This window comes from Paracoccus alcaliphilus (assembly GCF_028553725.1).
GTDB classification, from domain to species: Bacteria; Pseudomonadota; Alphaproteobacteria; order Rhodobacterales; family Rhodobacteraceae; genus Paracoccus; species Paracoccus alcaliphilus.
This window is the reverse complement of the sequence record NZ_CP067125.1, coordinates 286,845-401,408: the sequence shown is the minus strand read 5'-3', so window position 1 is coordinate 401,408 and position 114,564 is coordinate 286,845. Positions and strand designations below refer to the sequence as shown.

Sequence of the window (114,564 nt, the reverse complement as noted above, 5' to 3'; positions counted from 1 at the left end):
CGTCGATGCCCGCCACGCTGGACGCGGCGGCGCTGACGGTGATGGCGATGCGCGGCCAGATCACCGGGGCGCTGGTCGATGGTCCGCTGGCCTTCGACAACGCGATCAGCCCCGAGGCGGCGGCGACCAAGGGCATCGTCTCGCCCGTGGCGGGACAGGCCGACATCCTCGTGGTGCCGGATCTGGAGGCCGGGAACATGCTGGCCAAGCAGCTGATCTATTTCGCGGGCGCCACCGCTGCCGGGGTGGTGCTGGGCGCGCGGGTGCCGATCGTGCTGACCAGCCGCTCGGACCCGCTGTCGGCGCGGATCGCTTCGGCGGCGCTGGCCAAGCTGGCGGTGATCCGGCGGCAGGAAAAGGGCCTGATCTGATGTCCGGGGCTGCTACGGCGGGCGATCTGATCCTGACCTTCAACGCCGGGTCCTCGACGGTCAAGATGGGATTTCACCAGATCGCGGGTGAGCACCTGCACCCGGTTGCGCAGGGTGTGATCGACTTTCGCGACGATCCGTTCGAGATCCGGCTGAAGCACGGCGACCGGCACCTGTCCTGCCCGCTGGAGGTCGGTGAACAGGACGGCGATGCGATCCTGTCGCGGGCCTTCGACTGGCTGGGCGATCAGTTCGACCTGACCCGGCTGGCGGCCATCGGCCATCGCGTTGTGCATGGCGGTGACCAGTTCACCGGGCCGGTGCTGATCGGCGATGACAGCCTGACCCGGATGCGGTCGCTGGCCGCGCTGGCGCCGTTGCATCAGCCGCAAAGCCTGCGGCTGATCGAGGCCACCCGCGCCTTGCGCCCGGATCTGGTGCAGACGGCATCCTTCGACACGGCGTTTCATGCCAGCCAGCAGCCTTTGGCGCGACGCTTTGCCATTCCGCGCGCGCTGCACGATCAGGGGATCATGCGTTACGGCTTTCACGGGCTGTCCTATCAGTCCATCTCCCGATCGCTGACCCGTCACGCCGTGCCGCAGCAGGCAAGGGTCGTTGCCGCGCATCTGGGCAGCGGTTGCAGCCTTTGTGCGATGCAGGGGGGCGTCAGCCAGGACAGCTCGATGGGGTTTTCGACCATCGACGGGGTGCCGATGGCGACACGCTCGGGCGCGCTGGACCCCGGTGTCATCCTGCACCTGACCGGGCAGATGGGGTGGAGCATGGCGCAGGTGGAAGCCATGCTCTATCACCAAAGCGGGCTGCTGGGCGTATCGGGGTTCGAGGCCGATACCCGCGAATTGCTGGAAAGCCCTCTTCCCGAAGCCGCCGAGGCCATCGAGCTGTTCTGTTTCCGTATCGCGGGCGAGGTGGCGCGGCTGGTGACCACCCTTGGCGGGTTGGATGTGCTGGTCTTTACCGCGGGCATCGGCGAGAACCAGCCCCGCATCCGTTCCCTGGTGTCCGACAGGCTGGCATGGCTGGGCCTGCGGCTGGACGAGGGCGCGAATGCCGCCAATGCCACCCGCATCAGCAGGGCCACCAGCCGCGTCGCCGCGATGGTCATCCCCACGGATGAGGAAAGCGTGATCGCCCAAGAGGCATGGGGCCTGCTGGCCTTAGCCTGATGCGGTGATCGTGCCGGATGACCCGTCACGCAGGGGCATCGTTGCAGGGCGCAGGGCGGTTCAGATCCCGCGAAGGGCGGCGATGAATGCGCCCGCGTTCCTTGCCGTGTCCCCGACATCCTGACCCGGACGATAGAGCGACTGGCCAAGGCCGAAGCCACTGGCCCCGGCCTGCGAATATGCCTGCATCGACGTGGTCGAGATCCCGCCCACCGGCAGCAGTTTCACCTGCGCGGGCAGAACGCTGCGCATGGCGCGAAGGGCGGCGGGGGGGATCATCTCGGCCGGAAACAGCTTCAGCGCGGATGCCCCGGCGGCAAGAGCGGCAAAGGCCTCGGACAGGGTGCCGATGCCGGGCAGATAGGTCAGGCCCAGCCGCGTGGCCTCGGCGGCGACGGCGGGGTCGAAATTCGGGGCGACGATCAGCCTGCCCCCGGCGTCGCTGACCGCGCGGACGGCATCTGGATCAAGGACCGTGCCCGCGCCCACCACAGCCTCGGGCAGTTCCGCCGCCAGCCGGGCGATGCTGTCCAGCGGATCGGGCGAGTTCAGCGGCACCTCGATCAACGTGAAGCCCGCGCCGGTCAGCGCCTTGCCTGTGGCCACCGCGTGATCGGGCGGCAGCCCGCGCAGGATGGCGACCAGCGGGCAGATATCGAACGCGTTTTCCCATGTCATCATCAGACGATCCCCGCTGTTTGTGCGATATTCCAAAGACCCCGTTGCGCCATGCCCGCAGGCGCGATCTGCGCGCGAACCCCCTGCGCCTGCAAGGCGATGCGATAGCGGTCGGCCAGATCCCCGCGCCCGATGATGGTGACCGGCGCATCGGGCGCGTCGGGCGCATCGGCAAGGCATTGCGCGACCTCATCCCCGATCAGCAGGCCCGACAGGTAATCGGCGATCTGACCGGGCCCCAGCCGTTCCAGCAATGCCAGCGACCGGGCCGAGAAGATACGCCCCAGCAGCGGGCCGCCCTGCCCGCCCGCCGCAACCCCGCGCCCGAAGGCCTCGGGATCGGGCGGGCCGGGCTGGATCAGCCGCCCCAGGATCGAATGGTCGCGCATCAGCTGGAACATCTCTCCGGTCATTACGGTGCGGAAGCCGGTCAGCCGGCCCGCGCGGACCTGCGCCCATTTGCTGTGCGTGCCGGGCAGGATGAACAGCCCGTCGGGGTTGCTGTCCGCCAGATGGCCGATGATCTCGGTTTCCTCGCCGCGCATGACATCGGGGGATGGCCCGTCGCGGTCCGAGATCGCGCCGCAGACGAAATGTATCCGCCCAAAGCCGGTTTCATGCGCCACCAGCCCCCCGGCCAGTGCGGACAGGTCAAGCGGCAGGGGCAGATAGGGCGTCTCGACCCAGCCATTGCGGCTGGTAATCATGCCCGAGGCGATGATGGGCGCAGCGCCCAGCCAGCCGCCGATGGCGCGGGTCAGCGCCCCCTCGAACCCGCCGGGCTGGGTGATCGCGGCAAGGATGCCCGGCCCTTCGGTCACCGCGTCGATGACCCTGCCCGCGCCGTCTATCCGCCACGCCCGGAAAGAGCTCGTACCCCAGTCGATGCCGATCAGCGCTGCCGTCATCGGTCGAATCCATAGGCGACATGGTGGCGATAGGTCTGCCCCGGGCGCAGGATCTGATCGGGGAAATCGGGCCGGTTCGGTGCATCGGGCCAGTGCTGGGTCTCCATCGCGATCCCGGCATGGGGGGCGTAGCTCCGCCCGTCAAGGCCCGCCAGACCGTTGAAATGCCTGCCGTCATAGACCTGCAATCCCGGCGCATCGGTGGTGACGGTCATGGTCAGGCCGGAACTGCCGCGCAGTCGGGCGACGGGACGCGGCGGGCGGATGCCGTCCGAGAGGCAGAAGTTATGGTCATAGCCGCAGTTCCCGACCGGGCGCATCTGGCGGAAATCGAAGGCTGTTCCGGCAACCGGCGCGGTCCCCGGCAGCGGAATCAATCCCTCATCCACCGGCAGGTAATGCGCGGCGTCGATCCACAGCTCGTGCTTGCGGATATCACCGCCCTCATCCAGCGAGAAATAGCCGTGATGCGCCAGATTGCAGGGGGTTGCGGCATCGCTTGTGGCCTGCATGTCGATGACCAGCGCCTGATCGCGCAGGGCAATCGTCGCGCGGATCGCCATGGTGCCGGGAAAGCCCATATGCCCGTCCGGCAGGGTCAGCGACAGCGTGACCTGATCGGCCGCCTGCTGCTCGATCCGCCAGATATGCAGATCGGTGCCGTCGTGTCCGCCATGCAGCGTATGCCGTCCGAGGAAATTCGGGTCGGTGCGATGGGCCACCCCGTCCAGCTCAAAGCGCGCGCCGCCGATGCGATTGGCGAAACGCCCGACGATGGCCCCGACATAGCGCGCCTGATCCAGATAGGCCGCAGGGTCGGGGCAGCCCAGCACCAGCGGATGGTCCAGGCCATCCATCCGCAGATCCTGCACGATGGCCCCCAATGTCAGGACCGTCGCCCGCAGCCCGCCCCCGCGCAGGGTGATCGCCTCGATGCGGCGACCATCGGGCAGGATCGTTCCGCTCACAGCACCACCCCCGGTTCGGGAAGGGTGTTCAGATCATGGGTGACGATATAGGTCAGGCCCTGATGCGTGTCGGGGGACTCGATGCCTTGCAAGGCGGTGGTGACCAGCATCTGCCCCTGATCGCCGAAGGCCGGGCAAGAGGAATGTTTGCCACCGACCTGATAACGATGCGTTTCCTGCCCTTTGGCGTCAAAGCGGATCACCGCCCCCTCGCCCCAAAGGGCGCAGCAGAAACCGCCATCGGCGTCGAAGATTGCGCCGTCAGGTTCCTGCCCCAACGGGGACAGGTCCAGATAAACCTGTCGTTCCCCCACCGGCCAGCCATCGGCATCCAGCCCCTGCCGCCAGACCTGCGCCATCGCGGTATCGGCGAAACAGGCACTGCGACCGTCGGGGCTGAAGCAGATCGCGTTGGGGATGCTGATGCCGGTGAACAGGCGCCGCAACTGCCCGCGATACCAGCGATAGATCGACCCCGCGCCCGCCTCCGCCGATTTTCCCATCGTGCCGAACCAGAAGCCGCCCTGCCGGTCCGCCCGCCCGTCATTCGAGCGGGTGGCGGGGTTGTCGGCCTCGACCGCGATCAGATCCTCCAGCCTGCCGCTGTCCAGATGCAGCACGGCCAGCCCGGTTTCGGTCGCGATCAGCAGCCGGTCGCGGTCGATGCATGCCGCCGCCGAGGCCATGCGGTCCAGCACCCATTCCAGCGGCCCCGATGCGTCGCGCGACATCAGCCGTTGGCCCAGAATGTCGAACCAGAAGAACTGCCGCCGCAGGGGATGCCACAGCGGACCTTCCCCCAGCGCGCATTGGCGGTCGTCAAAGATCGCGGCGCTCATCCCTGCCCTCCTGCGGCCAGCCGGTCCTGGGACAGTTTCAGCAGCCCCTTTTGCAGCAGGATGAAAGCCAGCAGCAGGATGCCGATGACGATCTTGGTCCACCAGCTGGACAGGCTGCCGTCGAACACGATGTAGGTCTGGATCAGCCCCATCGTCAGCACGCCGATGAAGGTGCCGAACATATAGCCCGCGCCGCCGGTCAGCAGCGTGCCGCCGATCACCACCGCCGCGATGGCCGTAAGCTCCGTCCCCACCGTCGCCAGCGAATAGCCCGAGCCGGTATAGATCGTGAAAACGATCCCCGACAGCCCCGCCGTCAGTCCCGAAAAGGCATAGACCAGCACCGTCGTCCGGCCCTGCCGGACACCCATCAGCCGCGCCGTGGTCTCGCCACCGCCAAGCGCATAGACCGATGTGCCGAAGCGGGTCTTGTGGGCGACGATCATGCCGACGATGAAGATCAGCACCATCAGCACCCCGATCAGCGTCAGCCTCCCTTTGCCCGGCATCAGCCAATAGGTGCTCTGCAACGCCTGAAAGAACGGGTTTGCGATCGGCACGGACTGGATCGACAGCATATAGGCCGCCCCCCGCGCCAGAAACATCCCGGCCAGCGTGACGATGAAGGCGGGCATGGCCAGCCGGTCGATCAGAAAGCCCATCGCCGCCCCGAAGGCCGTGGTGATGACCAGCAGCATGGCAAAGACGACCAGCGGATGCAGCGAGGTATCGCGCAGCAGTACGGCGATGAAGACACCCGAAAAGGCGATGACCGAGCCGACCGACAGATCGATCCCGCCCGACAGGATCACCAGCGTCATGCCCACCGCGACGATGCCCAGATAGGCATTGTCGGTCAGCAGGTTGCCGATGACCCGGGTGGACAGCATGGTCGGGAACTGGGTCCAGCAGATCGCATAGGCCAGCAGAAAGATGGCGATGGTCACGTATAAAGGCAGGGCACGGGTGTTCATCTTGCGCCTCCTTTCAGCGCGGCCTCGCGCGATGCACGCTGGCTGTCGCGCCACAGCCGCCATTCGGCCGAGATGCGCGGTGATTGCAGCACAAGGATGACCAGCACCAGCACCGCCTTGATGATCAGGTTGTATTCGGACGGAAAGCCCGCCAGCCGGATGCCGATGGTGATGGTCTGAATGATCAGCGCCCCGATCACCGATGCGGCGATGGAAAACCGCCCGCCCAGAAGAGAGTTTCCGCCGATCACCACCGCAAGGATCGCGTCCAGCTCCAGCCACAGCCCGGCATTGTTGGCGTCCGCACCGCGGATATCGGCGGTCACGATCAGCCCCGCCAGCGCCGCGCAGACGCCCGAGGCGGCATAGACCGCGATCAGCAGCACCGTTGCATTCACCCCCGCCACCGCGCTTGCGCGGCGGTTGATCCCGGTGGCCTCGATCAGCATTCCCAGTGCGGTGCGGCGCAGGACCAGCGCGACAAGGGCGGCAGTGCCGATCCAGATCCATGCCGGAACCGGCAGGCCCAGCAGCGTGCCCGACCCGATCCAGCCGAAACCGGGATGGGTGAAGGTCATGATCCGGCCCTCGGTGATCAGTTGCGCGATGCCGCGCCCCATCGTCATCAGGATCAGCGTCGCCACGAAGGGCTGGATGCCGATGACCGAGACCAGAACCCCGTTCCACAGCCCGGCCAGTGCCCCCGCCCCAAGCGCCAGCAGCAGTGCCACCGGCAGACCCCAGCCCGCCGTGATCGCCGTCGCCGCCACCGCGCCGCAGATCGCCATGATGGTGCCGACCGAGAGGTCGATTCCCCGCGTCGCGATGACCAGCGTCATCCCCGTGGCCAGCAGCGCGACCGGCGCGGCGCGTTTGGCCACGTCGATCAGCGGCCCGACCAGACGCCCGTCATGGAACGAGATCGTCAGGAACGCAGGATAGACCGCCGTCACCAACGCCACCAGCGCGGCAAGGGCGATCAGTTGCGGCGCAAGACGTTTCAGCAACCCTGCCATCACGCCACCTCCTTGCGGGGGCCGGTCGCGGCAATGGCCTTCATGATCTGTTCGCCCGCGATCTGGCTGCCGGTCAGTTCCGCCACATGGCGGCGGTCGCGCAACACGATCACCCGGTCAGAGACGGCGATCAACTCGTCGATCTCGGATGAGATCACCAGCAGCGACATGCCCTGCCCGGTCAGTTCGTGGATCAGTCGGACGATCTCGGCATGGGCGCCCACATCTATGCCGCGTGTCGGTTCATCAAGGATCAGGAAACGCGGGTTCATCGCCAGCCAGCGGGCCAGAACCACCTTCTGCTGATTGCCGCCCGACAGCTCTCCGATCCGCTTTTCGCGGCCGGTGGTGCGGATATCCAGCCGCCGGATATAGTCGTCGGCCAGCCGGTTCTGTTCTGCGCGGGGAATGGGCCGCGCCCAGCCACGCCTTGCCTGAAGCCCAAGGATGATATTCTCGCGGATGGTCAGGTCGGCGACGATGCCGTCGGTCTTGCGGTCCTCGGGGGCAAAGCCGAAACCCGCCGCGATGGCCGCGCGCGGATTGGCGATATCGAGCGCGCCGTCCTGATCGTTGGCGCTGCCGGAATGGGTGTTCTTCAGCCCGAACAGCAGTTCGGCGGTCTCGGTGCGGCCCGAACCCAGCAGCCCGGCCAGGCCGACGACCTCTCCCTGCCCGACCTTCAGGTCGAAAGGCTCGACCGCGCCGCGACGGCTCATCTGCTCGAAGCTGAGCATCGGCGGGCGCGGACCGCGGTCGGCGGCGACATGGCTGGTCGCGGCCTCCAGTTCGCGGCCCAGCATGTGTTCGATCAGCCGGACCCGGTCCAGATCGCGGGTATTTTCGGTGGCGACCTTGCGGCCATTGCGCAGGACCGTCACCCGGTCGGTCAGGTCAAACACCTGATCCAGAAAATGCGACACGAAAATGATGCCCAGCCCGCGATCCCTCAGCCCGCGGACCACGTCAAAGACCATCTGCACCTCGGCTGCGTCAAGGCTGGCGGTGGGTTCGTCAAGGATCAGCACCTTGCCCGACAGGGCGACCGCGCGGGCGATGGCGATGATCTGCTGGATGGCGACGGAATAGCTGCCCAGATCGCGATCCACGTCGATCTTCAGCCCGTATGCCTCTGTCATTGCCCGCGCCTCGGCCCGCGTGGCGCGGCTGTCGATCAGCCCGAAACGGCGCGGTTCGCGGCCAAACATCAGGTTCTGCGCCACGGTCAGGTTGGGCAGCAGGTTGACCTCCTGATAGACTGTGCCGATGCCCAGATCCTGCGCCTCGACGGTGGAACGCGGGTCGATCTGAGCGCCGTCCAGCGTGACGGTGCCGCCATCGCGCAGATAGGCGCCGGTCAGGCATTTGATCAGCGTCGATTTTCCCGCGCCGTTTTCGCCCAGAAGCGCGTGAACCTCGCCCGCTTGCAGGTCGAAATCCACATCATCCAGCGCGCGGGTGCCGGGGAAGGTCTTGGTCAGCGACCGGATCGTCAGCAGCATGTCGCCCTCTTCGGGTAAAGGCCGGGCCGCGCAGCGATGCGGCCCGGCGCTGGCATCAGTAACCCAGATCCTTGCGGGTGTCGTATTCGCCCTGCGGATCATCGGCCTGAGTATAAAGCTTCGATTCCGTCTGGATGAACTTTTCGGGCTGGGTTCCGTCCGCCCAGAAGGCTTCCAGCGCGTCGAAGGCCGGGCCTGCCATATCCGGCGTCAGTTCGACCGTGGCGTTCGCTTCGCCATTGGCCATGGCCTGAAAGATATCCGGCACGCCGTCGATCGAGACGATCAGGATATCCTCGCCCGGTTTCAACCCGGCTTCCTTGATGGCCTGAATGGCGCCCACCGCCATGTCATCGTTATGGGCGTAAAGCGCGCAGATGTCGCGCCCGCCGTTCTCGGCCTGAATGAAGCTTTCCATCACCTCCTTGCCAAGCGCGCGGGTGAAATCGCCGGTCTGGCTGCGTACGATGGACAGGTTGTCATGCGCGCCGATGGCGTTTTCGAAGCCGGTCTTGCGGTCGATGGCGGGGCTGGACCCGGTGGTGCCCTGCAATTCGACGATGCGGCAGTCGCGGTCGCCGACTTCGGCGGCCAGCCATTCGCCCGCGACCTCGCCCTCATGCACGAGGTTCGAGCCGATGGCGGTCAGATACAGCTCGTCCGAGCTGTCCACCTGCCGGTCCAGCAGCACGACGGGGATCTCGGCCTCCTGTGCCTCTTGCAGCACGGCGTCCCAGCCGGTGGCGACGACCGGGGCCAGCAGGATCGCATCGACGCCCTGCGCGATGAACGAGCGGATCGCGGCGATCTGGTTTTCCTGCCGCTGCTGCGCGTCCGAGAATTGCAGCTGATAGCCGCGCTCTTCGGCCTGCATCCGGGTCAGCGTGGTTTCCGCCGCCCGCCAGCCCGATTCCGAGCCGATCTGCGAAAAGCCGATGGTTTCGCCCTGGGCCATCGCGGCGGTGGCCGAAATCGCCAGTGCGGCGGCTGTCGTCATCAAGGTCTTGGTGGTCATGGTATCCTCCCTTGGGTTTTATGACCGTCTGTTGCGCGGATCGGATGTCACCCGTCGCGCAAATCCTGTGGCAGCAATGCGTCGGGGATGTTCTGAAAGCTGACCGGGCGCAGCCAGCGGCGGATGGCCATGGTGCCGACGGATGTCGCGCCGAAATTGGTGCTGGCGGGATAGGGGCCGCCATGTACCATCGCCTCGCAGACCTCTACCCCGGTGGGCCAGCCATTGGCCAGCACCCGCCCCGCCTTGCGTTCCAGCACCGGCATCAGGCGGCCGGCCAGTGGCGTGTCGCCCTGATCCATTTGCAGGGTCGCGGTCAGCTGCCCTTCCAGCGCGCGGGCCAGTTCCAGCATCTGATCGTCATCCGATACGGTGACGATCAGCCCAAGCGGGCCGAACACCTCGTCCGACAGGCTGTGATCGGCAAGGAATGCCGTGGCCGTGGTCTGATAGATGTTTGGCCGGGCATTGCGCCCTTCGCTGTCATTGCGCAGGATCGCGGTGGCGGCGTGGTCGGTGCGCTGGGTGCCCTCGCGATAGGCCGCCGCGATGCCATCGGTCAGCATGATCTGCGCCGTTGCGTCGGTCAGCGCGTCGCGGGCGGCATCTGCAAAAGCCCCGGCGGCGTGATCGTGCAGGATCAACAGGCCCGGATTGGTGCAGAACTGCCCCGCGCCCATGGTCAGACTGCCCGCCCAGCCTGCGGCTATCTGCGCCCCGCGTGCGGCCAGCGCCTGCGGCAGCACGAAGCAGGGGTTGATGCTGCCCAGTTCTCCGAAGAACGGGATCGGCTCGGGCCGCGCGGCACACAGATCGAACAGTGCCCGCCCGCCGCGCAGCCCGCCGGTAAAGCCCACCGCGCGGATCAGCGGATGGTTGACCAGCGCCGTGCCGACATCATGGCTGTCGCCGTGGATGAAGCTGAAGGTGCCTGCGGGCATGTCGGTCTTGCGGATCGCGGCAAGGATCGCCTCGGCCACGATCTCGCCGGTGCCGGGATGGGCGGGGTGGCCCTTGACGACGACCGGGCAGCCTGCGGCAAGGGCCGAGGCCGTGTCCCCGCCCGCCGTCGAGAAGGCCAGCGGGAAGTTCGAGGCCCCGAACACCGCGACCGGCCCGATGGGTCGCTGGATCAGCCGCAGATCGGGGCGCGGCAGGGGCTGGCGGTCGGGCAGCGCGGCGTCATGGCGCCGGTCCAGATAATCGCCCTGCCGGATATGATCGGCGAACAGGCGCAACTGCCCGGTGGTGCGGCCACGCTCGCCTTGCAGCCGCGCGGCGGGCAGGCCGGTTTCCTGCGTCCCGATCTCGGTGATCGCTTCCGCGCGGGCCTCGATTTCATCGGCGATGGTGTCCAGAAAGGCGGCGCGTTCGGCGCGCGCGGTCTGGCCATAGGTCACGAAGGCATCCTCGGCCGCCTGCACCGCGCGATCCACCAGCGCCGCATCGCCCGAGGCGAAGTCATGCGCCGGACCATGCGCGGGCGAGGATCGGAACACCGCCGCCCCGCCCAGCCATTCGCCCGCGATCAGATGCTTGCCTTGGGGGGTCCAGTTCATCTTGCTTTCCTCAGAATTCGAATGTTTCGACGATATTGCGGCGACCCAGCGTGAAGGCATCCGCGACCAGCACCATCGGCGACAGGTCCATGTCCGATGCGACCCCCCGCACCAGTTCCGCCATCCGCGCATAAAGCGCCGGGTATTCGCCCATGATGCTGTCCTGACCCTCGGCCCGCTGGCCGTCGATTTCCAGAATGTTGCCACCCATGCGCAGCGCCATCAGGCCCGCATCGGTTGCGAATTCCATGTCCCATGTCTGGGGGCCTTCCTGCCGGAAATCGAAATCGGCGCTGATGCCGCCCGACAGGTCCAGCCGCGCGGCGATCGGGGCCTGACGGTTGGCGGGAAAGTCCAGCTCGGCCCCGGTCAGATGGACGGGCGCGGGCAGGATTTCGGTCAGGATCGACAGCGCGTTGATGCCGGGGTCGAAGACGCCCATGCCGCCCGCCTCGAAGATCCAGTCCTGACCGGGGTGCCATTTGCGCACATCCTCGCGCCAGATGATCCGGCCCTCATGGATGCTGCGCCCGGCCAGCCAGCGTTTCGCGGCGCCGACCGCATGGGCCATACGCGAATGCCATGTGGCAAAGATGCTGACGCCATGGGCCCGCGCCAGATCGTGCAGGGCATGCACCTCGGCCAGAGTGGCGCCGGGCGGTTTTTCCAGCATCAGGTTGCGGCCCGCGCGCAGGACGGCCTGCGCGGCGGCAAAGCGGGGAACCGGCGGCAGGCACAGGCTGACGGTGCCGATCCCGGGGCGGGCGGCCAGCATGTCGCCGATGTCGGTGAAGGCCTCGACGCCGCTGACCGTGCCGTGGCGGCTGACGGTGGCGGCCAGTTCCCAGTCGGGGCTGTCTGCCAGCGCGGGAACGTGCTGATCCGTCGCGATCTTGCCGATACCGACCAGGGCGAGCTTTTCGCGGGCCATCAGTGACTGTCCTTTCCGACCGGATTGCCCCGGCAGCCGCGCAGGAAATCCAGATCCGCGCCGGTATCGGCACCCATCACATGCGCCTGATGCAGCCATGCATAGCCGCTGGCGGGCTGGTCGGGCAGCGGCTGCCAACCGGCCAGCCGCTCGGCCAGTTCGGCGTCGGAGATATCCAGATGCAGGCGGCGGTTCGGCACGTCCATCTCGATCATGTCGCCATCGCGGACCACGGCCAGCGGGCCACCGGCGGCAGCCTCGGGCGAGGTATGCAGGACCACCGTGCCATAGGCGGTGCCCGACATGCGCGCATCGGAAATCCGCACCATATCGGTGATGCCCTTGCGCAGAACCTTGGGTGGCAGGCCCATATTGCCGACCTCGGCCATGCCGGGATAGCCTTTCGGGCCGCAATTCTTCAGCACCATCACGCAGGTCTCGTCGATATCCAGCGCGTCGTCATTGATGCGGGCCTTGTAGTCGTCGATATCCTGAAACACGACCGCGCGGCCGCGATGGGTCAGCAGATGCGGGCTGGCGGCCGAGGGCTTCAGCACCGCGCCATTCGGGGCAAGGTTGCCGCGCAGAACCGCGATGCCGCCCTGTTCGGTCAGCGGTTTGTCGGCGGGACGGATCACGTCCTCGTTCCAGTTGACGACATCCCTGACCTCATCCCAGATCGCCGCGCCGCTGACGGTCAGCGCATCCTTGTGCAGCTGCCCGGCCTCGCCCAGCCGTTTCAGCACCACCGGCAGGCCACCGGCATAGAAGAATTCCTCCATCAGATATTCGCCCGAGGGCATCAGGTTCACGATGGTCGCCACGTCGCGGCCACAGCGGTCCCAGTCGTCCAGCGTCACATCGACCCCCACCCGGCCCGCCAGCGCCAGCAGATGCACGACCGCATTGGTCGAACCGCCGATGGCGCCATTGGTGCGGATGGCGTTCTCGAAAGCCTGTTTCGTCAGGATGTCCGAGGGTTTCAGGTCATCCTTGACCATCTGCACGATCCGCCGCCCCGACATCTGCGCCATCACCCGGCGACGCGAATCCACCGCCGGGATCGCCGCATTGCCCGACAGCGCCATGCCAAGTGCTTCGGCCATCGACGCCATCGTGCTGGCGGTCCCCATGGTGTTGCAGGTGCCCGAAGACCGGCTCATTGATGCCTCGGCTTCCAGAAATTCATCCTGCGTCATTTCGCCGGCCTTCACCGCCTCGGAGAATTTCCACAGATGTGTGCCCGATCCCACCCGCTCTCCTCTGAACCAGCCGTTCAGCATCGGGCCGCCGGTCACGACGATCGAGGGGATATCGGTCGAGGCCGCCGCCATCAGCAGCGAAGGCGTGGTCTTGTCGCAGCCGACCAGCAGCACCGCGCCATCCATCGGCTGCCCGCGGATGGTTTCCTCGATCGCCAGCGCGGCAAGGTTGCGGAACATCATTGCGGACGGACGGAAAGTATTTTCACTGGCCGAAAAAACCGGCACCTCGACCGGAAAGCCGCCAGCCTCCCAGACGCCTGCCTTCACCTTTTCCGCCAGTTCGCGCAGATGGCCGTTGCAGGGCGTCAGATCGGACCATGTGTTCAGGATGCCGATGATCGGTCGTCCATCAAATAAATCATTAGGATATCCCTGATTCTTCAACCAACCTCTATGATAGATCGTGTCGCGCGAATTGCCGCCATACCATTCCTGAGAGCGCAGCTTGCGGGGCCAGGGTGCCGGGGTGAATGCCATGTCGGACCTCAAAGAGCTGCGACGGCGACGGGGGCCGTGTCATGGGGCTGCTGGGTCAGGCCATTGCGCAAAGGCAGGCCAAAGGCGTCGCTGGCGATCTCGAACTGGTCGCCGGGCTGGACAGTGATTCCATCGGCGAAGGACAGGGTCGCGGTGCCGAAGAAATGCACATGCAGATCGCCCGGCTGGCGGAACAGCGGATATTTGAAATGGTGATGCTCCAGATTGGCAAGGCTGTGGGACATGTTCGCCTCGCCCGACAGGAACGGCTTTTCCCAGATCGCGCGCCCGTCGCGGATCACCCGGCTGGTGCCCTCGACATGGGCGGGCAGATCGCCCAGCAGCATTTCGGGGCCGAAACTGGCGGGACGCAGCTTGGAATGGGCCAGCCACAGGTAGTTGCCGCGCTCGGTCACATGGTCGGAAAATTCGTTGGCCAGCGCAAAGCCAAGCCGGACAGGGCGGCCATCTGCGGCGATCAGATAGATGCCCGCGATCTCGGGTTCCTCGCCCGCGTCCAGCGCGAAACCGGGCGAGGTCAGCGCGGCGCCGGGCGCGACGGCGTTATGGCCGTTGCCCTTCCAGAACCATTCCGGTTGCACGCCGATCTGACCATTGGCGGGCCTGCCGCCCTCCAGCCCCATGCGGAACATTTTCATGCTGTCGGTCAGATCGTCGGGGTCGGCCTTCTTGTGCATCGAGTTGCGGGTCGAGGCGCTGCCCAGATGGGTCAGTCCGGTGCCGGTCAGATGCAGATGCGCGGGGTCGGGATGATCGACCGGCAGCAGCATCCGGCCATCGGCCAGCGCGGCGCCAAGATCGACGGGATCACCTGCGCCGCGTGCCCCGATCTCGGCGCGCAGCCCGTGACCTGCGGCAATGGCCGCCTGCGCCAGTTCAAGGGTCGTGGTCACGCCCGGCACCAGATGGGCGGTATCGGCGTCGCGCACAGCCACGGCGCGGCTTCCGTCAGACAGTTGCAGTTGCGACAGAAACATGGCTCAGGCCTCTTTGTTCTTGTTGTAAACGTCGAAGACGACGGCGGCCAGCAGCACCAGTCCCTTGATGACCTGCTGATAGTCGATGCCGATACCAAGGATCGACATGCCGTTGTTCATCACCCCCATGATGAAGGCGCCGACCACCGCGCCGACGATCCGGCCCACGCCCCCCGCCATCGACGCCCCGCCGATGAATACGGCGGCGATCACGTCCAGCTCGACCGCGAAACCGGCCTTGGGCGTGGCGGTGTTCAGCCGCGCGGCATAGATCATCCCGGCCAGCGCGGCCAGAATGCCCATGTTGACGAAGGTCAGGAAGGTCAGCCTCTCGGTGCGGATGCCCGACAGCTTGGCCGCCTTGGCATTGCCGCCGACCGCATAGACGCGGCGGCCGATGGTCGTGCGCTCGGTGATGAAGACATAGACCACCGTCAGGATCACCATCGACAGCAACACATTGGGCAGGCCACGGAACCATGCCAGCTTCCACGTCACGAACAGCAGCGCGGCGGCGACGATGGCGTTGCGCAGGATGAACAGACCCATCGGCTCGTCCTCGATGCCATAGCGCGCATTGCGCGCCCGGCCCCGCAGGCCCAGCCAGACCAGCACCATGACAGTGACCACGCCGACCGCCATGGCAAGGATGTTCGGACGGCCCACCCCGAACAGGTCGGGGACGAAGCCATTGGACAGCGCCTGAAAGCTTTGCGGGAAGGGACCGATGGACTGGCCCTGCAACAGCCACAGCGACAACCCGCGAAAGACCAGCATCCCTGCCAGCGTCACGATGAAGGACGGAATCCGCCAATAGGCCACGAAATAGCCCTGCGCCGCGCCGATGGCCGCCCCGCAGATCAGGCAGGCGATCATGGCGACCCCCACCGGGATGTCCCATGACACGATCATCACCGCCGCCAGCGCCCCGATGAAACCCATGACCGAGCCGACCGACAGGTCGATATTGCCGCCGACGATGACCAGCAGCATCCCCAGTGCCATGATGATGATATAGCTGTTCTGCAAGAACAGGTTGGTGATGTTCACCGGGCGCAGCAATGTGCCGCCGGTGACGATCTGGAAAAAGACCATGATCGCGATCAGCGCGAACAGCAGCCCGTATTCGCGGATATGTCTGGCGATATAGGCGCCGATTCCGATGCCCGGCGCGCGTTCGGTGCGTTCCATGACCCCTCCTTGCTATTCCCTGACGATCAGCGACATGATGGCCTGCTGGCTGGCATCTGCCGCCGCCAGTTCGCCCACGAAGCTGCCCTGGTTCATGACGTGGATCCGGTCGCACATGCCCAGCAGTTCGGGCATCTCGGACGAGATCATGATGACGGCCTTGCCCGCCGCGCTCAGTTCGTTGATGATGTTGTAGATCTCGTATTTTGCGCCGACATCGATGCCGCGCGTCGGCTCATCCAGGATCAGCACATCGGGATCGGTGAACAGCCATTTCGCCAGCACCACCTTCTGCTGATTGCCGCCCGACAGGTTCATCACCTTCTGGAACACCGAGGGCGTGCGGATGCGCAGCGCGCGGCGATAGCCCTCGGCCACCTCGGTTTCGCGGGCCTCATCGACCACGCCGCGATTGGCGACCGCGCCCAGATTGGCCAGAATGGTATTGCGGCGGATGGTTTCCTCAAGGATCAGGCCAAGGGTCTTGCGGTCCTCGGTGACATAGGCCAGCCCGGCCCGGATCGCCCGGTCCACGGTCGAGACATCGACCGGCTGGTCCCGCATCAACACCTGACCCGAGATGTTGCGGCCCCAACTGCGGCCGAAAATGCTCATCGCCAGTTCGGTGCGCCCGGCCCCCATCAGCCCGGCGATGCCGACGACCTCGCCCGCGCGGACATGCATCGACAGGTCGCGGATCATCTGGCGGTCGCGCTGTTCGGGATGCCAGACGTTCCAGTCCTTCAGTTCGAACACCACCTCTCCGGCGCGGCGTTCGCGATCGGGAAAGCGGTTCTCCATGCTGCGACCGACCATGTCGCGGACGATGCGGTCCTCGGTCAGGTCGCCGCCGCGCGCGTCGATGGTCGAGATCGTGGCGCCGTCGCGGATCACCGTCACGCTGTCGGCGACGCGGCGGACCTCGTTCAGCTTGTGGCTGATGATGATCGAGGTGACGCCCTGCGCCTTCAGTTCCAGCAGCAGGTCCAGCAGCGCCTGACTGTCGCCCTCGGACAGCGCGGCGGTGGGTTCGTCAAGGATCAGCAGGCGGACGTTCTTGGACAGCGCCTTGGCGATCTCGACCAGTTGCTGCTTGCCGACGCCAAGGCTGTCCACCCGCGCGCCCGGCGTCTCGCGCAGGCCGACCTTGGCCAGCAGGGCCTCGGTCTGCCGGAAGGTCTCGGGCCAGTCGATCACGCCGCGGCTGGCGCGCTCGTTGCCCAGAAAGATATTTTCGGCGATGGTCAGCAGCGGCACCAGCGCCAGTTCCTGATGGATGATGATGATGCCGCGATCTTCGCTGTCGCGGATGCCGCCAAAGGCAGCGGGCTGACCGTCATAGACGATCTGCCCCTCATAGCTGCCATGCGGATAGACCCCGGACAGCACCTTCATCAGCGTGGATTTGCCTGCGCCATTCTCGCCGCAGATGGCGTGGATCTCGCCATTGCGGACGCTGATGCTGACATCGTCCAGCGCCTTCACGCCGGGGAATGTCTTGGTGATATGGCGCATTTCCAGAAGTGCGGACATGGCTGGACCTTCCCGGATGGGACCACCCCGCAGGGGGTGGCCCCGTCAACTGTCACTGGATCTGATCGGCGGTGTAATAGCCGGATTCGACCAGCACCTCTTCCCAGTTCGATGCGTCCACGCCCACCGGCTCCAGCAGATAGGACGGCACGACCTTGACGCCGTTGTCATAGGTTTCGGTGTCGTTGATTTCCGGCTCTCCGCCCTTCAGCATCGCATCGACCATGCCGACGGTGACGCGGGCCAGTTCGCGGGTGTCCTTGAACACGGTCGCATATTGCTCGCCCGCGATGATCGACTTGACCGACTGCAACTCGGCATCCTGACCCGAGACGATGGGCATCGGCTGGTCGCCCGAGCCATAGCCCACGCCCTTCAGCGAGGACAGGATGCCGATCGACAGCCCGTCATAGGGCGACAGCACGCCGTGGACGCTCTTGTCGGTGTAATTGGCCGACAGCAGGTTATCCATCCGCGCCTGCGCCACCGCGCCATCCCAGCGCAGTGTGCCCACGGTGTCCATGCCGGTCTGGCCCGAGACGATGACGATATCGCCCGCGTCGATCAGCGGTTGCAGCACCGACATGGCGCCATCATAGAAAAAATAGGCGTTGTTGTCGTCCGGGCTGCCGCCGAACAACTCGACATTCCACGGCTTTTCATCGGCAAAGCGCTCTTCCAGCCCCTTGACCAGCGAATTGGCCTGCTCGACCCCGACCTTGAAATTGTCGAAGGTGGCGTAATAGTCGATATCGCCGGTGCCCCGGATCAGCCGGTCATAGGCGATGACCTTGATATCGGCGGCCTTGGCATTGGCCAGCGCATTCGACAGGGTGGTGCCGTCGATGGCGGCGATCACCAGCACATCGACGCCCTTGGTGATCATGTTCTCGACCTGCGCCAGCTGGTTCGGGATATCATCCTCGGCATATTGCAGGTCGGTGTCGTAACCGGACTCCTGGAACTGCTTTACCATGTTGTCGCCATCGGCGATCCAGCGGGCCGAGGATTTGGTGGGCATCGAGATGCCGACGGTTTCGGCCATCGCCCCCATGGCTGACCAGGATACACCGATCGCCAGTGCGATCGCGGCGGTGCGGAATTTCATGTTGTCCTCCCCTGCGCAGTCGCGGATGGCGACGGCGACTCCTCCTAAGTGGTGCGGACTGTCTAGCAGCGGGTGAATATATCGGTAAAATGAGTTTTCAAGCATTCTGCATACCGGAAGTGATATGCCAAATTCCCGCATGGCCCTGAAGCCCGCGCAGTTGCGGCTGATCCACCAGATCGCCATCCATCGCCAGTTGCAACTGGCCGCCGAGGCGCTGGCGATGACCCAGCCTGCCGCCTCGCGCATGCTGGCCGAGGTCGAACGGCAGGTCGGCGCGCCGTTGTTCCTGCGCCTGCCCAAGGGGATGGAGCCGACCGAGATCGGCAGCACCTTTCTGCGCCGCGCCCGCGTGATCCTGCGAGAGATGGACAGTATCGCCACCGACATGCGCGACTTGCGCGGCGGTCATGCCGGGGCGGTGCGTGTGGGGGCGGTGACCGGGCCCGCCGTCAGCTATCTGGTGTCGGCGATCCGGCAGATAAAGCTGCTGGCCCCCGACGCCCGGATCAGCGTCGAGGTGCTGCCGTCGCGCGAATTGCTGCGTCAGCTTGAAGCCGGGCAGATGGATTTCGCGCTGGCCCGGATCCTGCCGGAATTCGACAGCCACGATTTCAACATTCTGCCCATGCGTGACGAAAGGGTCAGCCTGATCGCCCGCGCGGCCCATCCCCTTGCCCGCGCGCAGGTGGTCACGCTGACCGAACTGGCGGGCCACGAATGGATCATGCAGCAACGCGGCGCACCCATCCGCGAGGCGACGCTGGCCGCCTTCGCCAGCGTCGGTCTGGCCGAGCCGAAGGACATCATCGACAGCCCCTCGATCCTGTGGACCATCGCCTATCTGGCGCAAAGCGACGCCATCGCGCCGGTCTCGGACGAGGTGGCGCAGCTGCTGATCCAGCCACCGGTCTCGGCCGGGTTCACGGTGCTGCGCAATGCGCATGAGCTGCGCGTCTCGACCTATTATCTGCTGGATCTGGTGCGCCGCCCCCTGTCGCCGCTGGCGATGCGGCTGCGTGACGAGGTCGCGCGGACATCGCGTCGGCCGATCCTGGATCAGGTCGGCTTGCAGTTACCCATATGTCTCGGATGATGGTGTTTCGGCGATGCGAGCGCCTTCGACAAGATCGGCGAGGCGGGAGAGGCCGCGCCATATGACGGTGGTTCCTGGTGGCGCATCGGAGGTCCGATCGAGATAGCCGCCGAGCCGCGCGACGAGTCTGACATAGAAATCGAGGTCACGCGGAAGCTTTTGCTTGCTCTCGGGCGCTGTGCGCTCGAGCAGTTGGCGTTCGGCGTCGGTGAAGACGGCAGCAGGCGATGCTTTCGGCACCTCTCGGCCGAGCATCGTCATCCATGACACGCGCCAGGACACGACGCAGCACAACGCGATACAGTTTGCCAGTCGATCAGCCGTGGCCAGGCGCAGCTCTTCGATCCGGCACCCGGTCTTCAGGGTCCGGAAGAATGTCTCGATCTTCCAGCGCAGCGCATACCATTGGAGCTTGTGGATTGCGTCCGCGTGGGTCGCCACCGGCAAGTTCGTGATCAGCTTCCAGAAGACGGGCACCCGGCCTTCCGGCGGGTCAAGCTCCTCGGCATGGATGATCTGAAGATTCTGATGCCGGTATTTCCGCTGCTTTCCGATCGGCGGGCGGACCGTCATTGTAGCGTGCCGGACCGAGAGCACGGCGCAATGATCCTTGCCCTGCGCATCGCGGAACCGGACCTCGTGGGTGCCGCTGGACTGCACCTCTGCCATCACCTTGGCAATGGTCGTGCCGCCATCCTCCGCCAGACGGTCGACGCAGCTGCGGACGAGGAACCCGGTCCCGAGTTCTTCGGACAGGCAGTAGAGTTCGTATATGTCGCTTTCCCGATCACCGATATGCACGCAGCGCTCTGGCACCCCTGTCAGTTCGGTGGACAGGCGCAGATTGTCGAGCCAGCGCATGCTTTCCTTCTGTTCGATCGGCACCCGGGTCGGATTGATCTTCCGTTTAAGAGCGGCGGTTCCCTTGAACTTGCTGCGCGACCAGAACTTGGCCGCCGTCAGGCCGAGCGGCAGCCCATCCGGCGTGATGGCCATGCTGGCATGCATCAAAAGCCCGCAGACCGCATGTTTCTGATAGCGACCTTCCTTCAGTTTGCGTCCAGTCGACACCGTCGTGAACCCCACCTTCTCCGGAGCCGAACGCTTGAAGGAGAATTCCGTGGTGTCCTGCAGGATCAGGATGGGACCATCGGTTGCCCGGATGCGCAGGGCAGAGGCAGCGAAATGGCCCTCGAGGATCTTGTCCTCGCTGACATTGCCGTTAGCAAAGAAGCGGTAGGCGGCCTTGGTATTCGACCAGTCCTGGAATGCCGTCGGCAGCGATTTTCCCGGCCGTTCCCCGAGGGCCTCGAGCATTGCCTCAAGCCGCCTGTTCAGCCTGACATCTCCCAGATCGCATCCGGCCGTTTCCGTTTCCACCCAACTCTGTCCCATGTCTGCACCTCAATTATTCGGTGCCACATGACGAATCATGATCGCTTGTGCTCAGGCAAGGCCAAGTCTGGTGGGTGAATCAATTCGCCGCACCACTTGTGGGTAACTGCAAGTCAGGTCGGACGATGATGCGGCCATCGGCGGAAAACCTCCCCCAAGGTTGTAGGTTTCAGCCGCCCCCGCCTATGCTGCCCCGACAGCGAAACAGGGAGGAAGACAATGACAACCGAACCGGGCATTCGTCGGGCAGCGGGCAAATTCGTGCGCTTGCTGGCCGCTGGCGGGGCCATCGCCTGCCATGCCACCCTTGCCGCAGCGCAGGACGCGCCCGAGCGTGACGAATTCTTCTGGCTGGCCGAGATGAACAAGGCCACCACCATCATCAATTCGCAAGAGGGGCTGCTGGACCCCGAAATGACGCCCGGTATCGCCACAGCCCTTGCGCAGGTGATCGAGGATGGCAGCCAGCCCGGCGCGGATCGGCCCGCCACTGTCATCAGCTTCGAGCCGCTGCTGATTGAGGCCGGCAGCATCGACGTGACGCTGCTGCATGCGGGGCGCTCCAGTCAGGACATGCACGCGACCTATCGCGCCGCGATCCTGCGCGACAAGCTGCTGGAACTGGCCACGCAGCTGAACACCACCGCCACCACGCTGGTCGATCTGGCCGAACGCCATGCCGATACCATCGTGCCGAACTATACCAACGGTGTCGCGGCACAGCCCAACAGCTATGGCCATTACCTGCTGGGTCATGCGGCGGGGTTCGCGCGTGACGCGCAGCGCATCCGCGAAACCTATGCCCGGATCGACCGCAGCGCGATGGGCACCACCGTCCTGAACGGCACGACCTGGCCGCTGAACCGCGAACGGATGGCGGATTATCTGGGCTTTGCGGGGATCGTGGACAACGCCTATGACGCCTCGCAGATTTCCTCGATGGAACATCCGGTCGAGGTCGGCTCGATCATCACCTCGATCGCCCTGCACAGCGGGAATTTCGTCGAGGACGTGATGACCCAATACGCCCAGACCCGGCCCTGGATCCTGCTGGAGGAAGGCGGCGAGAATACCTATGTCTCCAGCGCGATGCCGCAAAAGCGCAATCCGGGGCTGCTGAACAACACCCGCAGCGATGCCTCGACGGCGGTGACGCTGGCGATGGGGCCGATCCTTCAGACGCACAACATCACCCCGGGCATGCCCGACCCCAAGGACGTCGCGCAGAACTCTGACATGGTGGATGCGGGCATCCGCACGCTGGACCGGCTGGACAGGGTGCTGAAGGCGCTGGTCATCAACCCTGAACGCGCGCTGGAAGAGCTGAACAGCGACTGGACCGCCTCGCAGGAACTGGCCGATCTGCTGATGCGCGAACATGGCCTGCCCTTCCGCGAGGGGCACCATTTCGCGTCCGAGATCGTCACCCATGCCCGCCAGAACAATCTTGGCCCGCTGGATTTCCCCTATGACGAGGCGCAGCGCATCTATGCCGAAACCGTCCGCGATACCGACCACCCGCAGGATCTGCCGATGACGGAAGAGGTGTTCCGGGCAACGCTCGACCCGGTCTCGATCATCGCCAACCGCGCCACGACCGGCGGCCCGCAGCCTGCGGAAATGCAGCGGATGATCGCCGCGGCCCGCGACGGGCTGGCACAGCAGGACGCATGGATCAGCGAACGGCGTGACCATATCGAGACCTCGCTGCAAAAGCTGGATCAGGATTTCGAGGCGCTGCTGAACGACAGTCCCGACGAAGCCGGATAAGGCCGGACGACCGGGCGGCGGCATCGTGACCGCCGCCCGCTTTGCCGCATCCCGGACTTGATGCTATGGTCGCGCCGGATGAATGCGACGGGATGCCATGCGCCAGACCAGAGAGGGAACCGAACAGACACGGCTGGCGCTGCTGGATGCCGCCGAGGCGCTGTTTTACGAAAAGGGCGCGGCCAGCACCTCGGTCATCGACATTTCCCGGACGGCGGGGCTGACGCGCGGGGCATTCTATCATCATTTCAAGGACAAGGCGGCGATCTTTCAGGTGATGATCGAACGCGCGCGCGCGGCGGAACGGACCCTGCCCGACACCGCCATGACCGAGGACGGCGATCCGCTGGCGATCCTGCGGGCCTTCTGCACCACCGTTTTCGAGGTCTTTGTCGAGGATCGCGTCCAGCAACGAGCCTTTGCCATCGTGATGCACCGGCGCGAGGCGCTTGGCGATCTGGAGCCGCTGGCCCAGGAACGCCGCGATGAGATCTGCCGGACCAGCCACAGCTATCAGCGGTTGCTGGAACAGGCGCAAAAGGCGGGCCGCCTGTCGCCGGGCTGGACCCCGCCGGTCGCCGCCGCCACGCTTTACAGCATGATGATGGGGCTGCTGGATCAATGGTTGCGGGCGCCCGAACGCTTTGACGCCCGCCGCGTCGGGCTGGCCTGTATCAATCAGTTGTTCGATTCATTCGAACGGTGCCCCGCCCCGCCGGACCGCTGAATTTGGGCCTTTGCATTATTCATACACCCCTGTATGAATGAACCGTAAAAGGAGACCGCCGTGCTGCCCGAGTGGAGAGATATCGCCGTATTCTTGGACGCCTCGCCTCGCGGGGACCGGATCGGGCAGCGCGCCGCACAGCTGGCCCGGCGGGGCAAGGCCCATCTGATCGGCATTCATGCCGTGCCACGCGAATTGCACCCCTCGGACGGCTATGCCCGTGGCCCGGCGATCAAGGGGATGCTGGACAGTCGCAGGCAGGCGGAAGAGGAAAAGGCCGCCACCGCGGGACGGCATTTCGCGCAGCTGACGCTGGATCACGCCATCAGTTCCGAATTCCGTGTCGTCTGGCATGGCGGTTCGACCGATGCGGCGGTGCTGCGCTCGTTGCATTCCGACCTGATCGTTTCCGCTCATCCCCGGCTGGAGGGGCTGCCCGCCGCATGGTCCGGCGAAAAGCTGCTGCTGGACACCGGCACGCCGGTCCTGCTGGTGCCCGACGCCTGGACGGGCGAGACCATCGGAAACCGGGTGGTGATCGCCTGGAACCGCAGTCGAGAGGCCCGCCGCGCAGTCAACGACGCCATGCCCTTCATCTGCGCGGCCAGTCAGGTCACGATCCTGATCGTGGACCGGGTCGGCTATGACGACGCGACCGAGGCCAATCCCGGCGCGAACCTGTTCGACCACCTGACGCGCCACGGCGCACGGGTCGATATCGCCGATATATCCTCGGACCGCACCCCCATCGCCCATGTCATCACCGACGAAGCCATCAGGCGCGGCGCGGATCTGCTGGTTCTGGGCGCCTATAGCCGCCCGCGCACGCAAGAGCTGATCTTTGGCGGCACCACCCGGACGCTGCTGTCCGATCCGCCGATCCCGTTTCTGATCTCTCGCTGACGACCCCCGACACGAAAGGATTTCACCTTGGCGCATCTGTCGATACTGGAGCTTGGCCGCGTCCGGCAGGGATCGAATCGCCGCACGGCGCTGGACGAGGCGCGGGCGCTGGCCCAACATGCCGAGGGCTGGAGCTATCGCCGCATCTGGGTGGCCGAACATCACAACATGGCGGGCGTCACCACGGCGGCAACCTCGCTGGTGATCCAGCATCTGGCGGCGGCCACCAGCACCATCCGGGTCGGCGCGGGCGGGATCATGCTGCCCAATCATGCGCCCTATATCATCGCCGAACAGTTCGGCACGCTGGAGACGCTGTATCCCGGCCGCATCGATCTGGGACTGGGCCGCGCGCCGGGCACCGATCAGCTGACCCTGCGCGCGCTGCGCCGCGATCCGGCCAGCGCCGAGCGGTTCCCGCAGGACGTGATGGAGCTGCAAGCCTATCTGGCCCCGGCCGAGCCCGGCCAGCGGATCGAGGCGGTGCCCGGCTCCGGCACGCAGGTTCCGCTGTGGATTCTGGGCTCCAGCCTGTTCGGGGCGCAACTGGCGGCGGAACTGGGGCTGCCCTATGGCTTTGCCTCGCATTTCGCGCCGCAGATGCTGGATCACGCGGTGGCGATCTATCGCGACAGGTTCAAGCCCTCTGCGCAGCTGGACCGGCCCTATGTGCTGGTCGGCGTGAACGCCATCGCCGCCGACAGCGATGACGAGGCGCGGTTTCTGGCAACCTCGCAGCAGATGTCGTTCACCGACATCTTCCGTGGCGGGCGCCGCCTGACGCAGCCGCCGATCGAGGATATCGACAGCTATTGGACGCCGCAGGAAAAGGCGCAGGTCGCGCAGATGCTGGGCGGCAGCGTGGTCGGCGGCCCCGAGACGGTCCGACGCGGCCTGCAGGATATGGCCACCCGCACCGGCGCGGACGAGCTGATGGTGGTGTCGGACATGTTCGATCCCGACAAGCGGTTGCGCTCGTTCCAGATCATCGCCGAGGTGGCGGGCGAGGCTGACTGAACCGGTCTGTCCGTCGATCTGCGCCAGCGCCGCCTGCCACACGGGTCCAGCAGCGCCGGTTGTCTGGTCGGCAAGGTCCGTGCCGGGTTCGATATGTGGTTATTCACCCGCTTTCAGCGCAACGGAATTGTCATCTTCATGTGACACCCGCCGCAACATGCTGTCATCGCGATGGACCCGCACCCGATCATGGACTAGCGTCCGACCCGGACCACCCGGCCCGGGCAGGTCAGAGGACACCGGAACCCATCTGTTCAAAGCCATGATAACCCATCAGCGCTATACCATCTTTTTCCTCATCGCCGTCGCCGCGATCCTGTCGGTTGCCGCGATTTTCCTGATCAGCCCGTGGTTCGCCATCGCGGCCCTTGTTCTGGTGCCGCTGACGGCGCTGGGGGTCTATGACCTTTGGCAGCCGCGCCACGCCATCCTGCGCAACTATCCCGTCATCGGCCATATCCGGTTCCTGCTGGAAAGCTTCCGCCCCGAGATCCGGCAATACATGATCGAGGGCGATCAGGACGAAGTGCCGTTCAGCCGTCAGGTCCGCGCCCTTGTCTATCAGCGCGCCAAGGGGGCCGAGGACAAGCGCCCCTTCGGCACCATCGAGAATGTCTATGCCTCGGGCTATTCATGGCTGACCCATTCGGCGACGCCGGTGCATCTGCCGGATTCCGATTTCCGGGTGCGGATCGGCGGGCCGGCCTGCCGCCAGCCCTATGGCGCCAGCCTCTATAATATCTCGGCCATGAGTTTTGGGGCGCTGTCGGGCAATGCCATCCTTGCGCTGAACAAGGGCGCGAAAAAGGGCGGGTTCGCCCATGATACCGGCGAGGGCGGCATCAGCCGCTATCATCGCGAAGGCGGCGGCGATCTGATCTATCAGGTGGCTTCGGGCTATTTCGGCTGCCGCAACGACGATGGCAGTTTCTCGCAAGAAAAATTCGCCCGCATCACCGCCGATCCGCAGATCAGGATGATCGAGATCAAGCTGAGCCAGGGCGCCAAGCCCGGTCATGGCGGGATGCTGCCCGCCTCGAAGATCTCGGCCGAGATCGCCGAGGCGCGGGGCATCCCGATGGGCATCGACTGCATCTCGCCGCCCGCGCACAGCACCTTTTCCACCCCTGTCGGGCTGATGGAATTCGTCGGCCAGTTGCGCGAATTGTCGGGCGGCAAGCCCATCGGCTTCAAGCTGTGCATCGGCCACAGGCGTGAATTCCTCAGCATCGTCAAGGCCATGCTGAAAACTGGCATCCTGCCCGACTTCGTCGTCATCGACGGGGCGGAGGGCGGCACCGGCGCCGCCCCGGTCGAGTTCGCCAACCGCGTCGGCATGCCGATGCTGGAAGGGCTGACCTTCGTCCATAACGCCCTGCGCGGCGCGGGCCTGCGCGACCAGATCCGGCTGGGCGCGGCGGGCAAGATCATCTCGGCCTATGACATCGCGCGGGCCTTTGCGCTGGGGGCCGACTGGTGCAATTCGGGACGCGGTTTCATGTTCGCCATCGGCTGCATTCAGGCGCAGTCCTGCCACACCAACAAATGCCCCGTGGGCATAGCCACGCAGGACCCGCTGCGGCAAAAGGCGCTGGAGGTGGGCGACAAAAGCGACCGCGTGGCGCGGTTCCACCGCAACACCATGCACGCGCTGGCCGAGATCGCCGGCGCGGCGGGCCTGACCGATCCGCGCGACTTCATGCCATATCACTTCATGTTCCGGCAAAAGGACAACGTGTTTCTGGACGGCAACGAGGTCTATCCCTATCTGCCCAACGGCTTTCTGCTGGCGGATGAGGAATATCCCGAGCTGGCCGACTGGTATGATCGCTGGGAACGCGCCACCGCCGAAAGCTTCGCCCCGCCCGAGATCCCCTTCGGCCCCTTCGCCTCGCGCCGCAAACAGCCTCAGCCGCGGATCGGGCTGGTCCGGTCCTGACGCCGCTCAGCCAAGGGTCGCGACCAGCCGTTCCAGCATGGCATCGCATTGCGCCAGTTGCGCCCGGCTGACATATTCGTCCGGCTTGTGGCCCTGATCCATGAAGCCGGGGCCGCAGATCGCGGTGGACATGCCCAGCCCGTGCTGAAACAGCCCGCCCTCGGTGCCGAAGGCCACCTTGATCGTGGCCGCATTGTCGCCGGTGATCCGGCGCAGGAATTGCACGGCGGCGGAATCCTCGGGGGTATGCAGGCCGGGATAGCCCGAGACGGTCGAAATCCCGATCGCGGCTTCGGGAAATTGCTGCCGGTGCGGCGCGACCAATGCCTCGGCATCCGCGCGGATCAGGTCGAGCATGCGGTCGGGGTCGTCCCCGGCGATATTGCGGATTTCGAAGTCGATCTCGCAGCGGTTGGGCACGATGTTCAGCGCCGTGCCGCCCTGCATGATGCCCGCATGGATCGTCGTATAGGGAATGTCATAGACCTCGTCGCGCGCCCCCGTCCGGGTCAGTTCCTGCTGTCGCGCCTGAAGGCGACCTATCAGCGCCGCGCCCAGATGCAGGGCGTTCAGCGCGTTGGGGGCCAGCGCGGAATGACCCTCGCGTCCGGTGCAGCAGGCGCGATATCCGGTCTTGCCCTTGTGCCCCGAGGCGATTCTCATGCCCGTCGGCTCGCCGATGATGCACAGGGCGGGGCGTTCGGGTCGCGCGGCCAGCGCCTCGATCATGCCGCGAACGCCGATGCAGCCGATTTCCTCGTCATAGGAAAAGGCCAGATGCAGCGGCACCGTCAGATCGCCCTTCGCGGCCAGCATCCCGGCGCGGATGGCCGAGGCCACAAAGCCCTTCATATCCGCCGTGCCGCGGCCAAAAAGATTGCCGTCCCGCTCAATCAGCGCGAAAGGGTCGGAGGTCCAGTTCTGGCCGGTGACCGGCACCACATCGGTATGACCCGACAGCACCACGCCCCCTGCCCGGTCCGGCCCGATGGTCACCCACAGGTTGGCCCGCGATCCGTCCTCATGCGCGAAACGTTCGATCTTCGCCCCGGTCGGTGCCAGCAGGCCCTCGATATAATCCAGCAGTTCAAGGTTCGACTGCCGGGAAACGGTCTGAAACCCGATCAGCCGGTCCAGAATGTCGATGGTCGAGGGGATCATGCGCGCCTCCTTGCACTGCAGCGACCATTCGTCCGCCAGACCCGGCGCGGAATCAAGGCGGGGCGCCTTAGGAATTGCCTAACCAGTGCAACATCATAACGTAATATCCGGTTTCCAGGTGCTGGATTAGACCGATGGTCAGGACGCTGTCTTCCGCCCGCCGGAAGCCAACAAAGGACGGGAACATGTCGGTCGAAACCATTGATACGCTGATCATCGGCGCCGGTCAGGCGGGCCTTGCCATGAGCGAGCATCTGACGAAAGACGGCGTGCCCCATATCGTGCTGGAGCGCGCCCGGATCGCGGAACGCTGGCGCTCGGTCCGCTGGGATTCGCTGGTGGCCAACGGTCCCGCATGGCATGACCGCTTTCCCGGCATGGGCTTTGACGAGGTCGATCCGGCCATCCGCCCCGATGATTTCGCTCCCAAGGAGGTGGTGGCGGATTACATGGAGGCCTATGCCCGCAAGTTCAGGATGCCCGTGCGCACCGGCGTCGAGGTGCGGCGGCTGGAGCGGTTGCAGGGCCGTGCCGGTTTCCGCACGGAGACCTCGGCCGGGGTGATCGAGGCGCAGCGGATCGTCGCCGCCACCGGGCCGTTCCAGAAGCCCGTCATCCCCCCGGTCATTCCCCGTGACGCGGGCGTGACGCAGATCCATTCCGCCGATTACCGCAACCCCGCGCAACTGCCCGATGGCGGGGTGCTGATCGTGGGTGCGGGGTCGTCGGGCGTCCAGATCGCCGATGAATTGCGCCATGCGGGGCGCAGGGTCTGGCTGTCGGTGGGCCCGCATGACCGGCCTCCGCGTGCCTATCGCGGGCGGGATTTCTGCTGGTGGCTGGGGGTGCTGGGGCAATGGGACCTGTCGGCGCCCGCGCCGGGGACGGAACATGTAACCATCGCCGTCAGCGGCGCGCATGGGGGCGAGACCATCGATTTCCGCCGCCTTGCGCAAGAGGGAATGATCCTGCTGGGCCGGACCGAGACATGGCGGAATGGCAGGCTGGGCTTCGCCGGTGATCTGGTGGCCAATCTGGACAATGGGGATGCCAATCACGACCGCCTGCTGGATCAGGCCGACGATTATGTCGCGCGCAACGGCCTCGACCTGCCCCCAGACCCGCAGGCGCGGCGCAGATATCCCGATGCCGATTGCATCACGAACCCGATCCGCGAACTGGACCTTGCGCAGGCGGGCATTTCCACCGTCATCTGGGCCACCGGCTTTGCGGTGGATTACAGCTGGATGAAACTGGACGCTTTCGACGCTTCGGGCCGCCCGGTCCATCAGCGCGGCGTCTCGACCGAGCCGGGGGTCTATTTTCTCGGCCTGCCCTGGCAATCGCGCCGGGGTTCCAGCTTCATCTGGGGCGTCTGGCACGATGCCCGCCACATTGCCGAGCAGATCGGCATCCAGCGCAAATATCTGGACTATCATCACCAGAACGCGCCGCAGACCGAACCCGCCTGACCACTGACCCCAAGGAAGACCAGCATGGCCCATACCCGCATCCGCAAGTTCAACACCAGCGACACCTATCCCGAGCAGAACCTGAACAATGACCTTTGTCAGGCGGTGGTGACGCAGGGGGGGCGCATCGTCTGGCTGCGCGGCCAGTGCCCGCAGAACCTCGACGACGCAAGGAACATCGACAGCCACGATCCGGTCGCGCAGACCCACAAGGTGATGCAGAATATCCGCCAGCTGATCGAAGAGGCCGGGGGCAGCATGGAACATCTGGTCAAGGTGGTGGTCTATATCACCGATGTCCGCCACCGAGAGGCGATCTATCGCACCATGGGCGAATATATCCAGGGGGTGCATCCGGTCTCGACCGGGCTTGTCGTCTCGGCGCTGGCCCGACCGGAATGGCTGGTCGAAATCGACGGCACCGCCGTTATCCCGGATTAAGCCATGACCTTTTCCCTTGTCGCCCGCTGTCCCGATACCGGCATGTTCGGCATCGCCATCTCATCCTCATCGCCCGCCGTGGCCGCGCGCTGCGCCTATGCCCGCGCGGGCGTGGGGGCCGTTGCCTCGCAGAACGTGACCGACCCGACGCTTGGGCCGCTGACGCTGGATCTGATGCAGGGCGGGCTTACCGCCCCCGAAGCGATTGCCGAGATCGCCAAACGCGGGCGCTTCATCGAATACCGTCAGGTGCTGGCGGTGGATCGCAACGGTCGGGCGGCGATCCATTCCGGGCCGAACTCGCTTGGCATCTGGACGCAGGCGCAGGGCGAAAACGTGGCCTCGGGCGGCAACCTGCTGGCCAATGAGGGCGTGCCGCAGGCCATCGTGGATGGCTATCTGGCCTCGGGCGGCCATATCGGCGACCGGCTGATCGCGGCAATGCGCGCCGGCCTGGCGGCTGGCGGAGAGGCCGGCCCGATCCATTCGGCGGGCATGATGGTCGTGGACAAGGTCAGCTGGCCCGTGGCCGATCTGCGCTGCGACTGGACCGAGGATTGCCCGATCGAGGCCATCGCCACCGCATGGCAGGTCTATAAACCGCAGCTCGACGCCTATATCCAGCGCGCGCTGGATCCGCGCGCCGCGCCCTCTTACGGCGTGCCCGGCGACGAATGACCCGACCCGCCCGCCGCCTTGTCTGGTGGCGGCCTTTCGCATAATCTTCGCGCCTGCGCCCGGCATATATACCGCCGCTGCGCAGCCCCTTGGCGATGCGAAAGACCTGACATCATGCCCATCCGCTATACCCTGCGGCAATTGGAATATCTGGTGGCGGTGGGCGAGGCAGGCAGCATCGTGGCCGCCGCCCAGCAGGTCAATGTCTCACCGCCCTCGATCTCGGCAGGCGTGTCGCATCTTGAAGAGGAACTGGGCATCCAGCTGTTCGTCCGCCATCATGCGCAGGGCCTGACGCCGACGCTGGCCGGGCGCAAATTGCTGGATCATGCGCAGATGGTGCTGCGACAGGCGGCCGTCCTGCGCGACCTTGCGGGCGAGCTGTCAGGCTCGATCCGCGGCCCGCTGGCCATCGGCGGTCTCAGCACCTTCGCGCAGGTGGTGCTGCCCGGTCTCAGGCGCAGCTTCGTCGATATCCACCCCGAGGTGCGGATATCCCAGATCGAAGCCGACCAGCCCGAACTGTTCAGCCTGCTGCGGCAGGCCAAGATCGACGTGGCGCTGACCTATGATCTGGACCTGCCAAGCGACCTGAAATTCTTTCCCATGCTGGAACTGCCGCCGCTGGTCGCCATCAGCGAGGATCACCCGCTGGGACATCTGGCCGAGGTCTCGGTGCAGGAACTGGCGCCGCATCCGATGGTGCTGCTGGACCTGCCGCTCAGCGCCGATTACTTCCTGTCCTTCTACGCCAAAGAGGATCTGCGCCCCAATATCGCCGAGCGGACCCGCGACATGGCGGTCATGCGCAGCCTTGTCGCCAACGGCTTCGGCTATTCCATCGTCAATATCCGCCCGCTGAACGACCTTGCCCCGGATGGCCGCCCGCTGCGCTTCATCCGGCTGACCGGCAATCCGCGCCCGATGCGGATGGGCATGCTGATGAGCACCGCGGTCGAGCGCAGCCAGCTGCACAAGACCTTCCTCAACAGCGCCGACAGCTGGATCAAGGAACACAGCGCCCGCCTCTCCGGCGCCCCCGGCGCAGTCTGACCCCTCCCTTCTCCTCGCACTCCTGAAAAATACCTTCTGGGGGTCCGGGGGGCGAAGCGCCCCCGGCGATCGCGGGACGCAATCCACCCCCTCCATTTGACAGTACACAAGGCGGCCAGTGCAACGAAGCCCTGACCCCATCCCTTTACTGCGCCAGCCAGGTATTGAATCGCTCGGCGATCTCCATCTCGTGATCGACCCAGAACTCATAGGACGATTGCAGCGAGTTCCTCAGATTGTCCTCATTCGTCGGCAGATGCGGCGTCATCTCGGTTTCTTCATCCTCGAACAGCCCGACCAGCGGGATCGAGGATCTGCGCGCCGGGCCATAGCTGATCCATTTCGTCTGATTGGCCAGCCGCTCGGTCCCGGTGGCGAATTTGATATATTCCAGCGCGTCCTCCAGATTGGGCGCGCCACGGGGAATGGCGAACAGTTCGTATTCCAGAACCTGTCCGTCCCAGACGATCTCGAAGGGCTTGTTCTCGGCCACCATCGCCGCGAACAGCCGCCCGTTATAGGCGGTGGTCATCGCAACCTCGCCATCGGCCAGCAGTTGCGGCGGCTGCGCCCCGGCCTCCCACCAGGTGATCTGCGACTTGATCGTGTCCAGCTTGGCAAAGGCCCGATCCACGCCCTCATCGGTCGCCAGGGTCTCGTAAACCTCTTCGGGAGGCACACCGTCGGCCATCAGGGCCAGCTCCAGATTGATCTTCGGCCCGCGACGCAGGCCACGCTTGCCCGGGAAGGCGTCGGTGTCAAAGAAATCGCCAAGGGTCGAGGGCTTCTCGTCGGGGAATTTCGTCGTGTCAAAGCCATAGACCGTCGAAAACACCATCGAGGCGACGGCACAATCGGTCAGCGCCCCGGGCAGGAAATCCTCGGTCGCGGGGGTGCCGTCGGGGGCGGCGGGCAGAATGGCCGGGTCGATCTCTTCCAGCGCGCCCTCGTCGCACAGGCGCACGGCGTCGGTATATTCCAGATCGGCCACGTCGATTGTGACATTGCCCGCCTCGACCATGGACTTGATCGAGGCGGCGGGGTTGTCGGCGGCCATCATGTTGATGGCGATGCCGGTTTCGGCGGTGAATGGCTTGTTATAGGCCTCGACCTGACTGCGTTCATAGGCGCCGCCCCAGCTCATCACCGTCAGGTCGGCATGCGCCGGAAGGGCCAGCGCACACAGCGCCGTCGCCGGGATCATCAGTTGCTTCATTATCATAGCTCCCTGTTTGTGTGTTCTGGTTTTTTTAATGCATCGCGGCGTGGCCATGCCTTGCGCTAACCCGGATCATCCCAACCCGCGGCTTCAGGTAAATTAAAGATTTCCGCCGCCTTGCTTCGGCCCATCCTAAGCCCCGCATCCGGTTTTCGCCGGCTGCCCACGACGGATGCCGCCAGCGGTGCAAAATGCCCGCAGCGTGACCAGAGTCGAACAGGTTGTGTGAAAGGTCAGCCGATCAGGCGGCCGGTATCACTCGGCCGCCAGCGGAAAGCTGCGCTCAAAGCCGGCGGTGCGCTCGGCGATATATTGCATGAAATCATAGATAGGGCGTTCCAGATAGGACAGATGCCCTGCCCGCGCCGCATCCGCGTTCAGGCCCCGGAACACCTTTTCAGTGCATCCGCGATCCTCGGCATTCACCTCGTCCAGCAGGGTCTTGAGCGAGGCCACATATTCTTCGGCGCGCGGATCGGCCATGAATTCGGGCGACAGCCCGCCGCCGAACACCATCGAGACCTGCCCGGTGCCCTTGGGATGCAGCGACAGATACCAGAAATAGCCCGGCGTCAGCGTGATCAGATGGCTGGGATAAAGCGTGATCAGCGCCGTGGTCTTGCGCCAGTCGCCGGTCAGCCGGGTGTTGTCGGGATGGGCATTGCCGATGGCCAGCGACGCCTCTTTGGTGATCCAGTGATAGTTGAAGGCGCGCAGGCCCGGCGGGCAATCCATTTCCTCCAGTCGGGAATGACCGCCCACCGTCGCCGCATGACACACCGGCAGATGATAGCTTTCCATGAAATTCTCGGCGAGCACCTTCCAGTTCGTGTCCCAGACATGGGTTTCACGAAAGCACTCGACATAGTTTTCCATCTGATAGGGCGCGATCATCCTCTGCAACTCGCCCAGTGCCGAGGCGACGCTGGGGCGGTCCTTGTCCAGCGTGATATAGATCCAGCCCAGCCACTTTTCGCAGCGGATCTGCGGCAAGGCATAGTTTTCCTTGCAGAAACCGGTGGTCCTGGTCATGAACGGCGCGCCGCGCAACCGGCCTTCAAGGTCATAGGTCCAGGCGTGATAGGGGCAGACCAGCAGCCGCTTGTTGCCGGTGCCCTCGACAATGGTGGACATGCGGTGCAGGCAGACATTGGAAAAGGCGCGCAACTGCCCTGACTTGTCGCGGATCACCACAACCGGCTGGCCCGCAAGATCATATGTCAGATAATCCCCGGGATTTGCCAGACCCTCCGCCCGGCCCACGCAGACCCATTCCTTCGCAAAGATCGTCTCCAGTTCCCGTTCAAGAAATTCGGCACTGGTATAGACCGAGGGCGGCATCCCGCGCGCATCCTCCATCGGGCGGGTGGCGGCTTGCAGCAGTTCGGCAACGGGCTGGGTCGATGACATGAGTGACTCCTGTATCCTGGCGATGGGAGGCGAACCCCGCTTGGCCCCCGCAGTCCTGTCCGACTCGGGCGGTCGTCTGAATTTCAGCTTGAACTCTTTTCGGAAAATATGAAAACTTAATTATCCTCGATAAAAGAAAGGATGAATATGGTTCGATTCACGCTGCGCCAATGCGCCTATTTCCGGGCGGTCGCGCAGCAGGGCGGCATCGCGCAGGCGGCGCGGGTGCTGAATATCTCGCAACCCTCGGTGGCGCAGGCGATCGACAAGCTGGAGGCCATCACCGGGCTGGTGCTGTTCGAGCGGCATCACGCGCGGGGTCTGACCCTGACACTGCAAGGGCGGCTGTTTCTGGAACATGTCAGCCGTCTGGACGACATGGCCCATCAAGTGGAACGCGAAGCCGCGGCGCTGGCATCCGAAACGGCCGGGGAAATCCGTCTGGGGGTTTTCCTGACCCTGTCGCCCTTCTACGCCGCCGGGTTGATCCGTTCCTTCACCGATATGGCCGAACAGGTGACCGTCCGCCAGCAGGAAATGTCGCTGGCGCAACTGACGGATGCGTTGCGCGACGGCAGCATCGACTTTGCCCTGACCTATGATTACGGCGCCAAGGCCGACGATCTGGTGTTCCGGGAACTTGCCGCGCTGAAACCGATGACCGTGGTTGCCCGCGATCATCCCCTTGCCGCGCGTGGCCGGGTTGATCTGGCCGAACTGGCGGATCATCCCTATGTGATGTTCGACGCCCCCGGCAGCCGCAGCTATTTCGAGGGGTTGCTGGCCCGGGGAGGGATAGATCCGCCCATCGCCTATGCCTCATCCTCGATCGAGGCAGTGCGCAGCGCGGTGGCCGCAGGCTTTGGCTTTACGCTGCTGGTGATGCGCCCGCCCTTTGCCGTGACCTATGGCGGCGGCGAGGTCGCGACGCTGGAGATCGAAAACGACATGCCGCCTTTGCGCGTCGTTCTGGCCTCGCGCTGGGACGGCCATACCGGTCGGATCGCGCAGCGTTTTGCAGAACATGCGGTGGCGTGGTTCGCCGCGCGGCACGGCTGAGACGCGCTCAGCGTATCAGGGTTTTCAGGTCGGTTTCCGCATCGGCGACAAGGGCGGGATCGGCGCTTTTGCCCGCCTCGATCAGCCGTTTGCCGACCATATAGGCGCGCGGATCGTTCATCGCATCGACCGCCAGCAATTGCGGGCCCGCGTAATACCACACGCTCATCGCACCATTGGCTCCGGGGCGGACCACGACATGATCGTACCCGCTGTTCAGCCCGGCGATCTGCAATTTGCAGTCATATTGATCGGACCAGAACCACGGCTTCGGAATATAATCCCGGTCCGCCCCAAGGATGTTGCCGGCGACCAGTTCGGCCTGATCGATGGCATGGCCGACCGATTCCAGCCGCAGCTGCGCACCATTCAGCGGGAACGACGCGCAATCCCCCGCCGCCCAGATATGGGGAACCGAGGTCCGGCCCTTCGCATCGGTGCGGATGCCATTGTCCAGCGCCGCACCCGCCATCTGCGCCAGATCGGTGGCGGGCAGGATGCCGACCCCGGTGACGACGAAATCGGCGGGCAGTTCGCGCCCGTCCTGCAACCGCACTGCCGTCACCCGGCCCTGCCCCAGCAGCCGCTCCAACGCGCTGTTTTCAAGGATCTGCACCCCGCGTTCGACGTGCAACTGGCGGAAATAGCCCGAGGTTTCCGGTGCCGCGACACGTTGCAGGATACGCGGGGCCATCTCGACGACCGAGACATCCAGCCCCAGTTTGCGCCCGACCGCTGCGGCCTCCAGCCCGATATAGCCGCCACCGATGACGACCAGACGGCGGCCGGGGGCAAACTCGGCGCGCATGGCGTCGATATCGGCCAGCGTCCGCACGGTATAGACGCCCTCCAGATCACCGCCGATCGTGGCGGGCAGACGGCGTGGAACCGAACCGGTGGTCAGCACCAGCTCATCATAATGCAGAACCTCGTCGCCGGCAGTGACCGTCCGTTGGTCGGGGTCGATGGCGGTGACGGGGCTGCCCAGTTTCAGCGTGATGCGCTGTTCGGCCCAATATTCGGCGGAACGCAGCCACAGCCGGTCCTCGTCCAGTTCCCCCAGCAGATAGGCCTTGGACAGCGGCGGGCGCTGATAGGGCAGCGCATCCTCTGCTCCGATCAGGGTGATCTCGCCTTCGAACCCCGATGAACGCAGTTTGGCAACCAATGCGGCACCGGCCTGACCCGCGCCAATCACGACGATATGCGGCATGTATTCCCCTTCAGCCCACCGATCGGCAAGACGCCTTCGCGCGCCTGCGAAATTTTCGGCAGAATGAAGGGTCGGGGCGCGGATGACCACCAGATTTTAGCGACGCATTGCTTCGTTTTATCCGAAGGCCCGCGTCGGAATCTGCCGGATGGCGTCGCCGATTTCAGGGAACCGAAGCGTTCGGTCCGCATTGGGTTGGCAGCAAGGAAGGCAGGCACTGGATGGTTGACCATGTCGGATGACATCCTGACCCATGTAAGGGCCTTGCGTGCCTATGCCCGCTCGCTTTGCGGCGCGGCGGGCGATGCCGAGGATCTGGTGCAGGACACGCTGTTGCGGGCCATCGAGAGGGCCGACAGCTATCAGCCCGGCACCAATATGCGCGCCTGGCTGTTCACGATCATGCGCAACAAGTTCTATACCGATGTGAAGAAATCCGCCCGCGAACGCACCGGCAGCAGCGATTGCGCGTCCCTGCAGCCCTCGGTTCCGCCTGCGCAGGAATGGCATCTGCGGCAGCGTGAATTATGCACCGCGCTGGAGGCGATGCCGGTCCATTACCGCGAAACGATCATTCTGGTGGCGGTGATCGGCGAAAGCTATCTGGACGCGGCGCAGATCCTTGAATGCGACATCGGCACGATCAAAAGCCGGGTCAACCGCGCCAGACATATCCTGCGACGCGCGCTGGAACCTGAACATCACGGCTGACGGCGTTCACTTCGCGCGCGACTTGCGGCTTTCCTCCAGCGCGGCCTCAAGCTGGCGGGCCAGTTCGCGAAGGCGCGGCGAGATCGGTTCGGCATCCACCTGCGCCAGCAGCTCCGACAAGGCGGCGTCCAGCTTTGGATCCAGCTCCGGATCGTCATTCGTTTCGCGGGTCATTCACAGCTCCAGATGCGCCTTCTCCTCTTGCCTTATGTTAAGCCAATCGGGCTGTGCAAGGGGCGGTCCGTCAATTTCATCCTTCGTTGCTGCCGAAGGTCTGGACGGATACCCGGCGTCCGACAACATGGCATTGCCGCGATTGTTCCCGAAGATCTTACGGTGTCCGCGGTGATGAGGGCGATGTGTGGCCTGCCTGTGCCTGACCGGTCCAGATCGCGGGGGCCATGCCGCGCAGCGCATTGCCGACCCACAGGCGGACATCGGGCAGATCGGTGGCGGGCAGGGTTTCCTCGACACACAGGCCACGCCCCAGCATGTCGGCGCGCAGCACGCCCGGCAAAAGGCCGGATGACAGCGGCGGCGTGCGCAGTCCCTTCCCCCGGTCGAAGAAGATCGTCGTGATCGTGCCGTCGCAAACCTCGCCGCGTTCATTGATCAGCACCAACTCGTTCAGCCCGGCGGGGATGTCGCGCCGGGCGGCGTCATAGGCGGGACGGCGCGTGGATTTCACCCGCAGCCACGGATCAGCCGATTGCAGCCGCTGCGCGGCCAGCCCCAGCCGCCAGCACGCGATTGGCGCGGGAACCGGGGCCTGCCCGACGGTGATCGCGCCGTCGCGATCCAGCAGAAGCCGCAAGCAGACGGGCTGCCCGGCGGGGCCGGTCAGTGCGGCGCGCGCCGCAACCGGGTCAAGCGTCCAGCCCAGCCGGTTCGCGCCATTCGCCAGCCGCGCCAGATGCCGGTCGATCAGCGGGCAGGCGCAACCGTCCCACAGCGCGGTTTCGATCAGCCTCAGTTCGGGGTCGTCAATGGCTGGATAAAGCGGGCTTTCCACAGGGCCTCCTCCCATTCGCTGTCGGCGGTCGAATCGGTGACGATGCCGCCACCCACATTCAGCATGACCCGATCGCCCTCGATCGTCATGGTCCGGATTGCGACCGAAAAGGCCGCCGCCCCATCCGGGGCCATCCAGCCGATCGCACCACAATAGACACCGCGCGGGAAGGGCTCCAGTTCGTGAATGATCTCCATCGCCCGGATCTTGGGCGCTCCGGTGATCGAGCCGCAGGGAAACAGCGCCGGCATCAGCGTCGAAAGATCGGCGGGCGCAGCCAGTTCGGCGGTGATCCGCGAGGTCATCTGATGCACGGTGGCAAAGCTTTCGACGCTGAACAGTTCCGGCACGCGCACGCTGCCCACCCGCGCCAGAACCGAGATGTCATTGCGCAGCAGATCGACGATCATCAGGTTTTCGGCCCGGTCCTTTTCTGATGCGGCCAGTGCGGCGGCCAGCGCGGCATCCTTGCCGGGATCGGCGGCGCGCGGTGCGGTTCCCTTCATCGGCCGGGCTTCGATGCCGCCATCCGCCGTCAGGCTGAAAAACAGCTCTGGCGAGCGCGAGATCACCACCGGCCCCGCGCCCATATCGGCATAAGCGGAATATCCCACCGGTTGCAGCCGCGACAGCGCCGCCGCCAGATCGGCGGGCGTGCCTTGCAGCAGCCGGGTCTCGATGGGAAAGGTCAGGTTGACCTGATAGCAGTCCCCGGCGGCGATGTAATCCTGCACCCGCCCGAACACATCCTGATAATCCCGTTTCGATATCAGCGGCGTCAGGTCGGAAAGCATGACCCGGCCCCCCGGCCCCGCATCCGACGGCAGGGGCGCGTCATAGGCCCCCAGCACCAGCAGCGGCCTGCCGGATGCCGACAGCAGCGGCGCCAGCCGGGGCTCGAAGGCCAGCCCGGCTTCATAGGCGATCCATCCGGCGATCCAGTTCCCCCGCCGCCGCAGGGCATCGGCGCGCTGCAAGGCCGGGCGAACCCCGGCGGCATCATCGGCCACGATCAGTTCCCGCGCCTGATCGAATCGGACTGTCTGGCCACCGGGTCCGAAATCGCAAATGATCATGCTCACCCCTATCGCCTTACGCCCGGCCCGACGGACAGAACCGGGCGGAGTGTTAGCCCATTCAGAGACCTGTCGCCAGCGCCGCCGCTGACCGGGCCTGCTTTCGTCCCGCACACCCCCGGATCGTCGGAAAGCTGATTGCCGATGTCGAATCCCTGCCGCACGGATTCGCCCGCACCCGACAGGATGCGGGACAGCAGGCCGGAACGCACCGCCCCGGAAAGGTCTTTGACGGAGTTACGAGAATGCTGAAAGAACGGATTGCGGGTTTGCTTGGCCAGCGCCAACCCGGCCATTCCCTGCCCCGCGACTTCTATGTCGACGACGACATCTTCCGCGCCGACATGCAGGCGGTGTTCGAAACCGACTGGATCTTCGCCTGCAGCACCGTCGAGATCCCCCGCCCCGGCGATTACCTGACGCTGAAGGTCGGCGACAATCCCATCGTCGTGCTGCGCAACCGGGACGGAGAGATCGCGGCGTTTCACAACAGTTGCCGCCATCGCGGCTCGATGATCTGCCAGAAGGAAAGGGGCCGGGCGAACCGTCTGGTCTGCCCCTATCACCAATGGGTCTACGAGCTGGACGGCAGCCTGATCAATGCCCGCCAGATGCCCGACGATTTCGACAAGACGGCCCACAGCCTCGCCCCGGTCCATGTCGAGGTGATCTGCGGCATGGTCTATATCTGCCTTGCCGACGAACCGCCCTCGCTGGCGCGGTTCCGCGCCGGGGTCACGCCCTATATCGCCCCGCATATGCCCGACCGCACCAAACTCGCCTTCACCTCGACCATCGTCGAGGAGGCGAACTGGAAGCTGGTAATCGAGAACAACCGCGAATGCTATCACTGCGCGGGCAACCATCCCGAGCTGCTGGTGACGCTGGTCGAATTCGCCCTGCCCGACGATCCGCTGGTCAAGGCGCAGTTTCAGGGGTTGATGGAGCGTTCGGCCACCCGCTGGGACGGGCTGGGCCTGCCCCACAAGCCCGCCGAGGGCGGCAATGAGTTCCGCTGCATCCGCCTGCCCTTCAACGAGAACTGCCTGTCCTTCACCTTGGACGGCCAGCCCGCCTGCAACAAGCTTCTGGCCGATTTCACCGAGCCCGACCTGGGCTCGGTCCGCATGTTCCGTGTGCCGAACAACTGGAACCACTTCCTGTCCGACCACATCCTGCAATTCCGGGTCCTGCCGCTGTCGGCGAACCGCACCGAGGTGCGCACGACATGGCTGGTCCACGAGGATGCGGTCGAGGGCGTGGATTACGACCTGCAACGCCTGACCGAGGTCTGGCTGGCCACCAATGACGAGGATCGCGTGCTGGCCGAAAACAACCATCGCGGCATCCTTTCGCGCGCCTACCGGCCCGGACCCTATGCGCCTTCGGAATTCATGCTGAGCAACTTTTCGGAATGGTATGCGGGCAAGATGGCTTATTTCACCGGCGGCCCGCAGGCGCGGCTCGCGGCGGAGTAAGGCGCATGGACATGCAAGCCCCTCCGGCGGCCCTGCTGTCGCTGTCCTGCATCGCCGTCCGCGACGAGACGCCCACCGTCAAGACCTTCCGCCTGCGCGCGGACAGCGGCCCGGTGGGCTTCACCCCCGGTCAGGCGCTGGTCCTGAAGGTGCCCCTACCGGGCGGCCCGGTCTGGCGCAGCTTCACCATCTCGGGCGGGGCCGGGGGCGATCTGGAGCTGACGATCAAGGCGCAGGCACCGGGCGGCGCGACCCGCTGGCTGCATGAGAACCTGCGCGATGGTGACAGCATCGAGGCCCGCCCCCCACGCGGCGCCTTCACGCTGGGGCTGCGCAGCAATGACCGGCTGGCCTTCGTTTCGGGCGGCTCGGGCGCCACCCCGATGATGGCGATCCTGCGGCATCTGGCGGACACCGAGCCCGAGACCGATCTGGCATGGTTTCACGCCGCCCGCGATCCGGCCGAGGTGCTCTTTGCCCGCGAACTGGCCGAGATACAGTCCCGCATGCCCAACCTGACGGTGGCGATCAGCGTCAGCCGCGCCGCGCCGGGCTGGTTCGGCTATCGCGGCCGCGTCAGCCGGGGGCGGCTGGCGACCGCCATCCCCGATCTGGGCCGGCGCGAGGTGTTCTGCTGCGGCCCGCAGGGCTTCATGCAGGAGGTCCGGCTGATCCATGCCGCCGAGGGCGGCGCGCTGGCGCAGTTCCACACCGAAAGCTTCGGCGGCGCGGCCCCCGCCGCCGCGCCCATGGCCGAAGCCGCGTCGGAGGACCCCGGTTTCGGCCTGACCGTGAACGGCCGCGCCATCGGCATCCGCCCCGACGAGACGCTGCTGCAGGCCAGCCTGCGCCAGGGCGTCATCATCCCCTGCGGCTGCGGCGAGGGCATGTGCGGCACCTGCATGGTGCAACTGGTCTCGGGCCAAGTGGACAGCCGGCCGAATGGCGGGCTGACGCCGGAAGAGGCGGCCGAGGGCTATGTGCTGGCCTGCTCGACCCGGGCGGCGTCGGATGTCGAGATCAGGCTGGCCTGACCCCTCGGGTCGGGTCGGATTTCTTTCCCTTCGGGTCGAAAACCTGCTGCCGGCCCGGCGGGCTTTACACCAAGGATGACCCTGCCGCGATGCAGTCACCAGAGGACGCAAGATGACCACAGACCCCCGATCCGTCGCAGGCAAGCGCCTTGAGATCGCGGAGCGGACCCAGATCCTGATCGTGGGCGCCGGCCCCGCCGGGATCGCCGCCGCCCGCCGCGCCCATGAGGGCGGCGCGCAGGTGATGCTGGTCGACGAACATCCCGTGCCCTTCGAGGTGATGGGCGAAAGCGTCCCGCAGATCTGGGGCGGCCGGATGGGCGGCGCGGTCCGCAACCGCAACGCGATGACCGAACGGATGCTGGAGGCGCGGCCCGATCTGGTCGAACTGTTCGATCTGGGCGTCGACATCCGCCTTGGCAACGCCTGCTGGGGGCTGTTCGCCAACCAGCCCAACCTGGGCTGGATGCCCGGTCTGGTCGCCGGGCTGGTGGACGAGGAACAGGGCAGCCACCTGGTTGGCTTCGATCAGGCCATCGTGGCGACCGGGCGGCGCGACATGGGGCTGGCCTTTCCCGGCTGGGACCTGCCCGGCGTGCTGGGTGCCGGTGCCGCGCTGGTGCTGGCGCGGCTCTATGATGCGCTGGACAGCCGCCACGCGGTCATGCTGGGCTCGACCCCCGAGGCGCTGCTGGCGGCGCTGGACCTGATCGCGGCGGGCGTCACCATCGCCGCCGTGGTCGAACAGGCCGAGGCCGCCGCCGCGCCCGAGGATCTGGTCGCGCGTATCCGCGCCGCCGGGGTCGAGATCGTCACCGGCGAGGCGCCGCGCGGCGTCACCTCGGACGCGGATGGCGTCACCGGGCTGATGCTGCGCAACCGCTCCATCCCTTGCGATTCCGTGCTGCTGGGCGTGGGCGCGGTGCCGATGATCGACCTGCTCCACGCCGCCGGCGCGCGCTGCGCCTTCGACAATGATCGCGGCGGCTTCGTGCCGCTGCTGGGCGCGGGGGGCGAGACCAGCCTGCCCGGCATCCGCGCTGCGGGCGACTGCGCGGGGATCTGGCCCGCGAAATCCGCCGATCCGGCGCTGGCCGAGACCGAGGGCCGGCTGGCCGCCGGGGCCGCGCTGGCGGCGCTGGGGCTGGCAAACGAAGCAGCCGGGGACGCGCCGCAGCCTGGACCCGCCGCCGATCTGGGCGCATACCGCAAGGCCTGGGTCCGCGCCTCGGTGGTGGAGGCCGTGGCGGAGATGCCGGTCTGCCAATGCGAGGAGGTCACGGCGCGCGAGATCCTCGATGTCAGCCCGCCGCGCTATCTGAACGCGCCGCATCTGCCGAACCTGACCCGCAGCCTGACCGAGATCCTGGGCGAGGGGCCACCCGATCCCGACCAGATCAAGCGGCTGACCCGCGCCGGCATGGGCCCCTGCCAGGGCCGCCGATGCCGCGAGCAGATCCAGGCGCTGCTGGCCCTGCAGGAGGACCTGTCGCTGGGGGTGGTGCCGCTGGCCGGCTATCGCAGCCCGGTCCGCCCGATCAGCCTGACCGCCGCCGCCCTGCCCGAGGATCCCGCCATTGCCGCCGCCTGGGATTCCTGGTTCGGAATGCCCCGCCAATGGGTGCCGTTCTGGGATGTCGAGGACCATTACACGGTCGCCGCGCTTGCGACGCAGAAGGAACATGTCAGTGAATAACCCCATCCCCGGCATCCCGCCCGGCGACGACGATCGCGGCGCCTCGGTCATCGTGATCGGCGGCGGCGTCACCGGCCTCTCCACCGCCTTCTGGCTGGCCGAGGCGGGCGTCGACGTGCTGGTGCTGGAACGCGGCATCGTCGGCTGGGAGGCGTCGGGGCGCAATGGCGGCGGCTGCTCGCATCACCACAGCCCGCTTTTCGCCGAGGAACAGCGGCTGTGGCCGATGATGGACGAATTGCTGGGCTATCCGACCGAGTTCCGGCCGAACCGCATCCGCATCGCGCTGTCGCCCGAGCAGTTCACGCTTTACGGCCGCGCCGCGGCCAATGCCCGCAAGCAGGGCTTCCGCGCAGACGATCTGGACGCGCAGACGGTGCGCGATCTGGTGCCGCTGGCCGGGGACAATGTCCATGCCGGGCACTATTACCATTTCGGCGGCCATGCGAACCCGCACCGCACCGTGCAGGCCTATGCCTGGGCGCTGCGCGACCGGGGCGGGCGGGTGCGCCAGCACGTCACCGTCACCGGCTTCCGGCGGCAGGGCGGCCGGGTCACGGCGGTCGAGACCGACAGGGGCGTCATCAGTTGCGACCATCTGGTCATCGCGGCGGGCCCGCAGACCGGCCGGCTGGCCGCGATGCTGGAGGTCGCCATCCCCATGCGCGCCGCCCGCGCCGAGATGATCGTGACCGAGCCCCTGCCGCTGATGCCGCTTGGCGGGATCGACGGCAACGGGCTCTATGGCCGCCAGACCCTGCGCGGCAACCTGGCCTATGGCGGCGGCCCGCATGAATGGGTCGAGACCGAGGAACAGCCGGGCGGCCCGCGCCCCTCCACCCCACTGGCGGGCAGCATCGCCCGGCGCGTGGCCGAGCTTCTGCCCGGCGCGGCCCATGCCCGCGTCATCCGCAGCTGGTCGGGCATCATCGAGAACACCCCCGACGGCCGCCCGGTCATGGACCGCTCGGCTCGGTGGCAGAACCTGACCGTCGCCACCCTGTCCGGCGTGGGCTTCGGCCTGTCGCCCGCCTCGGGCCGGGCGCTGATGCAGCTGGTGACGCAGGGGCATTGCGACTTCGCCGATCTTTCCAGCCTGCGGCTGGGACGCTTCGACCGGCTGGAGCCCGATTGGGACGCGCTTCAGGGCTGGCTGCCGGCTGCGATGGCGACTGCCTGATGGGAACGGCTTGAAGCGCGGGGCGGCTTGACCGAACATGGCGCATCGCAACCCGGACCCGCCGATGTTCTACCACGATACGGGCGAGCCTTTGTGCTTCGCCTTCCTGATGCTGGAAGGGCTCTCGATGCTCAGCCTCGCCTCGGCGATCGAGCCCTTGCGCGCCGCCAACCGCCTGCTGGGGCGCGATGTCTTCCGTTGGGACCTGTGCAGCATCGACGGGCAGCCGGTCATGCCGTCCTCGGGCATTCCCTTTCCGGCGATCCATGTCGATCAGGCCATCGAGCGCAACCATGCCCTGTTCATCTGCGGCGGCGCGCGGGTCGATCCGCAGGACGAACGCCCCTATCTTGCCGCCCTGCGGCGGGCGGCGCATCGCGGTCGGGCCATCGGCGCCCTGTCCACGGCCAGCTATCTTCTGGCCCGCGCCGGATTGCTGGACGGCTATCGCTGCACCATCCACTGGGAAAACCGCGCCGCCTTCGAGGAGGATTTCCCGCATCTGCCGATCACCGGCACGCTTTACGAGATCGACCGCAACCGGCTGACCTGTTCGGGCGGCACGGCCTCGATGGACCTGATGCTGCATATCATCGCCGACCTGCATGGCCGCGACCTGGCCAACGGCGTGGCCAACCAGTTCCACCACGCCCGCATCCGCGACGCGGATGAAAGCCAGCAGGGCGGCCGGATGGAGCAGATAGGCACCCTGCCCGAATCGCTGCAGATGATCGTCCGCCTGATGCAGGCCAATATCGAGACGCCCCTGCAGATCGAGCGGCTGGCCCGGCTTGCCCATGTCAGCGAGCGGCAGATGGAGCGGAACTTCCGCAACTTCCTGGGCATGACCCCGGCGCGCTACTACCTGTCGCTGCGGGTCGAGCGGGCGCGCGAGATGTTGCTCTATACCGAACAGCCGATCATCGACATCGCGATCGCCACCGGCTTCGCCTCGACCTCGCATTTCTCGAAATGGGTCAAGGAGTTCTACAAGATCCGCCCCAGCGAGATGCGCGAACAGGCGAGGGTCGCCCGCGCCCGGTCCCGCCGCATCGGCTGAGCGTTCAGACGGCGCCCAACAGGTCCAGCAGCCAGCGCCGGGCCACGGCCAGCACCCCGGCAGGCAGGTCCTGTGCCCGCGTGTCGTGCAGAAAATCGTGAAATGGCGATGTCATTGCGCTGTCCCTGCGCCGCCCTAGTCGCGCACGAAATCCGGCACACCCAGCGTCTCGACCAGCCGCGCGGTCTCGCGCTGGACCAGCGCCAGATTGCTGTCGCGCACGGTCGGCAACAGATGCCGGGCGCGGCGCAGCAGGTCGTAATCCAGCCGGGCAGAGATCATCTCTTCTCCCTGTCCGGCGACGGCCAGTTCGCGCCCGAAGGGATCGACGATGCGCGAGCCGCCCCAGAATGTCAGGTCGCGCTCGGTCCCGGTGCGGTTTACCATGATGATCGGCGCGCCATAGATCATCGCGTAGAAACGGCAGGTCAGCGCCCAGCCCCCGGGATTGTCGAAATCGACGCCCACCGCCTCGACGGCGGAACTGACCGGACAGACCAGCATGGTCGCGCCATGCAGGAAGGCCAGATGGGTCAGCGCCGGGTTCCACAGATCCGCGCAGATCAACAGACCGGTGCGCCAGTATCCGTCCAGCTCGCAAGTCTCGACGAAACGGCCGGGCGCGTAATGCTTGCCCTCTTCCAGCTTGCCATAGGTGGGCAGGTTCACCTTGCGATGCAGGTGGATCATGCCGCCATCGCGCAGGATCGCCGCCGAGTTATAGAATTGCGCAGCCGGGCCTTCCTCGATGAAGCCCAGCGTCACGGCCATCGGCCCCGCCGCCTGTGCCAGACGTTTCAGCCGCGGGTCCTTGCGCGACATGGCGGCGTCCAGCAGGTTCTCGGACCCGTAATGGCCAGTCAGCGACAATTCCGGCATGACCAGCATGTCCAGACCGGCCTCGCGCCCCTGCGCGATCCAGTGCAGGTGGCGCTCCAGATTGGCATCGACATCGCCCACCTCGCTGGGAAATTGCGCGGCGCCGACGGTGATCGTGTTGCTGGTCGTCATTTTCCCCGGCCCTTGCGCATCACCGCCCCGGTGGCAGGGGTGCAGCCGCCCCCGCCTTTCCCGCCTCAGTTGAGGTCGTGGTCCTGCAAGAACTTCGCCGCCGCATTCTCGACCGAGACCTTGTCCACATCGACGCTGGCATTCAGCGCGGCCATGACCTGATCGTCCAGCTTGGCCGAGACCTCGTTCAGCAGATCGCCGATATCGGGATTGGCCTCCAGCACTTCGGCGCGGATCACGGGCGCCAGCGCATAGCTGGGGAAATAGCCCTGATCGTCCTCCAGCACGGTGAAGTCGAAGGCGAGGATGCGGCCGTCGGTGGCGAAGACCAGCCCGACATCGACCTGCCCGTCGCGCAGCGCCTGATAGACCAGCCCGGTATCCATGCGCTTGACATTGGCGCGGCCGAACTCGAAGCCATAGGTCTCTTCCAGCGGCTTCAGCCCGTCGGGGCGGGCATAGAACTCGGCGTTCGAGCCGAAGGTCAGGCCCTGACCGTCATTCATCGCGCCCGCCAGATCAGAGATGGTCGCGATGCCCTTCTCGGTGGAATCCGCCGCGCGCATCGCCAGCGCATAGGTGTTGTTCGCCTCGGACGGGTCCAGCCAGACGATGCCCTTTTCGGCATCCAGTTCCTTGACCGTGTCATAGGTCTGCTGCGGGTCCAGCTTGTCCTCGATATTGTTATAGGTGATCAGCGAGGTGCCGGTATATTCCCAATAGACGTCGATCTGGCCGTTCTCCATCGCCTGCCGCACGGCGGCCGAGCCCATGCCGGCGCGGTTATCTACCCGGTGGCCATTGGCTTCCAGAACCTGCTGGGTGATGGCCGACAGGATCTGCTGTTCGGTGAAGTTCTTGCCGCCGACGACGATATCGGCCGCCTGCGCGCCAGTCGCGAAACCCGCGAAGGCAAGCGCCGCAAGGCCGGATCTGAGGGTGATGTTCATTGTGATAGCTCCCGTTGGTTGCTGGTTCAGGGTCCGCCTTATCGAAGCGGATTCACGCCTTTCGGGATCAGCCGCAGTTGCGCCTGTCCCATCAGGAAATCGACGGCCACGGCCAGCGCGGCGGTCGGGATCGCGCCCGCCAGCAGCATGCCCGTGTCCATCAGGTCGATGCCGGTGAAGATCAGCTCTCCCAGCCCGCCGCCGCCGATCAGGAAGGCCAGCGGCGTGGTGCCGACATTGATCGCAAGCGCCGTGCGGATGCCCGAGAAGATGACATAGAGCGCGTTCGGCACCTCGACCCGCATCAGGATCTGCCAGCGCGTCATGCCCATGCCGGTCGCGGCCTCTTTCAGATGCGACGGTACGGCCAGAAGCCCGGCATAGGTATTGCGCACGATGGGCAGAAGCGAGGCCACGAACAGCCCGAAGAAGGCCGGAGGAAAGCCGATCCCCAGCAGCGTCATCGACAGCGCGATCACCGCCAGCGTCGGAATGGTGGTGCCGATGTTGAAGACCTGCATCACCGTCTCGGCGTAACGCTCCATCGAGGGGCGCGACAGCCAGATGCCCACAGGCACGCCCAGCAGGATCGCCGCGCCGCCGGAACTGGCCACCAGCACCACATGCTGGCGCGTCAGATAGGTGATGTCGTCCCAATATATCGCCATCTGGTCCAGCAATCCCGATGCCGCGACCCAGATGCCCAGCAGGAAGACCAACAGCAGGCCGGCCCCGCGTCCAAGACCCAAGCCGCGTGTCATGGCGCCTCCTGTTCCCGCCCGGTGCGTTTCGGGCCATAGGTCTCGCGCAGCGCCGCGGTCACGTCGGGCTGGGTGATGACGCCCGCGAAACGGCCGTGATCGTCGGTACAGGCGAGCCACATCGTGTCATGCGCGAACATTTCCGAGACCACGGCCCGCAGGTCGGCGCGGACCGGGACGGTCGCAGGCAGCGGATGGGCGAAGTCCCGCACCGTGCCCGAGGCGCCCGCCATTTCCTCGGCGGTCACGAAGCCCACCGGGCGGTGATCGCCGTCGATGACCACCGCGCGCCGCGCCCTTGCGACGGTCAGTTGTTGCAACGCGTCGGATACCTTGGTCGAACGTGCGGTGACCGGTACATCGGCTGTCGCCACCTCTTCCGCCGTGACCAGACGCAGTCGCTTCAGCGTGCGGTCCGCGCCCACGAAATCGGCGACGAAGGCATTGGCCGGATGCGCCAGGATCATGTCCGGCGTGTCGTATTGCTCGATCCGGCCGGCGCGGAAGATGGCGATCTTGTCGCCCATCTTCACCGCCTCGTCGATGTCGTGGCTGACGAACATGATGGTCTTTTTCAGTTCGGCCTGCATCTTCAGGAATTCGTCCTGGATGATCTCGCGGTTGATCGGGTCGATGGCGCCGAAGGGTTCGTCCATCAGCATCACCGGCGGATCGGCGGCCAGCGCCCGGATCACGCCGACGCGCTGCTGCTGGCCGCCCGAAAGCTCTTTGGGATAGCGCCCCAGAAACTGGCGCGGGTCCAGACCCACAAGGTCCAGCAGGTCGGCGGCGCGCTGCCGGGCCTTGCGGATGTCCCAGTTCAGCAACCGGGGAACGACGCAGATGTTTTCCTCGACCGTCATGTTCGGGAACAGGCCGATCTGCTGGATCACATAGCCGATATTGCGCCGCAGCTGGATGTCGTCCAACTGCGAGGTGTCCTTGCCGTCGATATAGATCTTGCCGCTGGTCGGCGGGATCAGCCGGTTGATCATCTTCAGCGCGGTGGTCTTGCCGCAGCCCGAGGGCCCCAGCAGGATGCAGATCTCGCCCGTGGGCACTTCCATGTTCACGCTGTCGGCGGCCACGATATCGGCGCCGGGCGTCTTGAACCTCTTGGTCAGGTCTTCGAGTCGGATCATTCGGAAAGGTCCTTGCTCAGAAGCGTCAACGTTTAAGCCCGGCCGGGGTCAGCCGCTTTTGCAGCCGCAGCAGCGTCCAGTCGGCCAGAATGGCCAGCAGGGCGACGGCCAGCGCGCCGGTAATCAGCTGGCGCGGATCGGTCTGCGTAATGCCACGCGCGATCAGCACGCCGAGGCCCCCCGCGCCGATATAGGCGGCAATGGCCGCGACACCGATATTCATGACCACGGCGGTTCGCACGCCCGCCATGATGACCGGGATTGCGATGGGGATCTCCAGCCGGGTCAGCCGCTGGAAGGGCGTCATGCCCATGCCCGTCGCCGCCTCGCGCAGCGCCGGATCGACATTGGTGATGGCGGTATAGGTATTCCGCACGATGGGCAGTTGCGAATAGAGCAGGATCGCGATCACCGCCGGCAGCCAGCCGATCCCCTGACCGATCTTCGACAGGATCGGGATCATCAGCCCGAAAAGCGCGATCGAGGGGATGGTGACGATGATCGAGGCGACATAAAGCACCGCATCGGCGGCGCGCCGGTTCTGGGTGATGGCGATGCCGATGGGCACACCGGTCAGGATCGCCAGCCCGACGGCCACCGCGACGATCGAGATGTGTTGACCTGCCAGCCGCAGGATGACCTGCCAGTTATCCGCTATGAAACCAAGTATTTCCATATCCCTCTTTCCCCAAGGTAGAGGTCAGGATCTGACCAGCAATACCCCGGCATAGCGCGGTTGAAACGGCGTCAAGTTGCGCAAATTCGACTTCGGCTTGCATGAATCCGTCTTGAGGACGGTTTGGATGGTGCCGAGCCCGGGCAGAGGGACGACCCCTGCCGAAATGAATGTCGCAACGCCTTGGCATGGTCCCATCCTGCAACAATTCCGGCAGACAAGCGACTCTGACGTCACCGACCCACGGAATTTGCGCCGCGCCGGGCTTTGGTTCTGCGTCCGAGGCTGACAATCACGACTTCATGTGCGGCAGGAACAAATACGCCGCAGGACGCTTTCAACGGGTTCAGACGCAGCATCCGGCCCGCCGCAAACCATCAGAAAGGCAAGACGCATGAGCAAACCCGATGAACCCGCCCCCACCAGCGACCGCCTTCGCCACGACATCGACCGGGGACGGACCGGCGACAAGGTTGATCATCCCGATCCCGCCGCCGCTCCGCTTGGCACCGATGACGAGGCCGCAGGCGATCCTGTCACCACCGAACAGATCAACATGGCCGCGCAGGACGAATTGCGCGAGCCGGTCGAAGTCACCCCGCCGCCAATGGCCACGCAACCACCCCGCATCGGGATCATCCTGCTGCTGGCGGTTGCGGTGATCGTTGTTCTGTGGGCGCTGTTCTGACCCGGCGGCGCGGGTTTCGACCGATCCGCGACCATCGCGCCGTCGGACAGGAACATTCCGGCCCTTCGATGATTGGTCGCCATACAATCACTCAACCAAGGAGATCAGCATGGACCACAGCAATCACCCCAGACTTCAGGCCGCCGACCTGACCGAGGCCAACCTGAGCGGCGCCAAGGTCTATGGTCCGGACAATGAGACGATCGGCACCGTTTCCCATGTCCACGGCGCGGGCGAAAGCACCGAGGTCGTGATCGATGTCGGCGGCTTTCTGGGCCTTGGCAGCAAGCCGGTTCTGGTGCATGTGCGCGAACTGGACTTCATGCGCGACGAGACGGGCACGGTTCACGCCCTGTCGCGCTGGACCAAGGACGATCTGAAGGCATTGCCAGAACATCAGCACTGACGGGCGCAGGCCCCGTCGCGCCTTAATCCGGCAGGGCGCCGCAGAAACCGCCGCTGGCCTCGATCCCCGAGCCGAGCGCCAGCAGCGGCGGTGCCTTGTAGGGGTTCAGCTCTGCCGTGGCGTGGTCGAAGGCCAGCAGCGCGACCAGCAACAGCAGCGTGGCCCCGGCGGTGACATGTCGGGTCATGCGCGCGCCTCCAGCCCCAGCATCGGGCGCAGGCGGACGCCCAGCACCGCACCGGCAAAGGCGGCTGCGAACCAGACCCAACCATGCAGGCTGCCGGTCGAGATACCCGAAAAGAACGCGCCCACATTGCAGCCAAAGGCCAGCCGAGAGGAATAGCCCAGCAGCAGCCCCGCCACGACCGTCGCCACCCATGCCCGCGCGGGCAGTTTCGGCAGCGGCTGCGACAGCCCCCCTGTCCGCCATGCGGCGACAATGAACGCCCCCGAGATGATGCCGATATTGGTCAGTGAGGTCACATCGGTCAGCACGCTCTGCCCCAGCAGGGCGGCATTGCCCGGCGCGCTCCAGAAGGCGGAACCCGTCAGGTCGGCCCCCAGCGCCACCGCGCCCTTGGCCGCCCAAAGGCCAAGGCCGTAAACCACGCCCCAGGGCTGGCCCGCCACCATCAGATTGCCGATGGCCAGCGCCGCAATCGCCAGCGCGGCAATGACCAGCCGTCCCGGCAAGCGCCGCGTGCCCGGTGCCGCCAGCCACAGCAGCCCCGCCGCGACCACGGCCAGCGCCGCCAGCGTCGCCGCCAGACCCGTCCCGCCGCCAAGCGTCAGGATCGGCAGCGCCCCCAGCCCGGTCCACCAGATCAGGCCATAAGCCCCCAGAAAGCTGCCGATGGCAAAGAAAGGCAGCGCCAGCAGCGCGACCGGATTGCCGCTGCCCGCATTGACCAATGTGCCCGAACCGCAGCCCAGCACCACCTGCATCGCGGCGCCAAAGACGAAGGCACCGCCGATCATCGCCCAGCCGATCGGGGCCGCAGCGCCGGTGATCTCGCCCGGATGGGTCGCCAGCAGCGGAAAAGCCACGACCGAGACCAGCGCAATCGCCAGAAGCTGCGCCAGAATGCCCGAGGGATCGCGCCGCAGGATCATCGCCCGCCACGGTCCGGCAAATCCGAAGCGCAGCCCCTCCAGCACGATGCCGAAGCCCAGACCGATGGCCAGCAGCAGCCCGAAACGCGCGCCTGCGAACAGCGCCACGGCAAGGATCGCCGCCAGCCCCGCCAATACGATCAATCCGCGCTGGGTGATCTGCCCCGAGGCCGGGATCGTCGCCGTCTGGGACATCAGTTGGCCCTCAAGTGATTCAGCAGGTTCTGCATCAGGCCGGGCGTGTTCTGCATCGCCCCGCCCGTCTGCGACCAGCCGACCATGGAATCGGGATAGAGCTTCACATCCTCGACCCCCGCCAGTTCCGACAGCGCGAACCACTCTGTCGCGGCCCAATGGCCGGTATTGCAGAAGGCCACCAGTTCCTCTTGCTGCCCGATGCCCAGCCGCGCCGCCACATCGCTGGCCGCAGGCGCATCCATCACCCGCGTCTGATCGTCGAACCAGACCGAGTGAGAGATGTTTTCCGCCCCCGGCAAGGTGCCCGGTTTTGCCGCCGCAGGGTGCGATTGCTGGCCGTGATAGAAGCCCTCGGGTCGCGAATCGATCAGCCTTGCACCGGACTGGCCGCCGACAATGGCCGCGACATCATCGGTCGTCGCCAGCCAGCGGTCCGAAAACGTGATCTCGACCTCGGACGGGACCGGCGCATTGGGTTTCGTCTCCAGCGGCAGACCGGCGGCGGCCCATGCCCCCATCCCGCCATTCAGGATCGCCAGATGGCTGACCCCCGAGGATTTGAGTGTCCAATAAACCCGCGCCGCCGCGCCGAAATCGCTGTCGTCACTGCCCTGATGCACGACCACGACCGGGCGTTCCAGCGTGACACCCAGATCGCGCAGCACCGCCTGCAACTGATCTTCGGGGACCAGCGCACCGGGGTTTTCGGCAGGTCCGCGGAAAAGGTCATAGGGGGCCGAAACGGCGCCCTCGATATGGCCCTGTGCATAATCCTCACCCCGGATATCCAGCACCAGCGGCGCATCCGGTTGTCCGTTCAGCGCCTGCAATTCGTCGGGCGTGAGCAGCGGTCCGAAATCCGACGCGATGGCCGCCCCAGACAGCCCGATCACGGCAATGGCGGAAAAGAAAAGCCTTCTCATGGTGCGATCCCTTCTTGGTTATGCCAGATGTCGGGGACAACAGCGCGTTTGGCAAGGATGGACAGCCATTGTCGCCGATGACCGGGGCAAACAAGGTTCCGTATCGCCTTCGGGCCTGATATCGCGGTCGGGTGGACGGGCGCTCAGACAGGAAATATTCCTTCCACATGCCATAAAACAGGAATGGATTCCCTTTTGAACGGATCCGTTCCGCAGCCACGATGCAAGAAGCCGATTGCGGCATAATGTTGCCGTGCCGTGCCGGATCTGAAAGATCATTGCGCAAACCCCGGCGGCGACAGGAATGGAGAGACCGATGATCCGCAAGAAGGTGACGCTGGCCGAGATCGCCGAAATCGCGGGCGTGTCGCGGGCGACGGTGTCGCTGGTGGTGCGGAACTCTCCGCTGGTGGCCGATCATACCCGCCAGAAGGTCGAACGGATCATGGCCGATCTGGACTATGTGCGCGATATCGGCGCGGCCCGCCTGCGCAACAACAGCAGCCGCACCATCGGCGTGATCGTTCCCAATCTGGTCAACGCCTTCTTCACCGAATTTCTGTCCGGCGCAGAAGAGGTGATGGGGCTGGACGACCGCGTGGTCCTGCTGGCCAACAGCCGCGACGATACACTGCGGCAGGACCAGATCCTGCAACGGTTTCGCGGCCACGGGGTCGATGGGGTCATCCTCTGCCCGGCGCAGAACACCAGCCCCGACCTGCCCGACCGGATGCGCCGCTGGGGCCTGCATCTGGTCCAGTCGCTGCGAGAGGTCGGGAACGATGCCACCGATTACGCCGGGGCCGACTATGTCGCGGGCATCGGTCTGGCCGTGCGCCATCTGGTCCAGCGCGGCCACCGCCGCATCGGGTTCCTGTCGGTCATGGCCCGCACCTCGGCCCGCGAGGAACGGCTGACGGGATTTGCCCGCGCGCTGGCCGAGACCGGCGCCGAGGACGGCGGCATCGTCGAGGCCGAGCTGAGCTGGGAAGGCGCCATGTGTTCGGCCCGCAAGGTTCTGGACCTGCCCGCCGCGCCGACCGCCATCCTGTGTTTCAACGACGTGCTGGCCGCCGGTCTGATGGCGGGTCTGCGGCAGGCGGGCTGTCAGCCGGGCCGGGATCGCGCCGTGGTCGGGCTGGACGATCTGCCGCTGGCAGAGCTGACCTATCCGCCGCTGACCAGTGTCGCGGTCCAGCCCGCAACCATCGGCGCCAATGCCGCAAGGCTGCTGGCGCGCAGGCTGGCCAGTCCCGACGCGCCGATCCTGCGCGACATCGTGCAACCCGTCTTGCATATCCGCGAAAGCAGCGGCGGTTGACTCTTTTCCATCCATCATTTAGATCGATCTAAATAGGGACTTGGAACGGGTCTTGCATCGGCAGGGGAGGGCCGGATGTATCAGTTCAACTTCCAGCCGGTCTTCCAGAATATGGACCTGCTGCTGTATGGCGCGTGGCTGACCGTGCGCCTGTCGGTGGTGGCGATGCTGCTGGGTCTGATCGTTTCGCTGCTGGGTGCCGTGGCCAAGACCTCGGGCATCCGGCCTTTGCGCTGGATCGCGGATATCTATGTCGAGGTGATCCGCAACACGCCGTTCCTGGTGCAGATCTTCTTCATCTTCTTCGGCCTGCCCGCCGTGGGCATCAGCATGTCGCCCAATACGGCCGCGCTGGTGGCGCTTGTCGTCAATGTCGGCGCTTACGGGACCGAGATCATCCGCGCGGGCATCGAATCCATTCCGCGCGGCCAGATCGAGGCCGGGCGCGCATTGGGGCTGAACCCGGTGCAGATCTTCCGCCATGTCGTGTTCAAGCCCGCCCTGCGCAATATCTATCCCTCGCTGACCAGCCAGTTCATCTATCTGATGCTGACATCCAGCGTGGTGTCGGTCATCTCGGCCAATGATCTGGCCTCGGCAGGGGCCGACCTGAATGCCCGCACCTTCGCCAGTTTCGAGATCTATCTGGTGCTGACGGTGCTTTATTTCCTGCTGGCGCTGGGGTTCTCGACAGTGTTCGCCGCCATTCGCCGCGCCTTCTTCACCTATCCGGCGGGGCGCTGACATGATCCGCGAATTCTCGTCCACGGATATCCTGTTCATCGTGACCGCTGTCCGGTGGACGCTGATCCTGTCGGCCATCGCCTTCGCGGGCGGGGCCATCGGCGGGCTGCTGGTCGCCCTGTCGCGCACCGCCCGGAACCCTGTCCTGCGTCAGGCCGCCACCGGCTTCATCCGCGTCTTTCAGGGCACGCCCCTGCTGATGCAGCTGTTTCTGGTCTATTTCGGGCTGGCAGTCGTGGGTCTGCCCATTGATCCGCTGCTGGCCGCCGCCGTCGCGCTGACGCTGCATGCCAGCGCCTATCTGGGAGAGATATGGCGCGGCGCCATCGAGGCCGTGCCCGCCGGGCAGAACGAGGCCGCGACCGCGCTGGCGCTTGGCTATCGCGACCGGATGCGCCATGTAATCCTGCCGCAGGCGATGCGGATCGCCACCGCGCCGACCGTGGGCTTTCTGGTACAGCTGATCAAGGGCACCTCGCTGGCCTCGATCATCGGCTTTACCGAGCTGACCCGAGCGGGCCAGATCATCAACAACGCGACATTCCAGCCATTTCTGGTCTTTGGCACCGTCGCGGCCCTGTATTTCGTGCTGTGCTGGCCGCTGTCGCTGCTGGCCCGGCATATGGAAACGCGAATGAGACGCGCCCTGACGCGCTGACAACCGACTTTCACGGGAGGAGAGACCATGAAACTGAACCGCCGCCTTTTCACCACGCTGGCCGCTGGCGCGCTGGCCGCAAGCCTTGCCATTCCCGCAACCGCCGCCGATCTGGCCGCCATCGAGAGCGCGGGCACCGTCAAGATCGGGATGCTGGTCGATTTCCCGCCCTTCGGCATCATGGACAGCGCCGGGCAACCCGATGGCTATGACGCCGATGTGGCGAAGGCGCTGGCCGAATATCTGGGCGTCCAGCCGCAGATCGTGCCGGTGACCGGGCCGAACCGCATCCCCTATCTGCTGTCGGGGCAGGTCGATGTGCTGGTGGCCTCGCTTGGAATTACCGAGGAACGCGCGGCGCGGGTCGATTTCTCGGACCCCTATGCCGGGATCAGCATTGCCGTCTATGGCGATGCCGGACTGGAGATCGCCGATGCCGCCGCCCTGTCGGGTCAGACCGTGGCGGTCGCGCGGGCCTCGACGCAGGATACCGCGGTTACCGAGGTCGCGCCCTCGGACGCCCAGATCCGCCGCTTTGACGATGATGCCAGCGCGGTGCAGGCGCTGATGTCGGGGCAGGTCAAGCTGATCGGCGCCTCGAATGTCGTGATGGCGCAGATCGGCAGCGCGGTGGGCGACCGCTTTGACAAGAAGTTCGACCTGTCCAGTCAGGTGCAGGGCATTGCCGTCGCGCCGGATTCGGATGCGCTGCTGGACAAGGTGAACGCCTTTGTGGCCGAGGCCCGCACCGATGGCACACTGGACGGCATCCATCAGAAATGGCTGGGCGAGCCTCTGCCCGATTTCGTGGCCAGCGCCGAATGATGCCCCTGCCCGGCCGTCACCGGCCGGGCGCTTTCCCAAGGGAACCTGACCATGACGGAACATGCGATCATCATGCAGGCCGTGAACAAGTATTACGGCGATTTTCACGCCCTTGCCGATATCGACCTGACCGTTGATCCGGGCGAGCGGATCGTGATCTGCGGCCCGTCCGGTTCCGGCAAATCGACCCTGATCCGCACCATCAACCAGCTGGAGGAAATCCAGTCCGGCACCATCATCGTGGACGGGGTCGAGCTGTCCGGCGCCGAGAATGTCGCCAGAATCCGCAAGGATGTCGGCATGGTCTTTCAAAGCTTCAACCTGTTTCCGCATATGACCGTGCTGGAAAACTGCATCCTTGCGCCGATGAAGGCCCGCAAGGTCAGCCGTGCGGATGCCGAAAAGACCGCGCGGCACTATCTGGATCGGGTGAGGATCCCCGAGCAGGCCGACAAATATCCCGCGCAGCTGTCAGGCGGCCAGCAACAGCGCGTGGCCATCGCCCGGGCGCTGTGCATGAAGCCCCGGATCATGCTGTTCGACGAGCCGACCTCGGCGCTGGACCCGGAAATGGTCAAGGAGGTGCTGGACACGATGATCGATCTGGCGCGCGAGGGGATGACCATGCTGTGCGTCACGCATGAGATGGAATTCGCCCGCGCCGTGGCCGACCGGGTAATCTTCATGGACAAGGGCCGCATTGTCGAGCAGAACGCCCCCGACGCCTTCTTCGGCAATCCGCAGAACGAGCGTTTGCAGAACTTTCTGGGGCAGATCGCATGAGCAAACCGCGTATTCTGGTGCTGGCGGATCCAAAACCGCAAGATATGGCCGATCGTCTGGCCGCCGATTACCGCATCACCCGCGACATTGCCGACGCCGGGGATGTGCAGATCGTTGTGACGACGGGCGGGCTTGGCCTTTCATCCGCGCAGATGGCCGCCCTGCCCGCCCTGCGGCTGATCGCGGTGAATGGCGTCGGTGTCGATGCCGTCGATCTGGATCAGGCGCGGGCGCGCGGCATTCAGGTGTCGACGACGCCGGACGTGCTGTCCGACGCCGTGGCGGAACTGGCGCTGGCGCTGGCACTGGCGACGGGCCGCCGCATTGCCGAGGGCGACCGCTTTACCCGCGCCGGGCACTGGGCTGCCGGGGGCAATCTGGCCATGGGCATGCCGGTTCTGGGACGACGCGCGGGCATCCTGGGCTATGGGCGGATCGGGCGGCGGCTGGCGGCGATGCTGCGGGCGCTGGGGTCCGAGGTTCTCTATACAAGCCGCAGCGAAAAGCCTGACAGCCCCGACGGTTTCCGCCCCGACGCCGCCACGCTGGCCCGCGATTGCGAATTGCTGTTCGTGACCGCCGCCGGGGGCGAAGGGACCCGCGGGCTGATCGGCGCGGCGGAACTGGCCGCGCTGGGGCCGTCGGGCCTGATCGTCAATGTGGCGCGCGGCCCGGTCGTGGACAACGCCGCGCTGATCGCGGCGTTGCAAGACGGCATCATCGCCGGGGCCGGGCTGGATGTCGTCGATGGCGAACCCGATGTGCCGCAGGGATTGCTGGATGCACCCAATTGCGTGCTGACGCCTCATATCGGCTCGGCCACCGATGCGGCGCGGCGGGCGATGGCGCAGCTTGTGCTGGACAATATCGCGGCCTTTGTCGCCGGGCGCCCACTGCCGACGCCATATCAGCCGTGACACCGCACGCAGTGGCACAGGCCGCTGGTCACTTCGCCAGCGATGCGGCCTTGCGCGCGGCCGCGTCCAGCCCCGACGCGATGATCCGATTGAAATCCTGATCCAGCATCGTCTGCAATGCCGCCGCAGTCGTGCCGCGATACTCGATCATCTTGCGGACGATGGCGCCGGGATCGCTGTCCTCTCGGGCGAAAAGCTGGCTGGCCTGTGCCACGACCCCTTTGGCGGCGCGCGCGGCAAAGGCCGCCGGCAATCCCTGCGCGACCGCATGTGCCTGCAAGGCCTGTGCCAGAAGCGCGGGAAATGCCGCCCCCGAGCCGGTCATGCCGACGCAATAGTCGATATGCGCCTCTTGCAAGACCTCGGCCCCTTCGCCGCAGGCATCGAACAGTTCCTGCACGATGCGCTTGTCAGCCTCTGAAACGCCGGGGGTCGCGAACCACGGCGTGAACGAGTGGCGGATCGACGCCGCCGCATTCGGGATCGCCCGGACGATCCGGGTGGCACCACTGCGCGTGGCGATATCCTGCGCCGTGACACCCGCCATGACCGAGATCACCAGTTTGTCCGAGGCGTCGATATGCAGATCCGCGAAATCCTCGGGGCGGACCGACAGGATGACAATGTCGGATTTCGCCACAAGCTCGTGATTGTTGCGGGTATGGGTTGCGCCCGGCACGTCAAGCGCGCCCCGCCTGTCCGTGCGGCCCGACAGGATCAGCCTGCGGCCGTCCATCACGCCGCTGGCGACGGCGGCCGAGGCCATCGTATTCCCCAGCCAGCCATTGCCGCCAATGATCCCCACGGTTGCATTGATGGCCACGATCTTCTCCTTCTGGAATGTCTGCGGGCGTCGCCCACCGGCTCGGGCCCCGATCCCCAGCCTGCGGATCGACCCGTCAGGGGGTTGTGCCGGAATAGGTGGCCGGGCCGGTGCGACGGTCATGGATGCTCCAGTGAATCCCGTCGGCTGCAAGCCGCAGAACGGCGGTCCCAAGCGTGTTTTCGTCATCCGGATCGTCTGGCGCATCGCGGCGGATCGGCAGCCCCGTCCCGCCATCGTCGCGCAGGATCGTCAGCGGGTCGCACCCCTCGGCCAGCAGCTGATCGGCGCGAATCTGGCGATCACCCGAGGATTGCGTGATGATCTGCCGCGACACCCCCAGCGGATGATGCAGGGCATGGTTGGCATGGGCCGAGACCCGCGTGATCTCGACCACAGACAGCTGACCCCGCCCGAATTCGACCGACAGGATGCGCGGATCGCGGCGGCTGGACAGCGCGAAGTGAAAGCCGCCGGAATTGGGCCCCGAATCCGACCCGTCCCGCAGGATATCCAGCGCCGCTGTCAGGCTGTCCGTGGTCAGCACCGCCCGACCCAGCACCATGCGCGGAATATCGGGTTCGATGCCGGTCAGGCGGATATTGTTGGTGGTCTGCGCCAGCCCGGCATCGTTGAAGGCGAATGTATGGCCGGGGATCGAGCCGGGATAGCAGAAGGCGTGAAAGCCCGGCGCATGTTCGGGCGTCACCTCGGCCACGAAACAGCCGCCACGAAAGAACGGCAGGCCATCCTCGTTATGGGCCAGCACGGGCTCGGCGCCCGGCACCATGACGGTGGTGCAGCCATCGGGCACCCGCGCCAGCAGATCGCCACGGCAGTTCCACGCAAAGACCTGCTCGACCGGCATCTCCAGCCCCTCGGCCAGTCCTTCGATCTCGGCCCAGATCAGGGGGAACCGGGCGCGCGTGTTCGCCGCCATTCGTGCCACGGCCTGCGCATGGGCGGGGCCGGTGATCGCCTGGAAATAGAGCGACGAAGGCAGATGTGCATGAGCCGCCCGCCGCCCGGCCCGGCCAAGCGCCAGACCAATCCGGTGCGGCGATCCGCCCGCCTTCTGCCAGCCCAGATCCGGCGCCCGCTCAGACATGTTGCAGGAAATCCCGCAGCCGGTCGCTGGGGGGGCTGTCGATCATCTCTCGCGGGGTGCCATCGACCGAGATCTTGCCATGCTCCATGAAGATCAGCCTTGTGCCGACCTGTTTGGCAAAGCTCATCTCATGGGTGACGACGACCATGGTCATGCCTTCCAGCGCCAGTTGACGCATGACGGTCAGCACTTCTTGCTTCAGTTCAGGATCCAGCGCCGAGGTCGGTTCGTCGAACAGCATGACCTTGGGCTTGATCGCCAGCGCGCGGGCAATCGCGACACGCTGCTGCTGTCCGCCCGACAGTGCCGAGGGGAAATGATGCGCCCGTTCGGCCAGCCCGACCTTGTCCAGCAGGGCCAGCGCCTGAGCCTCGGCCTCGGCCTTGCTGGCGCCCCGGACCTGACGGGGACCGAAGGCCACGTTCTGCAACGCCGACATCTGCGGGAACAGGTTGAACTGCTGGAATACCATCCCGGCCTCTTGCCGGATCACGCGCAGGTTGCGGTTGCCGGATTTGACCGACAGCCCATCGACGACCAGATCGCCGCCGGTGATTTCCTCCAACCCGTTGATACAGCGCAGCAGCGTCGATTTGCCCGAGCCGGACGGCCCGATCAGCACCACCACCTCGCCGCTGTCGATGTTCAGGTCCACCTCGTTCAGCACGGTCACATCGCCGAAGCTTTTCGAGGTCTTGCGGAATTCGATGATGCTCACAGGATCCTCATGCGCTTTTCGATGATACGAAGGATCAGCGACAGAATGCCGGTCATGATCAGATACAGCACCCCGACGGCGGTCCAGATCTCGACCGCCCGAAAGTTCGAGGCCATGATCTCTTGCCCGGTGCGGGTCAGTTCCGCGACGCCGATGACGATGAACAGCGACGTATCCTTGAGCGAGACGATATACTGGTTGCCCAAAGGCGGGATCAGCCGGCGAAAGGCCAGCGGTCCGACGATATGGGCCAGCACCTTCCAGCGCGGCAGCCCCATGGCCAGCCCGGCCTCGCCCAGCCCCTTGGGGATCGACAGCAATGCGCCGCGCACGATTTCCGCGATATAGGCACCGGCATTCACGATGATCGACAGGACCGCCGCCGTCATCGGGTCGATACGCAACCCGGTCAGGATCGGCAGCGCGAAATACAGGAACATCACCTGCACGACGATCGGCGTGCCACGGATCAGCTCAACGTAAACCAGCGCCAGTCCATTGACGAAGACATTGCCATAGGCGCGCATCAACCCGGTCAGAAGCCCCAGAACGGTGCCTCCGATCAGGCCGATCAGCGTGATCATCAGCGTGACCTGAGCGCCTTTCATCAGTTGAGGCAGAAAGCTGGGGATGATGGTCCAGTCGATTTCCACGGGGGCCTCCGAATGCGGGAAGGACGGGATGCGAGGCGCTGGCCCCGCATCCTTTCAGGCGGCGATCACTCGCCCGGCGTGGTGCCGAACCATTTTTCATAGATCGCGTCGTAACGCCCGTCTTCCTTCATCTTCGCCAGCGATTCATTGATCTGTTCGCGCAGATCGCTGCCCTTGGGCAGGGCGATGCCGTATTCGTGGCCCATCAGCTGATCGCCCACCGCCTTGACCTGCCCGCCCCCGGCCGTGTTGATGTAATACAGCACGTTCGGCGTGTCATGCATCGCCGCATCGACATTGCCGGTGCGCAGCTCAAGATAGGCATTGTCGATATTGGGGAACTTGCGCAGCGTGGTGTCGGCAAGGTTCTCTTCGGCCCAATCCGAGGCCGAGGTGCCGGTCTTGACCGCCAGCGTCTTGCCCCCAAGATCCTCGACGCTAGTGATGTCGCTGTTCTCGGCCACCATCAGCAGAAAGCCGCTGTCGTAATAACCGTCCGAGAAGTCGATGGCGTTCTGGCGTTCTTCGGTGATGGTGATCCCGGCAAGGGCGACGTCGATCTGACCGGTTTGCAGCGCAGGGATGATGCCGGCGAAATCCATCGGGCGCAGTTCATATTCGACATCCAGATCCGAGGCGATGGCGTCCCACATATCAATGTCGAAGCCGACATATTTGTCGCCTTCCTTGAATTCGAACGGCACGAAAGCTGTATCGGTCGCGACCACCAGATCGGCCGCCTGAGCCGCCGAAGTCATTCCAAGCGCCAGCGCAGCGGCGCCCATGAGTGCGGAGAACCTGTTCATCTTGCTTTCCTGTCATACCATGTGGATTCCGGCAGACTCGCCCTGCCTTGCAATAAGGCTTGCAGAGCAGGGCAGGGAAAGCAAGATTATTTGCGGAAACCCCCGGCGACGTAATCCAGACCGATATCCAGAATCGGCGCGCTGTGGGTGATCCAGCCGACCGAGATCAGATCGACACCGGTGGCCGCAATGGCCGAGGCGGTGTCGGGGGTGACGCCGCCCGAGGCCTCGGTCAGCGCGCGCCCGGCGACGATGCCCACGGCCTCGCGCAGCTGGTCCGGCGTCATGTTGTCCAGCAGCACGGCATCGACGCCGACCTCCATCGCCTCGCGCAATTGCGCCAGCGTATCGACCTCAAGCTCGATCTTGACCATATGGCCGGTATTGGCGCGGGCGCTTTCCACAGCCGCGCGGATGCCGCCGGTCATGGCGATGTGGTTGTCCTTGATCAGCACCGCATCCGACAGCGCAAAGCGATGGTTCACCCCGCCCCCTGCCCTGACCGCGTATTTCTCCAGCGCCCGCAGGCCGGGGGTGGTCTTGCGGGTGCAGGCGATAGAGGCGCGCGTGCCCGCGACCGCGCGCACGATGCCGTTGGTGACGGTGGCGACGCCCGACAGGTGGCACAGGAAATTCAGCGCCGTGCGCTCTGCCTTCAGCAGGCTGGCCGAGAGGCCCTCGACGGTCAGGATCCGCCCGCCTGCCGCCACTTGGTCGCCATCGGCAAGGTGGCGCGTCATGCGGCAGGACGGATCGATCAGTTCGAACGCCAGCGCCGCCAGATCCAGCCCGGCCACCACGCCGTCACGCCGCGCCACCGCCGTCACGGTGGCGCAATGGCCCGCAGGGATCACCGCAGCCGAGGTCAGGTCGCCCGCAAGTCCCAGATCCTCGGACAGGGCGGCGCGGACGGGACCTTCCAGCATCAGGCGCGGCAAGGGGGAAAGGGTCATTTCAGGCACTCCGGGCAAGGTCGTCGGACAGGATCAGGCGGGCGGACTGGATGATCTGATCCAGCGTCATGGCCCGGCTGGCGGATAGGGCGGCACGAGCCGGGAAATCGGTGCGGGCATGGGCGCCGCGCGATTCCCGGCGCAAGGTGGCAAAGACGGCGATGGCAAGGGCGGTGATGGCAGGATCGCCCGCGCCGTCATCGCCTTGGGTCAGGAGCAGCAATCCAGCGATGGCCGCCCGCAGGGACGCCCCGTCGCGCAGGATGCCCAGGTGGCGCGAGGCAATCGCCCGTGCCGCCGAGGGATAAGCGTCGGGCGGCGGCTCTGCGATTGTTGCGGCGGTCACCGGCAAGGCCGGACTGGCGGCAATGTCGCGGGCCGCGTTCAGGCCCATCACCACCGCCTCCAGCAGGGAATTGCTGGCCAGCCGGTTCGCGCCATGCAGGCCGGTCGCCGCGCATTCGCCAACCGCCCACAGCCCGGCCACGGTGCTGCGGCCAAAGGTGTCGGTGCGGATGCCGCCCATATGGTAATGCTGTGCAGGGCGCACCGGGATCGGATCGCGGACCGGATCGATCCCCGCTGCATGGCACAGCGCCGTGATGGCCGGAAAACGGGCGGGGAAATCCACCTCCCGGCCAGCCCGCAGAAACACCTGACGGCCAGCCGCCCTTTCGGCATGGATGGCGCGGGCAACGATGTCGCGCGGGGCAAGTTCGGCCCCTTTATGGCGGGCCATGAACCGCTCGCCCCGGTCGTTGAGCAGGACGGCACCCTCGCCGCGCACGGCCTCGCTGATCAGGGGCAACCGTCCCTGCCCCACGTCCAGCGCGGTGGGATGGAACTGCACGAATTCCATATCGGCCAGCGCGGCCCCGGCGCGCGCGGCCAGCATGATCCCCTGCCCCCAATTGCCGACAGGGTTGGTGGTCGCGTCATAAAGCCCGCCGATGCCGCCGGTCGCCATCACCACCTGCCGGGCGGGCAGGACCGCACCCCCGCCCGCGCGCTGCACCAGCAGGCCCAACACCGCGCCGTCACGGGTCAGCAGGCGGCGGACCAGCGCGCCCTCCTGCACCGTGACCGAGGCGCAACCGCGCACCGCCGCCACCAGCGCGCGCACGATCTCGGTGCCCGAGCCGTCGCCTGCCGCGTGAAGGATGCGGCGGCGGGAATGCGCGGCCTCCAGCCCAAGGATCGCCGCGCCTGATGCGTCACGGTCAAAGCGCGTGCCGTGGCGTTCCAGAAAACCGATCGCCTCGCCCGCCTGCCGCAGGATGGTGTCGGCGCGTGCCGCGTCGCACAGCCCGTCGCCAGCCGCCAGCGTATCGGCCAGATGCAGCGCCGGGCTGTCGCCCGCACCAAGCGCCGCCGCGATCCCGCCCTGCGCCAGCGCGGTCGAGCCGCCCTGCCCCAGCCCCGCCAACGTCACCAGCGTGACCGGGCGCGGCGCCAGCGCCAGCGCCGTCACCAGCCCGGCGATACCGCTGCCGATCACGACCACATGGCCGGATGGCGCGGAATTCATACGGCCAGCATCCGTTCCACCGCCCGGCGCGCAGGCGCGGCGATGGCCGGATCGACGGTGACTTCATGGCGGTTTTCCTCAAGCGCCTGACGGATGTTCGACAGGCTGATCCGCTTCATATGCGGGCAGAGGTTGCAGGGACGGATGAACTCGGTCTCGGGGTGGTGGATGGCGACATTGTCGCTCATCGAGCATTCGGTCAGCAGCAGCACCCGTTCGGGCCGCTCTCGGGCGACGAAATCCGACATGCCCGCGGTCGAGCCGGAATAATCGGTCTCGGCGATCACCTCGGGCGGGCATTCGGGATGGCCGAGGATGGTCACGCCGGGCCAGGCGTCGCGGAACCCGCGCACCTCGGCGGGGGTGAACCGCTCATGCACCTCGCAATGGCCGTGCCATGTAATCAGCTCGACCTTGGTCTGGCGGGCGATGTTCTGGGCCAGATATTCGTCCGGCAGCATCAGCACGCGCGGCACCCCCAGCGATTCGACCACTTGCAGGGCATTGCCCGAGGTGCAGCAGATATCCGACGCCGCCTTCACCGCCGCCGAAGTGTTCACATAGGTCACCACCGGCACGCCGGGATGGGCCGCGCGCAGCCCCGCGATATCCTCGGGCGTGATCGAATCCGCCAATGAGCAGCCCGCGCCCATGTCGGGGATCAGCACGGTCTTGCCGGGGTTCAGCAGCTTGGCGGTTTCGGCCATGAAATGCACACCCGCCAGCACGATCACATCGGCATCGACATCCACCGCCTTGCGCGCCAGCGCCAGGCTGTCGCCGACGATATTGGCCACCCCGTGAAAGATTTCGGGCGTCTGATAGTTATGGGCCAGAATGACCGCGTTGCGTTCGCGTTTCAGGCGCAGGATGGCGTCGATGTCATCCTCGAACAGCATCCAGTCCGGTTCGGGGATGACCTGACGGACACGGTCATACAGTTCGGGCAGCCGCAGGGCGGTGGTCATCGGGCAGTCCTCCTCCTTTATACTCGATTCGAGTATATTGATGCAGGATTATGCTCAATGTGAGTTTATGTCAACTCCGTGAAATTGGCAGCCGGGTTCCGGCCATCTGCCGCGCCTCCAGCACCGAGGGGCGATAGCGGAACAGCATGGCCGGACGACCACGCGTTTCGGCGGTGGTTTCGCCGGTTTCCTCGATCAGTTCCTGCTGGTCGATCTGGCGGCGGAAGTTCGATTTGTGCAGGTTCAGGCCGACCAGAGCCTCGACCGTGCGCTGCAATTGCAACAGGGTAAAGCTGGCGGGCATGATCTCGAAGGCGACGGGGCGGTATTTGATCTTGGTCCGCAGTCGGGCGATTCCGGTGGCCAGAATGCGGCGATGGTCGCCCTGCATCGGCTGGCCAAAGCCGGGTCTGCCCCCGGCCTCGGGGATCAGCGCGGCCTCATACATCAACTCGTATCGTTGCAGCACCAGATCCTCGTTCCAGTTCCAGCCGTTCAGCCCGAAGGTGAAGTCGATGCGCTGGCGGCGCTGGCTTTGCAGATGCGGATCGCTGTCGGCCCATGCGCTCAGGCCCGCCGCGATCTGGTCCAGCGCCGCGGCCTGCGCATCGGCACCGTCGCGGCGATCCTCCCACGGGAAATATTCGTACCACCCATGCCATTCCGGCTGGCCCGCGCCGGGGGCTGCCTGTTCGCGCACCAGCCCCAGATAGCTGATCGAGATCCGGCGCATCCCCGCCCCGGCGCCGGGGTCGCGATCGCCATCGGCAAAGGTGTAAAGCTGTTCCAGAAACCCCACCGGGTGGCCGGTCTGGCTTTCGATCCAGTCGCGCAATCCGGCCTGAAGGCTGGTTTGCGAGGATTCGAACGGCCCCGACGGCAGCGCCTTGCCCGCTCGGATCGTCATGACCCGGGGCTCATTCGCCGTCACCGCCGCCAGCACGGCGATCAGTTCGGCCTGCGCAAATCCAGTCTCCACGGAATAACCCACCTTTTTATTCAGCCCTATCATGGGCATATCCCCTGTCAAGCACCGCCGCCACGTCAACCCCGGACAGGCTGTCAGGGTTTCGCATCGCCCTGCCGCAACGCGGCCAGAAGGTCGTGGAAACGGTCGCCCTGCACGATGACATGCTGATGCAGCGCCGCCGCAGCAGCGTCGGCATCGCCCGCGCGGATCGCCGCCACAATGGCGTCATGTTCGCTGAAGGAACGCGCCATGCGATTGCGCACCTGCAGTTGCATCCGTCGATAGGGTTGCAGCATCGCATGCAGCCGCGCGGCCTCCTGTTCTAGAAACGCGTTATGCGTGGCGCGATAGATGCAGTGATGGAACATCGAGTTATGGGCGTAATAGCCATCGACATCACCAGCCTCGGCCAGTTCCCGGCAGCGCAGATGGGTCGCCTCGAAATCCGCCATTTCCGCTTCGGTGATCCGGCGCGCCGCCAGACGGCCGCAGGTCGCCTCGGTTTCGGCCATCACCTCGAACCGCTCGGCCAGTTCTTCCGCCGACCAGGAACTGACGAAGGTTCCCCGCTTGGGCATGACCCGCACCAGCCCCGAGGATTCCAGCTGATACAGCGCCTCGCGGATCGGAGTGCGCGAACAGTCGAACTCTCGTTCCAGCGCCTCGGGGTCCAGACGTTCGCCGGGCAGATAAACCCCCTGAACGATGGCGTTTTCAAGGGCGTTCCTGATCCGTAACGCATTGGGAATAGAGCGCATCCGAACCTCCCTGCTCATGCGATCAACATAGGTGATGCCTGCGCAAACATCCATCCTTTCACTTGTTATATACAACATGGATCAGCAAGAGTATAACACCAATGCGACAGATTCGCGCGGCTTGGGAGGGCGGCGGATCGTCAGGGCCGGATGTCCGGCGCAGGGATTGCAAGGAAGAGGAGCCGCGCATGACCCCACATCTGATTTCCATCTATGCACTGGTGGCGATGTTCGTCATCGCCACGATCTGGCCGATCAACATGGGCGTTCTGGCCTTTGTCGGCGCGTTTCTGGTCGGTACGCTGCTGGCGGCGCAGACGACGAAGGACATCATCGGCGGATTTCCCGGCGGGCTGTTCCTGACGCTGGTCGGCATCACATGGCTGTTCGCGCTGGCGCAGAACAACGGCACCATCGACTGGCTGGTGCGCATGGCCGTCCGCGCCGTCAAGGGCCGCATCGGCGCGATCCCGTGGATCATGTTCGGCATCTCGGCCATGCTGACTGCGGTGGGCGCGGTCAGCCCTGGCGCGGTGGCGATCGTGGCGCCGATCGCGCTGGGGTTCGCCTTCCGCTATCACATCTCGCCCATGCTGATGGGGATGATGGTGGTTCACGGCGCGCAGGCCGGGGGTTTTTCGCCGATCAGCATCTATGGCGGGATCACCAATGGCGTGGTCGCGCAGGCCGGGCTGCCGCTGTCGCCGATGACGACCTTTGCCGCCAGCTTTTTCGTCAATGCCGCCGTGGCGCTGATCCTGTTCATGTTGCTGGGCGGGCGCAAGCTGATGTCGGCGCGGATGGAAACGGTCGAATCGGTGAATGTCCCGCATGTCGAGATCACCCGCGCCGCCACCGGCCCGCAGATCTTCGGCGACAGCGAGGCGCAGGCGCTGACCCGCCGCGTCAGCGAGGAAGGCGGCCGGGGCGATTCCAACCGGCTGGTGGCCGAAACGCCCGAGGGCGATCAGCCCGACGGAACCCCCTATCAGATCTTCACGCTGCTGGGGCTGGGGCTGCTCGCGGTGTTGGTGCTGGCCTTCAATCTGGATATCGGCTTTGTCGCCCTGTCCATCGGTCTGGCGCTGTCGCTGTGGAACCCGACCATGCAAAAGCGCGCGATGGCGCAGGTTGCTTGGCCCGAGATCATGCTGATCACCGGCGTTTCGACCTATGTCGCGGTGCTGGAATATATGGGCACCATCGATTTCGTGGGCGACAGCGTGGCGGGCATGGCATCGCCCATGCTGGCCGCGCTGATGCTGTTCTTCATCGGCGCGGTGGTGTCGGCCTTCGCCTCATCCACCGCCGTTCTGGGGTCGCTGATCCCGCTGGCGGTGCCGTTCCTGCATGGCGAAACCGGGGTCGGTGCCATCGGCTTCATCGCCGGGATGGCGGTTGCCTCGACCATCGTGGATGTCAGCCCCTTCTCGACAAATGGCGCGCTGGTGCTGGCCAATGCGCATGGGGTGGACCGGCAGGTCTTCTTCCGCAAACTGCTGAGCTATGGCGCGCTGGTGACGGTCGTCGCACCGGTCGTGCTGTGGATCATCTTCGTCGTGCTGCCGGGTTGATCCCGGCGGCCCCATCCCCACGGAGGTCGCAATGACCAAGACCGAACAACCCCGCCGCCAGTCCCGGCCCGCCTTTCTGGGCGATCTGTTCGAATCCCTGACCGAGCGTGGCCGCCGCCTGCTGGGCTGGCGCGAGACGGAAGGCCGCGACGCCATCGAGGCCCCCGACCTGTCCGAACTGGCCGAGCGGTTGCTGTCTCGGCGGGGCGAGGCGTCGGGCGTTGTTCTGGCCCGGGGTCTGCTGACGGCCTTCGATCACGCCGATCCGCCCGCGCGGCTGGCATTCCTGCAAACGCTGGCCGATCGCTTCGGGCCCGATCCCGAACTGGTCGGACCGGCGGTGGCCGCGGTGCAGAAGAACCCGGGCGCGGTCGAGGCCGTCGAGGCCCTGCACGCCGCGTCCGAGCCGCGCCGTCAGGAATTGCTGCGCCGCCTGAACCTTGCGCCGGGCGGCACCGCCGCATTGGTGCGGATGCGCGAGGAATTGCTGCGCCACCTGCGCGATCAGCCGGACCTGAGGCGGCTGGACAGCGATTTCGCGCATCTGTTCGCCTCGTGGTTCAATCGCGGTTTTCTGGTGCTGCGCCATATCGACTGGAACACCCCGGCCAGTATCCTTGAAAAGATCATCCGCTATGAGGCGGTGCACGCAATCCGGAACTGGGATGATCTGCGTAACCGCCTGCAGCCGACCGACAGGCGCTGCTATGGCTTTTTCCATCCGCAATTGGTGGACGAGCCGCTGATCTTCGTCGAGGTCGCGCTGACCACCTCGATCCCCGACAATGTCGGCGGACTGCTGGATCTGTCGCGCCAGCCGATCCGCGCGGGGGATGCGAATACGGCGGTCTTCTATTCGATCTCGAACACGCAGCGGGGGCTGGCCGGGGTCTCGTTCGGCAATTTCCTGATCAAGCAGGTGGTCGAAGAGTTGAAGGCCGAACTGCCCGATATCCGCAGTTTCGTCACCCTGTCGCCAGTGCCGGGCTTTGCCGCGTGGTTGGCCCGGACCCGCGCCGATGAAACCTCGGATCTGCTGGACGCCGACCAGCGTATCGCGCTGGCCGCGCTGGACGAGCCCGAATGGCACAAGACCCCCGCCAAGGCCAAAGCGCTGCGTGATCCGCTGCTGGCCGCCGCCGCCGCTTATTTCCTGCGCGCCCGCGACAAGGCCGGACGCGTGCCCGACCCGGTGGCGCGATTCCATCTGGGCAATGGCGCAAGGCTGGAGCGGCTGAACCATCTTGGCGACATCTCGGCCAACGGGCTAAAACAGTCGCACGGGCTGATGGTCAATTACCTCTATGACCTCGACCGGATCGAAGTGAACCACGAAGGTTTCGCCGAGCGCAGCCATGTCGCCGCCTCGGACAGCGTAACCGCCGCCCTGACCGCAACCCGATCCTGATCCCCTCTTTCGCAGGAGTTTCCATGAGTGCGAACCTGTTCGATATCCTCGCCCGCAATATCGCCGATCCCGATGCCACCGCGATCGAGACGCTGACTGCCGGGACGATCAGCTATGGCGATCTGATCGCCCGGACCGGCAGGATGGCCAATGCGCTGACCGGGCTTGGTGTGAAACCGGGCGACCGGGTGGCGGTGCAGGTTGAGAAATCGGTCGAGGCGATCACCCTCTATCTGGCGACCGTGCGGGCGGGGGCGGTGTTTCTGCCGTTGAATACGGGCTATACCCCGACCGAGATGGACTATTTCATCGGCGATGCCGAACCTGCGATCCTTGTCTGCGATCCTGCGCGGCAGGCCGATCTGCAAGAGACGGCCGGGCGGGCCGGGGCGCGGCTGATGACGCTGGACGCCGCAGGGGGCGGCAGCCTGACCGATGCGGCCGCCGCCGCGCCCGATGCTTTCGAAACCGTGCCGCGACAGGCCGATGATCTGGCGGCCTTGCTTTATACCTCTGGCACCACCGGGCGGTCCAAGGGCGCGATGCTGACCCATGGCAATCTGGTCTCGAACGCGCAGGCGCTGCGCGAGGCATGGCACTATACCGACCGGGACGTGCTGATCCACGCGCTGCCGATCTTTCATACCCACGGGCTGTTCGTCGCAACGAATGTGACGCTGCTTTCCGGCGCCTCGATGATCTTCCTGCCTAAATTCGACATGGACCGGATTTTCGAGGCGATGGCGCGCGCCACCGTACTGATGGGCGTGCCGACCTTCTATGTCCGCTTGCTGGAGGACGACATGCTGAACGCCGAGACGACCCGCAACATGCGGCTGTTCATCTCGGGCTCGGCCCCGCTGCTGGCCGAGACGCATCGCGAATGGCAGGCGCGTACCGGCCACGCGATCCTTGAACGCTATGGCATGACCGAAACCAACATGAACGCCTCTAACCCTTACGAGGGCGACCGGGTGGCGGGCACGGTCGGGCTGCCCCTGCCCGGCGTCGAGATCATCGTCACCGACCCCGAGACCGGCGCGGAACTGCCGCAGGGCGAGATCGGCATGATCGAGGTGCGCGGCGCCAATGTCTTCAAAGGCTACTGGCGGATGCCGGACAAGACCGCCGCCGAGCTGCGCGACAACGGCTTTTTCATCACCGGCGATCTGGGTCTGATCGACCAGCGCGGCTATGTCCATATCGTCGGGCGCGGCAAGGACCTGATCATCACTGGCGGCTATAACGTCTATCCCAAGGAAATCGAGACCGAGATCGACGCCATCCCCGGCATGATCGAATCCGCCGTGATCGGCATCCCGCATCGCGACTTTGGCGAGGCCGTGACAGCGGTGGTCGTACCCGCCGCCGGCTCCGTCGTGACCGAGCCGGCAATCATCGCCGCGCTGGAGGCACGGCTGGCACGGTTCAAGCAGCCCAAGCGGGTGATGTTCCTGAACGAGCTGCCGCGCAACACCATGGGCAAGGTGCAAAAGAACCTGCTGCGTGACCAATTCGCGGAACTTTATGATTGACGCAGAGAAATCAGGGGGTATCCGGCAGGACACTTCCTGACCCCTCACTGCGCCCAGACAACGATCTGCATTCCATAAACCATTCCCGCCAATGGTTCTCATCCCTCATCATGCAGCTTCAGAACAGTTCAATGCGGCACGCTGTCCCTCTCCGATCAGGGCAACGCCGAGTAGAGAAGAGCTTCCCCAAGCATGAACGATGCCCCGGATTGCTGCTCGCCCCCCATCTCAAGGCGCCGAAACTGCCCACATTCGGACGTAAGCGTCAGAAGCCCTCCTGGCAATACAAGGCCGAAGGCATCAACCAAGCCCGCTGTCCAGATTTCTTTCCGCGCTGAAGGCCTGTGAACAACTAAAGCATTTCTACTGAACCCTGAATCGTTTGGGGTTCCGTCGCAGCGCGGATCGTGATTCCCTTCTGTCTGGGAGGATAGATCATGTCAGCACCATTGCCGTCGGCGCTCCGGACGCGGTTTCAGCGATATATCGAGGAGGGTTTAAGCGGTCGGGCGGCGGCGCTGCGGCTGAAACTCTCGCCGGCGACCGGAGCACGTTGGGGCCGGGCGATCAGGACCAGGGGGCATGCCGAACCATTGCCCCAGGGACGTCCCAAAGGGCATGGAAAGCTTGCCCCGCACCGGGCCTTTTTCGAGGAACTGCTCGCACAGGATCCCGACATCACGCTGTTCGAACTCAGGGACGCGCTGGTCGCAGCGGAAGGCGTTCGTGTCCATCACTCGTCCATTGCCAGTCTGCTGTCGCGGCTTGGGTTCACCTATAAAAAAAGTCGCTGGTGGCCGCCGAACGCCGCGGTGCCAGGGTAAGACAGCGGCGAACCGACTGGTTCGAGCATCGCTTGCCAGCCATCGCGGATCGGCCGGAACGCGTGGTTTTCATAGACGAGACCTCGGTGAAGACCAATCTCACCCGCCTGCGGGGACGTGCCCTGCGCGGCACACGCCTGACCATGGATGCGCCCTTCGGCAGCTGGGGAACACAGACCCTGATCGCCGGGCTCACACCGGATGCCCTGATTGCGCCCTGGTGCATCCGGGGCGCAATGGACGGCCCCGCCTTCGCAGCCTGGGTTCGCGAGGTCCTGATCCCGGAGATCGAGCCGGGAACCGTGGTGATCCTCGACAACCTTGCCACCCACCACAACAAGCAGGCTGCTGAGGCTCTGCGTGCCCATCGCTGCTGGTTTCTCTATCTGCCGCCATATTCGCCGGACCTGAACCCCATCGAAATGGCATTCGCAAAACTCAAGGCGCACCTGCGCAGGATCGGGGCAAGAACATTTACCGACGTCTTCAAGGCCATCGGCGAATGTTGGAACTACTTCAAGGCCGCAGGATATGTCGCAGGTTAAAACAGAAATGCTTTAGGGCGTGTTAACACTTGATCATATCGACGATGAGAACGAAGTTCAGGAATGCCCGGAACAAAAATCCATGGCTACACCATGGGCTCCAGTGATCGTACGATGCCCGAATTTGCCGAAGCTCTCGACAGCCCGCCGGCTCCCTATGACACAGGTGACGGTACTCCCTCCCCGATGCCGGAGCGGTTAGTGGAACTTGCCAACTATCTGGAATCCATTCAGGCGCAGTAACAGCATCTGAATCAGGCTGGCGCGGATTAAACATCCCGGCGCGATGCCGGTCCGATCACGGTCGATGTAGAGTATGTCGCCCGCATGGGAAGGCAGGTCGTGCCAGTTCGGTCAGCCTTTCCGCAAGCCCCGAACGAACCGGAAGATCGCGTAGCCTGCCGCGACGACATAGAGGAAACTGCCGATGAACATGATGCCATAGACGGCGGCGAAGAGATCGCGGTCCAGTTCGTAGCTATGAGGTTCGAGAGTCGCGGAGTAGATGAACATCGAGATGAGATAGCCGATGGCATAGCCCAGCAGCCCACATGCCGGAACAAGCACGACCAGCCCGACGAGAAGGAGCGCGATTTTCTTCAGCATGGCGTGCCTCACTGGAAATCCGTCAGATGATCGAGTGAGAACCTGTCGGAACCGCTCTCGCAGATGTGCCAGTCCTTCTCGGCATTGGACTCGTCGTGACGACCGTGGCACCAGCCCCGTTCGTTCAGCGCCAGCCCGTAGATGATCATCGCCTTGCAGGCGACGACGACCTCGACGTCGCGGCTCGGGTTCCTGAGGCAGAGATCGCCGGCATCATGGTGAAGTTCCTTCAGCCGATCATCGCTCTCGGTCGCTTCATCGAAAAGCGGTTCATCAGCCTGGGCCGGCAGGTGACAACCGGCCGCTGCGATCATCGACATGAGGCCAAGTGTGGTCAGGCGCAATGGGACCTCCTCTTCATTCGAAAAAGTCGCATATGTCGCGCTTCATATCACAATCGGGCCTTCGCCGACACAACCCTGCCATTTGCACGCCGCCTTGGGCAGTTTGCGGCCGATGGCACCTGTCGGCCTGCCGGAGGGTTCGGCAGCGGGGGCGGTTCCGGATTGTCCCCCGTCAGTGCCCTTGGAACAGCCGAGTTGATTTTGTAACGGAAGGCTTCTGGCCTATCGCAACCACCGAGACGTGACGATGAGACAGAAACCCGGAACAGCGAAGCCGACGGCGGAGTTGTTGGTTAACGGCATCTAGGGGTCGGTCAGAGACAGGCCAATGCCGCGCGGCATCTGATATGACTGCTGTCCTATCGTGATTTTTCCTTTCGCGCTGCTCCGATCGGCGCCAGACTTGCGCCGGTAATCTGCGCGCCATTCGCCAGCCTTTCGATGAAATCGCGCGAGGCGCGGGCCCAGGCTGCTTTCTCCAATGCCTGCGCAATCTTCGGGCGCACAGCCTCATAGGGCAGCACCTGCCCCGGTGCGATTGCGTTCAGTCGGATGATGTGCCAGCCATGGCGCGACAGGATCGGGACCGGCGTAGTCTGACCATCGGACAAACCGCGCAGGGCCGTCTCGAACTCAGGCACGGTGTCGCCGGGGCCAAGCTGGCCCAGATGGCCACCCTGAGCCTTTGAATTGCAATCGCTTTCGCGCGCAGCTGCGGCAAAGGTCTTTGCGTCACCGTCCAGCCGCGCCAGCACGGCCTTGGCCCGGGCGCCGGCCATCGCAGTCTCCGCTTCGTCACGCGGATCGCAGGCACACAGGATATGCGACACATCCCACAGGGGTGCCGACCTGAACCGGGCCGGGTCCTGGTCCTTGGCCCACTCTGCCTGAACCTCTGAATCCGTGACCGGCGCAATCGTCAGCGCCTCGTCCAGAAGGGTGCGGATCAGCGCTTCATCCTCGGTCTCGACGCGACCGGGGGCCAGTTCCTCGGGATTGGGCGTCAACTGACGGGAATGGGCTTCCTGCAACAGCAGGGTGCGGATCGCCATCGCCTGCGCCGCCTTGCGCCAGGCGATGCCGGGTTTGTCCCTGGGGGCGATGTGGTTCTGAGCCTCGGCGGCGATGGCCGCCGAGGGAATGGTCTCGCCGTTCACGACGACATCGGGGAACAGGGCCATGTTCATCGCGATCACTCCGCCGGTGAGGTTATGGTGGGGCCGGATTTGCCTTGCCGGGTGTCATGGGCACGGCGGCGTTCCTCCAGCGGACGACGACGGCGCGAGCGCACGATCTGATAGCCGGGCCGCGTCAGCAGAAAGCGGAAGGGCGCAGCAAAGCCGGACCAGATATGCACCAGCCGGGTAAAGGGAAACAGCATGGTGATGATCAGCCCAAGGAATATGTGCAGCTTGAACAGCCAATGCACGTCCACGACCGTAACCCAGGCATTCACGTTCCAGGTGACCACGCTTTGCGACCATTCCATGAAGCGGATCATTTCGGCCCCGTCCATGTGCTGAAGCGACTGCGTGATGGTCAAAAGGCCGATGGCAAGCTGCATCCAGATCAGGATCATGATCAGGATATCCATCGTGGTGGATGTGGCGCGGATGCGCGGATCGGTCAGCCGGCGGTGGATCAGCATGGTGCCGCCGACAAGCGCGGCAAGCCCCGCCGGCCCGCCGATCAGGACCGCCATCCACTGCTTGAGGCCGTAGGGAACCCCAAGCGCATCCAGTATCCAGACCGGTGTGAACAGCCCGACAAGATGGCCGAAGAATACAGTCAGGATACCGACATGGAACAGGATTGACCCCCAGATCAGTTGCTTGCGGCGCAAAAGCTGGCTGGATGAGCTTTTCCAGGTAAATGGATCGCGTTCATAGCGCACGATGGACCCAACCAGAAACACCGTCAGCGCGACATAGGGCATGACTCCGAAGATGACAAAGTTGATGTCGAAATTGCCGAACATGTCATGCGCTCCTGTTCAGGGGTGTGGGCTTGTCCATAAGAGCCAGCATATCGCGGACCTGCGGGCAGCCGGCGTTCGGATCCGGACCGAAGGTCACTTCGGTTTCCTCCCAGACGGCATCCAGCGCGATCAGGTCGGTCGGGTCGTCGTCAGGCTGTTCCAGCAGGCCTGTCACGGCCTCCAGATCGGCCTGCGTGCCTGCCAGCTGGGAAAGCGCGGCGAATGTGGCATCATACCCGCTCTCGCGCCGCCCCAGGCGCTTGGAAAGCGCGTCGAAGATATGGGCCGCATCCGCCAAGATTTCCTGCACTTCGGCGAAGGGACGCGTCGACAGGAATTCCAGAAGCACCGGCAAGTGGTCGGGCAGTTCGGTGGTGGCAGGCTCAAAACCCGCCGCCCGGTAAGTTTCGATCAGGCTGACCATCGCGCCACCCCGGTCACGGCTTTCGCCATGAACATGTTCAAAAAGGTTCAGCGACAGCGTGCGTGACCGGTCAAAGAGCATCACATAGCCTTCCTGAACATCGAACAGATCGCCCTGCTCCAGGTCATTGGCCAGCCGTTGCAGCGCCGCGCGGGTCTGCGCTGACAACCGGGGGTCGGCGGCCAGAACGGCCCCGATCTCGGGCATGGCCTGTTGCAGTTCTGCCGTCGGATAGCTGAGCATCAGCGACAGCGCCTTGAGTGTGCGGTCCATCATCAGAATGACTCCAGTGGAAGGGCAAAGGATTTCTTCTTGCCGCCGAACAGGCTCGTCTTGCCCTGCTCGCCGGTGGAACATCCGTTGCCGTCGGTAAAGCCGCAGCCACCACGGATGTCGGCCCCTGCCTCGTTTTGTTCACGATGCGCAGTGGGGATCGCGAAGCGGTCCTCGTAATCGGCGATGGCCATGATCTTGTACATGTCCTCGATCATCCGGCCCGACATACCCACACGGGCGGCGATGCCTTCGTCACGCACGCCATCCACGGTCAGTGCCCGCATGTAGAGGCGCATCGCCGACATGCGTTCCAGCGCGTCAACGATGGGTTCCTCATCCCCCGCCGTCAGCATGTTGGCCAGAAACTGCACCGGTATGCGCAAGCTGCGTACGTCGGGCATCTGGTCGCTCATCGCAATCTGACCGGCCTGTGCCGCGTTCTGGATCGGCGACAGCGGGGGGATGTACCAGACCATCGGCAGCGTGCGATATTCCGGATGCAATGGGAAAGCGACCTTCCATTCCATCGCCATTTTCCAGATCGGACTGATCTTGGCGGCTTCGATCCAGTCCTCTGGCACGCCATCGCGACGGGCAGCGGCGATCACCTCGGGGTCATTCGGGTCAAGGAACACATCCAGCTGCGCCCCATAAAGATCGGTCTCGCGCTCGCTGCTTGCCGCCGCCTCAATCTTGTCGGCGTCATAGAGGATCACACCCAGATACCGGATGCGCCCGACGCAAGTCTCCGAACAGACCGTCGGCTGACCGGATTCGATGCGCGGATAGCAGAAGGTGCACTTCTCGGATTTGCCGGTATTCCAGTTGTAATAGACCTTCTTGTAGGGGCAGCCCGAAATGCACATCCGCCAGCCCCGGCACTTTTCCTGATCAATCAGGACAATGCCGTCTTCCTCGCGCTTGTAGATCGCGCCGGATGGGCAAGAGGCGGAACAGGTCGGGTTCAGGCAATGCTCGCACAGGCGCGGCAGATACATCATGAAGGTATTTTCATACTCTCCATAGATCTGCTTCTGGATGTTCTCGAAGTTGTAGTCCTTGGACCGCTTCGAGAATTCACCCCCCAGGATTTCCTCCCAGTTCGGCCCCTTCTCGATTTTTTCCATCCGCTCGCCGGTGATCCTGGACAGGGCGCGCGCGGTGGGAAAGGCGCTCATGTCGGGCGCGGATTTCAGGTGGTCATAGTCGAAATCGAAAGGCTCGTAGTAATCGTCGATTTCAGGCAGGTCGGGGTTGGCGAAAATATTCGCCAGAATCCGCCACTTGGACCCCTGCCTGGGGTGCAGCTTGCCCGACTTCGACCGCGTCCAGCCCCCGTTCCAGCGCTTCTGGTTTTCCCAGTCGGTCGGATAGCCGGTGCCGGGCTTGGTCTCGACGTTGTTGAACCAAGCGTATTCCACACCTTCGCGGCTGGTCCAGACGTTCTTGCAGGTGACGGAACAGGTGTGACACCCGATACATTTGTCCAGGTTCAGAACCTTGCCGATTTGTGCACGAACTTTCATTCCGCAACCTCCGCCTTCTGGACTGCCGGCGTGTCCAGCCAGTCAACCTTTTTCATTTTCCGCACGATGACAAATTCGTCACGGTTGCTGCCCACGGTGCCGTAGTAGTTGAACCCATAGGACAATTGCGCATAGCCGCCGATCATGTGCGTAGGTTTCAGCGTGGTGCGGGTAACCGAATTGTGGATGCCGCCGCGATTGCCGGTTTTTTCGGATCCCGGCGTGTTCACGATTTTTTCTTGCGCATGATACATGAAAAGTGTGCCCTGCTTGATCCGCTGGGACACCACCACCCGCGCGGTCAGTGCGCCGTTGACGTTGTAGGCCTCGACCCAGTCGTTATCGACAAGGCCCGCCTTCTGGGCGTCGATCTCGGACATCCAGACCACCGGCCCGCCCCGGTTGAGCGTCAGCATCAGAAGGTTGTCGGTATAGGTGCTGTGGATGCCCCATTTCTGGTGCGGCGTGATGAAGTTCAGCACGACATGCGGGTTGCCCTCGGCCGCGTCGTTGTTGACGGCCTTGGTGATGGTTTTCAGGTCCACCGGAGGGCGGTAGCTGACGAAGCCTTCGCCAAAGGCCCGCATCCAGAGGTGATCCTGATAGAGCTGCTGGCGGCCCGTCAGGGTGCGCCACGGAATCAACTCATGCAGGTTGGTGTAGCCGGCGTTGTAGCAGACCGTTTCGCTTTCAATCCCCGACCAGGTAGGCGAGGAGATGATCTTGCGCGGTTGCGCCGCGATGTCGTGGAAGCGGATCTTGGTATGGTGGGCCCCTTCGGCCAGATGGGCGTGGGGGCGACCAGTGGGTTTCTCCAGTTCCTGCCACGCCTTGACGGCGACTTCGCCGTTGGTTTCGGGTGCCAGCATCAGGATCATCTCGGCCGCGTCAATCGCGGTATCCAGTCGGGCCAGGCCATGCGAAACGCCTTCCTCTCGCACAACGCCGTTCAGCTCGCGCAGATGCCCGACCTCGACCTTCGTATCCCAATTGATGCCCTTGCCACCGTTGCCGAGTTTCTCCAGCAGAGGCCCGACCGAGGTGAACTTCTTGTAAAGATTAGGATAGTCCCGCTCGACCGCAACATAGTTCGGCGCAGTCTTGCCGGGGATCAGGTCACATTCGCCTTTCTTCCAGTCGCGGACATGCGCCTGTGCCAGTTCACCGGGAGTGTCATGCAACAGCGGCAACTGGACAATATCCGTCTCGACCCCAAGCACTTCGGGGGCCACTTCGCTGAACTTCCGGGCAATCGACTTGAAGATCTCCCAGTCGGACTTGCTTTCATAGGCCGGGTCCACCGCCGCCTGAAGCGGGTGAATGAACGGATGCATGTCGGACGTGTTCAGGTCATCCTTTTCGTACCAGCTCGCGGTGGGCAGGACGATGTCGGAATAGACGCAAGTGGTGGACATCCGGAAGTCGATGGTCACCAGCAGATCAAGCTTGCCCTGCGGCGCCTCGTCATGCCAGACGGCCTCTTTCGGCTTCGCGCCGCCTTCCTCGCCCAGCTCCTTGCCCAGCACGCCGTGCTGGGTGCCCAAAAGGTGCTTTAGGAAATATTCATGCCCCTTCCCGCTCGACCCCAGAAGATTCGACCGCCAGACAAACAGGTTGCGCGGCCAGTTTTCCGGGGCATCCGGGTCTTCGCAGGACATTTGCAGCGCGCCGGATTTCAGCTGTTCCGCAACATAGGCCGGAATGGCCTTGCCAGCTGCCTTCGCAGCCTTGGACACGTCCAGCGGATTGGTTTTCAGTTGCGGTGCCGAGGGTAGCCAGCCCATCCGCTCGGCCCGGATATTGTAGTCGATCAGGGAAATGTCCCAGTCGCCTTTGGGCGCGGTGGGCGAAAGGATCTCATCCGCGCGCAGCGTCTCATAGCGCCACTGGTCGGTATGGGCATACCAGCACGACGTCGAATTCATCTGTCGCGGCGGCCGGTTCCAGTCCAGCGCAAAGGCCAACGGAGTCCAGCCGGTCTGCGGGCGCAGCTTTTCTTGTCCCACATAGTGCGACCAGCCGCCGCCCTCCTGGCCGATGCAGCCGCACATCACCAGCATGTTGATGATGGCGCGATAGGCCATGTCCATGTGGTACCAGTGGTTCAGGCCGGCGCCGAGGATGACCATGGACTTGCCGCGTGTCTTTTCGGCATTGCCTGCGAATTCCCGGGCGACGGCAATGATCTTTTCCCGATCAACGCCGGTAATCTTTTCGGCCCAGGCCGGGGTGTAAGGGCAGTCGTCGTTGAAGTCCTTCGACACCCATTTGCCGCCAAGGCCACGGTCAAGCCCGTAATTGGCGCAGAGCAGGTCAAACACCGTTGCAACCAGCGCCTGCGTGCCGTCGGCCAGAGTCACGTGCCGCACCGGGATGTTGCGGGTCAGCACTTCGGGGTGATCGCACTTCACGAAATCGCCTGTCGCAACCCCACCGAAATAGGGGAAATCGACGCCCACAACCTCGTCATGGTGTTCTTCAAGAATCTGGCTCAGCCGCAGCTGCGCCGTCGCCCCATTGGCGCGCTGTTCAAGGTTCCACTTGCCTTCCTCACCCCAGCGGAAACCGATCGATCCGTTGGGCGCCACGACCTGATTTGACGCTTCGTCAAAAGCCACCGTCTTCCAGTCGGGGTTGTTGGCTTCACCAAGACCTCCGGCGCAATCCTCGGCCCGCAGCATACGGCCGGGAACGAGGCGACCGTCCCTGTCCTCCAGACGAACAAGCATCGGCATGTCGGTGTATTTGCGGGCGTAGTCCTCGAAGTATTCGGCCTGCCGGTCCAGATGGAATTCGCGCAGGATCACATGGCCCATGGCCATCGCCAGCGCCGCATCGGTGCCAGCCTGCGGGTTCAGCCAGATGTCGCCGAACTTGGCCGCTTCGGAATAATCGGGGCTGACGACCGCGGATTTGGTGCCGCGATAGCGGACCTCGGTATAGAAATGGGCGTCGGGCGTGCGGGTTTGCGGCACATTTGAGCCCCAGAGCATCAGAAAGCCCGCGTTGTACCAGTCCGCGCTTTCCGGCACGTCGGTCTGTTCGCCCCAGGTCTGCGGGGATGCCGGCGGCAGGTCGCAATACCAGTCGTAAAAGGACATGCAGGTACCGCCCAGAAGACTGAGATACCGCGATCCAGCCGCATAGCTGACCATCGACATAGCCGGGATGGGCGAGAAACCGAAGACGCGGTCAGGCCCATAAGTCTTCGCTGTATAGGCGTTGGCCGCGGCAATGATCTCTGTCGCCTCGTCCCAGGTCGCACGCACGAAGCCACCCTTGCCGCGTGTCCTGGTGTAAGACGCGCGCAGTTCGGGATCATTCTGGATGGCGGCCCAGGCGGCCACCGGAGTCATCGTGGGACGCATCTTGCGCCAGGCCCGCATCAGCGCTCCACGGATCAGCGGGTTCTTCACGCGGTTGGCGGAATACAGATACCAGCTGTAGGACGCCCCCCGCGCACAGCCCCGCGGCTCATGGTTGGGCAGGCCCGCCCGGGTACGCGGATAGTCGGTCTGCTGCGTTTCCCAGGTTACGATGCCCGACTTGACGTAAATCTTCCACGAACAGGACCCGGTGCAGTTCACCCCGTGGGTCGATCGCACGATCTTGTCGTGCCGCCATCGGTTTCTATAGACATCTTCCCAATCTCGGTTCTCGCGCGTGGTCTGGCCCCAGCCATCCGAGAATTGCTCAAGCTCTTTGCTTTGGAAGAAGTTCAGTCTGTCGAGCAGGTGGCTCATCATGGCTTCCTTTCGTTATTCTGCAGGGTGGGTGGCGGCGATGGCACGGCCGCGCTCGATATCATGGAGAAGCCCGCCCGGACGCGTATAAACAGCCCAGGTGATGGCAAGGCACAGAAGATAGAAGGCCAGGAACAGCCACAGCGCGCCGATCGGGCTTCCGGTCATGGCGATGGAGGAGCCATAGGCCTTGGGGATGAAGAACCCGCCATAGGCCCCGATGGCGCTGGTGAAGGCGACGATCCCGCCCGATTCCATGGCAATCTGGCGGGTACGGTCCGTGCCGGTCAGCTGCGGCATGAGGCGGGGCACTTCCCGGCCCATGATCATGGGGATCATCTGGAAGGTCGAGGCGTTGCCGACCCCGGTAAAGAAAAACAGCGCCATGAAGCCCGCAAAAAAGCCCGCAAAGCTGCCCGCCTGAAGGGAAAGGATCACGCCAAGGACCGAGACGGTCATGCCGACGAAGACCCAAAAGGTGACGCGCCCGCCGCCGAATTTATCGGAAACCCAGCCCGTGCCGGCGCGGGACAACGCACCGATAAGCGGCCCGAGGAAGACGTATTGCAGAGAGTCGATATCCGGAAAGGCGATCCGGCTGAGCAGCGGGAAGCCCGCCGAGTAGCCGATGAAGCTGCCGAACGTGCCGATGTAGAGGACGCACATCAGCCAATTATGTGTGCGGCCAAAGATTACCGACTGCTGGGCAAAGCTGGCCTTCGCATCTGCGATGTCGTTCATCCCCAGCCATGCGGCGATGGTCGAGATCATAATGAACGGCACCCAGACAAAGCCCGCGTTCTGCATCCAGAGCTCGCTGCCGTCGGTCAATGCTTGCGGTGCCCCGCCCATGGCACCGAAGACACCCATCGAGATGACCAGCGGCACCAGGAACTGCATCACGCTGACGCCAAGATTGCCAAGACCTGCGTTCAGCGCCAGCGCGTTGCCCTTTTCGGCCTTGGGGAAGAAGTAACCGATATTGGCCATGGATGAGGCGAAGTTGGCCCCGCCAAGGCCGCACAAGAGGGCCAGCACAAGGAAGATGAAGTAGGGGGTGTCAAGGTTCTGCACGGCATAGCCGATGCCAATGGCGGGAAGCATCAGCGATGCGGTGGACAGCGTCGTCCAAAGTCTGCCACCGAAGATCGGCACCATAAAACCATAGAATATCCGCAGCGTCGCCCCTGACAGCGCAGGAACTGCGGCCAGCCAGAACAGCTGCTCGGACGTGAAGGCAAAGCCGATCAGCGGCAGCTTCGCCACGACCATCGACCAGACCATCCAGACCGAGAAGGCCAGAAGCAGCGCCGGAATCGACAGCCACAGGTTGCGCCGCGCGACGGTCCGGCCCTTTCCGGCCCAGAACTGTGGATCTTCCGGACGCCAGTCCTCCAGCACGCGCGGCATGGCGGTGCGTTCCGGATGGTGGATCGACTGCATCTCGGGCAGTTGTGGCAGGCGGTCCAGCACCTCACCATGTGCGGCGCGTTCCATCACGCGAATCGACAGGTGCATCCAGGTCAGCGCAATGGCGACCAGCACGAACAGCAGCACAAAGCACGATGTATAAATGCCCGTCAGGTCCAGAAGCGCACCGAAGGCGATGGGCAGGACAAAGCCGCCCAGGCCGCCGATCATGCCCACAAGACCCCCGACCGCACCCACATTTTTTGGATAATAGACCGGGATGTGCTTGAACACCGCGGCCTTCCCAAGGCTCATGAAGAAACCAAGCGCAAAGAGCGTGGCGATGAAGGGCCACAGGCCCATGCTGGTAGAAAAGGCGATGACGCCATCCTTGCCCTGGATGACATAGTCGGTGGGCGGATAGGACAGCATGAACAGGAACAGCATGGAAAAGCCAAAGGTCCAGTACATGACGGACCGCGCCCCGAACTTGTCCGACAGAAGCCCGCCATAGGCTCGAAATAGGCTGGCGGACAGGCTGAAGGTCGCGGCCGCCATGCCGGCCGTGCGCACGTCAACGCCATAGACGTCGATCAGGTAATGCGGCAGCCACAGCGCAAGCGCCACGAAAGCACCAAACACGAAAAAATAGTAGAGCGAGAAACGCCAGACCTGCAGTTTCTTCAGCGGCGCGAACTGTTGCGCAAAGCCGGGTGCCCTGGCCCCCGTCCTGCGTCGCTCGACCAGCATCGGGTCGTCCTTGGCAAAGACGAAGAAGATCACGCCCATCAGGGCAAGCGCGGCAGCCCAGATATTGGCCACCCCTTGCCAGCCATAGGCCACCATCACGAAAGGGGCGACAAACTTGGTCACAGCCGCGCCGATATTGCCCGCCCCAAAGATGCCCAACGCCGCGCCCTGGTGGCCCGCGTCATACCAGCGGCTGACATAGGCCACGCCGATGATGAACGACCCTCCCGCCAGGCCCACGCCCAAAGCCGCGACCAGATACATGATGTACGTATCGGCAAAGGTCAGGGCCCAGGTCGCCATTGCCGCAAGCAGCATCTGGCCCGAGAACACCAGACGTCCGCCGTATTTCTCGGTCCAGACACCCAGAAATATCCGGGTCAGCGATCCCGTCAGGACCGGAGTGGCGACCAGCAGGCCGAACTGGGTGTCGTTCAGACCCAACTCGCCTTTGATGGCCACCCCGATGATGGAAAAGATCGTCCAGACCGCGAAACAGGTGGTGAAGGCGATTGTGCTCAGGCTCAAGGCTCGCGTCTGATCAGCGCGTGAGACTGTGACGGCAGATTGCATGACAGAGAGCTCCGGCAAGAATGGCGTGGTCACCCGGGAAGGGATCGCAAGCAGACGTACTGACGGAACGGACCATAAATATTGATCTAGATCACACTGAGACCGCGATCGTAGCGAAATAAATGACCCAACAAAATTTGTTGTCGCAGCCTCATTGCCACATCAATCTGTTGCTTTTGGCAATCAATTGATGACTTGACAAAAATCAAATGATGCGGTGATCTGACAACCTATGCGGAGTGCAGGGACATGCCACAGGCACAGTATCCGGAGATTCGGGCCCTCTGCCTGTTTGCAGGAATGACGGAGGCAAATTTTCAATCGCTCATGCGCGGTGCCTATGTGCATAATTTCCCTCCGCAGATCGAATTGATCGGCGAAGGTGAACCCAGCGACTTTCTGCACATCGTCCTGTCCGGCTCTGTCGATCTGTTTTCAACATGGAACGGTCGCGACACCAGCCTCGCGACCGTGCGGCCGATCTCGACCTTCATTCTGGCGGCAACGATCAAAAACGCCCCCTATCTGATGTCTGCAAGAACGCTGGAAAAAAGCCGGATCGTCCTGATCCCCAGCCAGGACGTACGCGCCGTCTTCGATGTAGACGGCAATTTCGCCCGGGCGATAGTGACGGAACTCGCGCAGTGTTATCGCTCGGTCATCAAGGCACAGAAGGATCTCAAGCTTCGGACCTCGCTCGAACGGCTGGCAAACCATCTTCTGCGTCATCAGAAGCGTGCTGGCGGAGGAGGTTCCTTCGAGCTGGATTTCGAAAAGCGCCGTCTCGCCTCGGTCCTGGGCATGACCGCCGAGAATCTCAGCCGGGCCTTCAAGGGCCTTCAGCCATACGGTGTCACTGTCGAGGGACCGCGCATTTACATTGACGATCAGGCCGATCTGGAGAGGTTCGCAAAACCGACCCCCCTCATCGATGATCACTCGATTTGATTGTAAGGATAGCGGGCTGACCTCAGCCCGCAGCGGGTGCGCTGCGATCAGCTGCAAATACAGGGCCAGACCTGCCGCAAGGCGCGGAAGCGGCAACCGAAGGAGTGCGGCGGTTTAGGGTCCATCCCTATAAGTTTCACAAGCAGAAGATGATGATCGCGGCCAGGATGACGGCGTTGAAGAAGATGCCGCCGCATCGCTCATACACGCCAGTCTTTCAGGCGACCGATGCGATTCTCGATGCGGTCGCGCTTGCGATAAGGGCGCTTGCTGTATCTGGCGGGTTTTCTGCGCTTCTTGCCTCGGGTGGGATGCAGGGGCGCATCCCGCGGTCCTTGAGGTCGTCGCGCAGCCAATCGGCATCATAAGTCTTGTTACCCGGGAAGCGCTTCATTTTCGGCAAATGACGCAGCAACACAAGGGCACCGCGGCTGTCGGCCTTCTTGCCGGGGAAGAGAAAGAAGTCCAGCGGTCGCCCTTTGTTGTCGCTGAGTATGCGCAGCCTTGCAGTCGTCGGATCGCGCTCGGCCCTGCACCTTGGGAAAGAAAAGCGAAGTCGCCGCATCTGCTGCGCGCTTAGCCGGAAGTATCGCTTGTTACGCATGCTCATGACCAGCGCGAACCCCTTAGCACGCTGGTCATGAAACAGAGATTAATAAGGGATGGCACCTAGATAAAGGTCAGCCCGATCGAGATGATGATCCCCGACAGCACCAGATGCAGCGTGCAGAAGCCCATGATGTCCTTGGCCCGCAGCCCGGCGATACCAAGGATGGGCAGCGCCCAGAACGGCTGCACCATGTTCGTCCAGCTGTCGCCCCAGGCGACCGCCATCGAGGCCCGCGCGGCATCCACCCCAAGTGCCTCGGCCGCGGGCAGGATCACCGGCGCCTGGATCGCCCATTGCCCCCCGCCCGACGGCACGAAGAAGTTGACGATCCCCGCGCTGATGAAGGTCCAGAACGGGAAGGTCTCGGCCGAGGCGAACGAGATCATCGCCAGCGAGATCGTCTCGGCCAGCCCCGAATTCAGCATGATCGCCATGATCCCCGCATAGAAGGGAAACTGGATGACGATGCCCGCGCCGCCCTTGACGCCCTCGTTCAGGCTGGCCAGCAGCCGGCGCGGCGTGCCATGCAGCAGGATCGCGATGAACAGGAACAGGAAGTTCACGATGTTCAGCGTCAGCGTGCCCGCGTTCAGGAAATATTGGAACAGGAAGGCCAGGCCCGACACCCCGATCAGCAAGCTGAGCACGCGGCTGTTCTCCATCCGCTCGGCAGGGGTGCTGGGGGTGATCTCGGGCAGTTCGGGCTCGGCCAGAAGGGCGGGATCGACCAGCACCTGCTCGTCCTTCTTGGGCAGCATCATCCGGTTAACCAGCGGCACGGCGATGAACAGCCCCACCACGATGAACAAGTTGTAGCCTGCGAAGATCGTGCGATCGGTGGGAATGACGCCGATCATGGATTCGAACGGGTGACCCACCGTGGCGATGGCCAGCGGCACGGAACCGGCCAGCCCGCCATGCCAGACGATGAAACCCGAATAGGCCGAAGCGACCAGCAGCCGGTAATCGACCCGCACCTTGCGCGCGATGGCCTTGGCGAACAGCGCGCCCACGACCAGCCCGAAGCCCCAGTTGATCCAGCTTGCCGCCAGCGAGACATAGCTGACCAGCAGGATCGCCGCACCGGGAGAGTTCGCCAGATCCGCCAGTCGTTCCAGGATGCGTCGCACCAGCGGCGTCGAGGCCATCATGTAGCCGGTGACCAGCACCAGCAACATCTGCATGGAAAACGACAGCAGTTCCCAGAAGCCCGCACCCCACATGGCGATCACGGCAAGGGGACCCTGCCCCTCGATGCCGATCGCGGCGATCATCACCACCATCGTCAGCAGCACCACGAAGATATAGGGGTCGGGCAACCACCGATCGACCAGCCTGACCAGCGGTCGGGAAATGACGTTAAGCATGCTTGCACTCCTCGTTGATCCGTCCCGGAGAGATTTGCCGCGATCATCCCGACTGTCCACCGGGAAAGGCCCCGTGCGGCGCCCTGCCCTCCTGCCTGCCCTGACAGGTCAGGTGACGTATGAAAATCAGGGTTGCGGCGAAAACCGGCTGTCCATGACAGTCATGTATTGCCCGAGGTTGTGCAATCGTGTCACAGTTCCGTGAATAATACCGGTCAAGAGAGACACGGGAGTAATGCTGCCATGACAGCGATCATCGACTTTCTGAATACGGTCTTCTGGAGCTACATTCTGATCTATGGCCTGCTGGCGGTGGGTGTCTATTTCACCATCCGGCTGCGTTTCCAGCAGATCCTGCATTTCGGCGAGATGATCCGCTCGATCTCGGCGGCGCCCGAGACCGACCGGCAGGGGATCTCGCCCTTTCAGGCGCTGTGCACCAGCCTTGCCTCGCGGGTGGGCACCGGCAATATCGCTGGGGTCGCAGTGGCGCTGGTCCTTGGCGGACCCGGGGCGATCTTCTGGATGTGGATGGTGGCACTGGTCGGCATGGCCACGGCCTATTCGGAATCGACGCTGGCGCAGCTCTACAAGGTCAGGGATACCAGTTCGGCCGATGCCGTCTATCGCGGCGGTCCAGCCTTTTATATCGCGCGGGGGCTGGGTCTGCCCTGGCTGGGCGGGATCTTCTCGATCTGCCTGATCCTGTCCTTCGGGCTGGTCTTCAACGCGGTACAAGCCAATTCAATCGCCGATGCGATGGTCGGCGCCTTCGGCATACCCAAGCTGGTCACCGGCCTGGGGCTGGCCGCGCTGACCGCCATCGTGATCTTCGGCGGTATCCGCCAGATCGCCGTGGTGGCCGAGAAGGTCGTTCCCTTCATGGCGGGGGTCTATCTGCTGGTCGCGCTGATTGTCGTGGCCATGAACCTTGGCGAGGTGCCCACGATGCTGTGGCACATCATCGCCAATGCCTTCGGCCTGGTCGAGGCCGCGGGCGGCATCACCGGCGGCGTCATGGCCGCGATGCTGAACGGGGTGAAGCGCGGGCTGTTCTCGAACGAGGCCGGGATGGGCTCGGCCCCGAACATCGCGGCGGCAGCGACGCCCAACCCGCATCATCCCTCCAGCCAGGGCTTCGTGCAGGCCTTCGGCGTCTTCATCGACACGATCCTGATCTGCACCTGCACCGCGCTGATGATCCTGCTGTCGGGCGTCTATGTGCCCGGCGGGGAACTGACCGGCACCCAGTTGACCCAATCGGCGCTGGCCGACCATATCGGCGTGATCGGTCCATGGTTCGTGGCGGTCGCGATCTTCTTCTTCGCCTTTACCTCGATCATCGGCAACTACGCCTATTCCGAGATGGCGCTGGCCTTTCTGGGCGTCGGCAACAGGGCCGGGCTGACGACATTGCGCCTGCTGGTGCTGGTCATGGTGATCTGGGGTGCGCTTCAGGCGGTGACGACCGTGTTCGATCTGGCCGATGCCTCGATGGGACTGATGGCGACGATCAACCTGATCGCGATCATGGCGCTGTCGGGCACGGTGGTCGCGCTGACCCGCAACTATTTCGAGCAGCGCAAGGCCGGCGCCGTGCCGCGCTTTCATGTGAAGGATCACCCCGGGATGGCGAAAGGCGTCGATCCCGAGATCTGGAACTGAGGCGCCATCACATTTCACGCCCCGCTTCCGTTGCCGATACTCACCGGCAACGGGATTGCGGGACAGAGGGCCGGTAATCTTTTTCCGAAAGCCCCATGCGACCGGCCCATCTGGTCACGTCCCGGCGACGGCACAAGTCTTCCGGGTACCGCCGATCCACCCTTAACACGCGGCAGCAGATTGAAAGATATGATGATTGGGGTGGATCTGGCAGACCATGTTTTCCAGATCCACCCCAATCACCTCAGATCCTCTGGCAACAGCGCATCGGGGAAGTTCTGGTAGCTGACGGGTCGCAGGAATCTGCGGATGGCCATGGTGCCCACGGATGTCGCGCCGAAATTGGTGCTGGCGGGGTATGGACCACCATGAACCATGGCGTCGCAGACCTCGACCCCTGTCGGAAAGCCGTTGACCAGCACCCGGCCCGCCTTGCGTTCCAGTACCGGCAGCAAGCGTTGCGCAACGGACAGATCGGCATCATCCATGTGAAGCGTGGCAGTCAGCTGGCCCTCGAACCCCCTGGCCAGTCGCTCCATCTCGTCCACGTCGCGGACCCGGACGATCAGGCCCAGAGGGCCGAAGACCTCTTCGCCAAGCTCATGGTCCTGAAGCCAGGCTTCCGCCGTGGTCTCATAAAGGTTCGGACGGGCCTGGCGATCCGTGCTGTCGGTGGTCAGGATCGGCTTTACCGCATTGCGGTCGTCGAAGCGGGCCTTGCCATCGCGATAGGCCTTCGCGATACCGGGGGTCAGCATCACCTGCGGAGCGACCTCGGCCAGCGCGTTTTCGGCGGCTTTGGTAAAGCGGTCGACATCGGCGCCGTCCAACACCACGGCAATGCCGGGATTGGTGCAGAACTGACCCGCACCCATGGTCAGCGATCCGGCCCAGCCGCTGCCGATCGTGTCGGCCCGCGCCGCCATCGCGGCAGGCAGCAGGAACATGGGGTTGACCGAGCCCAGCTCGCCAAAGAACGGGATCGGCTCGGGGCGCTGTGCGCAAAGGTTGAACAGCGCCCGGCCCCCTGCAAGGCTGCCGGTGAAGCCCACCGCCTTGATCCGTGGATGCTGGACCAGCGCGGTTCCGACATCCCGTCTGCCGCCCTGAATCAGGCTGAATACGCCGGGATGGAGGTTGCAGGTCCTGATTGCGGCATCAATGGCTTCCGCCACTATTTCGCCGGTGCCCGGATGGGCGGAATGGCCCTTGACCACGACCGGGCATCCGGCGGCCAATGCGGCAGCCGTGTCGCCGCCCGCGGTCGAGAAAGCCAGCGGGAAGTTCGAGGCACCGAAGACCGCCACGGGACCGATCGGTCGCTCCAGCAGCCGGATATCGGGACGCGGCATGGGCTGGCGGTCTGGCAGGGCGCGATCATGGCGGCGGTCGAGATAGTCGCCCTTGCGGATATGATCTGCGAACAGGCGCAACTGGCCCACGGTGCGGCCGCGTTCGCCCTGCAGCCGCGCTTCGGGCAGGCCGGTTTCCTGGCTGCCGATTTCGGTGATCGCCTCGGCGCGAGCCTCGATCTCGTCGGCGATGGCGTCGAGGAAGCGGGCGCGGTCTGCACGACTGGAATAGGCGAAGGACCAGAATGCATCCTCTGCCGCCTCGCAGGCGCGATTCACCAGATCGACCGTGCCGACCCAGAACTCATGCGTCGGGCCGTGGGCCGGTTCGCTGCTGAAACGCTGATCGGTGGCGACCCACTCGCCTGCGATCAAGTGCTTGCCATGCGGAGTGAAAGTCATGAAAAATCCTTTCAGATCGTGCCGGACCGATGCGTCGCAGACAATTGCGCTGCGCTCGGCCCGCTTATGATTGTGGTAAAGGTCGTCCCGAAACCGGCAGCGGATGGGCTGCCATGCTGTTGCTATCGTCCGGTGCGGGCACGCCAGTCCTCGTATTTCTTCAGGTTTTCATCCCTGGTCGCCGGATAGAGGCCGATGATCGCCGCGCCCGCCTGAACCTCTGCCAGAACAAAATCCTCGTAACTTTCCATGCCGGTGCATTCATCGGCGATCTCGTCGGCCAGATGCGCCGGGATCACCATCACCCCGTCCTTGTCGCCGACCATCACATCGCCCGGAAAAACCGGCGCATCGCCGCAAGAGATCGGGACATTGATGTCCAGCGCCTCGTGATGGGTCAGGTTGGTGGGCGCCGAGGGCTTCGCGAAATAGGCGGGCATGTCCAGCTTGCCGATGCCTTCCGCGTCGCGCATTCCCGCATCGGTCACCACCCCCGCCGCGCCGCGCAACGCCAGCCGGGTGATCAGGATCGAGCCGGCCGTGGCCGCGCGGGCATCCTTGCGGCCATCCATCACCAGCACATGGCCGGCCGGGCAGGTCTCGATGGCGACGCGCTGCGGGTGATCCGGATTGCGAAAGACCGTAAGCGGGTTGCGATCCTCGCGCGCGGGGATATAGCGCAGGGTGAAGGCGGGACCGACCATGTTCTCATCCTTTGGCGCGACCGGCACGACACCCTGGATGAACTGGTTGCGCAGCCCGCGCTTGAACAGGGCGGTCGCGATCGAGGCGGTCGAGACCTGCTTCAGCTTTGTGCGGGTGTCGTCGGAAAGGGTATGGTTGCTCATCTGGGCCTCACTTCAGAACATGGGTTTTCAGGAAAGCATCAAGCCGATCCTGCTGCGATGGGTTCAGCGGCCAGGCCGAGGGCGGGCGGGTCGGGCCGCAGTCCAGACCCATTCCCAGAAGGGCCGCCTTGACCCCGGTGACATTGGCACCGTTCATCTCCTCGGCGCGAATGTCTTCGAACACGCGCATCTTCGCGATCAGGGCGTTGGCCCCGGCATAATCGCTTTCCTCAAGTGCCGCGTGGATTGCCACGGACATCTCGGGCCAGACATTGATCAACCCCGATGTGAAACCGCGCGCGCCAACCGCATAAAGCGCGGGCGCCCAGACCTCGGCCAACCCGCCGACCCAGGTGATCGAAGGGTCGGAAGCGGCTATTGCCTCGGCCAGTTTCAGCGGATTTGGAGTGGCCCATTTGACGCCCCGAACCTCGGGCAGTGAGACCAGATCCACGATTGCATTCGTGCCGATGGCGTCATTACGCAGATAGACCATCATCGGCAGCCCGCCCGACGCATCGGCCACGGCCTTGAGGTAATCGACAATACCACGCGGTGCCACGAAGGGATCGGGGGGCTGATGGACCATCAGCGCCGCAGCCCCGGCATCGGCCGAGGCGCGGGCCAGCCGCTGTGCATCGCGGATCCCCCGCCCGACGCCCGCCAGCAGCGGCGCACGACCGGCGACCAGCCCGGCCACCTCTTGCACCATCGTCACGGCTTCGTCGGTCGTCAGGGCATAGAATTCGCCGGTATTGCCGTTCACGACGGGCATGTGCACGCCCGCGCCAAGCGCACGGTCGAGAATGGGGGCAAGGCGTGCCGGGTCTATTTCCCCGTCCTTGTCATAAGGCGTCACGAGAATACCCGAGATACCGCCCAGTGCCTTTCCAAGAATGTCTTCAGTCATTGCCTCGCCTCAGAAAATGTCGGGTTCACCGGCAGCGCGACCGAAATCGTGCTGAAGGAAATCGAAATCGCAGCCCGTATCGGCCTGCGTCACATGCTTCGAGAACATCCAGCCCCAGCCCCGTTCGAAACGCGGCTCTGGCGGCTGCCATGCCTCGCGGCGGCGGACGATTTCGGCTTCATCGACCAGCATGTCGAGCCGACGCAGCGGCAGGTCGAGCCTGACGATATCGCCGGTCCGCAACAGCGCCAGCGGCCCGCCAACATAGGCTTCCGGCGCGACATGCAGCACACAGGCCCCGTAGGATGTCCCCGACATCCGCGCATCGGATATGCGCAGCATGTCGCGATGGCCCTGCCGGATCAACGCCTTGGGAATGGGCAGCATCCCCCATTCCGGAAAGCCCGGCCCGCCCAGAGGCCCGGCATTGCGCAGCACCAGCACATGGTCGGGGGTGACGTCCAGATTATCGTCGTCAATGGCCGCCTTCATCTCGGGATAGCTGTCAAAGACCAGCGCGGGGCCTTCGTGAACATGATATTTCGGATCGCATGCGGCTGGTTTGATCACCGCACCATCGGGGCAAAGATTACCGCGCAGCACCGCCAGCGAGCCTTCCTTATAGATCGGGTTCGACAGCGGGCGGATCACGTCGTCGTTCCAGACCCTCGCCCCTTCAAGGTTTTCGCCCATCGTCCGCCCGGTTACGGTCAGACAGGACAGGTCCAGCCTGTCGCGCAATTGCACCATCAATGCGCGCAACCCGCCCGCATAGTGGAAATCTTCCATCAGGTAGTCCTTGCCCGAGGGGCGGACATTGGCGATCAGTGGCGTGTCGCGGCCAAGTTCGTCCAACGCGTCAAGCGACAGGTCCACCCCCGCACGACGCGCCATCGCCACCAGATGCACCACCGCATTGGTCGAACAGCCCGTCGCCATGGCGACGATGGCGGCGTTGCGCACCGAGGCATCAGTCACGATCCGGTCGGGGGTCAGGTCCTCCCAGACCATATCGACAATGCGGCGGCCGCAATCCGCGCTCATCCTCTGGTGGCCGGAATCGACCGCTGGGATCGAGGACGCGCCCGGCAGCGTCAAGCCCATCGCGTCGGTGATCGCGGTCATCGTCGAGGCGGTGCCCATCGTCATGCACACACCCGCCGAACGGGCGATACCGCCCTGCAAGTCTTCCCATTCCTTCTCATCGATATTACCGGCGCGGCGTTCGTCCCAGTATTTCCACGCGTCGGATCCCGAACCGAGATGCTGACCGCGATAGTTTCCGCGCAACATCGGTCCGGCGGGCAGATAGATCATCGGCACGCCTGCGGTAATCGCCCCCATGACCAGACCCGGCGTGGTCTTGTCGCAGCCACCCATCAGTACCACCCCGTCAAAGGGGTGCGAACGGATCATCTCTTCCACTTCCATCGCCAGCATGTTGCGATAAAGCATCGAGGTGGGCTTGGTGAAGCTTTCGTCCACAGACAGCGAGGGCATTTCGACAGCAAAGCCTCCCGCCATCTGAATGCCGCGCTTCACGTCCTTTGCGCGTTCGCGGAAATGCGAATGGCAGGAGTTGATCTCGGACCAGGTGTTCAGGATCCCGATCAGCGGGCGCCCCATGAACTCTTCGGGTGAATAGCCGAGCTGCATCAACCGCGATCGATGGCCAAAGCTGCGCAGGTCGTCCGGTGCAAACCAGCGAGCCGAACGCAATTGGGAAGGTTGCTTGCGGACAGGTCGTGTCATCTTGTCTCCGTTGGATCGGGGCGCTGCCATGGCGGTGGGCCGGTCGTGCATCAGCTGCTTGTCCGCGCGGGCCGCTTGCGCAAGCCCGACCAGATCTGCCAGACGATCGAAAGTGCGGCCAGCGCGAGGAAAGCACCGGAAATCGGGTTGGTCAGAAAGCCGCTGTACTCACCCTGCGACAACTGAAGCCCGCGCCGGAAATTCGTTTCCGCCATCGGACCAAGGATGAAACCGATGATGAAGGGTGCAGTGGGAATGCCCGCCTTGACGAAGGCATAGCCCAGGATACCGAAGCCCAGCACCGTCCAGATATCGAAGGTGCGGCTGGCAAGGCCGAAGGCGCCGACCGCACACAGCACGAGAATCACCGGCAGCAGGATATGACGCGGGATGGCCAGCAGTTTCACGAAGATGCGCAGCCCATAGAATTCGACGATCAGCATCACGATTGCCGAAATCGTAAGTGCGGCGAAGATCGTGTAAACGAGGCTCGCCTGCGTCACGAACAGCATCGGACCGGGTTGGATGCCGTGCATCATCAATCCACCCAGCAGGATCGCCGTGACGGCATCACCGGGAATGCCCAGGGTCAGAAGCGGGATCATCGCACCACCGATCCCGGCATTGTTGGCGGACTCGGGTGCGACGACCCCTTCAAGCGTGCCCTTGCCGAATTTCTCGGGCGTCTTGGAACGCGAGCGGGCGGCGATATAGGCAAGAATGTTCGAGGTGCCGGCACCGATCCCGGGAAGGATCCCGATGACAATACCGATGACGGACGAACGGAAGGCGTTGGGGATCTGCTCGAAGAACTCCTTCATGCTGAAGCCGAAGCCCTTTACGCCCTTCATGACAGGGGCCATGATCTTGATGTTGCTGCCCGCACGGCCCCCTTCGGCCACCTTGATAACCTCGGCGATGGCGAACATCCCCACCAGCACCGCGAGAATCGAGAAACCCGAATTCAACTCGACCGTGCCGAAGGTGAAGCGACGGGTTGCATCGACCGGTGCGATCCCCACCGTCGAGACGCCAAAGCCCACCAGCCCCGAAAAAATGCCCGTCGTCATCGAGCCCGAGGACAGCGTCGCAATCAGCGTCAGCGAAAAGATCGCGATGGCGAAATACTCATGCGGGCCGAATGACAGCGCCACCCGCGCCAGCGTCGGTGCGATGAAGACAAGCGCGATGATCGACAGGATCGTCCCGATAAAGGAAAAGACGATCCCTGCCCCCAGCGCCTTTACCCCCTCGCCCTTTTCCATCATCGGGCCACCATCGAAAGTCGTGGCGATCGAGGATGGCGTGCCGGGGATCTTGAGAAGGATTGCCGCGATGAGCCCGCCCGAGGTCGCGCCCACGAAAAGCGCGACCAGCAGCGACATGCCCGCGGCGGGCGACATGCCATAGGTCATGGGCAAACACAGCGCGATGGCCATGACGGCGGTCAGACCCGGGATGGATCCGAAGATGATGCCCACGACCACACCCAGAAAGATCAGCAGCAGCATCTGGGGCTGAATTGCGGCGAGAAGGCCGGCGGCGAAAAGATCTACCATCGTCTGCGCTCCTCAGAACAGGAATGGGGCCAGCGGGCCTGCCGGAAGCATCAGGCTGAAGCCATAGCGGAAAAGAAAGAAGATCGCGGTCGATACCACCACCGCCAGAAGCGCCAGCCGCAGCCACGGGACAGGCTTGCCGGACGGGCTGAGCAGCGCGAATTGCAGGAAAAGATAGATCGCGGCGGCAAAGACGAAGCCGATCGGCCGCATCATCAGCACGAAAAGACCGATCAGCAGCAGCGAGAAGACGACGCTGGGATAATCCGGGGCACCTTCGCCGACGGGCGCGTCCTCATCATCGACTGCGGCGCGGGCCTGCTCGACGATGTCGCCGCTGACCGGCTGCGGCGCCGGGGTGGCGGGCTGGCACCAGCTCTGGAACAGATGAACGGCGCCCAGCAGGATCATTCCGGCCGACAGCACTTTGGGAAAGAAGCTGGCATCCACGCCGCCGGAGCCCGGTACCCGGGCTGCAAGAAGGAAGTAGATCAGGCCCGTCAGCAGCATGGCCGCGCCGACTACAAGGCCCTTCGTTCTGGACTGTGCCATGATTGATCCGCTTTGTCAGAAAGTTCGCAGATTATGCGTCCGGGCGGGCCGGACGCATGCTTGCCCAGATATCAGCGAGACGCCTGCAGCGCGTCGCGATACTGCATGTAATTGTCGCGGATCGTGCCCAGCAATTCCAGCGATTCCTCATGCCCGTAAGAAAGCACGGGCTGACGGAAGCCTTGTTCAAGATCGGACGCATATTCCGGGATCTCGGAAATCTCGGCCGATATTTCCGCCATACGCTCGATGATCGCTTCGTCGGTCCCTTTGGGGAAGGCGATGATGTACGGATTGTTCATCACGAAATCGATGCCCTGTTCGGAGAAGGTGGAAATTTCCCCCAGAAGCGGGTTGCGTTCCGCGTTGGGCTGGCCAAGCACTGCCATCTGACCGGCCTCGTGATAGTCCTGGATTGCCCCATAGGCGATGCCCGCCACATGAATGCGGCCACCAAGCAAAGAGGTGATCTTTTCGGCAGCCGAGCCGGTATCGACAAAACGCATTTCAGCGCCTGTTTCATTCATGAGCAGAAGACCCTGCAGGTGCGAATAGCCCCCGAATTCAGTGCCAAAGATCACCGCATTCGGATCCTCGTTCGTGCGTTCCAGCAGTTCCTCGACCGACGTGATTTCCGATTGCGCGCTGGTCACGAAGACGGCGCCCTGGTCCACCGCCGGGATGCAGCAGATCTCGAAATCGTCGATGCCATAGTCGGCCAGACCCGAAACCTCGGTCACGATCAGGTGGCCGGTATGACCGAACAGGATCGTCGAGCCGTCAGGGGCGGCATCGCGCACGGCCGAGGTGGCAATCGTCGCACCACCGCCGGGCATGTTGGTGATGACCATCGATACACCCGTCACCTGTTCGAAATAACGGGCGAAGGTGCGGGCATTGAAGTCGGTATCTCCGCCCGGGCTGGCACCGATGATCACAGTGACGGTCTGGCTTGGCCAGTCGGTCTGAGCGAAGGCCGCCCCCGTTACCGCGGTGATGGTAGCCGCCGAAAACAGCAATGTTCTGAACGCACTCATTTAGGCTCTCCTCCCCGTTTGAGTCGCATGGCTTGAAATGCCAGTGTTTAGCGCACTAATATATTTGTGCGTCAGTATCAACTGATTTTACGCTGCTGGCGTTATGGGCGTGCGCGGTGTATCCGAACCGCCGGGGATATTGAGCATGCAACACCTTCACCGACGCCGGTCCCGTTCGGACAGCATCTACGCCGACATGCGTCGTCGGATTCTGTCGCTTGAACTGCCTCCCGGAACCATTTTGAACGACCGGGAACTGAGCGAGCGATATGGCACCAGCCGCACCCCGGTGCGCGATGCGGTTCAGCAGCTTGCGCAGGACGGGCTGGTCCACGTCGCGCCACAGTTCGCAACTTTCGTCACGCCGTTCGATCCGATCGCGGTGCGGCAAGCGCATTTCCTGCGCATCAACCTTGAAACGCCCCTGATCAAGCAGCTTTGCGCCCGCGAAGCACTGGACCTCACACCCGCCAGACGCCTGATAGCCCGCCAGCGCCTTGCGCTGGAAGGGAATGATTTCATTGGCTTTCTTGGGCTTGATGACGCATTCCACCACGCGCTTTTCGAACTGGAGGAAATGGGTGAGATCTGGATGCTCATCCAAAGCCGCAAGGCACAGCTCGACAGGCTTCGCTATCTGCTGGCCATCGAACACGGGCAGGTATTTCATCCGATCGAACAGCACGGCGCGATTGTCGATGCGATCGAGGCGCATGATACCCGGGCCGCCCTTGACGTGCTGCGGGTCCATGTTTCCGGCTCGGTCCAGCGCGTTGACGGCATGGCCGCGAAACATCCGGACCTGTTTCGCTGGCCGGCCACCCGCGAACTGGCCCGCAGCAGTCGCGGCGGATTGCGCGACACGCAGACATGACAACAGTTAATCGACCTGACTGCCAGCGCATGAGCGAAAGATGAAAAACCCAAAACGATTCGAGACAAGAGAGGGCGATTTGCGCGCAGATCTTCGCCGCCGGATCATTTCTCTCGAGCTGCCCCCCGGCACGGCGCTTTCACGCCAGCAGCTGCAGGAACAATATGCCCTCAGCTCGACCCCGATTCGCGACGCGTTACTTCAGTTGCAGGAAGAGGGGCTGGTCGCGGTTCAGCCGCAGTCGCGCACCTGCGTCACCCTGATCGACGGCGAGCAGGCCCGGCAAGCCCACTTCCTGCGCAGCACCATCGAGCGTGAGATCGCGACCTGTCTGGCACATTCCGCCGGGCCGGAACTTCATACCACGCTGGACCGGCTGGTGCGGCTGCAAGAGGATGTCGCCACCCAAGATCTGGATCTTTTTGCCCAGCTCGACCACGACTTCCATCAAGAGCTTTTCATCGCGGCAGGTCTGGAACACGTCCATGACGCGATCAGGCGGGAAAGCATCCATATAGACCGCATACGCGCCCTGCACCTGCCGATGGGCGACAAGACCGCCCGCATCCTGGATGATCATCGCCGGATCGCCGGTGCTTTGCGCGCAGGCTCGGCCGAGCAGGCCGGCGCGGCCATGGCGCAGCACCTGTCGCAGTCGATCGGGATGGCCGCAAAACTTCGCAAGCTTCACCCCGACTATTTCCTTGCCTGAACGTGATTCGGCTGCTGCCACCATATGGGACGAGCATTCCGGACAGCGCCCGCATGTCACGCCGTCGGGGTGTCACGCAGCCAGGGATTCACGGGAACTTGAACAGTTGTTGTTGTTCGCCGCTTTGGGCTAATCTCCAGCCAGACGATCTGAAAACAGGGACATGCACATGAAAATCAAGACATTGTTCGCGGCCATCGCAATCGCCGCCTCATTCGGCCATGCCGCATCGGCGCAAGAGATGTCATTCTTCCGTATCGGCACCGGTGGTACGGCAGGCACCTATTATCCGATTGGCGGGCTGATCGCGAATGCCATCTCGAACCCGCCGGGTTCGCGTGCATGTGAGGATGGCGGATCCTGCGGCGTTCCGGGGCTGGTCGCGACGGCGGTTGCCTCGAACGGCTCGGTCGGCAACGTGAACGCCATCAACGGTGGCGCGATGGAAGCGGGCTTCAGCCAGTCCGACGTGGCTTATTGGGCGCAAACCGGCACCGGGTTGTGGGAAGACCAGCCAGCCGTCGAAAAGCTTCGCCTGATCGCCAACCTTTACCCCGAGAGCATTCACCTCGTGGCCCGCAAGGACGCGGCAATCTCCTCGGTCGCCGATCTCAAGGGCAAGCGGGTCTCGCTGGATGAACCCGGCTCTGGCACGCTGGTCGATGCCAAGATCATTCTGGAGGCATATGGCCTGTCCGAATCCGACATCAGACCGGAATATCTCAAGCCGGAGCAGGCCGCGGACCGCATGCGGGATGGCGCAATGGACGCCTTTTTCTTCGTGGGCGGCTATCCTGCCGGCGCGATCGCCGAGTTGGCCAGCCAGCACGATATCGCATTGGTCCCCATCACCGGATCCGAGATCGACGCGCTGCGAGAGACCTATACCTTCTTCGCAAACGACACGGTTCCGGCCGGCACCTATGAAGGTCAGGACGCCGATATCGACACGCTTTCGGTCGGTGCCCAGCTTGTCACCAGTGCAGACCAACCGGACGACCTGATTTATGGCATCGTTCAGGCGCTGTATAACGACAACACGCAAAAGCTGTTTGCCGTGGGACATGCCAAAGGCCAGCAGATCACTCTGGACAGTGCGGTTCAGGGCGCGGGTATCCCGTTTCACCCCGGTGCCGAGCGTTTCTACAAGGAAGCCGGCAAGGTCGAATGACACGGCCTTCCATATAATGAAAGGACGCGACCGGGTTACGGCCGCGTCCTTGCCTTTGAGCTGAACACCAGGAACTCGAATGACCGAAACGACACGCCAGCTTTCCGATGCCGATCTTCGTGCCCTGGAAGAGGAATACGATCCCGAAGCGCGGTTCCGCACGGTCACCCGTCCGGTTGCCGTCATGTCCGGCGTCGTCCTGTTCCTGTTGTCCGTCTATCACTTCTATACAGCGGGTTTCGGCATTCCCCGGGCCACGACGCATCGTGGGCTGCATATGGGCGTGTCGCTGCTTATCGTCTATCTCAGTTTCTCGGCCCGGTCCCGCACGCGCCACAAGACCGACGGCTTCGCCATCCTTGGTGTGCCGGTGATGGACTGGGTGCTGGCCATCGGCGGCGCGGTAAGCGCCTTCTATGTGCCGTGGATCTATGACCAGCTGGCCTTCCGCGTCGGCAATCCGATGACCATCGACATTGTCATGGGCACCGTGCTGCTGCTGGCGCTGCTGGAGGCGGTCCGGCGCTCGATGGGCTGGCCGTTGCCGGTTATCGCGCTGGCGTTCATCGCCTATGCTTATTTCGGCAGGTCGATGCCGGGGATCCTGGTCCATCCCGGCGCCGACTGGGCCAATATCGTCAATCATCTCTATCTGACCTCGCAGGGTATTTACGGCACCGCGCTCGGGGTCATTGCCACTTACGTGTTCCACTTCGTCCTGTTCGGTGTCATGGCGCAGAAGATCGGGCTGGGACAGTTGTTCATCGACCTGGCCACCGCGCTGGCCGGCCGCTTTGCCGGGGGTCCGGCCAAGGTCTCGGTCATTTCCTCGGCCATGCTGGGCACGATCTCGGGCTCGTCGATCGCCAATACCGTGACGACCGGCGCGCTGACGATCCCCGCCATGATCAGGATCGGGTTCAAGCGCCACTTCGCCGCTGCCGTCGAGGCCGCATCCTCGACCGGCGGGCAGATCACCCCCCCGGTGATGGGTGCGGTCGCCTTCCTGATGGTAGAGTATCTGGGCATCCCGCTGCGCACCATCCTGATCGCAGCCATCGTCCCGGCCTTCATGCATTTCTTCGGTGTGCTGGTTCAGGTCCATCTGGAGGCCAAACGTCTTGGCATCCGTGGCCTGCGCCAGGAAGAGTTGCCGAAAGCCGCCAAGGTCCTGCGCGAAGGCTGGCTGTCGGTCTTTCCGCTGGTCCTGCTGGTCTGGATGCTCATGTCCGGCCGCACGCCTTTTCTGTCAGCGTTCTGGGCGATCACCGCCTGCATGGTCGTCTATCTGATTCAGCGGGTCATGGCAGCGGGCGTCATCAAGGGTGTCAAGGAAACCGCCGCCGGCATTTACGAAGGCTTCGTCGCGGGCGGCCGGCAGTCGCTGGCGGTGACGGCGGCGGCGGCACTTGTCGGGGTCGTGATCGGCATCGTGACCCTGACCGGCGTCGGCTTCAAGATTGCCTTCATGGTGACAAGCATGGCGCAGAACTGGGCCACGTCCTTGCATGGCCTTCTGACCGTGCTGCCATTCGAATTCTTCAGCATCCAGACGCTGACGCTGCTCTTTACGCTTTTGATGACCGCTGTCGTCTGTGTGCTGATGGGGTGCGGCGTGCCGACGACGGCGAACTACATCATCATGGTGGCGGTGGCGGCACCGGTGCTGGGGATGATGAACGTCGAGCCGCTGGTGGCGCATTTCTTCGTGTTCTATTTCGGCGTGCTGGCCGATGTAACACCACCGGTTGCCCTGGCGGCCTATGCCGGTGCCGGGATCGCGGGCGCCAACGGCTTCAAGGCCGGAAACACGGCATTCCGGTTGTCGATGGGCAAGGCGCTGGTACCATTCGTCTTCGTATTCTCGCCTTCGCTTCTACTGGTCACACAGGCCTTTACCTTGCCCGACTTCCTGCTGGCCTTTGCCGGCGCGGTTCTTGGTATCGTGGCCCTGTCGGCCGCGATCACAAACTGGCTGCTGGGACCGTTGCTGCGGGTCGAACGGCTGCTGCTGCCCATCGCGGCATTGTTGATGATAGCGCCGGAAATCATTTCCACCGTGATCGGAGCGACCATCCTTGGCGTGGTTGTCCTGCGCCAGTATATCGCGCGACGCTCCGACCCCAGTCCGGAGCCGGCCACTTGAACCGTCGGCTTATAGTGTCTGTCGCATCCTTCTATTCCAACGAAAGGAGCGCACCATCAAGCCATGGGATCAAACACCTGATCCTCACCTTACGCGCCGGTTATCCGCCAGATGGTGTTTCCGACATCATCCGCCATCAGCAGCGATGCCCTGTCGGGACCAATGGTGACGCCGACGGGTCGGCCGAAGGCAAATCGCTCGTCATCGGACAGGAACCCCCACAGGATATCGCGTGGCGGGCCGGCCGGGCGGCCGTTCTCGAAGGGCACGAAGGTCAGCCTGTATCCGCTGAGGATCGAGCGGTTCCATGAACCGTGCTGCCCGATCACCATGCCGTCGGGAAATCCGGGCAATGTGCCCTGCGGCATCCAGCACAATCCCAGTGACGCCGTGTGACCGCCAAGCGCGTAATCCGGCGTGATCGCCCGTGCCACCATCTCGGGATCCTGAGGGACGCGATCATCGACGATCCGGCCCCAATAGCAATAGGGCCAGCCGTAAAACCCGCCCTCGCTGACCGAGGTCAGGTAATCCGGCGGCGTCTCATCGCCCAGCCCATCGCGTTCGTTGACCACCGTCCACAGGCTGCCCGTCTTCGGCTCCCATGCCATGCCGACGGGATTGCGCAGGCCCGAGGCAAAGACGCGCGCCGCACCGCTGGCAAGGTCCAGCTCCCAGATCGCGGCCCGGCCCTCTTCGGCCTTCATACCGTGATCGCCGATATTGCTGAGCGAACCGACACCGGCATAGATCCTGGACCGGTCGGGCGAGACGATCAGGCTGCGGGTCCAGTGCCCGCCCGGCTTGAAATCGACCAGCTTGCGGCCCGGCCCGGTCAGCCGCGTCGCACCGTCCTGATAGGCGAATGCGCTGATGCCATCGGTATTGCCGACATAGAAGGTGCCGTCCACCAGCGCCATGCCGAAGGGCTGGTTCTGCCCGTCCAGAAACACCTCGCGGATCTCGGCCACGCCGTCACTATCGGCATCGCGCCACAGGGTGATGCGATTGGCGCTGTCACCGATGGCATGGGCGCGGCGCATCGTGGCCTGCGTGGCCCGATCCAGCAGGGTCTTTGGCCGGGATGGCTGCTCTTTCGCCTCGGCGACCAGCACATCGCCATTGGGCAGAACCTCGATCCAGCGTGGATGATCGAGGCCGGAGGCAAAGGCATTGACCGCCAGCCCCGGCGCGGTTTCGGGACGCTGCCCCGATGCCCAGCCCGTCGCCGAGGGCATCTTCAGGGTCATGATCCCCTGCTTCCTTGCCGCGGGGATTTCCGGCGTCTCGCCCACCGCCTGCGTCCGGGGCACCGTCAGGCGCCGCAGCGCGGCTATCGTCCCGCCGACGACGGCAGTGAGTTGCGCCATAAGATCCATGACCGGCTCCGATCCGTTATGCCCATATTGCGGAACCTTCACCTGCCCGCGCCGTGAAGACAAGAAGGTCTGACCCGCCAGCCCGGCGAAACAGGGCGGACGGCGGGATGGTTCCTGCGCGACGATTGGCGCATGGCCGTCACTTTGCCGTGACATTCGCCTGTGAAAGGATCAGTCTGCGCCCGATATCAATTCGTCAGGCGGCGAGGGCATGAACGGGCCCGCCGTTACCATTGAAGGGGACGCGCAATGACACCGGTGATCGTCAATCTTGTCATATTCGTGGCGCTTCTGTTCGCATTGTTCAGGCTTCAGAGCGGCTCTCTTTCGCTGTCGGTGCGGGTGTTCATCGGCCTGATCCTCGGCACCCTTTTCGGCATCGGGTTGCAACTGGCGTATGGCACCGGCTCGGAAACCGTCCAGACCACCGCGAACTGGCTGGACATCGTCGGCTCGGGCTATGTCCGGCTGTTGCAGATGATCGTCATGCCGCTGGTCTTTGTGGCGATCCTTGCGGCGGTGTCGAAGCTGCATGATGCTTCGTCGCTTGGCAGCATCTCGGTGCTGGTGCTGGGAACGCTGCTGCTGCTGACCGCCATTGCGGGGCTGGTCGGCGTGGTCATGGCGCTGTCCTTCGGCCTGACCGCCGAGGGGCTGATCCAGGGCAGCGCCGAAACCGCCCGGATGAGCGCGATCGAAACGACCTATGCCCCGCGCGTGGCCGATCTGTCGGTGCCGCAGCTGATCCTGTCCTTCATCCCGCGCAACCCCTTTGCCGATCTGACCGGGGCCAATCCGACCTCGATCATCTCGGTGGTGATTTTTGCCGCTTTCCTTGGCATCGCGGCCATCCGGCTGGTCCGGCGCAAACCCGAGCAGGGCGAAAGCCTGCTGTCGCTGATCGACCTGCTGCAAGGCTGGATCATGCAGCTTGTGCGGCTGGTCATCGCGCTGACCCCTTATGGCGTCATGGCGCTGATGACGAAGATGGCAGCGACCTCGGATGCGGCGGATATCCTCAATCTGGGGAAATTCGTCATCGCCTCCTATATCGGGCTGGCGATCATGTTCGGGGTTCACGCGGGTTTCCTGACCCTGACCGGGGCCAATCCGCTGGTGTTCTTCAAGAAGTCGCTGCCGGTGCTGAGCTTTGCATTCTCCAGCCGTTCCAGCGCGGCGTCGATCCCGCTGAATGTCGAGACCCAGACCCGCCGTCTGGGGGTGCCTGCGACCATCGCGTCATTCTCGGCCTCGTTCGGGGCAACCATCGGTCAGAACGGCTGCGCGGGCCTTTATCCGGCGATGCTGGCGGTGATGGTGGCGCCGACGGTGGGTATCGATCCGCTGGATCCGGGCTGGATCGCCACACTGATCGCCATCGTCACCATCAGTTCGGCAGGCGTCGCAGGCGTCGGAGGCGGGGCCACGCTGGCGGCGCTGATCGTGCTGCCCGCGATGGGTCTGCCGATCGAGCTGGTCGCGCTGCTGATCTCGGTCGAGCCGCTGATCGACATGGGCCGCACGGCGCTGAATGTCAGCGGCTCGATGACGGCGGGCATGGTCACGTCGCAACTGCTGGGTCAGACGGATCGCGCGGTGCTGATGAGCCCGGAAGACGTGGACCTGCAAAGCGCATAGACCGTCAGTTCGCCGCCGTCATGCGATAGCCGGGATGGCAGGCGACGCGGACGGTTGTGATGGCCCCGATCTCGTTCCAGGTGGTGCGTTGCAGGATCAGCAGCGCCTGCCCCGGGTCGGTCTGCAACATTCGTGCGTCACGCCGATCCGCATTCGCCGCAGAAAAGGCCATGTCGGCACGCAGATAGGGTGCGTTGCGCACCAGCCATTCATTGGCGTTGACATGGCCGAAATCCACCGGCTCGGTCCCCGGCAGGGCGGCGGGGTTGATCCAGCGGTCCTCGTATTGGAAGGGTCGCCCGTCGCCATAATGGACGGCGCGCAGATGCAGCAACCGCTGCCCCGCCGCCATCCCGAGACGCAGGGCGACATCTTCGGGCAGCGGACTGCGGTGAACGGCCATGACGCGGTGGCCATAACTCATGCCCGCGCCCTCGATCTGTTCGCGCACGATGGGGATCTCGAATGTGGCCTTGCGCACCGGATTGATCGCGATCCGCGTGCCCGCGCGGCGGCGGCGATCCAGCAAGCCCTCATCCGCCAGCAGTTGCAGCGCCTTGTTGACCGTGGCCCGCGCAGCGCCGAATTCCACCGCCAGCTCGACCTCGTCGGGGATGCGTTCGCCCTGCAACCATTCGCGTTCCACGATCCGGCGGCGGACCTCGGCCGCGATCAGATGGGCCTTGGGGGTGGTCGAGCCTGCCTGTCGTTCCGTCACATCCGCTCCTGCAAGCCAGAGATACAGGTCAGATAATCGGCGATGATGCCGTCGCGGTCCATATGCCGTCCGTCCCGGACCACATGGCGGCCCGCCGCCCAGACATCGCGCACCAGCCCCTCGCCGCCCGCGAAGATCAGGCTGTCCAGCATCTCGTCGCCCTTGCGCCCGAACATCGCCGGATTGCGCAGCGACACCGCGCACAGATCGGCCCACAGCCCTTCGCGGATCGCCCCCGTATCGCGCCCCGCCGCCGTTGCGCCACCGTCCAGCCCGGCGTCAAGGATCACCCGCCCGGTCGAACGTTCCGGCTGCGCAAGAATGGCGCGGGCGGTGTCACGCAGGCGCTGGCTGTATTCCAGCGTGCGCAACTCTTCGATCAGGCTGATGCGGATATTGCTGTCCGAACCGAAGCCCAGCCGCCCGCCCGCCTCCTGCCAGATCGTGGCATTGAAGATCCCGTCGCCAAGGCTGGATTCGGTGATCGGGCACAGCCCCGCGACGGCGCCGGTGGTGGCAAGGCGGCGGGTTTCGTCCACGGTCATATGGGTCAGGTGGATCAGCGTCCAGCGCCGGTCGGGGGTGTGATTGTCCAGCAGCCACTCGACCGGGCGGCGGCCATAAGCCGCCTGCACCTCGTCGATTTCGGGGATCTGTTCGGCCAGATGCATATGCAGCGGGCGACCGGGGCGCAGATCGACGCAAAGCGCCAGCGCCTCGGGGGATACGGCGCGCAGCGAATGGGGCGCGACGCCGATTCCGGCGTCAGCGGGCAGACCGCGCAGCACCTGTTCCGAGGCATCCAGCAGCCGGATGAAATCGTCGGGCGTGGTGCCGAACCGGCGCTGACCCGGACCCAGCGGGCGGCGATCCACGCCGCCGAACTGGTAATGCACCGGCAGCAGCGTCAGCCCGATTCCGGTGCGGCTGGCGGCGGCAGCGATCCGCCCGGCCATTTCCGCGATATCGTCATAAAAGCCGCCATCGGGACGGTGATGCAGGTAATGGAATTCGACATTCGTGGCGTAACCGGCCTCCAGCATCTCCATCTGCACCAGCGCCGCGATGGCTTGCACATCGTCCGGCGTCAGGTGGTCCAGAAAGCGATACATGATCTGCCGCCACGTCCAGAAGGTGTCACGCGGATGCGGGCCGCGCGCTTCGGACAGACCGGCCATGGCGCGCTGGAAGGCGTGCGAGTGCAGATTGCTCATGGCGGGCAGCAGCAACTCGACCCGATGCGCCCCCGAATCAGGCGTGGCACCGCGATGGATGGCGGCGATCCGGCCATCGGGCGCCAGATCGACCTGGATATTTTCTGCCCAGCCATCGGGCAGTAATGCGCGCTCAGCCCAGATCGTCGTCATTGCCGGTCTCCTTTTTCCCGATCGGTGCGGGTCGGTCTTGTCGTTAATTAACTATAGACATAGTTTCATCATAAGTCTAAACATAGATAGAAGCGAAATCAATCCGGAGCATGGCCCGATGCTGGTTCTTGCGAACGCCACTCTGGCGACAATGGCTGATGAAACAGGTGGTTACGCATTGACCAAGGCGGCGGCGCTGGTCATCGAGGGCGACCGGATCCTGTGGGCCGGACCCGAATCCGATCTGCCCCACCCTGATGCGCCGCGCCGCGATCTGGGCGGGCGGCTGGTGACGCCGGGGCTGGTGGATTGCCACACGCATATCGTGTTTGGCGGCGACCGGGCGCAGGAATTCGAGATGCGGCTGGAGGGCGCGGGCTATGAAGAAATCGCGCGGGCTGGCGGCGGCATCCTGTCCACGGTCCGCGCCACCCGCGACTGGGACGAGGCGCGGCTGCTGGAGGCCGCCTTGCGCCGCGTCGATCATCTGCTGGCCGAGGGCGTCACCACCATCGAGGTCAAATCCGGCTATGGGCTGGATGTCGAAACCGAATTGAAGATGCTGCGTGTCGCCCGCCGCATCGGCGAAGAACGCAAGATCCATGTGGTGACGACATGGCTGGCGGCCCACGCCTTGCCGCCCAAATACAAGGACGACCGTGCCGGTTACATCCGCGACGTGGTTATCAAGGGCATGGATCGCGCCCATGCCGAGGGGCTGATCGACGCGGTGGACGGGTTCTGCGAAGGCATCGCCTTCTCGGTCGCGGAAATGGCGCAGGTCTTCGATCATGCCGCCAGCCTCGGCCTGCCCGTCAAGCTGCATGCCGAGCAACTGTCCGATCTGGGCGGCGCGGCGATGGCGGCGCAGCGCAGCGCGATTTCGACTGACCATCTGGAATATCTGGGCGCGGATGGCATCGCGGCGATGGCGCAATCGGGCACGGTCGCGGTGCTGCTGCCCGGCGCCTTCTATACCCTGCGCGAAACGCAATATCCCCCGGTGCAGGGCCTGCGCGATGCCGGCGTGCCGATTGCGCTGGCGACCGATGCCAATCCGGGCACCTCGCCGCTGACCTCGATCCTGCTGACCATGAATATGGGCGCGACGCTGTTCCGCCTGACCCCCGCCGAATGTCTGACTGGCGTGACCCGCCATGCCGCCCGCGCATTGGGGCTGGCGGACCGCGGCGCGATCGCACCCGGCCAGCGCGCCGATCTGGCGATCTGGGACATCGCCCATCCGGCCGAGCTGACCTATCGCATCGGCTTCAACCCCCTTCATGCCCGCGTTTTCGGAGGCGAATTTGTCTGACCTCATCCTGACACCCGGCAAGACGACACTGGCCCAACTGGAGCGGGTCTGGCGCGAGGGGCTGGCCGTGCGGCTGGCCGACAGCGCCCGTGACGGCATCGCCCGTTCCGCCGCCGCCATCGAGGCTGCCGCCAATGGTGATGTTCCGGTTTACGGCGTGAATACGGGCTTTGGCAAACTGGCCTCGATCAAGATCGCGGCGGGCGATACGGCAACGCTGCAACGCAACCTGATCCTGTCGCATTGCTGCGGCGTGGGTGAGCCGGTAGAGCCGGAAACCGTGCGGCTGATCATGGTGCTGAAGCTGCTGTCGCTGGGGCGCGGTGCGTCCGGCGTGCGCCCTCAGGTGATCGCGCTGATCGAGGATATGCTGGCGCGCGGCGTGCTGCCGGTGATCCCGTCGCAAGGCTCGGTCGGGGCCTCGGGCGATCTGGCGCCCTTGGCGCATATGGCCGCCGCCATGCTGGGCGAGGGCCGCGCCACCCATCAGGGCCACGAGATGCCCGCCGCCGATGCGCTGGCCGCCGCCGGACTGACCCCCATCGTTCTGGCCGCCAAGGAAGGGCTGGCGCTGATCAACGGCACGCAGGTCTCGACCGCCTTTGCGCTGTCCGGGCTGTGGGACGGGTTCCGCGCGGCGCGCAATGCGCTGGTGTCCTCGTCGCTGTCCACCGACGCGATCATGGGTTCGACCGCGCCTTTCCTTGACGAGATCCACCAGTTGCGCGGCCATCGCGGCCAGATCCTTGCCGCCCATGCGATCCGCAAGTTGATGGAGGGCTCGGAAATCCGCGAAAGCCACCGGATCGGCGACACCCGCGTGCAGGACCCCTATTGCATCCGCTGTCAGCCGCAGGTGACCGGGGCCTGTCTGGATCTGCTGTGGCAGGCCGCCCGCACCCTTGAAATCGAAGCCAATGCCGCGACCGACAACCCGCTGGTGCTGGTCGAAGCGGATCGGATCGTCTCGGGCGGGAATTTCCACGCCGAACCCGTGGCCTTCGCCGCCGATCAGATCGCGCTGGCCATTGCCGAGATCGGCGCCATCTCGCAACGGCGCATCGCATTGATGGTCGATCCGGTGCTGAGCCACGATCTGCCACCCTTCCTGACCCCCGATCCCGGCCTGAATTCCGGCCTGATGATCGCCGAGGTCACCAGCGCCGCATTGATGAGCGAAAACAAGCATCTGGCGAACCCTTGCAGCACCGATTCGACCCCCACCAGCGCCAATCAGGAAGATCACGTCTCGATGGCCGCCCATGGCGCGCGGCGCTTGCGGCGGATGAACGCGAACCTTGCCCATATCATCGGAATCGAGCTTCTCTGCGCCAGCGCCGGGGTCGAATTCCGCGCACCGCTGAAAACCTCCGCGCCGTTGCAGGCAGTGCTGGCGCGGTTGCGGCAGGCCATCCCACCGCTTGGTCAGGATCGCTATATGGCCCCCGATCTGGCCGAGGCCGCCGCGCTGGTGCGTGACGACGTTCTGATCGCCGCCCTACCCGGCGAGTTGCTGGCCGAGGTGCAGCCATGAACCCGGTCGAGGTCGCGCAGGGCGACAGCCCCGTCATCCTTGGCCTGCCCCATACCGGCACCTTTCTGCCCGATGACATCTTTGCGGCGCTGACCCCGCGCGGGCAGGTGCTGGCCGATACCGACTGGCATATCCACCGCCTCTATGGCGGGTTGCTGCCCGGCGCGACGACGGTGCGGGCGACGTTCCACCGCTATGTCATCGACGCCAATCGTGGGCCGGATGACGCCAGCCTCTATCCCGGCCAGAACACCACCGGGCTGGTGCCGCTGACCGATTTCGACGGCACACCGATCTGGAAATCCGAGCCGGGTGCCGAGGATATCGCCACCCGCAAGGCCCGCTTTCACGCCCCCTATCACGCCGCGCTGGCCGCCGAGATCGAGCGGGTCAGGGCGCGCCACGGCGTCGCGATCCTGTATGATTGCCACTCGATCCGCTCGGTCATTCCATTCCTGTTCGAGGGCGTGCTGCCGGATTTCAACATCGGGACCAATAGCGGGGCTTCCTGCGCGCCGGCTATCGAGGCCGCCACGCAGGAGGTCGCATCCGCGACGGGTCGGCCCTGGGTGGTGAACGGACGCTTCAAGGGCGGCTGGACGACGCGCCATTACGGCCAGCCCGGCGCGGGCGTCCATGCCATCCAGATGGAGCTGGCGCAATCAACCCATCTGACGAGTGAGACCCCACCCTTCGCTTATGACGAGGCCAAGGCCGCTGCCTTGCGCGTCCCGCTGCGCGACATCCTGACCCGGCTGGCGGCGCTGGCCCCGCAACTGGTGACGCCATGAAGCCGCTGCAAGGGATCCGTGTGCTGGACCTGACCCGCGTGCTGGCAGGGCCCTATGCCACGGCGCTGCTGGCCGATCTGGGGGCCGAGGTGATCAAGCTGGAGCCCCTGACAGGCGACGATTACCGCCATATCGGTCCGTTCAAGGACGGCGAAAGCGCGCTGTTCACCCTGAACAATCGCGGCAAGCGCAGCCTTGCGCTGGACCTGAAAAACCCCGCCGATCTGAAACTGGCGCAGGACATTGCCGCCCGCGTCGATGTGGTGGTCGAAAACTTCCGTCCCGGCGTCGCCGCCCGGCTGGGTCTGGGCGCAGAGACCCTGCGCGCCGCCAATCCGCGGCTGATCTATTGCTCGATTTCCGGTTTCGGGCAGGACGGTCCGTTCCGCGACCTGCCCGCCTATGATCTGGTGGTGCAGGCCATGTCCGGGCTGATGGCCGCGACGGGCGAGGAGGGCCACGCGCCGCTGAAAACCGGCGAGAGCATCGCCGACCTGCTGGCCGGGCTGTTTGCAAGCTGGTCGATCATGGCCGCACTGGTGGGCCGCAACGCCAGCGGTCAGGGGGCGGCGCTGGACGTGGCCATGTATGACGCGCTGTTTTCGATGCTGACCACCAGCCACGCGCTGCATCTTTACGCGGGCCAACTGCCGCAGCGCGTGGGCAACCGCCATCCGCTGTCCACGCCGTTCGGCTGTTTCGCGACCAGCGACGGGCAGGTGGTGATCGCGGTGCTGAATGCGCGCCAGTTCGCCACGCTGGCCACGCTGATCGGCCAGCCCGGGGCGGCGGATGATTTACGCTTTGTGACCGATGAGACCCGCACCGAAAACGAACCCGCCCTGCGCGCGCTGATCGAAGGCTGGTCCGCGAGACTGACCACCCAGCAGGCGGTCGCGGCCCTGTCGGGGGTGGGTCTGCCCGCCGCTCCGATCTGGGATATCGCGCAGGCCGCAGACAGTGAACATGCGCAGGCGCGCGGGCTGGTCAGCATGCTGAATGGCCGCCCCGTCGTCGGCCAGCCGGTGCGCTTTGACGGCGCGAAACCTGTGGCCGACCGCGCCGCGCCGCGTCTTGGCGGTGATCTGGAGGCCGTTCTGCGCGAATTGGGACTGGAGAAAGACGAATGACCCCCGACCCCTGGCATATGTTGTCCGACGAGGAACGGATGTTCTGCGACGTGCTGACCCGCCTCTGCGCCGAGCAGATCGCACCAAGGGCCGCCGAGACCGATGAGACCTCGGGTTTCGTCCACGACCAGCTTGCGGTTCTGGCCGAGGCCGGGATGATGGGTGCGAACCTGCCCGAGGAATATGACGGCAGCAGCATTTCCGCGCCCGCGCTGCTCAGGGCGGTGTCCATCGTGGCCGGTGCCTGCGGGTCCACGGCATCGGCGCTGACGGCGCATTATCTGGCCACCGATTCGATCCTGATCGGCGGGACGGATGCGCAGAAACGCGAATGGCTGCCGCGCGCGGCGACGGGCACGGTGCTGGGGGCTTTCGCGCTGACCGAACCGACCGCCGGTTCCGACCCCGCCGATATGAAGACCCGCGCCCGGCGCACCGACGGCGGCTGGCATCTGAAGGGCAGCAAGTGCTTCATCTCGAACGGGGGCGTTGCGGACTTTCTGGTCGTCTATGCGGTGACCGACCCCGACAAGGCCCATCGCGGGAT

General features: G+C 64.6%; 104 protein-coding genes and 1 pseudogene (2 of these 105 running past the window's edge). 44 read left to right on the top strand and 61 right to left on the bottom strand.

The features are described 5' to 3' along the window. Positions 1–371: pseudogene (locus tag JHW40_RS20230) on the top strand (bifunctional enoyl-CoA hydratase/phosphate acetyltransferase); its annotated part reaches 544 nt to the left of the window's first position; the annotation flags it as partial. Continuing rightward, the gene (locus JHW40_RS20225) at positions 371–1,561 is read left to right on the top strand and encodes an acetate/propionate family kinase (protein ID WP_090610793.1); all 1,191 of its coding nucleotides are present in this window, start codon (positions 371–373) and stop codon (positions 1,559–1,561) included. The pseudogene JHW40_RS20230 and the gene JHW40_RS20225, both read left to right, overlap by 1 nt. 60 nt (positions 1,562–1,621) lie before the next feature. Here the strand turns inward: JHW40_RS20225 and JHW40_RS20220 are convergent, their stop codons facing one another. From JHW40_RS20220 to chvE, 15 genes are read right to left on the bottom strand one after another with little or no spacing between them, the layout of a single operon-like run. Then, a complete protein-coding gene (locus JHW40_RS20220; protein WP_090610792.1) occupies positions 1,622–2,242 on the bottom strand; it encodes a 2-dehydro-3-deoxy-6-phosphogalactonate aldolase in 621 nt (206 codons plus the stop codon). Next, complete coding sequence (locus tag JHW40_RS20215; RefSeq protein ID WP_090610791.1) at positions 2,242–3,147, bottom strand: 2-dehydro-3-deoxygalactonokinase; 906 nt, start codon at positions 3,145–3,147, stop codon at positions 2,242–2,244. The genes JHW40_RS20220 and JHW40_RS20215 overlap by 1 nt, the downstream gene beginning before the upstream one ends. Next, on the bottom strand, positions 3,144–4,115 hold the full coding sequence (locus tag JHW40_RS20210) for an aldose epimerase family protein (protein ID WP_090610790.1): 972 nt from the start codon (positions 4,113–4,115) through the stop codon (positions 3,144–3,146). The genes JHW40_RS20215 and JHW40_RS20210 overlap by 4 nt, the downstream gene beginning before the upstream one ends. Next, positions 4,112–4,954, bottom strand: a complete 843-nt coding sequence (locus JHW40_RS20205; protein WP_090610789.1) for an SMP-30/gluconolactonase/LRE family protein — start codon at positions 4,952–4,954, stop codon at positions 4,112–4,114. Before JHW40_RS20205 ends, JHW40_RS20210 begins: the two co-directional genes overlap by 4 nt. Then, positions 4,951–5,928 (bottom strand): galactofuranose ABC transporter, permease protein YjfF, encoded by a 978-nt coding sequence (yjfF, locus tag JHW40_RS20200; RefSeq protein ID WP_090610788.1) that lies wholly within the window; start codon positions 5,926–5,928, stop codon positions 4,951–4,953. The genes JHW40_RS20205 and yjfF overlap by 4 nt, the downstream gene beginning before the upstream one ends. After that, the gene (locus tag JHW40_RS20195) at positions 5,925–6,944 is read right to left on the bottom strand and encodes an ABC transporter permease (protein WP_090610787.1); all 1,020 of its coding nucleotides are present in this window, start codon (positions 6,942–6,944) and stop codon (positions 5,925–5,927) included. Before JHW40_RS20195 ends, yjfF begins: the two co-directional genes overlap by 4 nt. Next, positions 6,944–8,446 (bottom strand): sugar ABC transporter ATP-binding protein, encoded by a 1,503-nt coding sequence (locus tag JHW40_RS20190; protein WP_090610786.1) that lies wholly within the window; start codon positions 8,444–8,446, stop codon positions 6,944–6,946. The genes JHW40_RS20195 and JHW40_RS20190 overlap by 1 nt, the downstream gene beginning before the upstream one ends. A gap of 55 nt (positions 8,447–8,501) precedes the next feature. Beyond that, positions 8,502–9,461 carry a galactofuranose ABC transporter, galactofuranose-binding protein YtfQ gene (gene ytfQ, locus JHW40_RS20185; protein ID WP_090610785.1) on the bottom strand — a complete coding sequence of 320 codons (960 nt, stop codon included), beginning with the start codon at positions 9,459–9,461 and terminating at the stop codon, positions 8,502–8,504. A gap of 47 nt (positions 9,462–9,508) precedes the next feature. Continuing rightward, positions 9,509–11,020: an aldehyde dehydrogenase (NADP(+)) gene (locus JHW40_RS20180; protein ID WP_090610784.1), complete on the bottom strand. Its 1,512-nt coding sequence runs from the start codon at positions 11,018–11,020 to the stop codon at positions 9,509–9,511. 10 nt (positions 11,021–11,030) lie between these two features. Further along, a complete protein-coding gene (locus JHW40_RS20175) occupies positions 11,031–11,951 on the bottom strand; it encodes a Gfo/Idh/MocA family protein (RefSeq protein ID WP_090610783.1) in 921 nt (306 codons plus the stop codon). Continuing rightward, positions 11,951–13,693, bottom strand: coding sequence for an L-arabinonate dehydratase (gene araD, locus JHW40_RS20170; RefSeq protein WP_090610908.1), 1,743 nt, complete (start codon positions 13,691–13,693; stop codon positions 11,951–11,953). The genes JHW40_RS20175 and araD (JHW40_RS20170) overlap by 1 nt, the downstream gene beginning before the upstream one ends. 8 nt (positions 13,694–13,701) lie before the next feature. Then, a complete protein-coding gene (gene araD1 / locus JHW40_RS20165) occupies positions 13,702–14,691 on the bottom strand; it encodes an AraD1 family protein (protein WP_090610782.1) in 990 nt (329 codons plus the stop codon). 3 nt (positions 14,692–14,694) lie between these two features. Continuing rightward, positions 14,695–15,882: a multiple monosaccharide ABC transporter permease gene (mmsB, locus tag JHW40_RS20160; RefSeq protein WP_090610781.1), complete on the bottom strand. Its 1,188-nt coding sequence runs from the start codon at positions 15,880–15,882 to the stop codon at positions 14,695–14,697. A 12-nt stretch (positions 15,883–15,894) separates the two neighbouring features. Continuing rightward, the gene (mmsA, locus tag JHW40_RS20155) at positions 15,895–17,415 is read right to left on the bottom strand and encodes a multiple monosaccharide ABC transporter ATP-binding protein (protein WP_090610780.1); all 1,521 of its coding nucleotides are present in this window, start codon (positions 17,413–17,415) and stop codon (positions 15,895–15,897) included. A gap of 52 nt (positions 17,416–17,467) precedes the next feature. Then, entirely contained in the window at positions 17,468–18,523 is a 1,056-nt protein-coding gene (chvE, locus tag JHW40_RS20150) for a multiple monosaccharide ABC transporter substrate-binding protein (protein WP_090610779.1), read from the bottom strand. Positions 18,524–18,647: 124 nt separating this feature from the next. Here chvE and JHW40_RS20145 point away from each other — a divergent pair, with 124 nt between their 5' ends. Next, positions 18,648–19,619 carry a LysR family transcriptional regulator gene (locus JHW40_RS20145; RefSeq protein WP_090610778.1) on the top strand — a complete coding sequence of 324 codons (972 nt, stop codon included), beginning with the start codon at positions 18,648–18,650 and terminating at the stop codon, positions 19,617–19,619. Here the strand turns inward: JHW40_RS20145 and JHW40_RS20140 are convergent. Further along, positions 19,599–21,014: an IS4 family transposase gene (locus JHW40_RS20140; RefSeq protein WP_272848964.1), complete on the bottom strand. Its 1,416-nt coding sequence runs from the start codon at positions 21,012–21,014 to the stop codon at positions 19,599–19,601. The two genes, JHW40_RS20145 and JHW40_RS20140, sit on opposite strands and share 21 nt — an antisense overlap. Positions 21,015–21,233: 219 nt before the next feature. On the opposite strand from JHW40_RS20140, the gene JHW40_RS20135 reads away from it, so the two are divergent. From JHW40_RS20135 to JHW40_RS20115, 5 genes are all read left to right on the top strand, one after another. Continuing rightward, complete coding sequence (locus JHW40_RS20135; protein WP_090615114.1) at positions 21,234–22,784, top strand: argininosuccinate lyase; 1,551 nt, start codon at positions 21,234–21,236, stop codon at positions 22,782–22,784. A gap of 97 nt (positions 22,785–22,881) precedes the next feature. Beyond that, complete coding sequence (locus JHW40_RS20130) at positions 22,882–23,511, top strand: TetR family transcriptional regulator (RefSeq protein ID WP_170851898.1); 630 nt, start codon at positions 22,882–22,884, stop codon at positions 23,509–23,511. Positions 23,512–23,571: 60 nt separating this feature from the next. Continuing rightward, on the top strand, positions 23,572–24,414 hold the full coding sequence (locus JHW40_RS20125; protein WP_090615106.1) for a universal stress protein: 843 nt from the start codon (positions 23,572–23,574) through the stop codon (positions 24,412–24,414). A 27-nt stretch (positions 24,415–24,441) separates the two neighbouring features. Next, positions 24,442–25,431, top strand: a complete 990-nt coding sequence (locus JHW40_RS20120) for an LLM class flavin-dependent oxidoreductase (protein WP_090615103.1) — start codon at positions 24,442–24,444, stop codon at positions 25,429–25,431. 262 nt (positions 25,432–25,693) lie between these two features. Beyond that, positions 25,694–27,370: an FMN-binding glutamate synthase family protein gene (locus JHW40_RS20115; RefSeq protein WP_090615099.1), complete on the top strand. Its 1,677-nt coding sequence runs from the start codon at positions 25,694–25,696 to the stop codon at positions 27,368–27,370. Positions 27,371–27,376: 6 nt separating this feature from the next. Here the strand turns inward: JHW40_RS20115 and argE are convergent, their stop codons facing one another. Then, on the bottom strand, positions 27,377–28,531 hold the full coding sequence (gene argE / locus JHW40_RS20110; RefSeq protein WP_090615095.1) for an acetylornithine deacetylase: 1,155 nt from the start codon (positions 28,529–28,531) through the stop codon (positions 27,377–27,379). 185 nt (positions 28,532–28,716) lie between these two features. On the opposite strand from argE, the gene JHW40_RS20105 reads away from it, so the two are divergent. The 4 genes from JHW40_RS20105 (at position 28,717) to JHW40_RS20090 (ending at position 32,175) form a co-directional block, all read left to right on the top strand. After that, positions 28,717–30,003, top strand: coding sequence for a flavin-containing monooxygenase (locus JHW40_RS20105; protein WP_090615091.1), 1,287 nt, complete (start codon positions 28,717–28,719; stop codon positions 30,001–30,003). A gap of 24 nt (positions 30,004–30,027) precedes the next feature. After that, a complete protein-coding gene (locus JHW40_RS20100; RefSeq protein ID WP_090615088.1) occupies positions 30,028–30,444 on the top strand; it encodes a RidA family protein in 417 nt (138 codons plus the stop codon). 3 nt (positions 30,445–30,447) lie between these two features. Next, the gene (locus tag JHW40_RS20095) at positions 30,448–31,122 is read left to right on the top strand and encodes a DUF1028 domain-containing protein (protein WP_090615084.1); all 675 of its coding nucleotides are present in this window, start codon (positions 30,448–30,450) and stop codon (positions 31,120–31,122) included. 114 nt (positions 31,123–31,236) lie between these two features. Continuing rightward, positions 31,237–32,175, top strand: a complete 939-nt coding sequence (locus tag JHW40_RS20090; RefSeq protein WP_090615081.1) for a LysR substrate-binding domain-containing protein — start codon at positions 31,237–31,239, stop codon at positions 32,173–32,175. Positions 32,176–32,320: 145 nt separating this feature from the next. On the opposite strand, the gene JHW40_RS20085 is transcribed toward JHW40_RS20090, so the two are convergent. Further along, entirely contained in the window at positions 32,321–33,391 is a 1,071-nt protein-coding gene (locus tag JHW40_RS20085; RefSeq protein WP_090615077.1) for an ABC transporter substrate-binding protein, read from the bottom strand. Positions 33,392–33,649: 258 nt separating this feature from the next. Beyond that, a complete protein-coding gene (locus tag JHW40_RS20080) occupies positions 33,650–34,804 on the bottom strand; it encodes an aromatic ring-hydroxylating oxygenase subunit alpha (RefSeq protein WP_090615072.1) in 1,155 nt (384 codons plus the stop codon). 141 nt (positions 34,805–34,945) lie between these two features. On the opposite strand from JHW40_RS20080, the gene JHW40_RS20075 reads away from it, so the two are divergent. Continuing rightward, on the top strand, positions 34,946–35,863 hold the full coding sequence (locus tag JHW40_RS20075; RefSeq protein ID WP_090615068.1) for a LysR family transcriptional regulator: 918 nt from the start codon (positions 34,946–34,948) through the stop codon (positions 35,861–35,863). Positions 35,864–35,870: 7 nt separating this feature from the next. Here the strand turns inward: JHW40_RS20075 and JHW40_RS20070 are convergent, their stop codons facing one another. Next, a complete protein-coding gene (locus JHW40_RS20070; RefSeq protein WP_090615065.1) occupies positions 35,871–37,076 on the bottom strand; it encodes an NAD(P)/FAD-dependent oxidoreductase in 1,206 nt (401 codons plus the stop codon). A 231-nt stretch (positions 37,077–37,307) separates the two neighbouring features. Between JHW40_RS20070 and JHW40_RS20065 the strand changes: the two genes are divergently transcribed. After that, positions 37,308–37,787: a sigma-70 family RNA polymerase sigma factor gene (locus tag JHW40_RS20065; protein WP_272849116.1), complete on the top strand. Its 480-nt coding sequence runs from the start codon at positions 37,308–37,310 to the stop codon at positions 37,785–37,787. A gap of 6 nt (positions 37,788–37,793) precedes the next feature. Here the strand turns inward: JHW40_RS20065 and JHW40_RS20060 are convergent, their stop codons facing one another. The 3 genes from JHW40_RS20060 to JHW40_RS20050 form a co-directional block, all read right to left on the bottom strand. Then, positions 37,794–37,961 carry a hypothetical protein gene (locus JHW40_RS20060; protein ID WP_272849115.1) on the bottom strand — a complete coding sequence of 56 codons (168 nt, stop codon included), beginning with the start codon at positions 37,959–37,961 and terminating at the stop codon, positions 37,794–37,796. Between the two features lie 157 nt (positions 37,962–38,118). Further along, on the bottom strand, positions 38,119–38,799 hold the full coding sequence (locus JHW40_RS20055) for an aminotransferase class IV family protein (protein ID WP_090615120.1): 681 nt from the start codon (positions 38,797–38,799) through the stop codon (positions 38,119–38,121). After that, positions 38,757–39,875 carry an aminodeoxychorismate synthase component I gene (locus tag JHW40_RS20050; protein WP_090615059.1) on the bottom strand — a complete coding sequence of 373 codons (1,119 nt, stop codon included), beginning with the start codon at positions 39,873–39,875 and terminating at the stop codon, positions 38,757–38,759. Before JHW40_RS20050 ends, JHW40_RS20055 begins: the two co-directional genes overlap by 43 nt. 245 nt (positions 39,876–40,120) lie before the next feature. On the opposite strand from JHW40_RS20050, the gene JHW40_RS20045 reads away from it, so the two are divergent. The 5 genes from JHW40_RS20045 to JHW40_RS20025 all read left to right on the top strand — a co-directional run bounded on the left by JHW40_RS20045 (position 40,121) and on the right by JHW40_RS20025 (position 46,323). Then, positions 40,121–41,353 (top strand): aromatic ring-hydroxylating oxygenase subunit alpha, encoded by a 1,233-nt coding sequence (locus JHW40_RS20045; protein ID WP_090615056.1) that lies wholly within the window; start codon positions 40,121–40,123, stop codon positions 41,351–41,353. A gap of 5 nt (positions 41,354–41,358) precedes the next feature. Then, positions 41,359–42,387 (top strand): FAD-binding oxidoreductase, encoded by a 1,029-nt coding sequence (locus JHW40_RS20040; RefSeq protein WP_090615054.1) that lies wholly within the window; start codon positions 41,359–41,361, stop codon positions 42,385–42,387. 112 nt (positions 42,388–42,499) lie between these two features. Continuing rightward, a complete protein-coding gene (locus JHW40_RS20035) occupies positions 42,500–44,083 on the top strand; it encodes an NAD(P)/FAD-dependent oxidoreductase (protein WP_090615051.1) in 1,584 nt (527 codons plus the stop codon). Further along, a complete protein-coding gene (locus JHW40_RS20030; protein ID WP_090615048.1) occupies positions 44,070–45,263 on the top strand; it encodes an NAD(P)/FAD-dependent oxidoreductase in 1,194 nt (397 codons plus the stop codon). Before JHW40_RS20035 ends, JHW40_RS20030 begins: the two co-directional genes overlap by 14 nt. 64 nt (positions 45,264–45,327) lie before the next feature. Further along, positions 45,328–46,323 (top strand): GlxA family transcriptional regulator, encoded by a 996-nt coding sequence (locus JHW40_RS20025; protein WP_244519295.1) that lies wholly within the window; start codon positions 45,328–45,330, stop codon positions 46,321–46,323. A gap of 135 nt (positions 46,324–46,458) precedes the next feature. On the opposite strand, the gene JHW40_RS20020 is transcribed toward JHW40_RS20025, so the two are convergent. The 5 genes from JHW40_RS20020 to JHW40_RS20000 form a co-directional block, all read right to left on the bottom strand. Continuing rightward, positions 46,459–47,334 carry a nitrilase-related carbon-nitrogen hydrolase gene (locus tag JHW40_RS20020; protein WP_244519294.1) on the bottom strand — a complete coding sequence of 292 codons (876 nt, stop codon included), beginning with the start codon at positions 47,332–47,334 and terminating at the stop codon, positions 46,459–46,461. Positions 47,335–47,399: 65 nt separating this feature from the next. After that, the gene (locus tag JHW40_RS20015; protein ID WP_090615038.1) at positions 47,400–48,284 is read right to left on the bottom strand and encodes a glycine betaine ABC transporter substrate-binding protein; all 885 of its coding nucleotides are present in this window, start codon (positions 48,282–48,284) and stop codon (positions 47,400–47,402) included. A 38-nt stretch (positions 48,285–48,322) separates the two neighbouring features. Continuing rightward, positions 48,323–48,952: an ABC transporter permease gene (locus tag JHW40_RS20010; protein WP_419182484.1), complete on the bottom strand. Its 630-nt coding sequence runs from the start codon at positions 48,950–48,952 to the stop codon at positions 48,323–48,325. Between the two features lie 89 nt (positions 48,953–49,041). Continuing rightward, positions 49,042–50,187, bottom strand: a complete 1,146-nt coding sequence (locus JHW40_RS20005; protein WP_090615031.1) for an osmoprotectant ABC transporter ATP-binding protein OsmV — start codon at positions 50,185–50,187, stop codon at positions 49,042–49,044. A gap of 25 nt (positions 50,188–50,212) precedes the next feature. After that, positions 50,213–50,863 (bottom strand): ABC transporter permease, encoded by a 651-nt coding sequence (locus JHW40_RS20000; RefSeq protein WP_090615027.1) that lies wholly within the window; start codon positions 50,861–50,863, stop codon positions 50,213–50,215. Positions 50,864–51,257: 394 nt separating this feature from the next. Between JHW40_RS20000 and JHW40_RS19995 the strand changes: the two genes are divergently transcribed. Together JHW40_RS19995 and JHW40_RS19990 are read left to right on the top strand one after the other, a co-directional pair. Beyond that, positions 51,258–51,551, top strand: a complete 294-nt coding sequence (locus tag JHW40_RS19995) for a hypothetical protein (protein WP_090615024.1) — start codon at positions 51,258–51,260, stop codon at positions 51,549–51,551. Between the two features lie 109 nt (positions 51,552–51,660). Continuing rightward, positions 51,661–51,957: a PRC-barrel domain-containing protein gene (locus tag JHW40_RS19990; RefSeq protein ID WP_090615021.1), complete on the top strand. Its 297-nt coding sequence runs from the start codon at positions 51,661–51,663 to the stop codon at positions 51,955–51,957. A 22-nt stretch (positions 51,958–51,979) separates the two neighbouring features. On the opposite strand, the gene JHW40_RS19985 is transcribed toward JHW40_RS19990, so the two are convergent. Genes JHW40_RS19985 through JHW40_RS19975 form a run of 3 tightly spaced genes read right to left on the bottom strand, consistent with a single transcriptional unit; the run spans position 51,980 to position 54,191 of the window. After that, complete coding sequence (locus JHW40_RS19985; protein ID WP_170851896.1) at positions 51,980–52,144, bottom strand: hypothetical protein; 165 nt, start codon at positions 52,142–52,144, stop codon at positions 51,980–51,982. After that, positions 52,141–53,265 (bottom strand): YeeE/YedE family protein, encoded by a 1,125-nt coding sequence (locus JHW40_RS19980; protein WP_090615018.1) that lies wholly within the window; start codon positions 53,263–53,265, stop codon positions 52,141–52,143. Before JHW40_RS19980 ends, JHW40_RS19985 begins: the two co-directional genes overlap by 4 nt. Beyond that, positions 53,265–54,191, bottom strand: a complete 927-nt coding sequence (locus JHW40_RS19975) for a sulfurtransferase (protein WP_090615015.1) — start codon at positions 54,189–54,191, stop codon at positions 53,265–53,267. Before JHW40_RS19975 ends, JHW40_RS19980 begins: the two co-directional genes overlap by 1 nt. A 316-nt stretch (positions 54,192–54,507) precedes the next feature. On the opposite strand from JHW40_RS19975, the gene JHW40_RS19970 reads away from it, so the two are divergent. The 6 genes from JHW40_RS19970 to JHW40_RS19945 all read left to right on the top strand — a co-directional run bounded on the left by JHW40_RS19970 (position 54,508) and on the right by JHW40_RS19945 (position 59,439). After that, positions 54,508–55,512 carry a LacI family DNA-binding transcriptional regulator gene (locus JHW40_RS19970; protein WP_090615012.1) on the top strand — a complete coding sequence of 335 codons (1,005 nt, stop codon included), beginning with the start codon at positions 54,508–54,510 and terminating at the stop codon, positions 55,510–55,512. Between the two features lie 75 nt (positions 55,513–55,587). Next, positions 55,588–56,256, top strand: coding sequence for an amino acid ABC transporter permease (locus JHW40_RS19965; protein WP_090615008.1), 669 nt, complete (start codon positions 55,588–55,590; stop codon positions 56,254–56,256). Position 56,257: 1 nt separating this feature from the next. Then, positions 56,258–56,914: an amino acid ABC transporter permease gene (locus JHW40_RS19960; RefSeq protein WP_090615005.1), complete on the top strand. Its 657-nt coding sequence runs from the start codon at positions 56,258–56,260 to the stop codon at positions 56,912–56,914. A gap of 27 nt (positions 56,915–56,941) precedes the next feature. Then, complete coding sequence (locus JHW40_RS19955) at positions 56,942–57,739, top strand: transporter substrate-binding domain-containing protein (RefSeq protein WP_090615003.1); 798 nt, start codon at positions 56,942–56,944, stop codon at positions 57,737–57,739. 51 nt (positions 57,740–57,790) lie between these two features. After that, on the top strand, positions 57,791–58,522 hold the full coding sequence (locus tag JHW40_RS19950; protein WP_090615000.1) for an amino acid ABC transporter ATP-binding protein: 732 nt from the start codon (positions 57,791–57,793) through the stop codon (positions 58,520–58,522). Beyond that, complete coding sequence (locus tag JHW40_RS19945; RefSeq protein WP_090614997.1) at positions 58,519–59,439, top strand: NAD(P)-dependent oxidoreductase; 921 nt, start codon at positions 58,519–58,521, stop codon at positions 59,437–59,439. Before JHW40_RS19950 ends, JHW40_RS19945 begins: the two co-directional genes overlap by 4 nt. A gap of 28 nt (positions 59,440–59,467) precedes the next feature. On the opposite strand, the gene JHW40_RS19940 is transcribed toward JHW40_RS19945, so the two are convergent. From JHW40_RS19940 to JHW40_RS19895, 10 genes are all read right to left on the bottom strand, one after another. Continuing rightward, positions 59,468–60,262, bottom strand: coding sequence for a pyrroline-5-carboxylate reductase family protein (locus tag JHW40_RS19940; protein WP_170851895.1), 795 nt, complete (start codon positions 60,260–60,262; stop codon positions 59,468–59,470). 76 nt (positions 60,263–60,338) lie between these two features. Beyond that, entirely contained in the window at positions 60,339–61,370 is a 1,032-nt protein-coding gene (locus JHW40_RS19935; protein ID WP_090614991.1) for a C45 family autoproteolytic acyltransferase/hydrolase, read from the bottom strand. After that, the gene (glnQ, locus tag JHW40_RS19930) at positions 61,363–62,088 is read right to left on the bottom strand and encodes a glutamine ABC transporter ATP-binding protein GlnQ (protein ID WP_090614988.1); all 726 of its coding nucleotides are present in this window, start codon (positions 62,086–62,088) and stop codon (positions 61,363–61,365) included. Before glnQ ends, JHW40_RS19935 begins: the two co-directional genes overlap by 8 nt. Then, entirely contained in the window at positions 62,085–62,741 is a 657-nt protein-coding gene (gene glnP / locus JHW40_RS19925) for a glutamine ABC transporter permease GlnP (RefSeq protein ID WP_090614985.1), read from the bottom strand. Before glnP ends, glnQ begins: the two co-directional genes overlap by 4 nt. Positions 62,742–62,806: 65 nt before the next feature. Beyond that, positions 62,807–63,547, bottom strand: coding sequence for a glutamine ABC transporter substrate-binding protein GlnH (gene glnH, locus JHW40_RS19920; RefSeq protein ID WP_090614982.1), 741 nt, complete (start codon positions 63,545–63,547; stop codon positions 62,807–62,809). 86 nt (positions 63,548–63,633) lie between these two features. Then, complete coding sequence (nadC, locus tag JHW40_RS19915; protein WP_090614978.1) at positions 63,634–64,500, bottom strand: carboxylating nicotinate-nucleotide diphosphorylase; 867 nt, start codon at positions 64,498–64,500, stop codon at positions 63,634–63,636. 1 nt (position 64,501) lies between these two features. Next, positions 64,502–66,028, bottom strand: a complete 1,527-nt coding sequence (locus JHW40_RS19910) for an L-aspartate oxidase (protein ID WP_090614975.1) — start codon at positions 66,026–66,028, stop codon at positions 64,502–64,504. Further along, entirely contained in the window at positions 66,025–66,996 is a 972-nt protein-coding gene (gene nadA / locus JHW40_RS19905) for a quinolinate synthase NadA (RefSeq protein WP_090614972.1), read from the bottom strand. The genes JHW40_RS19910 and nadA overlap by 4 nt, the downstream gene beginning before the upstream one ends. A gap of 70 nt (positions 66,997–67,066) precedes the next feature. After that, complete coding sequence (locus JHW40_RS19900) at positions 67,067–68,008, bottom strand: NUDIX hydrolase (protein WP_272849114.1); 942 nt, start codon at positions 68,006–68,008, stop codon at positions 67,067–67,069. Positions 68,009–68,058: 50 nt separating this feature from the next. Further along, a complete protein-coding gene (locus JHW40_RS19895; RefSeq protein ID WP_090614968.1) occupies positions 68,059–68,724 on the bottom strand; it encodes a GntR family transcriptional regulator in 666 nt (221 codons plus the stop codon). A gap of 188 nt (positions 68,725–68,912) precedes the next feature. Here JHW40_RS19895 and JHW40_RS19890 point away from each other — a divergent pair, with 188 nt between their 5' ends. From JHW40_RS19890 to JHW40_RS19870, 5 genes are all read left to right on the top strand, one after another. Continuing rightward, positions 68,913–70,298, top strand: a complete 1,386-nt coding sequence (locus tag JHW40_RS19890; RefSeq protein WP_090614963.1) for an SLC13 family permease — start codon at positions 68,913–68,915, stop codon at positions 70,296–70,298. 31 nt (positions 70,299–70,329) lie between these two features. Then, positions 70,330–71,706 carry a malonyl-CoA decarboxylase gene (locus tag JHW40_RS19885; protein ID WP_090614959.1) on the top strand — a complete coding sequence of 459 codons (1,377 nt, stop codon included), beginning with the start codon at positions 70,330–70,332 and terminating at the stop codon, positions 71,704–71,706. A gap of 23 nt (positions 71,707–71,729) precedes the next feature. Further along, positions 71,730–73,241, top strand: a complete 1,512-nt coding sequence (locus tag JHW40_RS19880; RefSeq protein ID WP_090614956.1) for a malonate--CoA ligase — start codon at positions 71,730–71,732, stop codon at positions 73,239–73,241. Between the two features lie 437 nt (positions 73,242–73,678). Then, positions 73,679–74,610, top strand: a protein-coding gene (locus JHW40_RS19875; protein ID WP_272849113.1) for an IS630 family transposase whose coding sequence is annotated in 2 segments (ribosomal slippage) — positions 73,679–74,020 and positions 74,023–74,610 — 930 coding nt in all. Because the reading frame shifts where the segments join, the coding sequence is not laid out codon by codon here. Positions 74,611–74,673: 63 nt separating this feature from the next. Then, complete coding sequence (locus tag JHW40_RS19870) at positions 74,674–74,853, top strand: hypothetical protein (RefSeq protein WP_272849112.1); 180 nt, start codon at positions 74,674–74,676, stop codon at positions 74,851–74,853. Between the two features lie 111 nt (positions 74,854–74,964). On the opposite strand, the gene JHW40_RS19865 is transcribed toward JHW40_RS19870, so the two are convergent. From JHW40_RS19865 to JHW40_RS19830, 8 genes are all read right to left on the bottom strand, one after another. After that, positions 74,965–75,216, bottom strand: a complete 252-nt coding sequence (locus JHW40_RS19865; protein WP_090610421.1) for a hypothetical protein — start codon at positions 75,214–75,216, stop codon at positions 74,965–74,967. An 8-nt stretch (positions 75,217–75,224) separates the two neighbouring features. Then, entirely contained in the window at positions 75,225–75,560 is a 336-nt protein-coding gene (locus tag JHW40_RS19860) for a hypothetical protein (protein ID WP_139208101.1), read from the bottom strand. A gap of 359 nt (positions 75,561–75,919) precedes the next feature. After that, positions 75,920–76,747: a peptidylprolyl isomerase gene (locus JHW40_RS19855; RefSeq protein ID WP_090610587.1), complete on the bottom strand. Its 828-nt coding sequence runs from the start codon at positions 76,745–76,747 to the stop codon at positions 75,920–75,922. Positions 76,748–76,752: 5 nt separating this feature from the next. Then, positions 76,753–77,538 (bottom strand): respiratory nitrate reductase subunit gamma, encoded by a 786-nt coding sequence (gene narI / locus JHW40_RS19850; RefSeq protein WP_090610423.1) that lies wholly within the window; start codon positions 77,536–77,538, stop codon positions 76,753–76,755. Position 77,539: 1 nt separating this feature from the next. Continuing rightward, on the bottom strand, positions 77,540–78,235 hold the full coding sequence (narJ, locus tag JHW40_RS19845; RefSeq protein WP_090610588.1) for a nitrate reductase molybdenum cofactor assembly chaperone: 696 nt from the start codon (positions 78,233–78,235) through the stop codon (positions 77,540–77,542). A gap of 2 nt (positions 78,236–78,237) precedes the next feature. Then, positions 78,238–79,764 (bottom strand): nitrate reductase subunit beta, encoded by a 1,527-nt coding sequence (gene narH / locus JHW40_RS19840; protein ID WP_090610424.1) that lies wholly within the window; start codon positions 79,762–79,764, stop codon positions 78,238–78,240. Continuing rightward, positions 79,761–83,507 carry a nitrate reductase subunit alpha gene (locus tag JHW40_RS19835; protein WP_090610425.1) on the bottom strand — a complete coding sequence of 1,249 codons (3,747 nt, stop codon included), beginning with the start codon at positions 83,505–83,507 and terminating at the stop codon, positions 79,761–79,763. Before JHW40_RS19835 ends, narH begins: the two co-directional genes overlap by 4 nt. 15 nt (positions 83,508–83,522) lie before the next feature. Next, a complete protein-coding gene (locus JHW40_RS19830; RefSeq protein ID WP_090610426.1) occupies positions 83,523–86,240 on the bottom strand; it encodes a nitrate/nitrite transporter in 2,718 nt (905 codons plus the stop codon). 249 nt (positions 86,241–86,489) lie between these two features. Here JHW40_RS19830 and JHW40_RS19825 point away from each other — a divergent pair, with 249 nt between their 5' ends. Beyond that, complete coding sequence (locus JHW40_RS19825) at positions 86,490–87,188, top strand: cyclic nucleotide-binding domain-containing protein (RefSeq protein ID WP_090610427.1); 699 nt, start codon at positions 86,490–86,492, stop codon at positions 87,186–87,188. 217 nt (positions 87,189–87,405) lie between these two features. Here JHW40_RS19825 and JHW40_RS19820 read toward each other — a convergent pair whose 3' ends face one another. Further along, complete coding sequence (locus tag JHW40_RS19820; RefSeq protein ID WP_139208102.1) at positions 87,406–87,798, bottom strand: hypothetical protein; 393 nt, start codon at positions 87,796–87,798, stop codon at positions 87,406–87,408. 59 nt (positions 87,799–87,857) lie between these two features. Further along, a complete protein-coding gene (locus JHW40_RS19815) occupies positions 87,858–89,165 on the bottom strand; it encodes a short-chain fatty acid transporter (RefSeq protein WP_090610429.1) in 1,308 nt (435 codons plus the stop codon). A gap of 243 nt (positions 89,166–89,408) precedes the next feature. On the opposite strand from JHW40_RS19815, the gene JHW40_RS19810 reads away from it, so the two are divergent. Then, complete coding sequence (locus tag JHW40_RS19810; RefSeq protein WP_090610430.1) at positions 89,409–90,830, top strand: alanine/glycine:cation symporter family protein; 1,422 nt, start codon at positions 89,409–89,411, stop codon at positions 90,828–90,830. Positions 90,831–91,069: 239 nt separating this feature from the next. On the opposite strand, the gene JHW40_RS19805 is transcribed toward JHW40_RS19810, so the two are convergent. The 7 genes from JHW40_RS19805 to JHW40_RS19775 form a co-directional block, all read right to left on the bottom strand. Further along, entirely contained in the window at positions 91,070–92,584 is a 1,515-nt protein-coding gene (locus JHW40_RS19805; protein ID WP_090610431.1) for an aldehyde dehydrogenase (NADP(+)), read from the bottom strand. A gap of 122 nt (positions 92,585–92,706) precedes the next feature. Continuing rightward, on the bottom strand, positions 92,707–93,432 hold the full coding sequence (locus tag JHW40_RS19800) for a ribonuclease activity regulator RraA (RefSeq protein ID WP_090610432.1): 726 nt from the start codon (positions 93,430–93,432) through the stop codon (positions 92,707–92,709). 7 nt (positions 93,433–93,439) lie between these two features. Then, positions 93,440–94,342 (bottom strand): dihydrodipicolinate synthase family protein, encoded by a 903-nt coding sequence (locus JHW40_RS19795; protein ID WP_090610433.1) that lies wholly within the window; start codon positions 94,340–94,342, stop codon positions 93,440–93,442. Positions 94,343–94,351: 9 nt separating this feature from the next. Continuing rightward, complete coding sequence (araD, locus tag JHW40_RS19790; protein ID WP_090610589.1) at positions 94,352–96,094, bottom strand: L-arabinonate dehydratase; 1,743 nt, start codon at positions 96,092–96,094, stop codon at positions 94,352–94,354. Positions 96,095–96,144: 50 nt separating this feature from the next. Beyond that, positions 96,145–97,653 (bottom strand): tripartite tricarboxylate transporter permease, encoded by a 1,509-nt coding sequence (locus JHW40_RS19785; protein WP_090610434.1) that lies wholly within the window; start codon positions 97,651–97,653, stop codon positions 96,145–96,147. Between the two features lie 12 nt (positions 97,654–97,665). Further along, on the bottom strand, positions 97,666–98,205 hold the full coding sequence (locus tag JHW40_RS19780; protein WP_090610435.1) for a tripartite tricarboxylate transporter TctB family protein: 540 nt from the start codon (positions 98,203–98,205) through the stop codon (positions 97,666–97,668). Positions 98,206–98,276: 71 nt separating this feature from the next. Next, a complete protein-coding gene (locus JHW40_RS19775) occupies positions 98,277–99,242 on the bottom strand; it encodes a Bug family tripartite tricarboxylate transporter substrate binding protein (protein WP_090610436.1) in 966 nt (321 codons plus the stop codon). 103 nt (positions 99,243–99,345) lie between these two features. On the opposite strand from JHW40_RS19775, the gene JHW40_RS19770 reads away from it, so the two are divergent. From JHW40_RS19770 to JHW40_RS19755, 4 genes are all read left to right on the top strand, one after another. After that, a complete protein-coding gene (locus JHW40_RS19770) occupies positions 99,346–100,116 on the top strand; it encodes a GntR family transcriptional regulator (protein WP_090610437.1) in 771 nt (256 codons plus the stop codon). 79 nt (positions 100,117–100,195) lie between these two features. Beyond that, positions 100,196–100,828: a GntR family transcriptional regulator gene (locus tag JHW40_RS19765; protein ID WP_211657210.1), complete on the top strand. Its 633-nt coding sequence runs from the start codon at positions 100,196–100,198 to the stop codon at positions 100,826–100,828. A 169-nt stretch (positions 100,829–100,997) separates the two neighbouring features. Further along, positions 100,998–101,999: a TAXI family TRAP transporter solute-binding subunit gene (locus JHW40_RS19760; protein WP_090610439.1), complete on the top strand. Its 1,002-nt coding sequence runs from the start codon at positions 100,998–101,000 to the stop codon at positions 101,997–101,999. Positions 102,000–102,078: 79 nt separating this feature from the next. Then, the gene (locus tag JHW40_RS19755) at positions 102,079–104,145 is read left to right on the top strand and encodes a TRAP transporter permease (protein WP_090610440.1); all 2,067 of its coding nucleotides are present in this window, start codon (positions 102,079–102,081) and stop codon (positions 104,143–104,145) included. 89 nt (positions 104,146–104,234) lie between these two features. Here the strand turns inward: JHW40_RS19755 and JHW40_RS19750 are convergent, their stop codons facing one another. Further along, on the bottom strand, positions 104,235–105,524 hold the full coding sequence (locus JHW40_RS19750) for a PQQ-dependent sugar dehydrogenase (RefSeq protein WP_090610590.1): 1,290 nt from the start codon (positions 105,522–105,524) through the stop codon (positions 104,235–104,237). 249 nt (positions 105,525–105,773) lie between these two features. Between JHW40_RS19750 and JHW40_RS19745 the strand changes: the two genes are divergently transcribed. After that, positions 105,774–107,162: an L-cystine transporter gene (locus JHW40_RS19745; RefSeq protein ID WP_090610441.1), complete on the top strand. Its 1,389-nt coding sequence runs from the start codon at positions 105,774–105,776 to the stop codon at positions 107,160–107,162. A 4-nt stretch (positions 107,163–107,166) separates the two neighbouring features. Here JHW40_RS19745 and JHW40_RS19740 read toward each other — a convergent pair whose 3' ends face one another. Both JHW40_RS19740 and JHW40_RS19735 read right to left on the bottom strand, forming a co-directional pair. Beyond that, positions 107,167–107,880 carry a GntR family transcriptional regulator gene (locus JHW40_RS19740; protein ID WP_090610442.1) on the bottom strand — a complete coding sequence of 238 codons (714 nt, stop codon included), beginning with the start codon at positions 107,878–107,880 and terminating at the stop codon, positions 107,167–107,169. After that, positions 107,877–109,247, bottom strand: a complete 1,371-nt coding sequence (locus JHW40_RS19735; RefSeq protein WP_090610443.1) for a formimidoylglutamate deiminase — start codon at positions 109,245–109,247, stop codon at positions 107,877–107,879. Before JHW40_RS19735 ends, JHW40_RS19740 begins: the two co-directional genes overlap by 4 nt. A gap of 118 nt (positions 109,248–109,365) precedes the next feature. Between JHW40_RS19735 and hutI the strand changes: the two genes are divergently transcribed. The 5 genes in view from hutI to JHW40_RS19710 are tightly spaced (each overlapping or abutting the next) and all read left to right on the top strand, a layout consistent with a single transcriptional unit that may run on beyond the window. Next, complete coding sequence (gene hutI / locus JHW40_RS19730) at positions 109,366–110,562, top strand: imidazolonepropionase (RefSeq protein WP_090610444.1); 1,197 nt, start codon at positions 109,366–109,368, stop codon at positions 110,560–110,562. After that, positions 110,555–112,096: a histidine ammonia-lyase gene (gene hutH, locus JHW40_RS19725; RefSeq protein ID WP_090610591.1), complete on the top strand. Its 1,542-nt coding sequence runs from the start codon at positions 110,555–110,557 to the stop codon at positions 112,094–112,096. The genes hutI and hutH overlap by 8 nt, the downstream gene beginning before the upstream one ends. After that, the gene (gene hutG, locus JHW40_RS19720; RefSeq protein WP_090610445.1) at positions 112,093–112,887 is read left to right on the top strand and encodes an N-formylglutamate deformylase; all 795 of its coding nucleotides are present in this window, start codon (positions 112,093–112,095) and stop codon (positions 112,885–112,887) included. The genes hutH and hutG overlap by 4 nt, the downstream gene beginning before the upstream one ends. Then, positions 112,884–114,017 carry a CaiB/BaiF CoA transferase family protein gene (locus tag JHW40_RS19715; protein WP_090610446.1) on the top strand — a complete coding sequence of 378 codons (1,134 nt, stop codon included), beginning with the start codon at positions 112,884–112,886 and terminating at the stop codon, positions 114,015–114,017. The genes hutG and JHW40_RS19715 overlap by 4 nt, the downstream gene beginning before the upstream one ends. Continuing rightward, on the top strand, positions 114,014–114,564 hold the 5' end (the start) of the coding sequence (locus tag JHW40_RS19710) for an acyl-CoA dehydrogenase family protein (protein WP_090610447.1). Its footprint extends 607 nt past the window's final position; the window shows 551 of its 1,158 coding nt (coding positions 1–551); its start codon is at positions 114,014–114,016; the stop codon falls past the right edge of the window. Before JHW40_RS19715 ends, JHW40_RS19710 begins: the two co-directional genes overlap by 4 nt.

Coding starts and splice junctions, on each gene's coding strand:
- JHW40_RS20225 (WP_090610793.1), top strand. CDS start 371: ATGTCCGGGGCTGCTACGGCGGGCGATCTGATCCTGACCTTCAACGCC.
- JHW40_RS20220 (WP_090610792.1), bottom strand. CDS start 2,242: ATGATGACATGGGAAAACGCGTTCGATATCTGCCCGCTGGTCGCCATC.
- JHW40_RS20215 (WP_090610791.1), bottom strand. CDS start 3,147: ATGACGGCAGCGCTGATCGGCATCGACTGGGGTACGAGCTCTTTCCGG.
- JHW40_RS20205 (WP_090610789.1), bottom strand. CDS start 4,954: ATGAGCGCCGCGATCTTTGACGACCGCCAATGCGCGCTGGGGGAAGGT.
- yjfF (WP_090610788.1), bottom strand. CDS start 5,928: ATGAACACCCGTGCCCTGCCTTTATACGTGACCATCGCCATCTTTCTG.
- JHW40_RS20195 (WP_090610787.1), bottom strand. CDS start 6,944: ATGGCAGGGTTGCTGAAACGTCTTGCGCCGCAACTGATCGCCCTTGCC.
- JHW40_RS20190 (WP_090610786.1), bottom strand. CDS start 8,446: ATGCTGCTGACGATCCGGTCGCTGACCAAGACCTTCCCCGGCACCCGC.
- ytfQ (WP_090610785.1), bottom strand. CDS start 9,461: ATGACCACCAAGACCTTGATGACGACAGCCGCCGCACTGGCGATTTCG.
- JHW40_RS20180 (WP_090610784.1), bottom strand. CDS start 11,020: ATGAACTGGACCCCCCAAGGCAAGCATCTGATCGCGGGCGAATGGCTG.
- JHW40_RS20175 (WP_090610783.1), bottom strand. CDS start 11,951: ATGGCCCGCGAAAAGCTCGCCCTGGTCGGTATCGGCAAGATCGCGACG.
- araD (WP_090610908.1), bottom strand. CDS start 13,693: ATGGCATTCACCCCGGCACCCTGGCCCCGCAAGCTGCGCTCTCAGGAA.
- araD1 (WP_090610782.1), bottom strand. CDS start 14,691: ATGTTTCTGTCGCAACTGCAACTGTCTGACGGAAGCCGCGCCGTGGCT.
- mmsB (WP_090610781.1), bottom strand. CDS start 15,882: ATGGAACGCACCGAACGCGCGCCGGGCATCGGAATCGGCGCCTATATC.
- mmsA (WP_090610780.1), bottom strand. CDS start 17,415: ATGTCCGCACTTCTGGAAATGCGCCATATCACCAAGACATTCCCCGGC.
- chvE (WP_090610779.1), bottom strand. CDS start 18,523: ATGAAATTCCGCACCGCCGCGATCGCACTGGCGATCGGTGTATCCTGG.
- JHW40_RS20145 (WP_090610778.1), top strand. CDS start 18,648: ATGCCAAATTCCCGCATGGCCCTGAAGCCCGCGCAGTTGCGGCTGATC.
- JHW40_RS20140 (WP_272848964.1), bottom strand. CDS start 21,014: ATGGGACAGAGTTGGGTGGAAACGGAAACGGCCGGATGCGATCTGGGA.
- JHW40_RS20135 (WP_090615114.1), top strand. CDS start 21,234: ATGACAACCGAACCGGGCATTCGTCGGGCAGCGGGCAAATTCGTGCGC.
- JHW40_RS20130 (WP_170851898.1), top strand. CDS start 22,882: ATGCGCCAGACCAGAGAGGGAACCGAACAGACACGGCTGGCGCTGCTG.
- JHW40_RS20115 (WP_090615099.1), top strand. CDS start 25,694: ATGATAACCCATCAGCGCTATACCATCTTTTTCCTCATCGCCGTCGCC.
- argE (WP_090615095.1), bottom strand. CDS start 28,531: ATGATCCCCTCGACCATCGACATTCTGGACCGGCTGATCGGGTTTCAG.
- JHW40_RS20105 (WP_090615091.1), top strand. CDS start 28,717: ATGTCGGTCGAAACCATTGATACGCTGATCATCGGCGCCGGTCAGGCG.
- JHW40_RS20100 (WP_090615088.1), top strand. CDS start 30,028: ATGGCCCATACCCGCATCCGCAAGTTCAACACCAGCGACACCTATCCC.
- JHW40_RS20095 (WP_090615084.1), top strand. CDS start 30,448: ATGACCTTTTCCCTTGTCGCCCGCTGTCCCGATACCGGCATGTTCGGC.
- JHW40_RS20090 (WP_090615081.1), top strand. CDS start 31,237: ATGCCCATCCGCTATACCCTGCGGCAATTGGAATATCTGGTGGCGGTG.
- JHW40_RS20085 (WP_090615077.1), bottom strand. CDS start 33,391: ATGAAGCAACTGATGATCCCGGCGACGGCGCTGTGTGCGCTGGCCCTT.
- JHW40_RS20080 (WP_090615072.1), bottom strand. CDS start 34,804: ATGTCATCGACCCAGCCCGTTGCCGAACTGCTGCAAGCCGCCACCCGC.
- JHW40_RS20075 (WP_090615068.1), top strand. CDS start 34,946: ATGAATATGGTTCGATTCACGCTGCGCCAATGCGCCTATTTCCGGGCG.
- JHW40_RS20070 (WP_090615065.1), bottom strand. CDS start 37,076: ATGCCGCATATCGTCGTGATTGGCGCGGGTCAGGCCGGTGCCGCATTG.
- JHW40_RS20065 (WP_272849116.1), top strand. CDS start 37,308: ATGTCGGATGACATCCTGACCCATGTAAGGGCCTTGCGTGCCTATGCC.
- JHW40_RS20060 (WP_272849115.1), bottom strand. CDS start 37,961: ATGACCCGCGAAACGAATGACGATCCGGAGCTGGATCCAAAGCTGGAC.
- JHW40_RS20050 (WP_090615059.1), bottom strand. CDS start 39,875: ATGATCATTTGCGATTTCGGACCCGGTGGCCAGACAGTCCGATTCGAT.
- JHW40_RS20045 (WP_090615056.1), top strand. CDS start 40,121: ATGCTGAAAGAACGGATTGCGGGTTTGCTTGGCCAGCGCCAACCCGGC.
- JHW40_RS20040 (WP_090615054.1), top strand. CDS start 41,359: ATGGACATGCAAGCCCCTCCGGCGGCCCTGCTGTCGCTGTCCTGCATC.
- JHW40_RS20035 (WP_090615051.1), top strand. CDS start 42,500: ATGACCACAGACCCCCGATCCGTCGCAGGCAAGCGCCTTGAGATCGCG.
- JHW40_RS20030 (WP_090615048.1), top strand. CDS start 44,070: ATGTCAGTGAATAACCCCATCCCCGGCATCCCGCCCGGCGACGACGAT.
- JHW40_RS20025 (WP_244519295.1), top strand. CDS start 45,328: ATGTTCTACCACGATACGGGCGAGCCTTTGTGCTTCGCCTTCCTGATG.
- JHW40_RS20020 (WP_244519294.1), bottom strand. CDS start 47,334: ATGACGACCAGCAACACGATCACCGTCGGCGCCGCGCAATTTCCCAGC.
- JHW40_RS20015 (WP_090615038.1), bottom strand. CDS start 48,284: ATGAACATCACCCTCAGATCCGGCCTTGCGGCGCTTGCCTTCGCGGGT.
- JHW40_RS20010 (WP_419182484.1), bottom strand. CDS start 48,952: ATGGCGATATATTGGGACGACATCACCTATCTGACGCGCCAGCATGTG.
- JHW40_RS20005 (WP_090615031.1), bottom strand. CDS start 50,187: ATGATCCGACTCGAAGACCTGACCAAGAGGTTCAAGACGCCCGGCGCC.
- JHW40_RS20000 (WP_090615027.1), bottom strand. CDS start 50,863: ATGGAAATACTTGGTTTCATAGCGGATAACTGGCAGGTCATCCTGCGG.
- JHW40_RS19995 (WP_090615024.1), top strand. CDS start 51,258: ATGAGCAAACCCGATGAACCCGCCCCCACCAGCGACCGCCTTCGCCAC.
- JHW40_RS19990 (WP_090615021.1), top strand. CDS start 51,661: ATGGACCACAGCAATCACCCCAGACTTCAGGCCGCCGACCTGACCGAG.
- JHW40_RS19985 (WP_170851896.1), bottom strand. CDS start 52,144: ATGACCCGACATGTCACCGCCGGGGCCACGCTGCTGTTGCTGGTCGCG.
- JHW40_RS19980 (WP_090615018.1), bottom strand. CDS start 53,265: ATGTCCCAGACGGCGACGATCCCGGCCTCGGGGCAGATCACCCAGCGC.
- JHW40_RS19975 (WP_090615015.1), bottom strand. CDS start 54,191: ATGAGAAGGCTTTTCTTTTCCGCCATTGCCGTGATCGGGCTGTCTGGG.
- JHW40_RS19970 (WP_090615012.1), top strand. CDS start 54,508: ATGATCCGCAAGAAGGTGACGCTGGCCGAGATCGCCGAAATCGCGGGC.
- JHW40_RS19965 (WP_090615008.1), top strand. CDS start 55,588: ATGTATCAGTTCAACTTCCAGCCGGTCTTCCAGAATATGGACCTGCTG.
- JHW40_RS19960 (WP_090615005.1), top strand. CDS start 56,258: ATGATCCGCGAATTCTCGTCCACGGATATCCTGTTCATCGTGACCGCT.
- JHW40_RS19955 (WP_090615003.1), top strand. CDS start 56,942: ATGAAACTGAACCGCCGCCTTTTCACCACGCTGGCCGCTGGCGCGCTG.
- JHW40_RS19950 (WP_090615000.1), top strand. CDS start 57,791: ATGACGGAACATGCGATCATCATGCAGGCCGTGAACAAGTATTACGGC.
- JHW40_RS19945 (WP_090614997.1), top strand. CDS start 58,519: ATGAGCAAACCGCGTATTCTGGTGCTGGCGGATCCAAAACCGCAAGAT.
- JHW40_RS19935 (WP_090614991.1), bottom strand. CDS start 61,370: ATGTCTGAGCGGGCGCCGGATCTGGGCTGGCAGAAGGCGGGCGGATCG.
- glnH (WP_090614982.1), bottom strand. CDS start 63,547: ATGAACAGGTTCTCCGCACTCATGGGCGCCGCTGCGCTGGCGCTTGGA.
- nadC (WP_090614978.1), bottom strand. CDS start 64,500: ATGACCCTTTCCCCCTTGCCGCGCCTGATGCTGGAAGGTCCCGTCCGC.
- JHW40_RS19910 (WP_090614975.1), bottom strand. CDS start 66,028: ATGAATTCCGCGCCATCCGGCCATGTGGTCGTGATCGGCAGCGGTATC.
- nadA (WP_090614972.1), bottom strand. CDS start 66,996: ATGACCACCGCCCTGCGGCTGCCCGAACTGTATGACCGTGTCCGTCAG.
- JHW40_RS19900 (WP_272849114.1), bottom strand. CDS start 68,008: ATGATAGGGCTGAATAAAAAGGTGGGTTATTCCGTGGAGACTGGATTT.
- JHW40_RS19895 (WP_090614968.1), bottom strand. CDS start 68,724: ATGCGCTCTATTCCCAATGCGTTACGGATCAGGAACGCCCTTGAAAAC.
- JHW40_RS19890 (WP_090614963.1), top strand. CDS start 68,913: ATGACCCCACATCTGATTTCCATCTATGCACTGGTGGCGATGTTCGTC.
- JHW40_RS19885 (WP_090614959.1), top strand. CDS start 70,330: ATGACCAAGACCGAACAACCCCGCCGCCAGTCCCGGCCCGCCTTTCTG.
- JHW40_RS19880 (WP_090614956.1), top strand. CDS start 71,730: ATGAGTGCGAACCTGTTCGATATCCTCGCCCGCAATATCGCCGATCCC.
- JHW40_RS19870 (WP_272849112.1), top strand. CDS start 74,674: ATGCCCGGAACAAAAATCCATGGCTACACCATGGGCTCCAGTGATCGT.
- JHW40_RS19865 (WP_090610421.1), bottom strand. CDS start 75,216: ATGCTGAAGAAAATCGCGCTCCTTCTCGTCGGGCTGGTCGTGCTTGTT.
- JHW40_RS19855 (WP_090610587.1), bottom strand. CDS start 76,747: ATGAACATGGCCCTGTTCCCCGATGTCGTCGTGAACGGCGAGACCATT.
- narI (WP_090610423.1), bottom strand. CDS start 77,538: ATGTTCGGCAATTTCGACATCAACTTTGTCATCTTCGGAGTCATGCCC.
- narJ (WP_090610588.1), bottom strand. CDS start 78,235: ATGGACCGCACACTCAAGGCGCTGTCGCTGATGCTCAGCTATCCGACG.
- narH (WP_090610424.1), bottom strand. CDS start 79,764: ATGAAAGTTCGTGCACAAATCGGCAAGGTTCTGAACCTGGACAAATGT.
- JHW40_RS19835 (WP_090610425.1), bottom strand. CDS start 83,507: ATGAGCCACCTGCTCGACAGACTGAACTTCTTCCAAAGCAAAGAGCTT.
- JHW40_RS19830 (WP_090610426.1), bottom strand. CDS start 86,240: ATGCAATCTGCCGTCACAGTCTCACGCGCTGATCAGACGCGAGCCTTG.
- JHW40_RS19825 (WP_090610427.1), top strand. CDS start 86,490: ATGCCACAGGCACAGTATCCGGAGATTCGGGCCCTCTGCCTGTTTGCA.
- JHW40_RS19820 (WP_139208102.1), bottom strand. CDS start 87,798: ATGAGCATGCGTAACAAGCGATACTTCCGGCTAAGCGCGCAGCAGATG.
- JHW40_RS19815 (WP_090610429.1), bottom strand. CDS start 89,165: ATGCTTAACGTCATTTCCCGACCGCTGGTCAGGCTGGTCGATCGGTGG.
- JHW40_RS19810 (WP_090610430.1), top strand. CDS start 89,409: ATGACAGCGATCATCGACTTTCTGAATACGGTCTTCTGGAGCTACATT.
- JHW40_RS19805 (WP_090610431.1), bottom strand. CDS start 92,584: ATGACTTTCACTCCGCATGGCAAGCACTTGATCGCAGGCGAGTGGGTC.
- JHW40_RS19800 (WP_090610432.1), bottom strand. CDS start 93,432: ATGAGCAACCATACCCTTTCCGACGACACCCGCACAAAGCTGAAGCAG.
- JHW40_RS19795 (WP_090610433.1), bottom strand. CDS start 94,342: ATGACTGAAGACATTCTTGGAAAGGCACTGGGCGGTATCTCGGGTATT.
- araD (WP_090610589.1), bottom strand. CDS start 96,094: ATGACACGACCTGTCCGCAAGCAACCTTCCCAATTGCGTTCGGCTCGC.
- JHW40_RS19785 (WP_090610434.1), bottom strand. CDS start 97,653: ATGGTAGATCTTTTCGCCGCCGGCCTTCTCGCCGCAATTCAGCCCCAG.
- JHW40_RS19780 (WP_090610435.1), bottom strand. CDS start 98,205: ATGGCACAGTCCAGAACGAAGGGCCTTGTAGTCGGCGCGGCCATGCTG.
- JHW40_RS19775 (WP_090610436.1), bottom strand. CDS start 99,242: ATGAGTGCGTTCAGAACATTGCTGTTTTCGGCGGCTACCATCACCGCG.
- JHW40_RS19770 (WP_090610437.1), top strand. CDS start 99,346: ATGGGCGTGCGCGGTGTATCCGAACCGCCGGGGATATTGAGCATGCAA.
- JHW40_RS19760 (WP_090610439.1), top strand. CDS start 100,998: ATGAAAATCAAGACATTGTTCGCGGCCATCGCAATCGCCGCCTCATTC.
- JHW40_RS19755 (WP_090610440.1), top strand. CDS start 102,079: ATGACCGAAACGACACGCCAGCTTTCCGATGCCGATCTTCGTGCCCTG.
- JHW40_RS19750 (WP_090610590.1), bottom strand. CDS start 105,524: ATGGATCTTATGGCGCAACTCACTGCCGTCGTCGGCGGGACGATAGCC.
- JHW40_RS19745 (WP_090610441.1), top strand. CDS start 105,774: ATGACACCGGTGATCGTCAATCTTGTCATATTCGTGGCGCTTCTGTTC.
- JHW40_RS19735 (WP_090610443.1), bottom strand. CDS start 109,247: ATGACGACGATCTGGGCTGAGCGCGCATTACTGCCCGATGGCTGGGCA.
- hutI (WP_090610444.1), top strand. CDS start 109,366: ATGCTGGTTCTTGCGAACGCCACTCTGGCGACAATGGCTGATGAAACA.
- hutG (WP_090610445.1), top strand. CDS start 112,093: ATGAACCCGGTCGAGGTCGCGCAGGGCGACAGCCCCGTCATCCTTGGC.
- JHW40_RS19715 (WP_090610446.1), top strand. CDS start 112,884: ATGAAGCCGCTGCAAGGGATCCGTGTGCTGGACCTGACCCGCGTGCTG.